The sequence below is a fragment of the Candidatus Harpocratesius sp. genome (assembly GCF_054039255.1).
In genome coordinates, this window is record NZ_JBPLBG010000029.1 from 1 (window position 1) to 115,343 (window position 115,343).

The 115,343-nt window shown below is 30.1% G+C and carries 87 protein-coding genes and 3 pseudogenes (1 of these 90 running past the window's edge); 46 read left to right on the forward strand and 44 right to left on the reverse strand.

The window, feature by feature from the left end; genetic code table 11:
* The 3 genes and pseudogenes from ACXLDF_RS05270 to ACXLDF_RS05280 all read left to right on the forward strand — a co-directional run.
* Positions 1–2,486, forward strand: a pseudogene (locus tag ACXLDF_RS05270) (hypothetical protein); the annotation flags it as partial.
* A gap of 428 nt (positions 2,487–2,914) precedes the next feature.
* On the forward strand, positions 2,915–3,586 hold the full coding sequence (locus tag ACXLDF_RS05275; protein ID WP_457557449.1) for a 50S ribosomal protein L16: 672 nt from the start codon (positions 2,915–2,917) through the stop codon (positions 3,584–3,586).
* 67 nt (positions 3,587–3,653) lie between these two features.
* Positions 3,654–5,048: a CoA-binding protein gene (locus ACXLDF_RS05280; RefSeq protein WP_457557450.1), complete on the forward strand. Its 1,395-nt coding sequence runs from the start codon at positions 3,654–3,656 to the stop codon at positions 5,046–5,048.
* Between the two features lie 331 nt (positions 5,049–5,379).
* On the opposite strand, the gene ACXLDF_RS05285 is transcribed toward ACXLDF_RS05280, so the two are convergent.
* Entirely contained in the window at positions 5,380–6,648 is a 1,269-nt protein-coding gene (locus ACXLDF_RS05285; protein ID WP_457557451.1) for a hypothetical protein, read from the reverse strand.
* A gap of 233 nt (positions 6,649–6,881) precedes the next feature.
* Here ACXLDF_RS05285 and ACXLDF_RS05290 point away from each other — a divergent pair, with 233 nt between their 5' ends.
* From ACXLDF_RS05290 to ACXLDF_RS05305, 4 genes are all read left to right on the forward strand, one after another.
* Complete coding sequence (locus ACXLDF_RS05290) at positions 6,882–7,352, forward strand: 4Fe-4S binding protein (protein WP_457557452.1); 471 nt, start codon at positions 6,882–6,884, stop codon at positions 7,350–7,352.
* A gap of 73 nt (positions 7,353–7,425) precedes the next feature.
* On the forward strand, positions 7,426–9,597 hold the full coding sequence (locus tag ACXLDF_RS05295; RefSeq protein ID WP_457557453.1) for an aldehyde ferredoxin oxidoreductase family protein: 2,172 nt from the start codon (positions 7,426–7,428) through the stop codon (positions 9,595–9,597).
* A 164-nt stretch (positions 9,598–9,761) separates the two neighbouring features.
* On the forward strand, positions 9,762–9,959 hold the full coding sequence (gene thiS / locus ACXLDF_RS05300) for a sulfur carrier protein ThiS (protein WP_457557454.1): 198 nt from the start codon (positions 9,762–9,764) through the stop codon (positions 9,957–9,959).
* Between the two features lie 121 nt (positions 9,960–10,080).
* On the forward strand, positions 10,081–10,620 hold the full coding sequence (locus ACXLDF_RS05305) for a hypothetical protein (RefSeq protein WP_457557455.1): 540 nt from the start codon (positions 10,081–10,083) through the stop codon (positions 10,618–10,620).
* Here ACXLDF_RS05305 and ACXLDF_RS05310 read toward each other — a convergent pair whose 3' ends face one another.
* Positions 10,621–11,694 (reverse strand): winged helix-turn-helix transcriptional regulator, encoded by a 1,074-nt coding sequence (locus tag ACXLDF_RS05310; protein WP_457557456.1) that lies wholly within the window; start codon positions 11,692–11,694, stop codon positions 10,621–10,623.
* A 1,343-nt stretch (positions 11,695–13,037) separates the two neighbouring features.
* Between ACXLDF_RS05310 and ACXLDF_RS05315 the strand changes: the two genes are divergently transcribed.
* The 3 genes from ACXLDF_RS05315 (at position 13,038) to ACXLDF_RS05325 (ending at position 15,221) form a co-directional block, all read left to right on the forward strand.
* Positions 13,038–13,277, forward strand: a complete 240-nt coding sequence (locus tag ACXLDF_RS05315) for a hypothetical protein (RefSeq protein ID WP_457557457.1) — start codon at positions 13,038–13,040, stop codon at positions 13,275–13,277.
* Positions 13,277–13,603 (forward strand): UPF0175 family protein, encoded by a 327-nt coding sequence (locus tag ACXLDF_RS05320; protein ID WP_457557458.1) that lies wholly within the window; start codon positions 13,277–13,279, stop codon positions 13,601–13,603. Before ACXLDF_RS05315 ends, ACXLDF_RS05320 begins: the two co-directional genes overlap by 1 nt.
* A gap of 247 nt (positions 13,604–13,850) precedes the next feature.
* Positions 13,851–15,221 carry an MFS transporter gene (locus ACXLDF_RS05325; RefSeq protein WP_457557459.1) on the forward strand — a complete coding sequence of 457 codons (1,371 nt, stop codon included), beginning with the start codon at positions 13,851–13,853 and terminating at the stop codon, positions 15,219–15,221.
* Positions 15,222–15,768: 547 nt separating this feature from the next.
* Here the strand turns inward: ACXLDF_RS05325 and ACXLDF_RS05330 are convergent.
* The gene (locus ACXLDF_RS05330; protein WP_457557460.1) at positions 15,769–17,199 is read right to left on the reverse strand and encodes a purple acid phosphatase family protein; all 1,431 of its coding nucleotides are present in this window, start codon (positions 17,197–17,199) and stop codon (positions 15,769–15,771) included.
* Positions 17,200–17,414: 215 nt separating this feature from the next.
* On the opposite strand from ACXLDF_RS05330, the gene ACXLDF_RS05335 reads away from it, so the two are divergent.
* From ACXLDF_RS05335 to ACXLDF_RS05355, 5 genes are all read left to right on the forward strand, one after another.
* The gene (locus tag ACXLDF_RS05335; RefSeq protein WP_457557461.1) at positions 17,415–18,338 is read left to right on the forward strand and encodes a hypothetical protein; all 924 of its coding nucleotides are present in this window, start codon (positions 17,415–17,417) and stop codon (positions 18,336–18,338) included.
* Between the two features lie 362 nt (positions 18,339–18,700).
* A complete protein-coding gene (locus tag ACXLDF_RS05340) occupies positions 18,701–20,641 on the forward strand; it encodes an aconitate hydratase (RefSeq protein WP_457557462.1) in 1,941 nt (646 codons plus the stop codon).
* 84 nt (positions 20,642–20,725) lie between these two features.
* Positions 20,726–22,009 (forward strand): ATP citrate lyase citrate-binding domain-containing protein, encoded by a 1,284-nt coding sequence (locus ACXLDF_RS05345; protein WP_457557463.1) that lies wholly within the window; start codon positions 20,726–20,728, stop codon positions 22,007–22,009.
* 1 nt (position 22,010) lies between these two features.
* Entirely contained in the window at positions 22,011–23,849 is a 1,839-nt protein-coding gene (locus ACXLDF_RS05350) for a citrate/2-methylcitrate synthase (protein ID WP_457557464.1), read from the forward strand.
* A 78-nt stretch (positions 23,850–23,927) separates the two neighbouring features.
* Positions 23,928–25,124, forward strand: coding sequence for an isocitrate/isopropylmalate family dehydrogenase (locus ACXLDF_RS05355; protein WP_457557465.1), 1,197 nt, complete (start codon positions 23,928–23,930; stop codon positions 25,122–25,124).
* A 195-nt stretch (positions 25,125–25,319) separates the two neighbouring features.
* Here ACXLDF_RS05355 and ACXLDF_RS05360 read toward each other — a convergent pair whose 3' ends face one another.
* Positions 25,320–27,215: a thiamine pyrophosphate-binding protein gene (locus tag ACXLDF_RS05360; protein ID WP_457557466.1), complete on the reverse strand. Its 1,896-nt coding sequence runs from the start codon at positions 27,213–27,215 to the stop codon at positions 25,320–25,322.
* A 99-nt stretch (positions 27,216–27,314) separates the two neighbouring features.
* Between ACXLDF_RS05360 and ilvD the strand changes: the two genes are divergently transcribed.
* On the forward strand, positions 27,315–28,982 hold the full coding sequence (gene ilvD, locus ACXLDF_RS05365) for a dihydroxy-acid dehydratase (RefSeq protein ID WP_457557467.1): 1,668 nt from the start codon (positions 27,315–27,317) through the stop codon (positions 28,980–28,982).
* Between the two features lie 96 nt (positions 28,983–29,078).
* On the opposite strand, the gene ACXLDF_RS05370 is transcribed toward ilvD, so the two are convergent.
* The 4 genes from ACXLDF_RS05370 to ACXLDF_RS05385 all read right to left on the reverse strand — a co-directional run bounded on the left by ACXLDF_RS05370 (position 29,079) and on the right by ACXLDF_RS05385 (position 34,961).
* A complete protein-coding gene (locus ACXLDF_RS05370) occupies positions 29,079–30,221 on the reverse strand; it encodes a Gfo/Idh/MocA family protein (RefSeq protein WP_457557468.1) in 1,143 nt (380 codons plus the stop codon).
* Positions 30,222–30,247: 26 nt separating this feature from the next.
* A complete protein-coding gene (locus ACXLDF_RS05375; RefSeq protein ID WP_457557469.1) occupies positions 30,248–31,681 on the reverse strand; it encodes an MFS transporter in 1,434 nt (477 codons plus the stop codon).
* Between the two features lie 140 nt (positions 31,682–31,821).
* Positions 31,822–32,748: a hypothetical protein gene (locus tag ACXLDF_RS05380; RefSeq protein WP_457557470.1), complete on the reverse strand. Its 927-nt coding sequence runs from the start codon at positions 32,746–32,748 to the stop codon at positions 31,822–31,824.
* A gap of 143 nt (positions 32,749–32,891) precedes the next feature.
* Complete coding sequence (locus ACXLDF_RS05385) at positions 32,892–34,961, reverse strand: M1 family metallopeptidase (protein WP_457557471.1); 2,070 nt, start codon at positions 34,959–34,961, stop codon at positions 32,892–32,894.
* 150 nt (positions 34,962–35,111) lie between these two features.
* Here ACXLDF_RS05385 and ACXLDF_RS05390 point away from each other — a divergent pair, with 150 nt between their 5' ends.
* The 5 genes from ACXLDF_RS05390 (at position 35,112) to ACXLDF_RS05410 (ending at position 41,211) form a co-directional block, all read left to right on the forward strand.
* Positions 35,112–36,305: a VWA domain-containing protein gene (locus ACXLDF_RS05390; protein ID WP_457557472.1), complete on the forward strand. Its 1,194-nt coding sequence runs from the start codon at positions 35,112–35,114 to the stop codon at positions 36,303–36,305.
* A gap of 163 nt (positions 36,306–36,468) precedes the next feature.
* Complete coding sequence (locus ACXLDF_RS05395) at positions 36,469–37,485, forward strand: NAD-dependent epimerase/dehydratase family protein (protein WP_457557473.1); 1,017 nt, start codon at positions 36,469–36,471, stop codon at positions 37,483–37,485.
* A 42-nt stretch (positions 37,486–37,527) separates the two neighbouring features.
* Positions 37,528–39,606, forward strand: coding sequence for a methionine--tRNA ligase (gene metG / locus ACXLDF_RS05400; protein ID WP_457557474.1), 2,079 nt, complete (start codon positions 37,528–37,530; stop codon positions 39,604–39,606).
* 399 nt (positions 39,607–40,005) lie between these two features.
* Positions 40,006–40,197, forward strand: coding sequence for a hypothetical protein (locus ACXLDF_RS05405; RefSeq protein WP_457557475.1), 192 nt, complete (start codon positions 40,006–40,008; stop codon positions 40,195–40,197).
* 432 nt (positions 40,198–40,629) lie between these two features.
* The gene (locus ACXLDF_RS05410) at positions 40,630–41,211 is read left to right on the forward strand and encodes a hypothetical protein (protein WP_457557476.1); all 582 of its coding nucleotides are present in this window, start codon (positions 40,630–40,632) and stop codon (positions 41,209–41,211) included.
* A 94-nt stretch (positions 41,212–41,305) separates the two neighbouring features.
* Here ACXLDF_RS05410 and ACXLDF_RS05415 read toward each other — a convergent pair whose 3' ends face one another.
* Positions 41,306–41,605 (reverse strand): stationary phase-response protein, encoded by a 300-nt coding sequence (locus ACXLDF_RS05415; RefSeq protein ID WP_457557477.1) that lies wholly within the window; start codon positions 41,603–41,605, stop codon positions 41,306–41,308.
* 191 nt (positions 41,606–41,796) lie between these two features.
* Between ACXLDF_RS05415 and ACXLDF_RS05420 the strand changes: the two genes are divergently transcribed.
* Positions 41,797–42,492: a hypothetical protein gene (locus ACXLDF_RS05420; protein ID WP_457557478.1), complete on the forward strand. Its 696-nt coding sequence runs from the start codon at positions 41,797–41,799 to the stop codon at positions 42,490–42,492.
* Between the two features lie 64 nt (positions 42,493–42,556).
* Here ACXLDF_RS05420 and ACXLDF_RS05425 read toward each other — a convergent pair whose 3' ends face one another.
* The 5 genes from ACXLDF_RS05425 to ACXLDF_RS05445 all read right to left on the reverse strand — a co-directional run bounded on the left by ACXLDF_RS05425 (position 42,557) and on the right by ACXLDF_RS05445 (position 47,706).
* Complete coding sequence (locus tag ACXLDF_RS05425; RefSeq protein WP_457557479.1) at positions 42,557–44,389, reverse strand: glycoside hydrolase family 2 protein; 1,833 nt, start codon at positions 44,387–44,389, stop codon at positions 42,557–42,559.
* Between the two features lie 68 nt (positions 44,390–44,457).
* The gene (locus ACXLDF_RS05430) at positions 44,458–45,408 is read right to left on the reverse strand and encodes a radical SAM family protein (protein ID WP_457557480.1); all 951 of its coding nucleotides are present in this window, start codon (positions 45,406–45,408) and stop codon (positions 44,458–44,460) included.
* 115 nt (positions 45,409–45,523) lie between these two features.
* A complete protein-coding gene (locus ACXLDF_RS05435; protein WP_457557481.1) occupies positions 45,524–46,417 on the reverse strand; it encodes an NAD(P)/FAD-dependent oxidoreductase in 894 nt (297 codons plus the stop codon).
* Positions 46,418–46,440: 23 nt separating this feature from the next.
* A complete protein-coding gene (locus tag ACXLDF_RS05440; RefSeq protein WP_457557482.1) occupies positions 46,441–47,130 on the reverse strand; it encodes a cysteine hydrolase family protein in 690 nt (229 codons plus the stop codon).
* Positions 47,131–47,181: 51 nt separating this feature from the next.
* On the reverse strand, positions 47,182–47,706 hold the full coding sequence (locus tag ACXLDF_RS05445) for a hypothetical protein (RefSeq protein ID WP_457557483.1): 525 nt from the start codon (positions 47,704–47,706) through the stop codon (positions 47,182–47,184).
* Positions 47,707–47,874: 168 nt separating this feature from the next.
* On the opposite strand from ACXLDF_RS05445, the gene ACXLDF_RS05450 reads away from it, so the two are divergent.
* A complete protein-coding gene (locus ACXLDF_RS05450) occupies positions 47,875–50,865 on the forward strand; it encodes a glycoside hydrolase family 38 N-terminal domain-containing protein (RefSeq protein ID WP_457557484.1) in 2,991 nt (996 codons plus the stop codon).
* 64 nt (positions 50,866–50,929) lie between these two features.
* Here the strand turns inward: ACXLDF_RS05450 and ACXLDF_RS05455 are convergent, their stop codons facing one another.
* From ACXLDF_RS05455 to ACXLDF_RS05470, 4 genes are all read right to left on the reverse strand, one after another.
* Entirely contained in the window at positions 50,930–51,424 is a 495-nt protein-coding gene (locus ACXLDF_RS05455) for a hypothetical protein (protein ID WP_457557485.1), read from the reverse strand.
* 92 nt (positions 51,425–51,516) lie between these two features.
* Positions 51,517–51,852: a hypothetical protein gene (locus tag ACXLDF_RS05460; protein WP_457557486.1), complete on the reverse strand. Its 336-nt coding sequence runs from the start codon at positions 51,850–51,852 to the stop codon at positions 51,517–51,519.
* Complete coding sequence (locus ACXLDF_RS05465; RefSeq protein ID WP_457557487.1) at positions 51,849–52,505, reverse strand: hypothetical protein; 657 nt, start codon at positions 52,503–52,505, stop codon at positions 51,849–51,851. The genes ACXLDF_RS05460 and ACXLDF_RS05465 overlap by 4 nt, the downstream gene beginning before the upstream one ends.
* 133 nt (positions 52,506–52,638) lie before the next feature.
* Entirely contained in the window at positions 52,639–53,286 is a 648-nt protein-coding gene (locus ACXLDF_RS05470) for a hypothetical protein (RefSeq protein ID WP_457557488.1), read from the reverse strand.
* A gap of 210 nt (positions 53,287–53,496) precedes the next feature.
* Between ACXLDF_RS05470 and ACXLDF_RS05475 the strand changes: the two genes are divergently transcribed.
* Positions 53,497–53,688, forward strand: a complete 192-nt coding sequence (locus ACXLDF_RS05475; RefSeq protein WP_457557489.1) for a hypothetical protein — start codon at positions 53,497–53,499, stop codon at positions 53,686–53,688.
* Between the two features lie 9 nt (positions 53,689–53,697).
* Here ACXLDF_RS05475 and ACXLDF_RS05480 read toward each other — a convergent pair whose 3' ends face one another.
* Together ACXLDF_RS05480 and ACXLDF_RS05485 are read right to left on the reverse strand one after the other, a co-directional pair.
* Positions 53,698–55,434, reverse strand: a complete 1,737-nt coding sequence (locus ACXLDF_RS05480) for an amidohydrolase (RefSeq protein WP_457557490.1) — start codon at positions 55,432–55,434, stop codon at positions 53,698–53,700.
* Between the two features lie 148 nt (positions 55,435–55,582).
* Complete coding sequence (locus tag ACXLDF_RS05485; protein WP_457557491.1) at positions 55,583–56,209, reverse strand: L-2-amino-thiazoline-4-carboxylic acid hydrolase; 627 nt, start codon at positions 56,207–56,209, stop codon at positions 55,583–55,585.
* A 278-nt stretch (positions 56,210–56,487) separates the two neighbouring features.
* On the opposite strand from ACXLDF_RS05485, the gene ACXLDF_RS05490 reads away from it, so the two are divergent.
* From ACXLDF_RS05490 to ACXLDF_RS05510, 5 genes are all read left to right on the forward strand, one after another.
* A complete protein-coding gene (locus tag ACXLDF_RS05490) occupies positions 56,488–57,696 on the forward strand; it encodes an ABC transporter ATP-binding protein (RefSeq protein WP_457557492.1) in 1,209 nt (402 codons plus the stop codon).
* A gap of 12 nt (positions 57,697–57,708) precedes the next feature.
* Positions 57,709–58,647 (forward strand): ABC transporter permease, encoded by a 939-nt coding sequence (locus ACXLDF_RS05495; RefSeq protein WP_457557493.1) that lies wholly within the window; start codon positions 57,709–57,711, stop codon positions 58,645–58,647.
* A 105-nt stretch (positions 58,648–58,752) separates the two neighbouring features.
* A complete protein-coding gene (locus ACXLDF_RS05500) occupies positions 58,753–59,955 on the forward strand; it encodes a hypothetical protein (protein WP_457557494.1) in 1,203 nt (400 codons plus the stop codon).
* 195 nt (positions 59,956–60,150) lie between these two features.
* Positions 60,151–61,116, forward strand: coding sequence for a hypothetical protein (locus tag ACXLDF_RS05505; protein WP_457557495.1), 966 nt, complete (start codon positions 60,151–60,153; stop codon positions 61,114–61,116).
* A gap of 85 nt (positions 61,117–61,201) precedes the next feature.
* Complete coding sequence (locus tag ACXLDF_RS05510; RefSeq protein ID WP_457557496.1) at positions 61,202–61,537, forward strand: winged helix-turn-helix domain-containing protein; 336 nt, start codon at positions 61,202–61,204, stop codon at positions 61,535–61,537.
* 344 nt (positions 61,538–61,881) lie between these two features.
* Here ACXLDF_RS05510 and ACXLDF_RS05515 read toward each other — a convergent pair.
* The 3 genes and pseudogenes from ACXLDF_RS05515 to ACXLDF_RS05525 all read right to left on the reverse strand — a co-directional run.
* Positions 61,882–62,079: pseudogene (locus ACXLDF_RS05515) on the reverse strand (cold-shock protein); the annotation flags it as partial.
* Positions 62,080–62,425: 346 nt separating this feature from the next.
* Positions 62,426–62,830, reverse strand: a complete 405-nt coding sequence (locus tag ACXLDF_RS05520) for a type II toxin-antitoxin system VapC family toxin (protein ID WP_457557497.1) — start codon at positions 62,828–62,830, stop codon at positions 62,426–62,428.
* 2 nt (positions 62,831–62,832) lie between these two features.
* Positions 62,833–63,075, reverse strand: a complete 243-nt coding sequence (locus ACXLDF_RS05525) for an antitoxin VapB family protein (protein WP_457557498.1) — start codon at positions 63,073–63,075, stop codon at positions 62,833–62,835.
* A gap of 269 nt (positions 63,076–63,344) precedes the next feature.
* Here ACXLDF_RS05525 and ACXLDF_RS05530 point away from each other — a divergent pair, with 269 nt between their 5' ends.
* Positions 63,345–65,684, forward strand: a complete 2,340-nt coding sequence (locus ACXLDF_RS05530; protein WP_457557499.1) for a tetratricopeptide repeat protein — start codon at positions 63,345–63,347, stop codon at positions 65,682–65,684.
* A gap of 64 nt (positions 65,685–65,748) precedes the next feature.
* On the opposite strand, the gene ACXLDF_RS05535 is transcribed toward ACXLDF_RS05530, so the two are convergent.
* Positions 65,749–66,654 (reverse strand): TatD family hydrolase, encoded by a 906-nt coding sequence (locus ACXLDF_RS05535; RefSeq protein ID WP_457557500.1) that lies wholly within the window; start codon positions 66,652–66,654, stop codon positions 65,749–65,751.
* Positions 66,655–66,754: 100 nt separating this feature from the next.
* Here ACXLDF_RS05535 and ACXLDF_RS05540 point away from each other — a divergent pair, with 100 nt between their 5' ends.
* The 4 genes from ACXLDF_RS05540 (at position 66,755) to ACXLDF_RS05555 (ending at position 76,175) form a co-directional block, all read left to right on the forward strand.
* A complete protein-coding gene (locus ACXLDF_RS05540) occupies positions 66,755–68,689 on the forward strand; it encodes a GNAT family N-acetyltransferase (protein ID WP_457557501.1) in 1,935 nt (644 codons plus the stop codon).
* A 199-nt stretch (positions 68,690–68,888) separates the two neighbouring features.
* Positions 68,889–70,160 (forward strand): hypothetical protein, encoded by a 1,272-nt coding sequence (locus tag ACXLDF_RS05545; RefSeq protein ID WP_457557502.1) that lies wholly within the window; start codon positions 68,889–68,891, stop codon positions 70,158–70,160.
* Between the two features lie 150 nt (positions 70,161–70,310).
* The gene (locus tag ACXLDF_RS05550) at positions 70,311–72,632 is read left to right on the forward strand and encodes a hypothetical protein (protein ID WP_457557503.1); all 2,322 of its coding nucleotides are present in this window, start codon (positions 70,311–70,313) and stop codon (positions 72,630–72,632) included.
* Positions 72,633–72,644: 12 nt separating this feature from the next.
* Entirely contained in the window at positions 72,645–76,175 is a 3,531-nt protein-coding gene (locus tag ACXLDF_RS05555; protein WP_457557504.1) for a hypothetical protein, read from the forward strand.
* Between the two features lie 89 nt (positions 76,176–76,264).
* Here ACXLDF_RS05555 and ACXLDF_RS05560 read toward each other — a convergent pair whose 3' ends face one another.
* The 8 genes and pseudogenes from ACXLDF_RS05560 to ACXLDF_RS05595 all read right to left on the reverse strand — a co-directional run bounded on the left by ACXLDF_RS05560 (position 76,265) and on the right by ACXLDF_RS05595 (position 82,322).
* The gene (locus ACXLDF_RS05560) at positions 76,265–77,647 is read right to left on the reverse strand and encodes an MFS transporter (protein ID WP_457557505.1); all 1,383 of its coding nucleotides are present in this window, start codon (positions 77,645–77,647) and stop codon (positions 76,265–76,267) included.
* Positions 77,648–77,815: 168 nt separating this feature from the next.
* On the reverse strand, positions 77,816–78,175 hold the full coding sequence (locus tag ACXLDF_RS05565) for a hypothetical protein (RefSeq protein ID WP_457557506.1): 360 nt from the start codon (positions 78,173–78,175) through the stop codon (positions 77,816–77,818).
* Between the two features lies 1 nt (position 78,176).
* Positions 78,177–78,656: a hypothetical protein gene (locus ACXLDF_RS05570; protein ID WP_457557507.1), complete on the reverse strand. Its 480-nt coding sequence runs from the start codon at positions 78,654–78,656 to the stop codon at positions 78,177–78,179.
* Positions 78,656–79,243, reverse strand: coding sequence for a hypothetical protein (locus ACXLDF_RS05575; protein WP_457557508.1), 588 nt, complete (start codon positions 79,241–79,243; stop codon positions 78,656–78,658). The genes ACXLDF_RS05570 and ACXLDF_RS05575 overlap by 1 nt, the downstream gene beginning before the upstream one ends.
* A 732-nt stretch (positions 79,244–79,975) precedes the next feature.
* A pseudogene (gene nifU / locus ACXLDF_RS05580) lies at positions 79,976–80,344 on the reverse strand (Fe-S cluster assembly scaffold protein NifU); the annotation flags it as partial.
* Positions 80,344–81,594 carry a cysteine desulfurase family protein gene (locus ACXLDF_RS05585; protein ID WP_457557509.1) on the reverse strand — a complete coding sequence of 417 codons (1,251 nt, stop codon included), beginning with the start codon at positions 81,592–81,594 and terminating at the stop codon, positions 80,344–80,346. The pseudogene nifU and the gene ACXLDF_RS05585, both read right to left, overlap by 1 nt.
* A gap of 49 nt (positions 81,595–81,643) precedes the next feature.
* Positions 81,644–82,009, reverse strand: a complete 366-nt coding sequence (locus ACXLDF_RS05590) for a DsrE family protein (protein WP_457557510.1) — start codon at positions 82,007–82,009, stop codon at positions 81,644–81,646.
* A gap of 25 nt (positions 82,010–82,034) precedes the next feature.
* Positions 82,035–82,322 carry a sulfurtransferase TusA family protein gene (locus ACXLDF_RS05595; protein ID WP_457557511.1) on the reverse strand — a complete coding sequence of 96 codons (288 nt, stop codon included), beginning with the start codon at positions 82,320–82,322 and terminating at the stop codon, positions 82,035–82,037.
* A 372-nt stretch (positions 82,323–82,694) separates the two neighbouring features.
* Here ACXLDF_RS05595 and ACXLDF_RS05600 point away from each other — a divergent pair, with 372 nt between their 5' ends.
* Positions 82,695–83,525, forward strand: a complete 831-nt coding sequence (locus tag ACXLDF_RS05600; RefSeq protein ID WP_457557512.1) for an HAD family hydrolase — start codon at positions 82,695–82,697, stop codon at positions 83,523–83,525.
* Positions 83,526–83,580: 55 nt separating this feature from the next.
* Here ACXLDF_RS05600 and hypD read toward each other — a convergent pair whose 3' ends face one another.
* From hypD to ACXLDF_RS05615, 3 genes are all read right to left on the reverse strand, one after another.
* Complete coding sequence (gene hypD, locus ACXLDF_RS05605; protein ID WP_457557513.1) at positions 83,581–85,944, reverse strand: trans-4-hydroxy-L-proline dehydratase; 2,364 nt, start codon at positions 85,942–85,944, stop codon at positions 83,581–83,583.
* Between the two features lie 7 nt (positions 85,945–85,951).
* On the reverse strand, positions 85,952–86,737 hold the full coding sequence (locus tag ACXLDF_RS05610) for a glycyl-radical enzyme activating protein (protein ID WP_457557514.1): 786 nt from the start codon (positions 86,735–86,737) through the stop codon (positions 85,952–85,954).
* Between the two features lie 220 nt (positions 86,738–86,957).
* Positions 86,958–87,590 carry an AF_1327 family membrane protein gene (locus ACXLDF_RS05615; protein ID WP_457557515.1) on the reverse strand — a complete coding sequence of 211 codons (633 nt, stop codon included), beginning with the start codon at positions 87,588–87,590 and terminating at the stop codon, positions 86,958–86,960.
* A 341-nt stretch (positions 87,591–87,931) separates the two neighbouring features.
* Between ACXLDF_RS05615 and ACXLDF_RS05620 the strand changes: the two genes are divergently transcribed.
* Positions 87,932–88,594 (forward strand): AF_1327 family membrane protein, encoded by a 663-nt coding sequence (locus tag ACXLDF_RS05620; protein ID WP_457557516.1) that lies wholly within the window; start codon positions 87,932–87,934, stop codon positions 88,592–88,594.
* 87 nt (positions 88,595–88,681) lie between these two features.
* A complete protein-coding gene (locus tag ACXLDF_RS05625; protein WP_457557517.1) occupies positions 88,682–89,518 on the forward strand; it encodes an alpha/beta fold hydrolase in 837 nt (278 codons plus the stop codon).
* Between the two features lie 57 nt (positions 89,519–89,575).
* On the opposite strand, the gene ACXLDF_RS05630 is transcribed toward ACXLDF_RS05625, so the two are convergent.
* A complete protein-coding gene (locus ACXLDF_RS05630; protein WP_457557518.1) occupies positions 89,576–90,232 on the reverse strand; it encodes a hypothetical protein in 657 nt (218 codons plus the stop codon).
* Positions 90,233–90,295: 63 nt separating this feature from the next.
* Here ACXLDF_RS05630 and ACXLDF_RS05635 point away from each other — a divergent pair, with 63 nt between their 5' ends.
* Complete coding sequence (locus ACXLDF_RS05635) at positions 90,296–90,811, forward strand: type III secretion system chaperone family protein (protein WP_457557519.1); 516 nt, start codon at positions 90,296–90,298, stop codon at positions 90,809–90,811.
* Between the two features lie 272 nt (positions 90,812–91,083).
* Here ACXLDF_RS05635 and trhA read toward each other — a convergent pair whose 3' ends face one another.
* From trhA to ACXLDF_RS05655, 4 genes are all read right to left on the reverse strand, one after another.
* Positions 91,084–91,824 (reverse strand): PAQR family membrane homeostasis protein TrhA, encoded by a 741-nt coding sequence (trhA, locus tag ACXLDF_RS05640; RefSeq protein WP_457557520.1) that lies wholly within the window; start codon positions 91,822–91,824, stop codon positions 91,084–91,086.
* 386 nt (positions 91,825–92,210) lie between these two features.
* A complete protein-coding gene (locus tag ACXLDF_RS05645; protein WP_457557521.1) occupies positions 92,211–94,181 on the reverse strand; it encodes a leucine-rich repeat domain-containing protein in 1,971 nt (656 codons plus the stop codon).
* 343 nt (positions 94,182–94,524) lie between these two features.
* Positions 94,525–97,155: a glycosyltransferase gene (locus ACXLDF_RS05650; protein ID WP_457557522.1), complete on the reverse strand. Its 2,631-nt coding sequence runs from the start codon at positions 97,153–97,155 to the stop codon at positions 94,525–94,527.
* A gap of 232 nt (positions 97,156–97,387) precedes the next feature.
* Positions 97,388–98,683, reverse strand: a complete 1,296-nt coding sequence (locus tag ACXLDF_RS05655; protein ID WP_457557542.1) for a family 4 glycosyl hydrolase — start codon at positions 98,681–98,683, stop codon at positions 97,388–97,390.
* 216 nt (positions 98,684–98,899) lie between these two features.
* Here ACXLDF_RS05655 and ACXLDF_RS05660 point away from each other — a divergent pair, with 216 nt between their 5' ends.
* The 6 genes from ACXLDF_RS05660 to ACXLDF_RS05685 all read left to right on the forward strand — a co-directional run bounded on the left by ACXLDF_RS05660 (position 98,900) and on the right by ACXLDF_RS05685 (position 104,023).
* The gene (locus ACXLDF_RS05660; protein ID WP_457557523.1) at positions 98,900–99,040 is read left to right on the forward strand and encodes a hypothetical protein; all 141 of its coding nucleotides are present in this window, start codon (positions 98,900–98,902) and stop codon (positions 99,038–99,040) included.
* An 87-nt stretch (positions 99,041–99,127) separates the two neighbouring features.
* The gene (locus ACXLDF_RS05665) at positions 99,128–100,162 is read left to right on the forward strand and encodes a CoA transferase subunit A (protein WP_457557524.1); all 1,035 of its coding nucleotides are present in this window, start codon (positions 99,128–99,130) and stop codon (positions 100,160–100,162) included.
* Complete coding sequence (locus tag ACXLDF_RS05670; protein ID WP_457557525.1) at positions 100,162–100,935, forward strand: CoA-transferase subunit beta; 774 nt, start codon at positions 100,162–100,164, stop codon at positions 100,933–100,935. The genes ACXLDF_RS05665 and ACXLDF_RS05670 overlap by 1 nt, the downstream gene beginning before the upstream one ends.
* 437 nt (positions 100,936–101,372) lie before the next feature.
* Entirely contained in the window at positions 101,373–102,020 is a 648-nt protein-coding gene (locus ACXLDF_RS05675; RefSeq protein ID WP_457557526.1) for a hypothetical protein, read from the forward strand.
* Positions 102,020–102,502 carry a hypothetical protein gene (locus ACXLDF_RS05680; RefSeq protein ID WP_457557527.1) on the forward strand — a complete coding sequence of 161 codons (483 nt, stop codon included), beginning with the start codon at positions 102,020–102,022 and terminating at the stop codon, positions 102,500–102,502. Before ACXLDF_RS05675 ends, ACXLDF_RS05680 begins: the two co-directional genes overlap by 1 nt.
* A gap of 144 nt (positions 102,503–102,646) precedes the next feature.
* On the forward strand, positions 102,647–104,023 hold the full coding sequence (locus tag ACXLDF_RS05685; protein ID WP_457557528.1) for a BAR domain-containing protein: 1,377 nt from the start codon (positions 102,647–102,649) through the stop codon (positions 104,021–104,023).
* Positions 104,024–104,191: 168 nt separating this feature from the next.
* On the opposite strand, the gene ACXLDF_RS05690 is transcribed toward ACXLDF_RS05685, so the two are convergent.
* Together ACXLDF_RS05690 and ACXLDF_RS05695 are read right to left on the reverse strand one after the other, a co-directional pair.
* Entirely contained in the window at positions 104,192–105,829 is a 1,638-nt protein-coding gene (locus ACXLDF_RS05690) for an ArsB/NhaD family transporter (RefSeq protein WP_457557529.1), read from the reverse strand.
* Positions 105,830–106,219: 390 nt separating this feature from the next.
* Complete coding sequence (locus tag ACXLDF_RS05695; RefSeq protein ID WP_457557530.1) at positions 106,220–110,737, reverse strand: acyl-CoA dehydratase activase; 4,518 nt, start codon at positions 110,735–110,737, stop codon at positions 106,220–106,222.
* Between the two features lie 275 nt (positions 110,738–111,012).
* Between ACXLDF_RS05695 and ACXLDF_RS05700 the strand changes: the two genes are divergently transcribed.
* A complete protein-coding gene (locus ACXLDF_RS05700) occupies positions 111,013–111,585 on the forward strand; it encodes a hypothetical protein (protein ID WP_457557531.1) in 573 nt (190 codons plus the stop codon).
* A gap of 588 nt (positions 111,586–112,173) precedes the next feature.
* Here ACXLDF_RS05700 and ACXLDF_RS05705 read toward each other — a convergent pair.
* Together ACXLDF_RS05705 and ACXLDF_RS05710 are read right to left on the reverse strand one after the other, a co-directional pair.
* Entirely contained in the window at positions 112,174–112,716 is a 543-nt protein-coding gene (locus tag ACXLDF_RS05705; RefSeq protein ID WP_457557532.1) for a hypothetical protein, read from the reverse strand.
* Positions 112,717–112,987: 271 nt separating this feature from the next.
* On the reverse strand, positions 112,988–113,893 hold the full coding sequence (locus ACXLDF_RS05710; RefSeq protein ID WP_457557533.1) for a helix-turn-helix domain-containing protein: 906 nt from the start codon (positions 113,891–113,893) through the stop codon (positions 112,988–112,990).
* Between the two features lie 288 nt (positions 113,894–114,181).
* On the opposite strand from ACXLDF_RS05710, the gene ACXLDF_RS05715 reads away from it, so the two are divergent.
* Positions 114,182–115,343, forward strand: the 5' portion of a protein-coding gene (locus tag ACXLDF_RS05715) for a Loki-CTERM sorting domain-containing protein (RefSeq protein ID WP_457557534.1). Its footprint extends 1,475 nt past the window's final position; the window shows 1,162 of its 2,637 coding nt (coding positions 1–1,162); its start codon is at positions 114,182–114,184; its stop codon lies off the right edge, out of view.

A 115,343-nucleotide genomic window follows, 5' to 3' on the forward strand; every position in this document is an offset into this window, starting at 1 on the left:
TTAGAGAATCTCTCATTATCGCTGAAAATAGTGAAGTATATTTTAAAAATTCTGAAATAAACACTGCTATAGAATGTTTCAAGCGCAATTATATCTCATATTCCCCGATTATAACAGTCGAAAACACAAATACCACCTTTACTAAGGATTCGAGTGGAAATTCTGAATATAATTCAACTATTGGAATTTTGAATGTTAAACATTCTGAAATTACAATAATGTTTTTAGAAGTTCAAAAACTTAATGCAACTGATCATTCTCGAATTTGTGATCAAAACGTAATTTTCAGACAGATTTTCCTCGATGAAACCTCAATATTTGTAGGAGATGATTTTGATCAAGATGGTTTAAGTGATTCTACAGAAGAACAGGTTTACCTAACCGATTCTAATAATCCTGACACGGATGGGGATGGATATGGAGATGGAGAAGAAATCAAATTTGGTTCCGATCCGTTGAATCCCTTGGATATTCCTGAAGATATTATATCCCCGAAGATAGAATCAACTGCATTACAAAATGAAATTCCATATCGTCAAAATGTTTCGATTCACGTCTTTACAAATGATAATCGGGGAATGGAGAACGTTAAGATTTATTTGAATAACACGCTCCTTTATGAAGAGAATATAACACAGCAAAAATTTTGGCTCAATGGAACGATCGAATTTGAATATATATTACAAACTGCTGACTTCGCTGATGGAAACTATTTATTCATAGTGGAAGCCAGTGATATTCACAGGAATTTCAATAAACTTCAATATTCAATTTCTTTCGATAACACTCCAGTTTCAATTTTCCTTTCAGGTGAATTTAATCTTTATAACAATTCGAGAACAGCCAGCGGTATTATGCCTTCTTTGATCTTTTCAGAAACACCGCAAATTGTCTTCTATTCATGGGATGGCGAACCCAATTCAACTATTTTACAAAATATTCCTGAAGGTGATGGATGGCATTTCTTAAAAATCAACGTGTGGGATACTGCAGGAAACCACAACACTACAACTTTCGCTTTTGAAGTAGATGATAGTGTAGTTTATCCCTATTTAGAGAACAGTTTACAAAATAATGATTACATATCCAGTGATACAGTGATCGAAATAAGTTTCAGCAAAACACCAATAGAGGTCTATTACAAGTGGGATGAAGAACAGGAAAACTTCACTTTACCTCCAACGCCAAAAAGTCAGGGAATTCATACACTGACAATTAGAACGATTTCTGATTTAAATAAAACGCTCATTACAACATTTATTTTTACAATTGACGATTATCCACCTGTAATTGAACTGCTTAATTTAGTGGAATATGAAAGATATTTCAGTGGAACCATTGTTGAACTTAATATATCCGAACCTGTCTCCATATTAGAATTTTCGTGGGATCACGGAAAAAATTTCACTACAACACCCATGCTTCCAGTTGGTGATGGAAATCACACACTTACCATTTGGGCAGCAGACTTTGTACCTCACTGGACAATTGTAGAATATACATTTATTACAGATGATCCTTTGACCCTCAACTTTTTAGAAGTACATAACGGTAGTGTTTTAGAAAGTGGTGTTCCTATTATGATGGATATTCGTGGATCTACTGGAAATTACTTATTTTGGTGGGATAACGATAGTGCTGAATCAGTTAATATTTCCGATTCAAAAAGTTGGCCGATCACACCCCTATTTGATGGTATGCATACCCTATCTGTTTTCATTGAAGACAATCTCGGAGATACACTCCTAACTACACTTAATCTAATTGTAGCTAACCCATTAATTTCAATTACCGTGGATTATCCAACTAATAATACAATCATATCAGATAACCAAGATTTCCATATATCATTTTCACAAACACCAGTAATTACACGATATTGCTGGGATAATGGAAATATAACTAATGAATTTCAATTAATTCCAAAGATTGAAGGAATACATGTTTTGGAGATTTGGGCACTAAATGAACACAACAGTTGGAGCTATGCTCGATATTCATGGATTTTGGATATAAATGATGCCCCAACTGTTGAGCTGATTTATCCAACAGGGGGAGAAATCTTGCAAGGTATAGTAACATTTTCATGGGATGGAAATGATGCAGATAATGACCCACTTGTTTACTCTGTTTACATTCGACTCACAAATAGCGATTGGATACTAATTATTGAAAACTTAGATAGAGAAGTCTATCAAATTAACACGAATGATTACGAAGAAGGAAACTATTATTTAAAAGTTATAGTTTCTGATGGATATTTAGAAGCTGAAGCACAATTAGAAGGAACAATTACATTACAACACACTCCTGATTACGAACCAACAGATTCTCAACCTACAACAGATGATAATCCATTTTATGATTTTAACAATATTCCAGGGTATTCTATAGATATTCTTCTCATAGGATTCGTATCCATTTCATTATTGATGATAAGTATTGTCAATAAGCATCTAAAAGGAGTAAAAAGCACTAAAAATTGAAATAAATTGAAATAAATTGAAATAAATTAAATCTAAATAAATCGAAATAAACTTAATCTGATGAATTTTTAAAAAAGGAAAAAAAAATATTCATCTTTTTTCTTTAATCTACTGTCTTTATCTTTGAAAAATTCTTGAGAAATTTCTTTTTTTTATTATATGTAAAAAAATGGCTCAAAATTATGTGCGAATAAGTTTGCTGCTAGCTGAAATTATTCCAAACAGAATGAACTTATTTTTATTTCGAATTTATTCGAAGATAAGTATATCAAATTGACTCAAACTTATTCGCACATCATTTCAAACGGCGAAAATATATAATTCAAAAAGAAAAGCACAAATATATCACTTTATTCAAAATATATGCCATCAACTAAAAAATTATATATAGCCATTATCCCTTCTTTATATTTTATTTTTTTCATTTTTTGCTGATTTTCCCCCCTATTTTCAAAAAAATTTTAATATATGCTTCATTCACTCATTTAATTATAATTAAAATTGTGATTTTAATGGCTAAGCGCAGATGGAAATGCTTTTCTGTATTTAAAGTAAAAGGTTATCAAAAAAAACGGAGTCGTTCTCACCGCCGTGAATTTGTGCGAGGGGGCGCGGACTCGAAAATTACACTGTTCGATATAGGCAATCGTAAACAACTTGATTGGGATGTTAAAATCGGAATGATTTCCGACCATAATATTAATATCAGCCATTTCGCTCTTGAAGCTGTGCGTACCTCCATTAACCGCCGTCTTCAGAAAAAAATCGGGCGGGCTAATTTTCATTTAAAAATTCGCAAGCATCCTCATACAACATATCGTGAGCATGCCATGATGAGCTTTGCAGGAGCTGACAGGTTATCTTCCGGGATGAGGAATGGTTTTGGTAGACCTGTAGGTAAATGTGCTCGAACACGGGCAGGTGATATAATTATGGAATGTGGTTGTGCGATGAGGCACGTGGAGCAGGTGAAACGTGCTTTTCAGATAGCAGATAAGAAACTATGTACAACTACAAAAATCGTGATTTTGGATGCACGTGAACCAGATATGATTCCTCGAATTCCATTACCCCACGTAAGTAAGTTTGTAAGAGTATAAATCGGCTGTATCACGTAATTTTTCTTTTTTTATTAGATTTTTTATGAAATAAAACCTAATTTTTCTTATGGGAATATATAAAGATTTATTTCCTTTCTTTGCTCCTAAATCCATTGTAATAATCGGTACTTCACGTAATGAATATACTGCTAACGGGATTGTATTAAAGAATTTACTTGAGGCGCGTTACAAAGCACATATTGCCATAGTTCATCCCTTTACAGAAAATATCATGGGTATTCCTACGCTGTCAAATGTTGAGCAGCTTAAAAATGTCAAACCAATTCCTGAACTAGCAATTATTTTAACTCGACATGATTTACTTGAAATTTTAGAAAAATTAGGCCTTATTGGGATTCGTTATATTTTGTTACAGACTGATCTGACCTACATTACAACTGATCAAGAGTATAAAGCAATTTCTAGCAATATCAAAGCGATCTTCACTAAGTACAAAATGAAAATACTTGGGCCATCTATGATTGGTATTATTGATTTTTTTTCAGGGTTCACTTCTTCTATTATTCCAATTCGCTCTCATATTTTACAAATGACTAAAAAAAACCAATGGAATAGTGGTGTAAGTTTCTTAGCTCAAAGTGGAGGACTCTCAGGAGCATGTGGATGGTGGAATCTTCCACAACCTGTTCCTTTTGCGAAAGTTTTCCATATCGGTAAACAAATCCAAATTACTGAAGCTTTAATGTTAGAATTTTTATTTGAAGATCCAGAAACACAGGTAATCACACTATATTTAAAAAAAATAAATGAAGAATTAGTCAATACAGTTCGTAATTTTCGAGGTCTAAAGCCAGTATTATTTAAATATGTTGGGAAAGATCCTAAGCAAGCATTTGCACTTCAAGATGCAGGCGCGATAGCTGTGTCAAATTACATTGAGCTTTTTGAATATGCTAAAGTATTTATGTGGTGTCCTCCTCCAAAAAATGATCACGTTGGAATAATAGGGCCATCTTCTGGAGCAATTAATCTTCTTATAGCTGAAATGCGACAACAATCCATCCATTTGGCTTCATTACAACCTAAAAGTCGTGATTTTATTCTATCACATATTGGTGGTTCAACTTGTGATTTAGGTAATCCAGTTGATTATTGGCCACCAAAAGAATTTGTAGGTACTCAAGTATGCAAAGTTTATTTTGATGCTAGTAAATCATTGCTTCAAGATCCTAATGTAGGCTCGTTATTTTTGGCATTAGAATTTTTTACTGAAATTGAATTTGATTTTGGCATTTTTGAAACAATACAACAGCATTATCCTGATAAACCTATCATCACAATTTTAATTCAAGCAGAACATGAAGGTGCCCAACGGATTATTCAAATAGGAAACGAATTACATATTCCTGTATTTATCAATGAAGTAGAGAGAGGAATTCGAGCTTTAAGGGTTTTATTAGATTATTATCAGATAAAAAGAGATGAAGAAAATAAAAAATAAAATAATTCATGGAGAATCAATAAAACTTATTCGCACTGCACTTTAAATTACTTTTTTTTCTATCTTTATTCCTACTATGAATTTTAAAAGAAAAATTAGTATATAAAAGATTAATTTTACAAAATAATAACCCAAATTACTACAAGGAAACAAAAATCGACGTAATTCTGACTCACATTTGTAAAAAAAAGAGTATTAAAATTCTTCTTTTTTAATAATAAAGATAACATATTGATAAAAAAGTAAAATTAAGAAGGTGCGAATAAGTTTAAGTGAAATCTTTTTTCAAAAATTAACCTTTCATAACAAGTGAAAAAAAAATATAAAAATCTTAATCTTCACCAAAAATATTTTTCAATCCACTAGGAATAGATTCATTTCCTGGAGAATTTAAAAGAATGTAAGGGTTTTTCTTACATTTTGGACAATTTTCACCAATTAACAAGTAGAACTCAAAATTATCATGTAAAGTAGATTGACTTGATTTCATTGATTTTAACTGGATTGATTTATCACATTCACATCGTATTTTATCAAATGTGTGAAAATCAGGAATAACCAAATCAGGTTGATCAACTGTGGAAAATTCTGAAGCATTTAAAAGTGCTTCAGGTAATCTATAATCGCTTTTTGCAGGAAATACTTGTTTAAATTCATTTAATCGTCCTTCTTCATCAAATTTCGCATTTTTAAGAAAAATAAAAAGGTCATTCTCATCATCCTCTGGAATCCCGCTAATACCATATTGGTGTGATGTGGCTGGGCCCATTCCTTCAGGATATTCAAATTGGTAAACAGCTCTAAGAGGTGATCCTCGAGTTCCGCCTTGATTCCGAACAAAACTCACGTTTGTATATCCATCAGAAAATAAAACAAATTGAATCTTTTCTAAAGCTACATTGTTCGAAATTAACCGATCTCTTACATCATCAATGATATCTTGAATGAAAATACGAACATCCTGTATATTTTCACTCTGAATTTCAAATATTTCAGAATTATAAGTGTTTTTAAATTTTTCAAAACGTTTAGTTAACCAAGAGCGTAAAAATTGTGGTCCAATACACATTAATAGAAAAATTGGAATTACCCAAGTTTTACTGCTTTCTTGTCCAAAAATTGTTCCGAGTATGAAATACAGTGCCATTGAAATAACCATTAGAATTATACTAAATGTTCCAATTTGTTTATTAACATGAGTTTTTACTCCGTGCTTTTTAGCAATTTCTTCTGCGGATTTAATTATTGTTTTTACCTTTTCTCCTACTTGAATTCGTTCAAATTCTTCTCGAAGAAACAATCGCCCTCCATCAGCAGTTTCGGGTTCAGTTTCTCCACCAATTAATGGAATAATTAGTTCTTGTTCATATTTTTCAATCAATTTAGGTTGAAAAATTAAATCCAATGCATTATTAATGGCATAGTCGTAAACTTTGATGATTCCTAATTCTTTTTCTAATATTTCTTGAAAATTGAGATTGGTTGGATCCTTTGGAGGTTCTTTGCTTTTTTCTTCTTTTTTATCAAAACTATTCATTTTTTTCTCCCCATCACTTGAATTTTCTTGGATAGGCAGATCATTATTATTTGAATTTTCCATTAAACATCCTCATATTTGCAATTATTTAGCTATTAATACAGCCGTCTATTTTAAGCTGATTTAGTAAAAAGCGCACTGATATTAGAAATTTTGGAATATGATCAATTATTTATACATTTTAAAAAATAATAATGAAAAAAGATAATTGGAATGATCAAAATTATTTAGAAGAAATCAATTTTCTGAATTCGTTATAATAAACAATCTTATTCGCACTTTATCGAGAATTTCTGTTGTGTGACAAAAATCTTTTTGAAGAAGAACATATTACCTCAAACATTCGTGGAGGTTTTCTCAAGATGAGATTATTAGCTAAGATTGAAGAAAATTGTGTAGCATGCCATTCATGTGAAGAAGCATGCAGTAATCTTTATTTCAAGGAAGCAAACCCTTTGAAAGCAGCATTACGTATCATTGAAGCAAGTAATGATTCAGATCCGCATCATATTATAACATGTACTCAATGCGGTGCTTGTATTGATGCATGTCCCACTCAAGCAATAACTCGAGCCAAAAATGGAGTTGTCAGAATTCTCAAAAAGAAATGCGTAGGTTGCTTCATTTGTGTATCAGTTTGTCCTGAAAATGCCTTATTTTTTCATGATGATTTACAAGAACCGTTTAAATGTGTAGCTTGTGGAATTTGTGTAAAAAACTGTCCAACAGAAGCATTATATATTAAAAATATTCCAGAAGATGCCTAATTGGCAAAATTTATCAATTAACAGTCAAAATAAGAAATAAATCAAGAATTAAACGCGCAAAGGTGTAAAAAATATGGAGAATGAAAGTATTAAAAAACTTAAAGAAGCCAGAATTTTGTTAAAAGAATGGAAATATGAATTAAAACAAATTGAAAAAGGATACTGTAATCGAACACTTTACATTAACATTTCTAATAATGTTATTGAATCAAAAGATGTAACCACAGAAATGAAGGAAAAATTCATTGGAGGGAGAGGATTTGGGTTATACTTGTTATGGAAAGCAGTAAAAAGTACAACAAAATGGCATGATCCTGAAAATGAAATTGTTATCGGAACGGGACCAATTTGTGGAATTACTCAATATCCAGGTGCTGGTAAATCTTTACTTGTATCTATCTCACCATTAACAGATATTGTCATAGATAGCAATGTAGGTGGTTATTTTGGCCCTTTTCTGAAATTTGCTGGCTGGGATGCGCTCGAAATTCAAGGAAAAGCCAAAAAAGATATAATTATTTTCATTGATGGAACAACTGGATCAATAAAAATTGAAGAGGCTCCTTTAGAAGCAATTGATAGTCATGTATTGGCGGAACAGCTAACCGAAATGTACGCTGATGATGAATATGATAAAAGAAATATTTCTGTCGTTTCATCTGGAAAAGCGGCAGAATTTGTTCGAATGGGAATGTTGAATTTTTCATTTTACGATCCTCGTCGAAAAGTTGTTAGGGTAAAACAAGCAGGACGGGGTGGAATTGGCCGTGTGTTTCGAGATAAAAAGATTAAAGCAATTGTAATCAAAAATAAAGCAACTAAAGGAAATCTGAACAATCCCGTAAACAAAGCATTAATTAACAAGGCAGGATTACGATTGCATCGTGAAATTCAACAATATGATGATAAACAAAATCGAATGCGCCAAGTCGGAACTGCAAATATTATTGAAATTATGGATGAATATGATTTACTCCCCACTCACAACTTTAAATTTGGAGGCCATCCAGATGCAAAAAAAATTTACTCCAATGTGTTTCGGGACAATTATTTGACTCAAGGATTGCCTGATGGATGCTGGTACGGGTGTTCAATGGCTTGTTCTAAAGCTGCAGATAAATTTGAATTAAAAACTGGTCCTTATGCAGGTCAAAAGGTTACAGTTGATGGGCCAGAATATGAAAACGCTGCAGGATTAGGTGCAAATTTAGGCTGTTTTGATCCTCAGTTTATTTTAGAAGCTAATTTCTACTGTGATACATACGGTATTGATATTATTTCATTTGCCACCAGCACTGCATTTGCAATGGAATGTTACGAAAATGGTGTACTTAATTCTGAAATAACAGGTGGAATTGAACTTAAATTCGGAAACAGCGCTGCAGTTTTAGAGGTTTTGCATCAAATGGCTCGAGGCGAAGGTTTTGGTGTTGTAATTGGTCAAGGGATTCTTAGAATGAAAAAGTTGTTTATTGAAAAATATGGAGCTGATCCAAATTTCGTTAACGATATTGGTATGGAACAGAAAGGATTGGAATATTCTGAATATCAAAGTAAAGAATCTCTCGCTCAACAAGGAGGATATGGTTTTACAAATAAGGGCCCTCAACATGACGAAGCATGGTTGATTTTTATGGATCAAGTAAACAACCAAATACCAAGTTTTGAGGATAAAGCTGAAGCTTTACATTATTTTCCCATGTTTCGTACATGGTTTGGGTTAGTTGGATTGTGCAAATTACCATGGAACGATATAACCCCCCCAAGTAATAAGAATTATCCTCCTACTGAGGCAGCAAAAGTTCCTGAGCATGTAGAGAATTATTGCTGGATATATGAGGGAGTGACAGGTGAGAAATTAACACCGGAAAAATTAATTTTGCAATCAGAACGCGTCTATAATTTTCAACGTATTTTTAATATTCGTTTAGGAAAAGGACTTAGAGAACACGATGCAGTTCCGTATCGTGCAGTAGGACCTGTTACTGAAGAAGAATATAAATCTCGGGAAGAAAGATACGATAAACAAATGAAAGAACTGATTGGTATTGATCCAACGGGAAAATCGATTGCGGAAAAAGTTGCTATTGTTAGAAAATACCGACTTGAACAATATGAAAAATTGATGGATGCAGTTTATGAACGCCGTGGTTGGAATAAGAATGGAGTTCCTACAATTGAACATTTACGAAAGATTGGGATGGATTTACCTGAATTAATTGAAATCATTAAACCATTACAATGATTTCAATTTATGTTCTTTTATTGTTACTTTTTTGATTCTTTTTTGATTCTTTTTTCTATTCTGGTGCGAATAAGTTTTTTTTTATTTAAAAAATTATTAATCTGATTTTAGGATATTGTGGTAAAAATTATGAATTTTCAATTATTTCATTATTTGAGAATAAAATGATTCAAGTTAATAATAGAGATTTTGAATGGTTTGAAGGTTTGACAGTCAAAAAGCTTTTGGAATTAAAACGTTATACATTCCCAGAAATTGTAGTAAAAATTAATAATATCTATATACCTCCAGAAGAATATGAAAAAACACTAATTGAAGACGGTGATGATGTGTTAGCCTTACATATGTTTGGTGGAGGCTAAGAATAAATTAGATCACAATTATTTACATCATTATTATCAAAAAAATTTTTTAAATTAAAATTATAATTCCCAAAAGTTTTTTAAGCTGAGCGAGATAACCCTAAATGAAAGAGGGTAAACAATGAATGAGGGAAATAAAGTAGAAGAACCTATAGTACTTAAAATTTCAAGTAATTTTCCCATTATTTTCAAAGGTGTTCATAAACATTTTGATTATTTGAATAATCTTTATCATGCGAATCAAATTCCCTTTTATATTGAAGGAATTGAAGAAGGTTTTCTTTTTATCGCACGCTATCAAAATATTTTCGAAAAAATTGCTGATTCAGAAATTATTTCTCGTAAATTAAAGGATGTTCAAGAAAATCCTCCAATTATTAATAAAAACTTCGAAAAACTATTAACTTCAATTGAACAAATTCAATCTAATCAAAAAACAAAAAAATTAAACTTAATTTTCAAAATTGAATGCAATATGAATAATTCTGAGTATCTTTTTGAAATTATAAAAAAAGGATTCTTTCGAGTGAACCCAAATATTAAGGTATTACCTGCAGATTTTAATCTGATTGAAGTTGAATTTAAAAGCATGGATGAATTTCGATCATATATCAAACTTTGGATATCTTATACATCTGATTTAATTGATCGTCTAAATTAATTAATCTAAAGGAAATCCAAGAATCTTTTTTGTTATATCATAGAAAGTAAAATCTTTAATAACCTGCATCTGATCAAATACATATTTTCGAGGGGAAGGAGTATAATTTAATATATTATTTTCTTTCAAAAACGTTAATTTTCTAACTTTATCCTCTTTATATGCAGAATACTCAGGATAAGCACTTATTATTACAGCAGTAAATTTCCGATGTGCACAGAAAAGAGTTGAAGGAGAATTTAACTGTTGTATGATTTCTTTATTTATTTTTGCTGTTGGACTAAATTTTAGGTGATAAAAAACTAATAATTTAAAACCAATTTTTTTTAAATTTGGAATAATTTTAATTCGAATTAGATCTTCACTAAAGAATTTTTTTTTCATGCGAGCAACAGTATGTCGGGAAAGATCTACTTTTTCTCCTATTTCTTGCATGGTTGCTTTAGGATTTTCAATTAAAGCAATAAAGACTTTTTTCTCTTTTTCATTTAAAGTAGTTTGTGGTTGTGGACTAAACCATGGTTTAGTAACTGATGGTTGAAGTTTAATTCCATTTAAAGAATGTGAAAAATGATAATAAAATAAACGTGAATAGTCAAAAAATTCATCAATGGAACTAATTTTAAAGGGAAAAATAACTTCTCGGGGAAATTCTTTTTCCAATAATCCTTTTTCACCAAATGTTTCAGTTCTTTTTTCGTTTATTGCACAAAAATTACTATAATTTTGAGTAAAACTTAATGAAAATCCCATTTCAGGAGCACCAACGGAATAGAATATTTCTTGAGCACTCTCAATCTTATCTTTGGTAATTTTCACTCGTTCTTCAAAATCAATGGTTGGATTGAACGAAGTAAAAATAATTCCTAAAAGCTCAACACCCAAACGATTTAATTGCGGAATAAAATGGTAAGAAAAAAAATTATTTTGCTCTAGTCTTTTTTTTATAGAGGTTAAGGTTGAATCTTTCATCTGGAGTAATGCAGCTAATTCCTTATCATTTTTTTCAGGAAACTGGACGATCCCGTACAATACTCGCTCTTCATTTGGAGTTAGGTTTTTAATATCGGACATTATAATAAAAGCTCCATAATATTATTCATTTTATTCTAAAAAGAATATGTCAAGTGTGTCAGTGAATATTTAACTTACATGAACATGAATTCATTCTTAAAGTTTCCCATAAAAGCGCATTTTAATAGTAAATATGTGCCAAAAACTTACTTTTTAGACTCAAATTATAATAAAATGAAACTATTTTACTTATTTTGAATTTTAAAAAAATCTTTTTTTGAACTAATCTACACACAAATATCATATTCTATTTCAATATTGGGCTAATTTTAATTAATTTGCTGAATATTTATATAGTTGTATTGATCTTATGATTTTGGATTATATTAATTACACAAATTATTTTCAATTAATGCTTATTAATAATTTTTCTTTTTAATTAGCAAAGAATCACAACCTAAACAAAAAACATACATCCAATCCCACCTTTCAACAATAACAATCACAACATTTTTTATTTTGTAAATAGAGGGTTCTTAACATGAACCTTTCTTTTTTTTTAAACCTTTAAGGTTTTTTTTCTTTATACTCATACCATTTTTTGAATTTAATATTAAAGATTGAATCATCATAAGATTATTCATAAAAAATCATACTGATTTGCTTTGTAACATACCATTTAAACTCATTAAGAGTATAATCTCTCTTGTGTTATCCCTTTTTTATACTAACAACTCTCTATCATAGCTACAATTTATAAAAGAATGCACTGGCAAAAATATCAAATAATTTTTAGTCAATTTATGCGATCTAGTTGAAAAATAGATGCATCTTAACATTGAAAACTTATTCGCACCCCGTTTCTATATTCCACCTCTATTTATAATCTTTAATCAAGTATCTTATCCAGGCTTTTTGATTCTTCTACAGCTGATAAGTGGTGAAAAATCTTGAAAGCTCACTCCTTGTTTCATCTTCAACCAACAATTCTGATTGAAATTGTGCTTGAATATCCCACAGCATTTCATTATTTTTTCTAATTAAGATCTCAATTTAGTTGTTGATGATTAGGCTTTTTTTATTATTTTTACACGTATACGAGCAATATATTTTTTTAATTATAATTGTATATATTTATTGTGAGATGGATATTGGATGCTTGTTCATTAATTTTATTGGTTCAAGCAAATTAATTTGAAAATTTTGCCAATCTTGTCTAATATCCTATTGTCATAGATACTAATGTATATACAGAGGTTGTAATACAAGGAAAGGAATTTCATTATCCTGATGCTGAAAAAGCAGAATTAATATTGAAATAATATAAAATTCCTATAATTCCAATTGATATTTCTAATGATTTATATTTATTTCGAGACCCAGGTGAAACAAGTTGTTTTGTTTTGGGTAAAGAATCAGGGATAACTATTACAGCAGATAGAAGAGCCTACAAGAAATTTCGTCAGCACATAATATATGTTATGAAAATTGAACAATTTTTTTTTCAGAAGTTCAAAACTAAAGAAATAAATGCAGAAATGCTATTATCAGTGCTTTTAAACCTTGAAGAAGTTCATGCAATTTCTGTAAAAGAATATTATTATTTAAAAGAGTTAATACAAAATACAGGAGAAAATGATTAATGGCTAACGTAATTTCTACGCGTATGAAGGAGAAAGAAATTAAAATATTGAATGAAATATCAAAAAAAGAACATATTGATCGATCATCGCTTATAAGAAAATTCCTTATACAACAAATTCAAGAATATAAGATGAAAGAATCTGCAGAAAAATATAGAAAAGGAATAGTGAGTATGGCAGAAGCTGCATCTTTGGCAAATGTTTCCATATATGAGATGATGGAATTTTGTCAAAGAGAACAAATAACCGCCCCCCAACCAAGTGATGATGAAATTAAGCAAGAAATGAAGCATGCCCAACAAATTTTCAAAAAATTGAATAATTAAATTGCTTTAAATATAAATTAATTTGTACCAAATAGTGCGAATAAGTTTCAACTCATTTCTTTAGTAGGAAATTTTGAAACGATCTGATTACATTCTTGATTAATATATAGATGTGGTGTGACTTCATATTAATAAAAATGCAGGAAATTCATCAAATTAATCCACAATATTGATTTTTTTTAGCATAATCATATTTTTAGCATTTTTTATTAACTTTTTTATAATTAATTGATCTAATTATAAAAACATGGAATCAAATAATTTTACTGAATTAGAAAATAAAATTCCTGATTCATCCACAAAAAAAATGCTTCTATTTGCATTCCCACGCATTGGATCCTCTCTTCTATTAGGATTAATTGGTTTTGCCTTATTTGCTTTATACACTACTGGTTTTGGTCTTGATGAAACGAAGGTTTCTATCCGAATTTCAATTGGATATATCGCAATTGCAATTTCTCAACCGTTTTTTGGCTGGATCAGTGATGTTACCTATATTAAGAAAATTGGTGGTCGAAAACCTTATGTTTTTTTACTTGCACCTGTATTGGTAATTTCTTTTATTTGTCTTTTAATTCCCCAATTATTTTTAGATAATCCATCAGAGCAATTACTTTTAGGATGGCTTTTTCTTTGGAATACTATATTTGAAATCTCGTACGCTGTTACAACTCCTTACCAAGCGTGGATGGCAGAGCAATTTAATGTTAATGATCGCCCAAAATGTTCTCAAATTCAAAATATTTTTAATATAACTGGACAAATCATTCAAACTCTTTTTGCTTTGTTAATTTTAACTGATTTTAATGACAAAATTGCTGAAGATCCAAATAACATTCCTCCTACTTATTTTTGGGGAGTAATTAGCTTCGGAATAATTTTTCTTATTAGTATATATTTTAGTGCAATTTTTATGCCGACTGAGCCTCGTAAAGTTGAAAAACCGAATTTAATTGAGAATTTTAAAGTTGTATTGAAAAATAAAAGATATCAACTTGTTGTTTTCATGCAAGGATTTGCCTCGATTGGCTGGGTAATGGCGGGAACAGTAATTCTGAAATATTTAGAAGAAGTTCTCTTTCTAGATACAACTCAAAAAATAATTGTTTCTGGTTGTTTGGTTCTTGGAATCATGTTCTTTTTAGGTTATTGGAAACGATCAATTTCAATTCATGGAAAAACCAAAAGTATTAAACGAGTTTTCTTATTTGGAATCATTTTTATGCCACTCTCCTTAATAGGATTGATTCCTGTAAATAACACTCTATTTCTAGGATTAATTCTAGTTGGAAGTTATGCTTTTGTAATCGGGGGTTGGTATCTCTTCCCATATATTATGTATGCAGATCTAGCAGAAGATGATGAACGACAAACGAAAGTTCAAAAAGCAGGTTTATATGTAGGATATCCGAGCATTATACTTAATCTATTTCAAGCATTCGGTGTCTTTTTACTTGGTGAACTATATTTATTTGGAAATATGACAATCGGAGATAGAACCTTCAAAATTGGAAATATTATATGGGGTCCTGTAGTTAGTATAATTTTAATTGGTGTTTATTTCTATACTAATAAATATGTACTTATTGATTTTGATTGGGAAAGAGAAAAAGAATAAAATGAATTAATCGAAATAACAGAACTTCATCATTATATTATACATCTTATTTTTCATCTTTTTTCATCTTTTTTCATCTATCACCTTTATGTTACAAATATTCATAGATTTCATTAAATCCAAGATCTGCATAGAGATTCCATGCTACATTGTTATTCTTAACAATTTGGAGAAATGCTGAATGGCATGATGACTTTTTGCGTGATCAAGCATATTTATCATTAATTTTCTAACAAATTCTCTTCTTCTATATTTAGGGGGCACTACAACGTCAAAAATTCTATAATATTACATTTGCAGTACACCAATACTACATGCAACGGGAATTTTTGCTTTTGATTCAATTTATACTTATTCGCAGTTAAAATTTTTTTGATCAAACTTAATCGTACTTGATCAGAAAAAATTGTCACAACCATTTCTTAGAAAATAAAAATTCTTTTATCAAATTCTATTTTTTATAATACTTCAAAGTATAATTCCATGACCCATTTTTGAAAATAAACTTATTCGCACTGTAATTATAAAAGAAAATAAAAAATAGTAACTATTTAGAAATAGTTACATTATAAAGAAGAACATTTTCAGGAGTTCTAAAAGAGACAGTTACATTTCCATTGTTGAATTGCACATCAGCAAATCCGAAATGTGTATTATCAAAAAACATGGAATTTGGGGAATAATATGTTGGATCAAGATCATGGGGACCTCCCATCGCTCCGACGATAAAATAATTCACACCTTCTTGATCAATGTGTTCCATTTGATGATCATGCCCGGAAAAAACCATATCTACTCCATATTGCTTGAAGAGCGCTTGAAAAGTATTAATCATATCAGGATTATCATACCAAGGGACCCCTTGATATTCAGTACTGGATGCATAATAATATGCATGGTTCATAACGATTATCCAATCATCTGGATCAAGTGCTTTAAGCTTATTTTCAAACCATGTTTGCTGTTCTTTTGTATATGTCTCAGTTCCCCACTCTAAATCTAGTGTGAATATATGAATATTTGTTCCAAAATCAAATTGATGCCATAATTGAGAATCACTGGAATCATTAGGTGTCTCAGATGGATAGAAATATTCTTTCCAAAATTCAATACCGCCAAACCATGCATCGTGATTTCCAACTACATTTCGATATGGTATTAATGTGGTAAATTGAGAAAATAGATCTATTTGTTCTTTATACATTGAATCGTCATTCCCCATATCAACTATATCACCCAAACAGAAAAACGCACTAAATTGATTAGCAGGATTAACCATTTGTTCTAAAATATGAATCGTAGCTGTACGATTAGCTTCTTCTAATCCAATATGAGCATCAGAACTAATACCAAAACGTAAATTCTCTACGGTTGAAGGAAAATATGTAAAATTATAAATAGTGCCTTCTCCATTTATTTGGTAAAAATAGAGAGTATTCGGAACTAAATCAGCTAATACAAAAGCATGAGTCTTTGATTTGCTATTCTCATCTATTCGATTAGTCATGTCAGTAGTTGTTCCATATCTTATCCAATTTATAGTTCCTTTTTGGGTATAAAATGTAACAGCTAAATTTGGAAATCCACTGGATCCTGGTTGATCAATAATCATCAATTCAGGCGCTTTATCTCCTACATGTTTGTATGGTGATAAATAGACCAAATATGCACTAGGTAAAATTATTCCTATTAAGACCAAAGCATAAATATATTTTCCTGGAATTTTTTTTGGTGATTTTACTTTAACAGCTCGAATAAAAAAATCAGTCAAGAATCCTATAGGAATTAAACCAGCAATTAAGCAAATAAATATAAATATCTTATTTTGAGCTGGATTCCATTTGAAAAGATCCATATTTCGATGCAATAAAACAACCCATATTACTAATGCTAGCGTTGCAAAAGAGAATATAAAGCTTAGTAACACTAAAACACGTTTTTTAATACTCCAATTATGTATTATTTCCTTTAACTTCATTTTTTATCATCTTTTAAAAATACTTATGACCATTTAAAAAAATTTTGAATTATATTTTTTTAAATTTGTAAAAAAATTACATCTGATAAAAAGTATTATTTACATCGATATTTAATATGAAATTCAGAGTATTTTTTTGATAACAATGATAACTACTAAAAAGTACCACAATTTTTAAGAATCTAAATATTAATAACTAAAGATGTGAAAATCAAATGAGCGAAGAAATATGGTTAAATTTAGAATGCCCTACATGTCATACACCAAAGAAAGTAAAACTTCCCCGCTTCATTTTTGAAAAAAATTCCAATTCTTTGAAAAAAGTGCAAATTGATTCTGGAGTTTGTTGTGAGCATTCATTTGTTGCATTTATTTCACCGTCATTAAAAATCGTGGGCTATGAAATTATTGATATGATCGCAGATATAACAAAAAAAATAAATCGAAAAACACAGAAATTAACATTATCACAGATTCTTGAAAAATATGGAGAAGAAATAACTCTGTTACTTTTTCATGCTGTAATCATCGAAACTCCTATAATAATATTAGCACATCAGGATTCATCTATTAATCAAGCAATGTTTTTAAATCATTTTTTCAATCAAATTCTACCAAGTGAAATTAAAAATCCGTTTCTCTTCAGCGAAATGCAAGATGAAACCCAATTAATTGGAAAAACGGATCAAGCCTTAGTTATTACCACAGAAAATAAAGTTAAAAACATTTCTTGGGAATCTATACCCTTTAATTTTGAAAAAGAACTGATTGAAAAAGCACTTGATATTTTAGACCCTGAAATGCAAATTGAAGTAATGAGGGATGCTTTAGAAACACTTTTTAAGTACGCAAATAAGATTAACGAAATTTTCAAAGAATGGGAGAGGTTAGATAGACGATATTATCGTAAATTAGGAAAAATTAATGAATACAAACCAAAATTAATTTACATTGAAGATTTAAAATCAGCCGCAGAAAGGGAATTTCAAAATCAAATTTCAGAATATGGTCTTCATTTAATTGCTCAAATTTTGTATCACAGATTTCATGTAAATTTTTATCTGGATAATTTATTCAACCAAGACATTGCTAAAAAAATGCCTAAAACTAAAGGAAAAAGGAAATTTTTTCGAAAATAAGACATTAGATTAGTTATTTTTTTTTCATAATCTTGCTAAAAATATTTTTTATAATATTCGACTTTTTTCATCTAGAGGTATATTTTTTTTTAATATTTTAAACATTATTTTGATTACAATCCTTTTTTTTCAGAATTTTGGTTAAATTTAGTTTTTGATTAAAACACGATCGGATACATCAACTCAAAAATCAAAATAATTGAGCAAAAAATAGATCAGTTTTTAACATAATTCTGAATTTTCATCTGGTATTTTGGGATTGTGGTATGTTCGTAAGTAAATTTTAAAAATAGATATATGTTATATTCTATCAAGTAGGGACCATTGCCCTACATTTTCAATTTTTGAGATGATCAAAAAAAATGGGCTCAATCGCGAAAAAAATTCTTCAAGATCATATGGTTGAAGGAATTTTTGAAATTGGGAAAGAAATAGGTATTAAAATTGATCAAACGTTAACACAGGACGCAACTGGAACTATGGCTTATCTGCAATTTGAAGCTATGAAATTAGATCGCGTTAAAACTGAATTATCTGTTTCATTTGTTGATCATAATACCTTACAAACTGATTTTAAAAATCCAGATGACCATCGTTATTTACAATCTGTTGCTGCCAAATTTGGCATTAAATTTTCTAGACCTGGAAATGGAATTTGCCACCAAGTCTTTTTAGAACGTTTTGCACGACCTGGTAAAACACTGGTCGGGTCTGATTCCCACACACCAACTGCAGGAGGAATGGGTCAAATTGCAATAGGAGTAGGTGGATTAGACGTTGCTGTTGCAATGGGAGGCGGTTTATTTTACCTTAAAACACCCAAAATAGTTGGAATTAAGCTAACAGGCCAACTTCAAGAATACGTAACTGCCAAAGATGTTATTTTAGAAGTTTTACGCAGAATTAGTGTCAAAGGAGGAGTAGGTAAAATACTCGAATATTTTGGTCCTGGAATAAAGACTTTAAGCGTACCTGAAAGAGCAACTATTACAAATATGGGTGCTGAAACAGGTGCAACGACTTCCATCTTTCCAAGTGATGAAATAACTCATCAATTTTTAAAGTTAGAAGGTCGAGAAGAACAATGGGTTGAAATCCCAGCTGGTTCAGAAGAAGATTATGATGAAATTATTGAAATCGATTTATCTAAAATTGAACCTTTGGTAGCAAAACCTCATTCACCTGGAAATGTCGTTCCATTATCAGAATTAATAGGAATGAAAGTTGATCAAGTTGCGATTGGGTCTTGTACAAATTCTTCATTAAAAGATTTAGAGACAGTTGCTGCATTATTGAAAGGTAAAAAAATTGCACCACATACAGTCTTGGGAATTGCACCAGGATCACGACAAGTTTTAGAACAGATAGCTCATGATGGTGCTTTGGCAAATATTGTCTCATCTGGAGCTCGAATTTTAGAATCTGCTTGCGGACCTTGTATAGGAATGGGATTTGCTCCAAAAACCAATGCTACTGTGGTAAGAACTTTTAATAGAAATTTCTTTGGACGAACTGGAAATAAAACAGCTAATGCTTATCTAAGTAGTCCTGAAGTAGCTGTTGCGGCAGCTATTTTTGGAGAATTTACTGATCCAAAAAAATTAGGACCTTATCCAGTATTTTCTTTTCCTGATGAAATCCATATTGATGATTCCATGATTTTAGAACCACCAAAAGATGGATCAGAAGTTGAAATTATTAGAGGTCCAAATATTGCACCTTTACCCGAATTTGAACCACTTCCAGAAAATTTTGAAGAAATTGAAGTAGTAATGAAGGTGGAAGATAATATTACAACTGATCATATAATGCCTGCAGGTGCAAAAATACTACCATTACGCTCGAATTTGCCAGAAATCAGTAAACATGTTTTTGAACAGATTGATCCAGATTTTTATGGGCGAGCAATGAAGGCAAAAGAGAATAAAGGTGGTGCAATTATTGCTGCAGAAAATTATGGTCAAGGATCAAGTCGTGAACATGCTGCTTTGGCTCCTATGTATTTAGGTATTAAATTTAAAATAGCGAAATCTTTTGCTCGAATTCATAGAGATAATTTAGTAAATTTTGGAATAGTTCCATTAACTTTTGAAAATCCAGAAGATTATAATAAAATTAATCAAGGAGATAAATTGGCAATTTTAGGTATTGCTACAGCATTAAAAGAAGGTACAAAGCCTATTATCGTGAAAAATCTTACTCAAAATATTGAGATTCCTGTCACTTATGATCTTTCTGAGCGAGACAGAGAGATAATCTTAGCTGGTGGAAAACTTACATACGTAAGCTCAAAATTAAAATAAATATTTTTTAAAAAAATCTATTATCTTTTTTATTTTTCAACTTTCAAATTAGAAAAAGAAATAAATAAAACAAGTAGACCTACAATGGCACAAAAACCAATTTATGAATATGATGGGAAAAAGCTTATTGCAAGCCAGCTCCCAAAATATTTTCCGGAATTTAAATTTCATAATAAATTAGCAATTCTCACTCCGGAAACCGATATTGATGCTCTAGCTGAAAAGCAGCCCTGGTTGAAAACTGATCGATTGGTGGCAAAACCTGATCAACTGTTTGGTAAACGCGGAAAAGCAAATCTGCTGTTATTAGATGGAAATTTTGACCAATTAAAACAATTTGCAGCCGAAAAACTCGGAAAAACTTTTGAAATTCGTGGTAAAAAAGGTGTTCTAAAAAGGTTATTAGTTGAACCATTTGTTCCTCATAAAACAGAATATTATGTTTCAATAACATCAGATAGAGATCACGATATAGTTCATTTTTCAGTTGAAGGAGGAATCTTCGTAGAAGAAAATTGGGATAAAGTTGCTCATATTCCTGTTCCGTTTGATGCAGATATAGATAAGTTCGATTTTAAAGAGAAATTGCCAGATTTGGGCGATCTATCCAATTTAGTTGAGAAATTTATCAGAGGATTATTACATGTTTATCAAGATCAAGATTTTGCATTCTTAGAAATTAATCCATTTGCAATTTCTGAAGATAAACAAATTGTACCTTTAGATTTGAAATCTCGTTTAGATAATACTGCCTATTTCTTACATCCAGATACATGGGGCAATCCAGAAAACCCTATCGAATTTCCTGGAGGGTTTGGACAAGAACTGATGCCAGAAGAACAAAAAATAGCTGAACTGGATGAAAAAACAGGTGCTTCTTTAAAGTTAAGAATAATAAACCCAAATGGCCATATCTGGACACTTCTTTCCGGAGGGGGTGCATCTGTCATTTTTACTGATACTATTGCAGATCTTGGATACGGAAATGAATTAAGCAATTATGGAGAATATTCTGGTAATCCTTCATTAGAGCATACTGAAATCTATGCTGAAACAGTTATAGATTTAATGACTCGTAATCCAGATCCTGAAGGTAAACCCAAATATCTTTTCATTGCTGGTGGTATTGCAAACTTTACCAACGTTAAAGCCACTTTTGCTGGAATTGTAAATGCTTTTCGTAAAAAAGTTGATGCTTTGAAAAAAGCAAATGTTAAAATTTACGTTCGTCGAGGCGGTCCTTATGAAAAAGAAGGCTTACAAATGATGAAAGATATTGGAAAAGAATTAGACATACCAATTGAAGTATATGATCGATATACACCATTGACACGGATAGTGCCGATTGCGTTGAAAGGAGGAAATTAAAATGGAAGACTACGAATTATTTAATGAGAATACTCAAGCAATTGTCTATGGATTTCAAACTCGTGCAATCCAGCGAATGATTGATTTTGATTATGTTTGCAAACGGAAAACTCCAAGTGTGGCAGCAGTTATTCGTCCCACTCAGACTGATTATATTGCATATCACAAAGTTTTCTTTGGCACACATGAAATTATCATACCTGTTTATAAAGATCTTTCTTTAGCCGCACAAAAACATCCCAATGCAAGTGTAGTTGTTAACTTTGCTTCATTCAGATCTGCATTTGAAACTAGCAAAGAAGCTTTAGAACTCGATTCGATCAAAACTATTGCTATCATTGCTGAAGGAATTCCTGAAAGACAAAGTCGAATTTTAGGTAAAATTGCTCGAGAACGGGGCAAATGGATAATTGGTCCTGCTACTGTGGGAGGAATTCGAGCTGGTGCTTTTAGAATTGGAAATACTGCAGGTACAATTGAAAATGTAATTCTTTCTAAATTGTATCGCCCAGGATCAGTAGGATTTGTTTCAAAATCTGGTGGTATGAGTAATGAAATGAATTTTATGATTTCTCAGAATTCTGATGGAATTTATGAAAGTATTGCCATTGGTGGAGATCGTTATCCTGGCGCTTCTTTAATTGATCATCTGTTACGTTATGAACGTAACCCAAAAATCAAAATGCTTGTCTGTTTGGGAGAAATTGGTGGTACAGATGAATATAAAATTGTTGATGCCTTAAAAGAAGGTAAAATAACAAAACCTTTAATTATCTGGGTAACTGGAACTGCTGCAAAAATCTTACCCAAAGGACTTCAATTTGGTCATGCTGGTGCAATGGCTGGTAGTGATAAAGAAACTGCTGATGCAAAAAATTCAGCACTTAAAGCTGCTGGAGCGATTGTTCCTGATACATATGATACTTTAGGAGATAAAATTCGTGAAACATTTGAAAAATTAAAATCAGAAGGAAAAATTGATCCTGTCATAGAATTTGAACCTCCAAAAATTCCAATGGATTTTGCTCAAGCTGTAAAGGAAGGATTGGTAAGACGTCCAACAGACATGGTCTGTACGATTACAGATGATCGAGGAGATGTCCCACTGTATAATGGTAAAGGATTAGATAAAATCATAACTGAAAAGAAATCCCTCGGATACATCATTGGAATGCTTTGGTTTAAAAAAGAATTACCTGAATATGCTCAAGAATATATTGAAATGGTAATTAAACTCACAGCGGATCATGGACCTGCAGTTTCTGGAGCTCATAATGCAATTGTTACTGCCCGTGCAGGAAAAGATTTAATGTCTTCTTTAGCTGCTGGAATTCTAACAATTGGACCGCGATTTGGTGGTGCAATTAGTGATGGTGCAAAATACTTCAAAATGGCTAAAGATAAAGGCATGACACCCATGGAATTCATAAATTATATGAAGAAAGTTGAGAAGAAAAATATTCCTGGAATTGGCCATCGGATTAAATCTGTTCAAAATCCTGATGTTCGAGTTCAATTACTCAAGAAATTTGTAAATTCTAATTTTCCAACTCATCCATATTTAGATTATGCTTTAGAAGTCGAGAAATTAACTACTTCAAAACGAAATAATTTAATTTTAAATGTAGATGGATGCATTGGTATCTGTTTCCTCGATTTATTAGAGAATCTTGGATTTACTGAAGAAGAAAAGCAAGATATACTTAATAGTGAAGCATTAAATGGGTTGTTTGTATTGGGTAGATCAATAGGTATGATGGGACATATATTTGACCAAAAACGCCTTCGAACCCGATTATATAGACAACCTTGGGATGAAATTTTATTCTACAGGGAATAGGAATAAATTTCTCTATTATTTTTCTTTTTTTATTAACAAACTTTTTTTTTTCAATCAGTAAAAAAACTGTGATAAAATATGTCTGAAGAAGAAATTCAAAATGCTGTGAAACATTTCGAAGAATTGGTCCGAGATCAAATTGCACGAGTAAAGCGAATGAAAGAAGAAGGAGATTGGATCGATTATTCTAAATTAAAACCAATTATTATTGGTGTTTGTGGTGGAGATGGAATTGGTCCTGCAATTACAGCTCACGCTTCTGAAATTCTAAAATTCCTGCTTGATGAAGAAATCAAAAATGGAAAAGTAGAAATCCGCAAGATTGAAGGTTTAACCATTGAAAATCGAGCAAAAGTAATGAAAGCTATTCCGGATGATGTCTTGGAAGAAATTAAGAAATGTCATGTAATCTTAAAAGGTCCAACAACAACTCCATGGAAAGGAAGCCCTTGGCCAAACATTGAAAGTGCAAATGTTGCCATGCGTCGTGCTTTAGATTTATTTGCAAATGTGCGCCCTGTAAAAGTACCTGAAAAGAATATTGATTGGATGTTCTTCCGGGAAAATACTGAAGGTGCCTACGTTTTAGGTTCAAAAGGTGTAAATGTTAATGAAGATTTAGCCATTGACTTTAAAGTAATCACCTCTCCAGGAGCAGAGCGAATCATCCGTTTAGCATTTGATTATGCAGCAAAAAATAATATAAATAAAGTTTCTGTCATAACCAAAGCAAATGTTGTTAAAGCAACCGATGGAAAATTCTTAGATATGGCTGAAAGAATTGCTAAAGACTACCCACAAGTTGAATGGGACGACTGGTATATAGACATTGCCACTGCAAAATTGATTGATCCTGCCCGTCAGAGTCAATTTCGAGTATTTGTTGCTCCAAATCTCTATGGTGATATAATTACTGATGAAGGTGGTCAAATTCAAGGGGGTGTTGGAACAGCAGGTAGCGCAAATATTGGAAAACGATACGCAATGTTTGAAGCCATTCATGGTTCTGCATTGAAAATGATTAAAGAAGGTCGAGAAAAATATGCAGACCCTTCAAGTATCATTAAAGCAACAGCATTATTATTAAACCACATTGGTTTTGTACAAAAAGCTAAGAAATTAGAAATGGCTTTAGATATTTGTGCTCAATTTGAGCGTAAAAAGAAGATTACTGGTCGAGATACAGGTGTAACTGGCGAAGAATATGCCGAATATATCAAAGAAACAATTCGCAGACCTGATTTAGAAGAAACTTGGAAATCATATCAAAAATAATCTAAATAGTAAAACTTTCCAAGAGATCATTGTTAGGATTTTAATTTTTAATTTTTTTTTCTTTTATTGTAATTTTTATCCTTTTCATTTTAGTCGAATAGAAAATGATATCTGATAATATTTATTTCCTTTTAATTTGATTTCTTATAAAATATGAAGAAAATTATGAAAAAAATGAATTTATTACAGTTAATTTTAATTCAACGATTCTTCAAGAATTTCTTTTTTATATTTTTCTCGCTTATCATTTAAATAAGCTGGAATAGGTACATCCCACCAACCCCAAGCAGGGCTTCCACTATATTCTGGATCCCTATTCACAATTATTTCAATGATTGCTGGACCTTTTTGTTCAAATGCTTGTGATAAAGCAGATTTAATTTGAGAATTTTTTGAAATTCGAGTGCTCCAGATGTGAAATCCTTCAGCAATATTTGCAAAATTTGGAGTATATATATTTCCATCTTGATCATGGAATTCAGTAGCATAAGATCTATCCATACCGTATACTGCACGTTGTAAATCAGTGATTGCCATCCACCCTGAATTATTCAAAATAACAATTACAATTTTTAAGTTCAGTTGTTTTATTGTATGTAATTCTTGCATTGTCATCATAAAATCACCATCACCCACTAAAGCGATTACTTGTTTGGTAGGTGCGGCTAATTTGGCACCAATAGCAGCAGGTAAAGAAAAACCCATGGTAGAAAAGCCACCTGCAGTAATATTTGTGTGGGGTTCGTAAAATTCAAATTCTTGGATTATCTGGGCTTGAACATTTCCAGAAGAAGTAACTACAATAGCATCCCTATTGAGAAAGGCGCGCAATTCTTTCAATACACAAGAAATCATAACAGGTTCAATATCTGGTTTTGCCCATTCGTTGAGAAAATGTTTCCATTCATCTCGATATTTTTGAAGTTCAGCAAAATATTCCGTTTTTTCGTAATCTTTCCTTATAAAGTTATTCTTCAAGTATATAAGTAATTCTGCAACAACAGCTTTAATATCACCAAGAATTCCTATATCAACAGGATAATTCTTCCCAATTTCATGTGGATCTATATCTACTTGAATAAGTCGTGTATCATCTTCATTTGGACCAAAATTCCAAGCAACTCCTTTTTTGTAAGAGCAAGTCGATTCATCTGCAAATCGCGTTCCAAGAGCTAAAACGACGTCAGCAGAGCGAGAAATTTGGATTCCGCACTTTGTTCCTTTTGAGCCTGTTGAATAAGCAAATAAGGGATGATCGTTAGGGAATGCATCTTGAGCCATCATTGAAGCCAAAACGGGCATTCCAATGAATTCTGCCAGTAATTTAACTTCATTATATGCTTCAGAAGAAACAACACCTCCTCCAATCCATAAAACAGGTCTTTTTGCTTTCATCAACATTGAAGCCGCTTCTTTAATTAAATGGGGATCGCCTCGTTGACGAGCTATAGTTCTACGTTTAGTTGGTTCTGGTAATTGTAGATTACATGGTGCACATTGAATATCCATTGGAAGATCTATATGCACAGGACCACGACGCCCCATCATCATAAAATTAAATGCACGTTGCATCACTTTAGGAATCTGATTCACATGGGCTAACTCAAACTGCCGTTTAACAATAGGTTCTAAAATTTTAGGAAAATTACTGTCTTTTTTTCGTTCAATTTCTTGCAGAACACCTACTCCACGCATATGAACATGAGTATCACCAGTGATTACTAATACAGGCATAGAATCAACGAATGCATCTGCTAATCCAATAGCTGTATTAATTCCACCAGGGCCAATGCTTGTGAATACAGCTAAAGGTTTCCTACTCACTCGATAATATCCAACAGCCATATGAACACCTGCCATTTCTTGTTTTGGTTGGATTACTTGAATTTCTTCTTTGTATTTATAAAATGCATCCGTAAGACCTAAGGATCCATGACCTGGAATTCCAAAGACATAGGGAACACCTTCTTTTATTAAATACTCAACAATTAATTCTCCACCGGTTTTTATAATATTATTATTTTTTTTTTTATTTTCCATTATTGATTCTTTATCTAATATTGATGGCGATTTTATTGGATTCTTGCTCAAATAACTCATCTCCAAAATAAGCTAGCATTTATTATTTTAATTTTATTACTAATAAGTTGAATCACTACTCTTTAGTAAAGAATTTTGGCGAAAATTAAAATGCCTATCAAATTAATACCTGAAAATGCATATAAACGAGCATTATATCATGGATGTGGATATTCTCCTTCAGATCTAAAAAAACCACTAATTGCAATTGCTAATTCATATAATACAATGAATCCTGGCCATGTACATTTACAAAAAATTGGGAATTTAATCACCACTTCAATTAAAAAAGCAGGTGGAACTCCTATGCAATTTAATACGATAGCCATTTGTGATGGAATTGCCAATAATGGAAATCATAGTAAATATGTCTTACCTTCGCGAGAATTGATAGCTGCATCTCTTGAAGCTCAAGTAAAAGCACAAAATTTTGATGGTTTAGTTTGTATTGCATCATGTGATAAGATTATACCAGGTATGTTAATGGGAGCAATCAGATGTGATTTACCAACAGTCTTTTTTACAGGAGGTATTATGAAGCCTTGTGTCATCCCTGAAATTGGCGAATTTGTTACCTCTGATATCAAAGAAGCAATAGGTAGATGGAATGTAGGCGATTTAAATGAAAATGATCTTAATTTAATTATTGAAAATACATGTTCTGTTGGAGCTTGTAATATGATGGGAACAGCAAATACTATGGCATGTATGATTGAAACAATGGGTCTATCACTCCCAAATTCTGCGCTAACTACAGCATTAAGCCAAGAACAGTTAATATTAACTTCAAAAATTGGAAATATAATAATGGATTTGATAAAAAAGCAAATTACAATAACTAAAATTGTTAATGAAAAAGCTCTTGAAAATGCAATTCGGATGGCTTTAGCAATTGGTGGTTCTTCTAACATGGTGCTTCATAGCTTAGCATTTGCAAATGAAATTAGTCTTAATTGGGATCATTTTATAATAGGTAAAATTTCAGATGAAACCCCATTATTAATAAAACTAAAACCTTCATCATCTCTAACTTTAACTAAATTTCATGAATCTGGTGGAATTTTGTCGATTTTAAAAGAATTATCTCCTTTACTTCATCTTGAGTGTCTTTCAATTCTCGGTACTTCACTTAAAGATAATATACTAAATTATACTCATGCACCACTACCTCCATTAATTACTTCTCTTAATAAACCACTTTCAAGTCATGGTGGAATTGCTGTGTTAAAGGGAAATCTTGCACCAGATGGTTGTATTGTTAAAGAAAGTGGTGTTCATCCTAAGATGCTAAAACACATTGGTCCAGCAAAAGTTTTTCATTCAGAAGAAGAAGTACAAGAAGCGTTATTATCAAAAAGTGTCAATCCTGGAGATGTTTTAGTCATAATTTATGAAGGTCCTAAGGGATCACCAGGTATGAGAGAGATGTCAATTCCAGCAGCATTGTTAATTGGAATGGGATTAGGAGATTCGGTGGCTATGATTACAGATGGTAGATATAGTGGTGCAAGTCGTGGGCCATGTATTGGCCATGTTTGTCCTGAAGCTTATGTAGGAGGACCTATTGCTTTAGTTGAAAATGGTGATCAAATCAAAATTGACATTCCAAACAGAAAATTGGATATAATGATTTCAGAACAAGAATTAAAAAAGAGAAAAATGAAATGGAAACGCCCTCCTTTAAAGATTGACAAAGGTTTTCTATCAATATATCCAAAAATTGTGTCGAGTGCTAAATTTGGAGCAATATTGCTAAATTCAAAAAGTGATATGAACTAATCTACACTAACAGATAATCTTCTAATTATTTTGTAAATAATTAGCTAATTCAATTCAAATTAAATAATAATCATTTTCTTTGCTTCTATCATATAATTAAATTCCATCTTCAATTTCTTTCAATTTTACTTCCCTATAATGTTCTCTGCTGGATTTTACAGCTGCTAAAGCAATTTGGAGTATATATCGTGCATCTTCAGGTGTTAATTGTGGAGTTTTATCTTCACGAATACTTTCAATAAAATGTTGGGAACAATTAATAAAAGACTGTTGCCAATTTGAATTCATAGATGTATCACTATGCCATTTTCCATCTTCAGTACACCAATGAACACCTTCTTTTCCAGGACCAGCTTCACATGCTTTAAACCAGCTTCCTGTGCATCCTGGTATGAATATTGCCCCTTTTTCGCCAATTATGTCCATATATTCATCGCAATTATAATAATCTGTGTGCATTGGGAAAAAATCTTGAACATTTTGACTCCAAGTTGCATAATGAGATTTATTTTTGCAAATATAAGTTATATTCGATGGGCTGTCCCAGAAAATTGGTGTAGGAAGACCGCCTAACTTTATTTGATATTTTCCAACCCATGCTATTATTGATTCAATTGGTTCTTTAAGCATCCAAGAGATAACAGAATGCTTATGATAACCATCATCAAAAATTGTGGGTGATTTATAATTTGCTTTCTCAGTTAATCTCCACAAATTTGATTTTATAGGAACTTCCCATCCACCCAATGTTTGATAACCAGCGTACATTCGGTAATCTATACGAGTCGTTTCTCCAATTATACCATCATTAATCATTTTCATTGCTTTCATATAAGGTTCATGAAATCGAAAATTTTCAAATACACGAAATTTAATCTTGTTTTCTCGCGCAACATTTGTCATATGATCCATTTGACTTAATGTCATGGCAGGAACTTTTTGGAGTGAAATGTGTTTTCTAGCTTTTGCTGCTGCTATTGTTACCTTTTCATGAAGATTATGAGGTAAAAGAATTTCTACAGCATCTACTTGATTTAATTTTAACAAATCTTCAAAATCAGTATAACATTTTTCTTCGGGAATATTAAATTCATTGGAGATTTTTTTTAATCTTTTTTTGTTTTTATCACAAATTGCAACCAATTCTGCATTTAGACCATATTTCTCACGATAAGCTTCTAAATGAAGGGAACTGATGCGACCTAATCCTATTATTCCTATTTTAATTTTATCAACCATTCTTCCTAATCTCCATTTGATTTCTTTTAATTTCCAATTTTTAGAGTTTTTCTTTGTTCTTGATTTTCTTTTACTTTCTCCTTAGTTAGAGGAAATTTCCATAAGAAAAATAGGCCGATTAATAACGCAATTGCAGGGAAAATAGACATCAATAATCGTAATCCCAGTTTCTGCTCATATGTTGGATTATCTAATGATACTTGCTCCCACCCATTATATGAAAAAATGATATTAATACTTAAAATTTGTAAAATACCTGCTAATCGAATGAATATTGCATGAACACCATAAAAAGATGCTTCTCGGCGCTGTTTTGTGAATAATTCATCTTGATCTGCAATATTTGAAATATTTCGATCAATAAAATATGGAGCACCACCTAATCCCAAACCAATGAAAAACATGTTTACTAAACAAAGTGGATAAGATTGGATGAATAATAGAGGAATAAATGACAAGATCCACAATAGATGAGAGAACATGAACGCTTTCCTACTTCCAAATTTACTGTCCATTTTAGACCAGAAAAAGACACCAGGAATTGATGATAAAAAAGCTACAATTAAAAGTAAACTGGTGTCAAAAGAACTTTGATCCAATTGGAAATTTGCACTTGCATAGATAGGTAATATCATTGGAATAAGTCCAAATACATACCAATTCATAGTAGAGCAGAATACAATTAATAAGAAATCTTTATTTGTTAAAGTGTATTTAAGCGATTCTTTTAAAGAAAAAGTCTGCCGTAATTTCATCTCTTCTAATTTGGGCTCTTTTATTCCATATTTAATATGAATTAGCATGAAAATAAATATTAAAATACCAAATACAGCTCCACATAGTATATATTGATTTTTAGTGGTTTGATCAGTTCCTACTAAATTATCAATTATAACTCCTGGAAGAACAAAAGCAATTAACAATCCAACAATCATTATTGTTCTACGAGTAAAACCAACTTGTTCACGTGCAGAATTTGTTTGAAACATTTCAGGATAGAGTGATGTATGATTAAGCGAATATGTCGTATAAAATGTATCAAAAAGAATCATTATCATTGCCATATAAATTGCAGTTACAATTGGAGTAGTCTGAATTGGGGTAAATAAAAATACCATTACCAGAGGTAAAGGTAAAATCATTGAAACTATCCAAGGTCGCCGCCTTCCACCGGTTAATTTTGTTGTTCTGGTTTTATCTGATAATGCACCTAAGATAGGATCATTAAATGCATTTATAATAGACCAAATTATAAAAACAACAGTTATTTTTGATATATCTAGCTGAATTACTACTGAATAGAAAGTAAAAATAAGAAATGAAAATCCTTGGTAAGCAATCATATCAGGAATTTCTCCGATCGAAAAACCAAGATTTAATTTCAACGGTATGGTATTTTTCGATTGTTTTTTAGCATTTAGGGATTGATTTGTCGAAATGTTTTGAGGTGATTGTTCCATACATATATTTAATTATTCAGAATAAAAATTTTTCTTAAAACAAGTTCTTGTGTGTTGACATGATTGATTTACTAAAAAGAAAAAGAAAAAGAGTTGAAAAGAGTTGAAAAAAATAATAAAAAAAGCCATCGTTTTTATAATTACGATCTTTTGAATTTCTTTATTATTAAGAAAAAGACACCAGTTAACACAATCAAAGTAAAACCTAACATGGGATATCCAGGAACTGATAATAATTCAGAATTGGTATTATCATCTGCTAAGCCTATTGTTGGATCATATTCTAACTGACCATTAAAATGTTCAAATGCCAAAAATGCCATAGGATTACCTTCTTCATCCGCTTCACTCATTTTTACCTCAATCGTAGTCTTTTCTGAAGTAGAATTATCATCTATTGTATTTGCAACATTTGGAATGGTTGTCTCAGGAATATTGCTAGTCGAATTTGAAGAAGAAGAGTTAACAATAGTGGCACTTGGAGCACTACCAAAATAACCATCAGATCCGAATTTAACAGTATTTTGTGCTAAAACTACAGGTTCTTTATCTGCCATTAAATGAAATCCCAAAACTAATAACACATTTGGCTCATCATTTACAAAGTTATAATTATCAATAATTATATCAAATTTTAACTCCGCTTTACTTGAATCGAGGTAATTTCGGAATTGGATCGTGAATTCCCCGTTAACGCTTGTAATATTGAATTTTATTATTCCATTTTCATCTACAATGTCTGAAAAATCCCAGGTGAAAGATGGTAGCGCTTCATTTGAACGTGGAACCATACTATCTATTCCTTTATCATATACACCATTATCATTTTCATCAATAACTTCGAATAATCTGTTGAATTTTACTTGATATTTTGTGTCATTATTGTTTACAGCCCAAAAAGAATACTGTGGTACATTTTGGCCACCTGTAATTTTCAAAGCAATGTAATCATTTTGAATGCTGATATTTTTATCTGAGGCTGCTGAAATGGAAATGGGTTGAATGGAAAAAACAAATAAAGCCAGTAGACTCAGAGCAGTAATATATTTATGAATAGTTCGACTCATGTGAATCAATAATATAAAAGAGAATGAGTATAAAAAGCAATATGGGATAATAATCTCCCTTTTTTAAAAATATTCTATGTTGTGATTACTAAGAATATTTTAGATAATATTTAATATTAAAAAAAAATTCAGAAAAAAATATTTTATTGAGGTTTTAAACGTTTTCTAAGAATTATTAGTCCTAAAACTATTGAAACAGATAAAAATATTGAAGAATAACCTGGAATTATCGTTTTATTTGCCGCAGTATTATCTGTTGAAGAATCATCATCTGTTGAAGAATCATCATCTGAATCTTCTGGCTCGATAGTTTGGATTGTGAGAGAATTGAAAATTTTAAACTGTTCTCCATCAACTTGTTCAGCCAATCCAAGTTCACCATAATCAAAACCTAATTTTTCAATAGTACCTTGAAATGATAATGAGAAATTTGAAGTACCATTTACAAAGATAGGTATTGAAGAGATAATTTCACCTGTTGAAACAAAAAACCCTAATGATATGTTTTGTGCATATGCATATGGATTTCGTTCTTGATTTGAATCAGATACGGTAAAATTGAGAAGATTAGTATTTTTGTCATAAATTACATTTGATAATTGATAATTCGGAAGAAAATCATTATTATACCATTGATTAAAGAACCAACTCAAATCTTTTCCAGCAACTGATTCAAAAGCTAACTTCATGTCGCTTAACCAAGCAAATTTAAAGCAATTATCTTGAAAATACTTTTGAACACCAAGGAAAAAAGTAGTGTTCCCTAAATATTGGCGTAATTTCTCTAATATTATCGGAGCTTTACTGTAAGCTAAATCCCAATATGTATCTCCTGATGAATAAATAGATTGGTTTATTCTTCCTGAAGTGTTATAATCATTAAGAAAATTATATATTCTTGTTTTTTGGACTTCACTTGCAAAATGAAGGTAACCTTCATTAGGATAAATACTATTCATATAAAAATCTTCCAACCAACAAGCCCATTGTTCATCTAGGTAGCCAGCATCAATTTGATCATTACCTACCAAATGATAAAACCACTGGTGAGCAGTTTCATGTGCGATAATAAGTTTTAGAACCCTAACAGGATTATAATAAAGATTTGCTGATTCTGTTATATATACTTGTAATGGGTGTTCCATACCTCCGTAATGAGTATACTCTTCAACAACATTGAAAGTTGGATATGGATAGGCTCCGACACTTGTAGAATACAAACGTATTGCACCAACTGCTGTTTCTATCGCATTATTTTCCCATAAATAAGCATCTTTTGGAAGAAAATAAGTTGTAATATTAATTCCGTTATAAATTTCACTTTCTGTCTGAAAATAACGGGAAGCAGAAAATGTAATTTCACGAACTGGAAGCATTGGATCATAATAAAATACTTTTTCACTTCCATTATTATTTTCTGAAGTTATTGCTCCAGTGCCAGCGACAATGAAACCATTCGGAACTTGAACTGCAAAATTGTACCAACCCATATCTGTATACATAGGATCGCCAATATCTAAATATGGATCTAGATTCCACCCGTCCTTTTCATCCCACACACAAGGCATTGGATAAGCTACTGCAAATTTAAAGATTCGAGATTGGTCCAAATCAGAACCAGAATCACTGCTACGATCTATACCTCCATCTGGTAAAGTTATGATAAAATGTATCGAAAATGATTGTTTTGAACTTGGTTCAAGTGGATTTGTTAAATTTACCCAAAGAATCTGTTTTTCTGTATTTACTGTATGATTCAATAATTCCTTATTAATAGAATTGTTTCTTACAGAAATAATTTGGATATTTCCTGGTCTTGCATCATATTCCATACCTAAAACAAAAAGATGGAAAGGAATTGCTGAAAATGATACAGGATCTGCATTGTAATACGATATATTCATAATTCCCTCGACTTGTGAAGTCGATTCATGAACTCTAAACCAAATGGAATAATTAGATAATTGATTAAAATTATCACCATTAAAGTCATATTTAATATTATTTGTTTTTACATTGCGTAACATGGATAACTCGTTTGATTCTTTAAAATCATCCAAGGTTGATAAATCTGCTAAATTTACAGATGATTTTTGACTAACAAAAACATTTGAATCATTTGTTATCACCAAATGATTAAAGTATCCAATGTTTACAGCGAGAATTAGCAAACAAATAACAATTTTTATCTTACAATTAGTATGCTTCCGCATAACAATTTAATACTCAAAAAAGTATTTAATTTTAATGAATAATCTATCAGAAATATTCATTAAAAAGATACCTTTACCAGCAAATTTTTACGTGGGTATTTTTAATATTTTTAACATCAATCAATATTTGTTGAAGGTCGGAACGGATTCATGAATGAAATGATTACAAATTGGATTCTTTTGGTAGATTGTACTGAAAATATGAAAGAAAATGATTTCCGACCAACAAGATTTCAAGTTGCACTGAAAGGTGTTCAAAAATTCATTCAAATGAAGTTCAAGTTCTTTCCAAAGGAATTTTTAAGTATATACTTATTTAGTAACAAGACACAAATTTTAGCACAGTTAAGTCGTGATTCACAAGCCATTCTTAAGCAATTAATGTCCCAAAAATTCTTAAAAACCCACAATCCAGAAGGAAATGGAGAAGAACTTTATTTTGCGCTTGAGCATGCAGTAGATTCTATCAGGTCACAAATTCAAATAATCGGTGGTCAAAAAAGCAGGATAATAATTATAACAGGGTTAAAAGAAATTCAAATGACTGTTGAAATGGAAAAACTGATAAAAATTATTGAAGGTTTAAATATATATGTTGATTTATTTATTTTTACTTCAAAAAAAAGAGAAAATCCATCAAATAAAATAAATTTCTCCCGCTTCATGGAAAAACTTAATGGACAAATAAATATCATTACCTCAAAAAAAGAATATTATGAAAAAATAATCTCCTATGCAAAACAAAAAGATATGTTAAAAGAGGCGCATCTCAAACCACAATCAAATTCTAATACCAGTGATTCATTGATGGAGATTGCTCAAGATTTGCGAAAACCAACAAACGATGAAATGATACAAATGAAAGATCCATTAAGTATGCTCCGCTGTCAAATTTGTTTTTCAAAAAAATCTCCCATTACTCATAAAGCCATTAAGATTTCTGGAAGATTTTGTCCTCATTGTGGAATTCCGATGCATTTATCATGTGCAGGAACATGGACGGATAAAACAGACGAAGGTGCAAATCTATTCAGATGCCCATATTGTTATACTCTTCTAAAAGTCCCGATGTATGTCTTAAAAGGTATTCGTAGCCGTAAATTTTTGGTTTCTGCAGATGATAAGGCAAAATTTGTTGTAAAAATGATTAAGGTTAAAGAAATTCCCCCTCAAATTGAATCTCTTGATTGTGCATATTGTAATAGACCGTTAATTAATAAAAACGAAAAGAAAATAACAATTTTTAGATGCTCTCATTGTAATGCCCATTATCACATAACATGTTTGGAAAAAATGTATAAAAAATCAAAAATATGCGAAAATTGTGGAAGAAAAATAATTTAATTTTTTTGAGAGAATCAAATTTAATCAAGCCTATATCAAATTAATAAAGAAGATATAGTGCAAAACTTATTCGCACTTAAAGGATTTGGATTTTAAATAAAACTAATCTACACTCAATTATTCAAATCAGAAATTTTTTAAATTTCATTTCTCAACTTCAACCATGAGTGAACCCCAAGTTATTTTAATCACCGGAGCCACAGGTTTTATTGGTTCACATTTAGTTAAAAGAAATTTGCAAAATAGATACCACGTCCGTGCATTGGTTAGAAGCTCCAATCCTAAATATAAAGAACTTGAGACTATGGGTGTAGAAATTGTAATTGGAGATATGACAGATTATGAATCACTAGAACGTGCTTGTATCGGAGTAGATATTATATTTCACTGTGCAGGAGTTGTCACAGATTGGGCACCGCGTGAATTATTTGAATCTGTAAACATTCAAGGGATGGAAAATTTATGCAAAGTTGCAATAAATGCAAAAATTCAAAGATTTGTATATATAAGCACTAATGATGTATTTGGACCAATTGAAGATGTTCTTATTGATGAAACTTTTCCTTTAAAAAAATGGGGTGAACTTTATCCAGATACTAAAATTGAAGCTGAAAAAATAGCTTGGAAATATTACCACGAGTATCAATTACCTGTAACTATGGTGTATGCTTGCTGGGTTTATGGAAAAGGAGATCAGACTTTTATTCCATTAACTGCAGATGCAATCATCAAGAAAGAGATGATGTTTTGGCGAAAAAATGCACATACTTGGCCTACTTATATTGACAATCTCATAGATCTTCTAATAATTTTAAGTTCAAATCCAAAAGCCATAGGAGAAGGTTTTTTATGCCATGATGGGGAAATGATAACTTTTCAACAGTTATGTACAGATTTAGCTGAAGGCTTAGGAGTCAAACCTCCAAAAACTCAAATTCCTTATTTTCTCGCAATAACTATTGCGAAATTAATGGAATGGTGGTGGAAATTAACGAAAAAGAAAACCAGGCCTTTATTAACAACCTATACTGTAAAAAACTTGGGATCTCGACTGAATTTTTCTATTGAGAAAGCAGAAAGAATGCTTGGTTGGACTCCAAAGATTAGTTATCAAGAAGGTTTAAAACGAACTTTAGAATGGTTAAAAACATTAGAACCGAATGAATTTAAGCAAAAATAAAATACCCAAAAATTTGAAAATGGCGCTTCAATATTTAGTGATATGACTAAGAAACGCAAATGGGTCATCACATCAGCCTGGCCTTATGTTAATGCAATCCCACATCTTGGAAATTTAATTGGTTCAGTTCTTTCCAGTGATGTTTTTGCCCGTTATTGTCGCTTGAAAGGAGATGATGTGGTTTTTGTTTCAGGTTCTGATGTGCATGGAACACCTGTGGCAGTTTCCGCAATAGAACAGAAAACTACACCTGAAAAACTGTCACAAAAAAATCATCAACTTATTAAAGATCTTTTTGAAAAATGGCAAATTTCATATGATAATTACACTCAGACACATAACCCCATCCATATTAAGTTTACTCAAGATTTTTATCGACAAGTAGAAAAGAATGGATTCGTCTCAACAAAGACGCAAGAAGTATTCTATTGCGAATATGATAAACTTTATTTACCTGATAGATTCGTTGTTGGAATATGCCCACACTGTGGTTCTGAATACGCTCGAGGTGATCAATGCGATGCTTGTGGAAAACTTCTGGAACCTGAAGATTTAATTAATCCCAAATGCAAACATTGCCAGAAGACACCAATAAAACGTGAAACCACGCATTGGTATTTAGATTTTAATAAATGTGAAAATGGAATTCGTAAATTTGTTGAAAATAACAAATATATTCCTGCTAATGCGCGTACAATGTCTTTAAACTTTCTAAAAGAAGGGTTACCAAGCCGAGCAATTACACGCGATTTAGAATGGGGAATTCCTGCACCCTTTAAAGATGCTAAAGATAAAAGCATCTACGTTTGGTTTGAGGCAGTATTAGGTTATATATCGGCAGTAAAAGAATGGGCGGAAGAAATTAAAAAAGATTCTAAATTGTTCGATAAATTTTGGCATGATCCAGACACACGTTCTGTTTATTTTATTGGAAAAGACAATATTATTTTCCATTTAATTATCTTTCCAGGATTGTTAGTAGCATATAACAAAGATTTACCTCCAGAAAAGCAATTTACAATGCCATTTAATGTCTCTTCCACTGAATTCTTGAATTATGAAAATCAGAAGTTTTCAAAATCACGTAAAGTTGGAATTTGGATAAATGAAGCACTTGAAATTGCCCCAGTCGAATATTGGCGCTATTCTTTACTCAGAAATCGACCTGAAAAACAAGATTCTAACTTTTTATGGAGTCAATTTGGAAATGATATTCTTGAGCTTAACGATATTATTGGAAACTTCATTCATCGCACATTATCCTTTATTACCAAGCGATATGATTCACAAATCCCGGATGGTCCCACTTCAGAAAATATAGATGAAGAAGATCAGACTTTAATTGATACTATCAAATCTGCACCAAGTAAAGTAGGATATCTATTAGAACATTTTCACTTAAAGGAAGCACTAAACGAAATTATTAAAATTGCAAGAGTAGGTAATGTTTATATTAATAATAAAGCACCTTGGAAAATAATCAAGGAAGATAAAATAAAAGCAGGACACACTTTTTATTTAGCGTCTCAAATGGTTCGTACACTCTCAATTCTTCTTTCTCCATTTATTCCTAACGTAGGGGAAAAAATTCTTCAAGCTTTGGGAAGTAAAGAATCTATTAAATCTATTTCTTGGGATTCAGCCTCAGAATTAAAAGTTGAAGCAGGTAGGACAATTCCACCAGCAAAACCATTATTTCAAAAATTGGATATTAAAGAATTACAAACTAAATTAGATATAATTCATGGAATTCAACCTTCTTCGGAAAATAAGGAGTCTTCTTCAGCAAAACCTGTAATTGATTATAAAGATTTTTCCAAATTAGATCTTCGAACAGGCACGATTGTTGAGGCTGAAAAAGTTCCTGATACATCTCATTTAATAAAACTTCAAGTTGATTTAGGTGAAGAATCTCTTCGAACAATAGTTGCAGGTATTGGAAAAACCTACAAAGCTGAAGAATTAATTGGAACCCAAATTATTGTTCTTTCCAATTTAGCACCTAAAAAGATTAGAGGAATTACTTCTCATGGAATGCTCTTAGCCGTGGATCTTAAAAAGAAAGGGACTACGCTAATTCGCCCTGAAAATGGAATTCCTAATGGTTCATTGATTAGATAGAATAAAAATTATCTTTATTTTATTTGAATAAATATCCTTTTTTTTATTTTACTTCATTCATATTATTTTAAGATCTTTCAAAATGAGAACCAGATTTCTCATCTTGTTATATAAAGATATTAAGTGGTAAGTATTGCTAAAAATTATAGATTTTTCATTATAATGAGCATCAAAAACGAGAATTTCAAATTCTGATTAAAACTACAATAATTCAAGCGTTTTTAGACCTAAATCTTCAAATACGATCGCATCTTAAGATTAAAATGGATGTTTAATATGAAAATATCTAAGCAAGCAAGAGAATTTCTTGAACGTCGCAAAAATAATTATAATAATCCAACACTGTTGGTTTACTACGCGCGTTCTAAAGGCTGATGAGGCATTCAAAGAAACGTCAAAGTGAAAATTCAAGAATATCCCTTTCATTCAAATACGGAACTTCATTGGGGGAAAGCGGATTTTATTCCATATCCTCTTTTAGATGCTCCATTTCCAGTCTATTTGGATAAAGAAATGAAATCCTTGGTAGAAAAAGCCACTATAGATATGGAGAAAAGAGGAATGTATAAATTTCTCTCTTTGACTTACTAAAATCTCATCAATGCACCACTTCAACCAAAAGATGATGGTGCATCAAAAAGTTTGGATGCATCGGATGGATTGTAAAATCTGGTTGAATTAACTGCGCAAAATTTTTTCTTTTTTTGAAATTTTTAATCCTTTTTAAAAATATAAGGACAAGTTTATTTATAAGAGAATTCTTTATTTTAGTTAGAAAAATTCGCAATTTTATAAATATTATAAGTTGGGGGGAAAAAAATAGTCCATTATAAGGATAATATTTTAAGAAAAGAAGATTTAGAAAATGAAATCGATATATCTATTAAAGATGATAATGATTCCATTATTTATCCTGAATGGACTATTGATGATGATGGAATTCCATATTGTACCCAACAGACCGATTATAATAAAATAATTGAATCAAATCTTAAAAAACGATTTCCGCATGAATTTGAGAAAATGCTCCATTGCAACCACTGTGAGCATTATCATAATGATGATTGTTATTTTCCCAAGTCAGAAATTGACAAAATAGAACAAGATCGCAATTCTCTGCGAATAAGATGTCAACTTTGCGGTGCAAAAATCGATCGTCTCTTTTCAATTTTAATGAGTCTTTACTATAAGGAGAAATTTGGAGTAACCATGCCTGTTATTTGTTGCTCATGTTATAATTCATTAGAAAATAATACATATGAACGAAATTCAAAACGACGATTGATACTTTTTATTATTAGTTTAATTACTTCAATTTATTTTCTTACAACTTATCTTTTTTCACTTTTTAACTTTCAATGGCTTGGTTTCCTCTTTTTCTTACTTCCATTCTCTTTCTGGGGATATATTTCCCTTCGAGACTTGAAAAATATTTATTACCTACATCAAGGACGAAAGTATTACAAGAAAATAATGAAGGCTGTCAATATTGAAGCTGATGTTGGAAATGATTCTGCTGCTACACGACGTAATGAGTTATTAGATGAAGATGATAAGAAAAGACCAGATGAAGGATTTTTCCATTCACCAGGATATGAGTATTAAAAAGGGAAACTTATTCGCACCAATGGAAATCAAGAGAATTTAAGAGAAATCAAGATTAAAAAAAGGACTATTTATTATTTTGTTGTGAATAACCTTATACATCATGGATTTGTTCTAATAAACTTAAAATTTGGTATATTTGGGTCCGGCTATGAAGCGGACAATTTAAGTCTTGGGCGATGTCTTCCAATAAAGAAATACAATTACTGGCACAAACAATCGCTGTATTATCTTTATCATCGATAGTATCAATTAAATCCAAAGATTCTTGTGCAATTTTGCGAATGTTCCGTGGGACTCCATTGTCTTCATTTATCATATTTAACAAATATTTAACTTGTTCAAAATTTTCCTCATTTTCAGCAATCTTTTCGTTTTTTGATTTTCGTGGCATTACGACCATCTCGCAATTATAATTAAACGTTATTTGTGAAACTCGTTAATAACTATAAGGTAAAAGTTAGATAAAATAACCTATGATTCACGTAGGTAAGTCAAGCATATTTAAAAAAATTTTGGTTTGAGAAATAAAAAAGAAAAAGAGAAAATAGGTTTAAAGGAATACTTTTCCATTATTGCTATAAGATGCTAAATGGAGAGATCGAAATATTCATTCATTATGATAGCTTTACTTTTTTCTATATCAATCTTTCTGCCCCAGAAGAAGAGCCAGCTATCGATATTCAGCTAATGTCTGGATTCTTATCTGCTTCAAATTTGTTTTTTGATGAATTGGGGCTATCTTCAGATAATTTATTTCGTGTTTTGCGAGGAAATTGCGAAATTCGAATGTGTTTAGGAGAACATGTTCATGGGACTTTATTGTTAAAGAATCTCACGAATCTCGATTTAAAGACATATTATGAATTAGATGTTTTGACACGGAGTATAATTCATGAATTTGAAACACATTACCTTCGAGAAATCCGATTATTTATGGATACAGGTAGATATGAATTTCAAGGCATTAAAGAATTTATAATGAAAGAAGTGCAAAAAATGAAGGCTCATATGTATAGTAGTTATCTTATTCAAATTTTAGCAAGTGCGATTAACCAAAATGTGAAGAAAAAGCAATCTCGAGATTTATTAATTTCAATCAACCGTATTTTTAGTGATCTTCCTTTAAATTATCAAGAAATTCAAGATAATCTTGATTCAATTCGCCAAAAGATAATTGAATTTGAAGAAAAGCATATTACTTTCGCTAAGATTATCGAAAAAATAAATAACGAGAGTAATCAAATTTGGGATTTATTCCAAGTTCCAATAATCGAATGAAAGATATAAAATAATATCAGAAAAAGAGAAATAAAGGAGAAAGATTTTCAGATCTGAATCCCTTTTATTGATTATTTTTTACAGCATCTGCCCATTTTTGATATAATCGTTGGACTATATAAAAACTAATTTTTGGTTGACGATGCACATCTACAATCCCCTTATTGTTCAATTCTTGTGGTTTGTCCCGAAAACCGCTGTAAGGACTAAGTCTAAAGTCTTGAAAATGACCAATGCAAGCACCTGCAATGTATTTTTTACTAATTATTTCTGAAATATAAGCGCGCAAAAGATCATACTGGAAATTTTCACTCCAATGTGCATTTGCAAATGATTTATTACCAACAATAGCTTCAGCACCGAATTCCAATAGAACTAATGGTTTTAATTTTCTTTCCTGATGTTGTTGCTTAATTGATTCCCAAACTTGATCAATAAATTTTGCAGATTCACTTGGTGAAGTGTTATAATGACTATACCAACCAGAATCAGTTCGTGTACAAATAAAATCTACTAAATCAAATGTTTTATCTTCTAATGGATTTTTGGATACTAAGGAATGTGTACGAAAAGGATCTAATTCACGAGAGAGTGACAATAATTCTTGCATGAATTTTCTTCCTTCTTCGGTATGAGTCTCACAATCACTTGAAACTAACCAAGTAATAATGGAACAATGATTTTTATCTCGATGGATCATTTCCCATAATTGTTTCTGTGCATTGGTGAGATAATCCTTAGTATAATCATCTCTTGAAAATCCCCAAACAGGAATTTGCTCCAAAACTAAAAATCCCATTTCATCTGCCAATTCCAATAACGATTCATGGGGAGGAAAATATGTTGTGCGAATACAATTTATATTTGCATCTTTTAGAATATTAAGATCGTTATAAATTAATCGAGGGTTCAGTGATGAGCCAACATCTGGGTGATCGTCAAATCGATTTATTCCACATAAAACAATCTTAGAATTATTCAAATAAAAATTATGCTCATTGACATAAAAATCTCGGATACCCCAACGTATATTTTCCCTATCAATTTCCATTCGATTCTTTTCTTCAATTAATTGAAAAGTAATATCATACAGATAAGGATTTTCTGGTGACCATAATGTAGGCGTTTCCAAAGGAATAGTCGTATTAATAAATTGAATTTCTTTTTCATTCATTCGAATTGGAACTTCATGAGTGATTTGATTAAAATTGTCGTTAACAGTAACTAAAACGCTTCCTTTGAATGGTTTAGAATATTCTCGATAATCTTTGATAGAAAAACGAATATTAAGGTTTACTTGGCATTTTTGATATCCTTGTCCTACAGGTCGATCAAACTCTATTTTGTTAGTAATTTTAATATCGTCAATACAAATTTTGGAGGTTTGTTTCAAATAAACTTGTCGGTAAATACCACCGTAATTCATCCATGGAGGGTTTTTTCCCCATGGTATTCTATTTGGAGCATAACGATTATCTACTTGGATAACTAATAAATTTTCTTTTCCAAATTTAACAAAATTGTTAATTTCAAACCAAAATTTAGTATAACCTCCTTCATGAAAGCCAACTTTTTGTCCATTCAGCCATACAGTAGTTTTATAATTAGATCCATTAAAAACTAAGGTTATTTTTTTACCATTTCCTGAACCCCACCGTAAAGGTAAGAAGAAGGAGGTTTCGTACCATCCAGTACCAAAATGGTAAAAATTTCTACGGTTTTGATAATAGGACCAAGTAGATGGCACATATACTTTCAAACGACGAGAATCATAAGGAATTCCTGTTTCATACCATTTTTCAGTAATTCCTGGATCTTCACCTTGATCATCTTGTGAGAGTCCGAATCTAAATTTCCAAAATACATTTGAAAGTAAGATACGCTTTAAATCCGCCATTATCGTTTTAAAATTTCACATGCCATATAAAAATTCACAGTAATAAAAAATGTTTAACAAACCTACACTTATAATGGAATTTCATATTCACTGCAAGTATAATTTTCTTTTAATTTCACTTCTCCATGGATAACTTTTGTGGCATATTGACCACAATTAGAACCTATCTGATTTTCTTCCCATTCACCAATACTTAATATTGTTTCATAACCAATTTTTCGAAAAGAATCACATATGTTTTTATTGTTTAACATGTCTAGTGTTATTTTACTGTTTAGTTTGTTCTGTTTAGCTTGGTTAGTTGGATTAATAGGTGTAATTTTAATTAAAAATTTCTCAGGATCGAAAAATGGAATAAGATTTTCAGGAATTAATTCAACACCTTCTCCTACTGCAAAATTTAATGTTATTTTTCGATCTCCTGTTTCATGCCATAAATTTCCATAACGAGAAATTTCATCAAATGACCAAATAGGAATTGGAATTATTGAGTGTCGATCTTTTTGATTTGTTGAATGAATAGAGAATTGAAGTTGAAAATGCCCATTTCGATAATATTTCTGCTTTATTTTTAATAATTCTGTGAAAAATTTCGAAGCCTTAATTGGGGCCACCGTGCTTATACAAGGAATTAATCCTGGGGCATTTACCAATTTTGGAAGTTCTGTTAATAATTCTAAAACAGCTTCATTTAAACTGGGTTCACCCATGCGAGCAAATTGAATTTTAAATTTCTTTACAGGAACATTTAAATCTGGATATCGTTCAGAAATCATATAATGTAGTTGTTGCCACATTCCATCTTTTGAGATTTTTCCATGATAATATTCTCCAGCATCGCACATTAAGCAACCAATGGGACAGCCGTATAAAGTAGATAGAATCAAAACCCATTTTTCTTCATGGGAATATGGAGGTTGCACACTTTCAACAAATTCAACAATTTCATTATTGTAACGGCCAATGTATAAAGTTGCTAATTCAGGTTTACCAAATTTTCTTAAAATTTCTAATTCCAATTATTTCACCAAATCAGTATTTACTAAATTTTATGTGAAAAAATATATACAAATTAAATTACAGTAATGAAAATAAAAAAAGTTCTCTAAAATTTTAAATTTCCTTCTTATTTTGTCAATTTCTTACCCATATTTTGCTCAATTTCATGGCAGCTTGAATTCCATCACCCATAGCGATACTAATTTGTCGAAAGTTAGGATGAGCAAAATCACCAATTAAATATAGGCGATGTTTGACTTCTAATTCATTCAATAATTCCCTTAATTTTGATTTAATTAATTTTTGATTTGGTTGGCGCCCAATTGCAACAAAAATATGATTAACATCGATAGATCGTTTTTCATTTAATGAAGAAGATTTTGACAACAAGCGAACACTTTTATCCATCAAGAAGATTTTATCAACTGGAAAGTGGGTAAAAACTTTAATTAAATTATGAGATCTTACGAGTGCTTGTAATCGGGGTAAAGCTCTTATCTTATTTGAACGAACCAGTATGATAATTTTATTATTTTTATTGACTAGGTTTAAAGCGTAATCAAAAGCTACATCTCCCCCTCCAATTATAGCGATTGTTTTATTTTGAATATTAGTTTTTTTTATTTCATAATTAAGCAATTGATTTTCATAAGCAATTTTTTCTCCAGAAATATTCAGTTTAGAAGGAATGGAACCAATTGCCAAGATCATATATGAAGAAGTATATATTTTTTCATTTGTTTTAATTAAAAATCGCTCATCTTCATAATCAACACTTTTAACTTGACAAAAGATAATTGGAATGTTATGTTGAGAAATGGTTTTCTCTAAAGTTTCAGATAAGTTGACTCCTGAAATTCCTGAAGGATAGGTAATTAAATTCTCAATTAGATATGCGTTTTTGACACATCCACCAACTTCAATAGATAATATAATAAAGGGTATTTCCTCCCTTTTCAGTTGCAGAGCTGCAGCAATCCCGGCAGGTCCAGCACCAATTATCACAATAGGTACGTAATTATTGCACATTATTCTCTCCAATATTTAATTATTTAATCATTTGGTTGTTTGGTTATGCTATTACTAAAATTTAAAATTTCTAAATAACTTAAACAGACACTAAATCCATGAGCAAGAGCGCGTAAACTTCCAATATGAAGATCTTCAGAATAAGTAGCAGTTGCATCAATTACAAAGAAAGTTTGGAAACCATGCATGAAAGCATCCCTGGCTGTCGTTTCGCAGCAAAGATGAGTCATTAGTCCTGTAATTACAACAGAAGTGATTTCTTGAGCTCTTAAAATTGAAGATAATTTTGTTTGATAGAAAGCGCTGTAATATTTTTTTTTAAGAAATATAGTTGTTGAAGGAAAAATTAAAGCTGAATAAATCTGAAAATCTTTTGATTTTTTTCCAATCGGATGTTTCCACCATTTATTCATTAAATTTTTTTCATTATTATTTTCAGGAATATTATAATGTTGAGTAGCAATAATTGGTAAATTCAATCTATCGAATAGAAAAATTAATTTTTGAATATTTGAAATGATTTCTAAACCAGAAGGAATAAATGCATGTGATTTTTCCTCGAGAAATACATTTTGCATGTCTAATACAAGAAGTGCAGTATTTTTCAAGATGAATGGAAAAGGACGATAAGGTTTAATATTGGAAAGTATGCTGTTCCATTCAGAAACCTTCATATTTCCATTATGTATTGTATAATATTTTTCTTTCTTCATTCCAAGAGCAATAATATCTCTTCAAAAAAGAAAGCTTCGCTGAAAAAAATATCAATCAATTATGGAATTCTGGGGAGAAGGAAAATATTCATCAATAATTTCTGCAAGAATATTAACAACTGTCTCTTCACCATATTTTATGGCAAGTTTACGCAAAACTGAACCAATTTTCATCTTTAACTTATTGTGTTGTGAATTATCAAGGTCAGGAAGCTTTTCTTTTAAATCAAAATATTCTAATGCATCTTTTTGCGAAATTTCTTCTCCATAAATTTTGTTTTCATGAAAATGAACTACAAAAAATCCATGGAAAAGCACTTCTTCTTTGCTTCCCCGCTTAAAAACACATTTTTGCTCTATAATATCCCCTTCATTAAAATTAGATTTTTTAAATACTATTTTTCCATCAAGTGTATAAGTTCGAAGAAAAGTTCTATCAAATATATATTTCTCTCCCCGAGTAATTTTAGCAATGTAATTAACCGACTTTGGAGATTCTTCCCAATTTTCAGGAATATAATAATCTCCATAGTATTCACATAAAAGACAAGTTAATTCGCAGATCTGTGTTTCCATTTTAATTTACACGAATTTTATTTCTCAAAGAATAAGTAAAAATCTGTTGTAGAACTATTATAATCCGGATACATTATTAATTTTATAGATTATAAAATAACTCATATCAGATATTTTATTATTTCCGACAAAAACTTATTAAGGAAATGGTTTCCACTCTAGCTATTAATGGTATTTTCAGATCTGCTATTTATAGGTAAAAGATGGTTCTATCGTATAAAATACAAAGAAATAATTCAAAAATCAGTCAACAGAAAATCAGACGATTTAAAAGATAAAAAAAATAATTGTTTTTTCTTCAATATGATAAAAATTTGGCCATTCACTATAAAAAACCGACTTTCTGATATGATTGATAATAAAATGGGTCAATTCTTTCAGGATTATCTTATTACTCGAGAAAAAGATCCTTTTATAGATTTATCAATGAGTATAAGTCCTCTTATTTTTCTTGAATGGACTCGGAAATACTATAATGAAAATTTCCGGGACATTCAAAATATGATTCAAACAAAGGAATGGGAGTTAGTAAACGCTGGATGGGTCGATTTTTTACCTGAAATGTTATCTGGAGAACTTATTATTCGACATTTGCTAATGGGTCAGCGTTTTCTTTTGAAATGGTTTCATAAAGAATGTTCTACTTTGATCTTGACAAATCCTAAACACTTAGATTCTCAAATTATACCGATTCTTTCACAAATGGGAATTTCACAACTTCTTATAGTTTCATTTCAAAAAAAAACAAATTATTTGAATCTTCCTTTAAACTTTATTTGGCAAAACAAAAACAAAACCAATATAAATGATATTCAAAAAACAGATAAAGATATTGATGAATTAACTGCAACTTTCACGCCTATTTTATCAAGTATTAATAAAACTATTAATTTTCAGAAAAAATGGATAGAAAATAATGCTAATACAAGCTTTCCCCTAATTCTCTATAATTCATTTCCAAATCGCCTAAATAGAATGCTTCCATTAAGAAAAATAATAACTGCACAAGCATTAGAATCAATAAAATTAGGAAGAATAGTCTCACTTCAAGATTATTGGTCTTTTATTGATAAAATTAGAGAGGATTTACCTGTTTTATCCACGAATATTCATTATTCAGAAGATTTTCCTACTCAGCATCAAATTTCATTTATAAATTCTCATATTAAATCTTGTGAGCAGTTGTTCTTTCAGACAGAATTTCTATCCCTTTTTTCTGGAATTTTTGGCGGACCGCATTTTCAAGATGAATTGACGAACCTTTGGGAACTCTTTTTAAAACAACATAATCAAAGTCTTATTTCAGGGCAGGTTATTACAGAGGTTCTTCGAGATAGTGCAAAAGAATTTAATTCGATTTTCTCAGCTTTATTTAGTACTCAAGAAAATTCCATGATGCATATTGCACATTCTATGAAATTGACTTTAAATCACGATGTTTACAGTGTATTTAATTCTCTTTCTTGGAAACGGTCGGGATATTTAATACTTCCTGCACGCTCCTTTGCTCATGTTTTAGATGCAAATAATCAACCATTAATGACTCAAAATATTGCATATTCTCCCTTTACTTTTAACCGTGAAATTCAATTGGGATTAACATTTGTGGAAGGTTTAAATTATCTAAAAAACATTGAACAAGAATTAGAAGATATTCGTGAACTCCAAGATTTAAATGTACAAATTGATTATAATGATGAAGATTTCGATAGAAAAACAGCTAAAGATAAACTGTATGCCTTTGAAAATGCAGAAAAGGAAAATTTATTGATTTATCTCCCTCCGCAAGCAGAAATTTATCCTTTTGGAATAAGCAATATTTATGGAATTAAATCATCGATAGAAATACAAAATCGAGAAAAATTATTAATAGAATATGGAAATGATTTTATTTTTGAAAATAGTCTCATCAAGGTAAAAATCTCTAAAGATACAGGTTATATTAATTGGTTAAGCGAAAAAATTTCTTCAAATTCTGAATTAAATCTGTTAAAACCAGATGGATATTATTTCAATATTCAATCTTCTTCACAAATTTTGAAATCTAAATCTTCAATTATGTATCCTGTAAAAAAACTTTATCAAAATCTAAAGGAATTTAAAATTAAATCAATTCAAATTGAAGAAAAAGGCCCAATTCGCTATTCACTTCGATGTCATTATCATAAACTACATTCAGGAACAGAACTTCATGTTAATTACTATTTTTACCATAAATCTAGCAGAATTGAAGTTGAAACATTAGTCAATTGGCAAGAAACCCATTCTGTATTGCTTTTTAATTTTGAAACATCAAAATTAACTCCAGAAATAACTACAAAATCGATTATTGGGTTCGAATCCATCGAGATTTCAAATAATTCGGAATTTCTACTCAATAATATTAGAAAAGAAAGAAAAAGAAATGAATATAATAGTGAATCAATGATTGATCTTAAAAGTCGAGAATTTATTATCAGACGAACTATAAATAAGCAATCTAATTTATATTCTGGTGAGGGAATTGCTTTTTTTGCTCAAAATAAACATTATATTCATGTTGATTCAAGCAAAACAACCATTAAGCTTATTGGTTCTCAAAAAACAATTAAACCAAAAACAAGCCAAATCTCATTAGATTCTGATTATTCTCAGCAGATACGTATTCAAGAAATGGGTTTTCACCGCATATTATGGTCTTTAGAACCTGTGTCTGATAAATTCAATGATTTAGAAATATATCATCATTATCAAGAATATAATACACCCTTAGTGGCTGTTCCAACGAATGCAGTCCATCCTTCATTTTCATTAATTGATGTTTTTCCGAAAACCATCGAAATAATGAGTGTAAAAGAAATGGAACCCTACATGCGTGAAGCACCAGAATGGTTTTACCATCCTTCCATGAGTGAACTTCCTTTCATCATTCGCTGTGTTAATTTAGATAAATCTGAACCCATGACAAACGTAAAAATTACACTTCATAAGAAAATTGAAATAAAAGAAGTAACTGAAATTGATCCTATTGAAAAAATTATTAACCAAAATATTCAACCTGGCGAAATTCGTATAGTAGGACAAGAATTGCATTTTCAACTTAAACCAATGCAAATCAAAACAATTCTGGTTGTATGTAAATTGCCATTAGAAAATGACGAAGCACTTATGAATAATTAAGAGAAAATTATTTAGAATAAAAAAGGAATGATCTCACCTAAATTAAAAAGAGCAAAAAGATTGATTAAAGAGTCAAATTTGGTGTTCCTTTTTTACTTCCAAATCTTTTATTCAACCATTGTTGAATTGGAGGTGCATTCTCATCTACTAAGACTATACCTGAATCTTCTATTGGATTTTTAATTTTAAGATCCTTCACATATTTCTCGATTGCCTGACCAATTTCAGGTTTTATTTTCATGAATTGGATAACACTATCTTCTTGCAATTGACCATGTGCATGAAAAGATAAAAATGCAGTAAAAATTCGTTTTGGAGGATCAATTTTCATTTTAAATTCTTTTAAATATTGCAAACTGGCTTCAAAAATAACTCTATGAACTTTTTTTTTATGAAACCATCCCATTTTTTCTATAAAATTACCAACAATTATCGCTCGACGTTCTGTTAAAAAAAAAGTCGCAGGAAAACCTTTCACAAAAGCAAATGCTTTATAACCAGAAACGTCAGATCCCCATACAAGGTTAAACATCGAACGAAATTTCACGATGACACGCATTATAAATTATTTAAATTCACAATAAAAAAAGAATTTTTCTTAATGTTAAAAATAGATTATCATTTTTCTTTAAATTCATTAAAATTATTTTTTTATGAACTTGCATCAGAATTTTTTATATTCATCTGTTTTGGCCATTTAATTGCAGCAAATATAGCGAATATCAAAATAACACCACCAATTATATAATATGGAATAAAATTTCTCGTAATATAATAATCTACAGGTAAATTCAAGCTACTATAAAATGGTGCAATTAAATTCCTTAAGAAATTTCCAAAATTAGAAATTAAGGGTTGTACAAAATTCATAAATGGTACTAAATACGGAAGAATTATTTCAATGGCAGTATAAATCTTCTCTAATATTTCTGTAAAGTCAGGAACTTGAAGAAAATTAATTATTTTTATCATTTTTAATAATCTCATTTTGTGTCATCACCAAATACTGATTTATATTCGAGTTTTTTTTGATTTTTGGATTCATGTTCATAATTCAAAGTGTTTTTCTTTTTACTCCTGGATATATTTTTATTTAAATTCTTTTTTTTAGAATTTTTTTGTGATTTCTTGAGTGATTTCTTGATTTCTTTCTTATTTTTATTGGAATTTGGTTCAATTGGGCTAAAAATAGCCAAAATTAAATCATACAAATAGATAATAATATTTAAACCCATAAGTCCCATAGATGCATAAATTAAATTATTTAAATTCAAAGAAATGGAGGTACTGAGTTTTTCAGAAAGTGAAATTGATATATTCTCAAATTCCATAATTCCTGAAAAACGGTACACATACATATAAAAGAGATTTGCAGCTAAGAGAAAAATCTCTGCAATAGCTTTTCGAACTGAATATTTCGGGCTACTGGCAACCCAAAATCGAATCGCAGTAGTTATAATTCCAACACCCCAGATCCAATAAGTGATTATTGCCACCTTCTCTTCAGTAAAAATTTCAATTCCAAAAACGTCATATCCTGAAAGGTAGGTAAAAATTGCAATTGGAATACTAACTTTTACAAACCAATTCATTATTGCTGCAAAAATTCCCTTGATTAAATTTTTCACACTTTTATTCATTTTTTAAATCTATTCCTCTTTCTTTCTTTCTATATCCAGTATTCTATTTGCTTTTTGCTTTTTGATAATTTTTATTTTACTTTTATTTAATTTTTGTATAATTCTGTTGAGTGCGAATAAGTTTATTTGTTTTTTAAGGTAATAATGAATCTTTATAAGTAGGATAGTCTAAAGCAAAGCCTGCATCTTCATAGGTATAGAGATACTGAATTTGCAAACCAATTGTAATTAGATTTAAGAAATACGTAGATTGAATGCCTAGTGAAAAGTGAATATCATAATGCCAAAGAAGGTATGGGTATACAAAAATCGATGCATTTTCTTCAGAGATAGTCCCATTATCTATATAGTCTTGAACGTCTGGATCATTCCAAGAATTTCCATTATCACTTAATAAATGCAAGGTTTGGAAATCACTTTCTGCGGCAAGAAGATGAATAATATGTAAATTTTTTGATGTTAGGGTGTTTTGAAATAATATTTCATCCAAAATAGTAAAATTCTCGTGAGAAGTTTTATTTTCAAGAGTAAATTCAGCAAAAATTGTGAAATTATCAAAATCATAATAACCTGAATTTTGAAAAGTCATATTTAAAGCAAAACGATTTCCATCAGGCCCAATGTTTATATCAATATTCTCCCAATCTGCAGTAATATTTGTTGGATCAGATAGTACGGTAAAAATGGAAATACCTCCAATTAGCAATGTAAGTGTTATAGATAGAGAAATGATTTTGATTGTAGATTTTAGAAGGAGTCGAATAAATTTTTTAAAATTCATATTTTCATCAAGTAGTAAAATTATTCGTTTTGAGTTGATAAATTTTTAGGTTTGATTTGATTTGAACCCTTTCTATAACCCTAAATTCAGTAATTTTGATAAAATTAAATAATGAAAATTGAATGGAAAGCTTTCTATTTAACTAAAATTATCCAAAGTATTGGGAAAATTTTTCGATAATTTAAAGAATGATTTCATATTAAATTTTTTATGGGAGTATCAAATTTTTCTGATATCATATTACCAAAATCAATTAAACAGCCCGAAAAATGCAATTATTGTGGAAAACCTCTTCCAAAACGACATGTTGTACATAAAAATATCAGCCAAGATCCACCTGAGCACAAATTTTGCTCCCGCCAATGCAAAGAGCAATGGTGTCATGAACAATCTCAAAAATAATATGGATCTCTAAGCTCTTTTTATATCATTATCAAAAATACAGATACCTCTATGGTATGTTTGATAAATTTTTATTTTATCTATTTCTTTTGGGTTAAATTTTAAAAGATCATCTTCAAGAACAATAAAATCGGCAATTTTTCCCTCTTCTAATGTTCCTCTTATGTGGTCTTGATGAATTGCATAAGCTGCATTTTGAGTATATAATTTCAGGGCATCTCGTATAGAAATTGATTGATTAGGATTTAATCCAAAACGTAAAATACAATCTTGTAAAGCACGCAAAACGCTTAAAGATTCAACTGGTGCATCTGAAGCTCCAGCCAAAGGTAATCCATGTTCAAGTAGATCTCGAAAAGGATATGTAATCTTTATTCTTTCTTCTCCAATATAACTAGTTAGCCAAGAAGATTCACTACGGATAAATTCAGGTTGCGATACAGGAATTATATTTGATTTAACCATTTCTTTAATAACTTCTATTGACAACATTGATGCATGTTCAATTCTAATTCGAGGAAAATTATGGTCATTACATTTAGGTTTCCAATGAGTAGAAATCAATGCAACAAGTTCCTTATTAGCGCGATCTCCGATTGCATGTACCATTACATCTATTTCTTGTTCAGAAGCTTCTTCAAGATCCCTTGCTAATTGTTTCAAATTTGTAGCACACATTCCTGATAAAAATGTTTCGTCTGTTTTTGTATCCCTTTCAACTAAATTATTGTAAGGTTGATATAACCAAGCGGTTTTTGCCCCAAACGAACCATCCATGAATCTTTTTAATCCATTTACAAAAAGATGATCTTTTTTTGACGAAATTACATGGATTTTCTTTCTTAACGAAATTACATTAGAGATTTCTTCAACATTGAAATAAAAGGCGATATCTTGAGGAAAAGATTTAAAAAAGTCCAATTTTTCTAATATTGGAAGATATTGCTCTGAAACTACTGCACCTATAGCAGTTATCCCATGAGATCCTAATTCAAAAGAAAATTTATTCATTGCATCTATTAATTCAGATCTAGATGGAATGGGAATCACAGGATCGAGTAACTTCATAGCATCTTCGGTTAATAATCCATTTGGAATGCCATTTTTATCCACTCTAATTTCTCCATACTGAATTTTATCTCTTGAATCTAAAGAATAAGGTGAATTATCTATTCCAAGAATTTCTAAAGCTCTTGAGTTCAGACAAACAATATGTAAATCGTAGCGATAAACCACTATGGGATGGGAAGAAATAATATCATCTAAATTCCAGCGATTTGGTATAATTCGTTGATTAGGATCAGTGAAATTTTGTTCATTAAATTTAATCGCGATTATCCACTGTTCTGAAGAATATTTTTGATTTTCATCTGATAATGCAGTGGTATTTTTTGTGAAAAGTTTTCGAGCAAAATTCTTTAATCCTTGTGAAAATTCTTCAAATGAACGGAGATTTTCACAATTAAAGCATGTATTATTTACAATACAAGTAATAGGATGAAGGTGAGCATCAATAAAGCCTGGATAAATGAATTTTTTTTGTAAATCAATTTCATTTAGTTCAACATTGAATTTTAAAGAATTACTTTTCTTATAATAATCTCTCCAAAATTCATCAATTTCTTCTATTGTTCCTAATTTTTCTATAAATCCATCGATAATCAGCATTGATTCAAAAATTGAGTCGCTCTGATCAAGAGTATATATTATTGCATTTTTGACAATGGTCGCTTTTTTTATCTTCATATAACTTTTTTCCTAAAACTTATTCACACTTTCATTTTTTCAATTAATAATTAAAATTTTCCCTTCTTACTAAGGACATACTGAACAATTAGTAAAAAAATTTTTCAAGTGGAAGAAGTCAGTCAATATTCCTAAAATCTCGATTACTTTAGATATTTCGAAAATACCTAAATTCACATTTGGAATCTCCTTCAACAATTGTAGAATTGCGCTGAAATCGAACCCATTTTTTGAGATTTTCAGCCAAAAGATTATCGTATTGACAAAGTATTGATGCTAGTCTTTCTTGGTTATTTGCTTTAAAAATATCGTAATAATAGCATCTGTTAATGTTAAACCCAAAACGTAGTCGATCTTCTACAACGTACTCGACTTGAAAATACTCATTTTCATATAATTGATGATTTCCGTTTTTTGTAATCTCAATAAAGTGTTTCCAAGGAATTTTAGCATTTTTCATGGATTGCAATTGCTTATCTAATAAGGGTTTAACCATAATTTTATAAATTTCCATGATCATGGATTGAATTCGAGTCAATTGAAGGTTTTCTGCTTCTATTGCTTTAGCAAATGCGATAACAAATATTGGATTGATTGCATGTAAATTTGCTGTTTTATTTCCAAAAAATTGACTATTTATGGGAGAATCAATCAATTCTTCAAAGATTTTCTTGAATTTATCGCTATAAACTTGCGCTTTACCAGGAAATTGTTCTTTCAAGTATTGTTCGACAAGCAAACAAAAATAAGTTCGAAGTGTGGCTAAATTTTCCATTAGTAAGAAAAATCAGCTGCAACTCCAAAAAAGGTTTTTTATCATTAATGTTGAAGCTTTTTCCTTTAAAAATAAAATAGAAAAAAAGAATTTTCTTGATCTGATTTCTGTAACTTCACATAACTCGCTAAAAAACCAAATTTATATATTTTGCAATTATGCAAAATTTAAATACTAATAATTCTATTAATATCATAAGGTAATATTTTGCATTTATGCAAACGTTTGTAATATTGCAATTATGATTATCTTATCAAAAATTCAATTGTGATTAAAATATGACAGTACAAGATAAATTAAATATAAAAAGAGAGCCTTTTGTTCGATTTGATCACGTCACCAAGAAATTTGGAAATTTTACGGCTGTATCCGACATTTCTTTTGAAATTTTTCGAAGTGAAGTACTCGGATTTTTAGGGCCAAATGGAGCAGGAAAATCAACGACTATGAAAATGTTAGCGAGATTACTACGCCCCACAGAAGGAACAATATTTATAAGAGCAAATGGACATTTAGCCCCATTAACAAATCAATCTAAAGATTTTTTACTAAATAATGTTGGATTTCTGATTGAAAACCCGACATTTTATGGAAACATGACTCCAAGAGAAATTTTAAGCTATTTTGCTGAATTGAAGGGATATCCTCATAATAAAGTTAAAGAACGTGTTGAAGAAGTTGTTGCAATGGTTGAATTATCAGATTGGATTGATGTAAAAATGAAGGGATTTTCAAAAGGAATGCGCCAAAAAATCGGAATAATGAGCGCAATTGTGCACGATCCTGATATAATTATATTGGATGAACCACATACAGGATTAGATCCGAGAGCCCGTGCTGAAATACGAGCGTTAATTTTGAAACTTAAAGAAATGGGAAAAACCATCTTTCTAAGCAGTCATCTGCTTTATGAAGTAAGTGAAGTGGCCGATCGTGTTGCTATAATATCAAACGGGAAAATAATTGCTCTAGATACAGTAGAAAACTTAGAACAAAGGGCTCAAGGAAGCATTATTGAGCTAGAACTTTACAAACTGAATTTATATTCAGATGAAGAAATTGCAAATGTAATTGCACAACTGAATCAAATAATAGAACCATTAACTGGACTTGCACCAGAGGAAAATTCTATTAGATTTAATCCCAATTCTAAGCAAATTGAGATATTATTTAATGGTAATCCAGATAATCAATTAAAGATATTTCAAGCATTGTTTAAAGCGAATTTTCAAGTTTTGGAATTTTCAGTCCCTAAAGCTGGTTTATTGGAAGATCTTTATTTAAAATTCATGGATGACGAAGATTCCAACCAAAAAGCGCTTGTGGGAGCAAATCTAAATATAGAATCTAATTCTAATTCTAATTCTAATTCTAATTCAAAATCTAATTCAAAATCTAATTCAAAATCTAAAACAAAATCAAAAACAAAATCAAAAACAAAATCAAAAACAAAAAATAAATCAAAATTCACAGGAGTGAAAGTATAGAGGAGATTAAAAATGAGCATACAAATCGAACAATCAAATACTGTAAAATCCACACCTGAAATTCCTTTAATGGAAATTTCTCAATCAGAACAAACAGATAAGATCGGTGTGGGCATGCGGCGAGGTTGGATTCAAATAAAGAAAACAGTATCCTTTGAATTCCTTAGAAATGCGAAGAAATTTATGGCAATGCTAATTACTGCAGCTGGAATCTATTTACTTTTCCTAATAATTCAACTTATTCAAGAAAGTCAAGGAGCGGAAATGCCTACCGAAGCTGTAGATTATTTTCAATCTTATCTTGGAATGATTGATCTATTAATTTTAATAATTGGAACTACGTTTTTTGGTTCAATTATTTCAGAAGATTTCGAAAAACAAACTGGAAATTTACTATTTCCAAAAATTCCTAAAGAAAGATTATTGATTGGAAGATTTTTTGCACGATATGTTTACGCTGCTTTAAGCGTAGCTTTCTTCTATCTGTTAATAGGAATAACAACATTTATAAAGTACGATGGGGTTCCTAAAATCGCTTGGGGCTCAATGTTGTGGGCCGAATGGTATTTATTCGGTGTTTCTGCATTTTTTACAATGCTAAGTAGTATGTTCAAACGATCAGCAACAGCAATGATTAGTGGTTTATTATTATTGCTGATTATTTTCAATTTACTTTCCATGATATTTATGTTCACAGGAATCACTGCAGAACCCTTATATTTCTTAACCTATTATTCAAATATTATCATAGAATGGTTCAATATGCCAGCTGATGACAATCGATTTCGGGAAATTGCATTTAAACGAGGTCCAGGAGTAGAAGTATCGGATGGAAACACCTATTATCAATGGATTACTCCAAGTGCTACAGGTGCGATTGTTGGTTTGTTAATTTACGCAGTAATTTGTCTTGCGATAGCATATTTCGTGTATAAGAGAAAACAAGTATAGTGTATTTTTTATTAATTTATCTTTGATTTATTATTTCATCTATTTTTTTTTGTTCTTTTGTAAATAAAAAATTCACATGTAATCACGAATATGATGATGATTAGTATGATGCTTTCACAAATATCCTTTAATAAAATCTTTCCAATTCTCTATTTAATTGGTATTTTAGTACTCTTCGGTTTGGTCTTTCGACAATACAAACGTCTGAAATACAAAAATCTACGTTACTTCCTATTCAGTCTAATTTTTTTAATTATAGGTTCATCCCCACAATATGCATTTGGTGTTTCAGGTACAACACCTTTGGCAGCACTTTTTAGAGGAAATATGAATAGCATTTTCTTGCTAAACTCGATTTTTTTTATGATACTTTTCTTTGAATCTTTTCAAAATGAAAATCCCTTGAATAAACGGAATATTATTTTTATGAGCTTAAATATACTTATTATTACTGCTTTACTTACAGTTTTCATTTTGTTTATGATAACTTTCTTTAATCTACCATTAGATTCTATAGGAGTTCTTTCAGAAGAAGCAATTTCACCCTCACAATCCCTAGATTTACAATTGTTCGATTCGACAATGACTATTATGATTATTACTTTTCTAATCTTATCTTTTACTGCTGCTCTTTTTGCAGCAATTGAGACCATATTCTTATTAATCCATATCCATTGGAGGATTAAACGCGCTATTTCACCAATTCAAAAAAAAACTTTTATACAATTAAGAATTGGAATATATTTACTCGGATTTTCTTTGATATTGCAACCTTTTGGAAATGTATTAATAATTTTCGAATATTTGCACAAAATAGTTCTCCTTTTCGGCTTTGGATTGCTTACCAGGTCATTAATTCAACATGGTTTTACAATTTTTCAAGAAAACGATTTGCGGCGACTTCTATTGATTAATAAGCAAGGTATGACATTTTTTTCTTATCGATTCCGCAATTTTGAAAATGCTGCCAATAATGAAAATGATGAATTGCTATTTTCAGGGGCATTAAATGCTGTTTCCACAATTTTTCAAGAATTAACAGGTAACAGTACAAATAAAATTCGTGAAATAAATTTTGACACCATACAAATGATAGTCACTCCTACCAAAAATCAAGATTTCTTTGCTGTTTTGCTAACTGATCGTGCTTCAAACTTTTATCGGGAAGCATTAGAAAAATTTGCATATGAAGTAATGTCTGTAATCGGGCTTGTATCAAGTATACAAATGTTAAAACATAATCAACAGACAGAAGTTGAAGAATTAATCATAAAATACTTTGGAATTTGCTGGAAAGAAGAGTTATGATAAGAAAATTCGTGAAATATTCGATTATCTCTCAAAATATTTTTTCTTATTTCATTTTTCTTATTATCATTTTTTTCATTATTATTTTTTTCATTATTATTTTTTTCATTATTATTTTTCTCATTAACATTTTTTCTAAAAAACTAATTTACACCTTTTTTATCAACCAAAAAAATATAAGAGAATCGGTCTTGTATGAAACTTAAGATGTCGGTGAACCCTAATTCTCGCACGCCTCCCTCAACACTAATGAGTTTGAAACAAAGTTGGCAAATGCTACGAGAAAATTATAAAGCTTTCCTATTTACAGAGTTTTTTGCGATTGCTGCGTTCCTAATTTTATTTTTTGGAAGCTTAACTCTTTTATTTTCAATTATTTCAGCCATACCAAATTATACATTCATTGACTTTTTTTATGATTTACGTGATAAATTTGCTATTTCATTACTTTTTCGATTGGGAATATCTCTTATTTTTGGAATAATCTTGATGGGGTTCATGAATTGTCAATTTGGTTTAGCAAATGATATTATTAATTCTGGTGATATGTTTGCCCAATTTAAAGGTTCTTTTCACTATTTTAGATCTCATTGGGCAAAGTTTTATCTCCTTACAATATTACAATCTACAATATCGTGGATTTTTTCAGGACCCTTTATCGGTTTTAAAAATTCAGAACCAGATATTGGAGAATTTACTTTTGGACATTGGTTTGTGCTTGGATTACGCATTATTCTTCAATTTTTTTGGTTCTTACTTTGGATTCATTCATTTCCCAGTGTTGTTTATCAAAATAATCTATGGAGGGCTTTAAAAGAAAGCTATATCATTTTTAAAACAGAATTTCGTAGAATTGTAAAAGCATGGGGTATTTTCTTTACAGTTTTTTTCTTACCCATATTACTTTTGAATTTATTTATTATTATTTTCCCATCGGCTCATCAAGAAAGTATTTTTGTGTTAATACTGGCTTTAGGATTAATGCTTTTATTGTTATTGGTTGGATTTCCACTTTTAACCCTTTTGGCAACTGGAATTTACAATAACAGTTATATACGAATCAATTCTAAGAATTCTGATATTTATCAAGAAAATCATGATTCAATAGAAGATGATAATACCGAATCTTCCTTAAAAATACAGAAAGATTTCAAAATTTAAAATATAAATCAAACAATTAAACAAAAAAAAGAATTAAAGAATATAATTCAAGAAAAAGATTAAAGGATATAAATGAGGTTAAAAAATGACTGAACCAAATTCTGAATATTATCAAGGTCCCGCTCCAAAAGAAGAGCAAACCATAAAGGATCCAAAGTTAGTGGTTCAGGTAATGCATGCTAAAAAACAATTGATCTTAAAACAGATTTTTACCAACGCTTTAACTATTCAAGACTTAAAGAAAAAAACAGGTATGAATCCAGGAACGATAAAACGACATTTAGATGAACTCATGCAACATGATTTAGTATATGTCGAACGCATAGAACGTAATACGTATAATATTCTCATGAAATTCTATCGAACGACTGCAAAGAAATTTATTATAAATTTCATACTCCCAGATGATTTCTCCAATTAAAATCAAAATCTTATTATCAAATTTAGATGAATTGAATAGAATAGAACTATAAAATCAATGAAGATTTTTATTAAAGATTTAAAAGAAATATCATAATGAATAACAACGTTAATTAAAAAGAATAAAAATATCAAAATTTTAACAATTGAATGCTTGAATGATTATAAAATTAAATATGTAAAGAAAACAAAAAACAAAAATAAAACCGGGATAAGATTTCACCATTTCTAACGTTTGGTACGGTCGATATTCCCGGATCGCCGTGCTTATTTCCGCGCTTAATAATAATTATTGTTATAATTACGACTGCGTCGTTCTTGGCGGGGAGCTTTCTTTGTGACCTTCACATTTCTTGCTTCCATACCTTTTTCACCTTGAACAGATTCATATTCAACTTCATCATTCTCGTATAAGGTTGCAAATTCGTTTGCATCCGTAACAATTGCGGAATAATGCACAAAAACATCTTTTTCTCCTTCAGAAGGAGTAATAAAACCAAATCCCTTACGGGAATTGAACCACTTAACAGTTCCAGTAGCCATATTATTTCACTTACTTTATTAATTTCCTGTTCATAAACGAACAAGAGGCTTGAAAAACAGTCAACATGAAGTTTAATGGAGATGAAATTCAATTGGACTTTCTTGCGAGAAGTAAGAAAAAATTGAAACGCATTCCTATTATCTTGAAGTAAACATTATTTTCCAAACAATATATAAAAAGACAGCATCTTAATAAAAGTTATCCAAAATAAATAGAAAAATTGAGTGTCTTTTTTAAAATAAAAAATAATTGAAGATAGAAATAAGAAGAATTAATAGAAAATAGCATTTTCTCAATTTATATTTTTCACAATTTGTGAATTTATTTCGATATTTTTTCAATTAATTAATCTAAGAACCAATTTTTAATTTTTAATAATGGAATTTTTGAAAAATGTCTAACATTTCTTGTATATAATGTTTCACCATGATTTAATGCAATTGAACCAATCAACATATCCATTTTTCCTATTTTGTTTCCTGTATTTATTAAATTTGCTTGAATTTGGCCAAATATACGAGCATCTTCAGTAGAGAATTCAAGAATATCAAATTTTTTTAATAATTTATCAATCGCATTAATATCTTTTGCTATTTGAGAAGATAAATACGCACCTGTATATAATTCACCAACATTTATTATCGTTGTTTTAAGATTTGATTCAGATTCTATTAATTTTTTAATTTCTTGTACTGCTTTTTTTTTATTTCTCAAAAAGCTTATTAAAATATCTGTATCTAGTATCGGCATAATTATTCCTCAATTTCTTCGATATCCAAATCATTTTCATCTATTCGATTTTTATACAGAATTTGTTCAATTTGTTCCCATTCATCTGAATTTTCATTGAATGCGCCTGCTAGGGACATAATATCTGCATTATCAGAAATTCCAAGAATTCGTAATATTGTTTTAGAAAAAGATTCTCCTTTTTTTTTTGCTTTTTTTAATTCTTTATATGCTTTTTCTGAAAGTGATATAGTTTTCTGAGTCATAATAGATTAACATAAACAGATCTATTTATGTATGTCTATTTATTTAAGAAGGTAACTTTACGAAAACTTATTCGCACTAAGATTCACATAATTTCACATAATTTCACTTAATTTCACTTAATTTCACTTAATTTCAATTCATTTCAATTTTAATACTAATTAATAAAAAAATAAGATATAAGAAAAAGAAAATTCTTCATCGAGCAAATTTTTTAAGAATGAGAAGTATAATATGGATGAGAGTATTTCGGCTAAATAGTTGATAATTTATGGTAGATTTTGAGAAAGAATTTGATGAACTTAATAAACTAAAATTTACAGATACAAACGCAGCAAAAAAACGTATTCAACAATTATTAACTCATCCATGGTCTGAACTTCAACGTTTAAAACTAAAAGTATTATTAGCTTATTGTAATTGGGCAAATAATCAGATTCAAGAAGCAAAAGACCAATATCTTGATGTGTTGAATGAAGCTGAGCGACTTGAATCTTTGGAAGAAAAAGCTGACGCTTTAAATGGATTGGGAACAATAGATAATGAAGAGGGAAAATATGAAAAAGCTTATCAAAAAATTCTCAAAGCGATTCAAATCTATCAATTATTGGATTTACAAGACAAAGAAGCTCAAGCAACTAATCGATTGGCGATAAATCGGCTTAATATTGGGGAAGTTGAAGAATCAAAACGTTTATTGGACCGAACAATTGCTCTTTCTAAAGATAATTCACCTTTAATGGCTATTCAAGCTCGTAATAATTATGTCACAATTTTACTAAAAGAAGGAAAACTTCAAGAAAGTTCTAAAGAATTAGAAGAATGTATTAAAATATCAAAAGAGATAAATTTTCCATATGGTCGAGTAATTTTTTTGATGAATTACGCTGAAATACTTAGAAAACTTGGTGAATTTAATCGTTCAATTGAGATATTTAAAGAAGCAATTGATTTTACAAATAATATTAAAGATTTTAGGAATCTTGCTGCAATTTATGCAAGCTATGCGGAATTACTTGTTAGAAAAGGTGCAATCATTGAAGCAGAGAAAATATTAAGAAATTCTTTTAAGCTTTTTGAGAAATTTGAAAATAAGATAGGTTATATCTATTCCTTAGACTCTGATGCAAAATTTTGGATGAGTAAAGGAAATTATCAAAAAGCATTAACACAATTACTTAAAGCTTACAATATTCTGCAAAACACAGGATTACTAGAAGAAAAATTAGATATTTTGAATTCTTTAGTCGAAATTTATCAAAGTCTTGGTGATTACAAGCATGCATATCAATATTTAAGGGAGTTGGATGAAATTGCAGGACAGTTAAAAAATGATGAAGGAAAAATCATCTGTTTAATTGCAAGAGGGATGATCAATATTGATAGAATGAATTTGAATGAAGCAGAACTAGTTCTACTAGACGCACTTCATTTAATCGAAGAACATAAATTTTATGAATATTTTTTCAAAGTTAAACTTCTTTTAACTAGAATCTTGATATTACAATATCAAGCAAAATTAGAGGAGAATTCAATAATAAATATCGATAATTTAAACAATTTAGATAAAGCAGATAAAGCAGATAAAGCAGATAAAGCAGATCAATTAGGTAAATTAGAAAAAAATCATAATAAAATTATAAAGCAAGAATTTATACAGCGTTCTTGTTCTTTAATTGAAGATGCATTTTCCCTTGCTGAAGAGAAAGGTCTTTTTCTTGATTATGCAGAAGCTGGAATCATTCGAGCATTATTTTATGCATTTAATCATGAATACTCAAAATCACATTTATTACTACAAGATTTGAAAGATTTGACTACTAAAAAAGGTATGAACTTGCAAGCAAAACGAATAATGCAAACCCATATGGTAATAATCAGCAAAATGGAAACCTTAAATGATCAAAAAAAACAGGAAGAAATGTTGCTAAGTTTAATTTCAGAAGAAATTCAGCGAATTACTATGCAATATTCAGGATATATGGTTTCAGAACAAGAAATCAATTCTATTTTTATGATTGCCTATAAAATGGATGAAGTTTTTGGTCCAAAACTACAAGCCATTGAAAATGTAATTGAAGAAGGTGAAGAATATATAAGTAATTTATATTTAGTTGGAAGTCTTTATACAGCAAGTTTAGGGCAAGGTCAACAATATAATGAGGGATTATTTGGCCCTTTTCCCTTTGGATCAGAAGATCAACGTGCTTTAGTTTATAGTTTAAAAGTAATGGATTCAGAACAAGAAGATTTAAGAAATAAAGGATCGACTTACACAATAATTTGTTTGATTTTCCCTGCTCAATTGCTTCCTATTTTTTTTAACCAAAAACGACTAGAACATCTTTTCAAGGAACATCTTATTAAAATTCAAGATATGGCTGAAATAAATCCTAACTTTCTTTCAAATTTACGTAAGCATATTTTGCAAGATTTTATTTTTAAAAATATACCAGAGAAAGCACTTGACAAAACAGCCGAAAAATCAACAAAAAATGATAACCAAAATACAACCAAAAATACAACCAAAAATACAACCAAAAATGCAACCAAAAATGCAACTGAAAATGCAACTGAAAATGCAACTGAAAATGTACCGAAAAATAACTGAAAAAGTTGCTGAGGAAAAAAAATAGAACTAATTCGCACTTAAAAGATAAAAAAGAATACATTTTTTAATTTAAATCAAGATCAAAAAAGATGGATGCATTTGCTAAAATTTGTTGAGCAATTTCTTGTTGACTAGATCTATTGAGATAAGCAATCGCACAAATAGCATATTTAACATTAATTGGCATATTAAAAGCACCCATTTTGAAAGGATGTTGCCATGCTGAATCAGTTTCAGTTAATAGATGAGAAATATCAACGCCTTTAAAATTACGGCGCCACTTACGAAACCCAAAGGCTGAAGCAGGTACAGATATATAATAACCTTGTTCTGCTAAATAAGGACCCCAATTAGCTGGTCCAGAAAAACAATGCCACATCACTTGGGAAGGTAGAATATTTTCATCTTCTAGTATTTCTAAAATAATGTTATTGACCCTATCAGGCTCATTGTATGGATCTTTTGGATTATTTGGGTCTGTATCTCGGGGTCCTGCATTTCTTACATGCAAACTGTAAGGTTTTTCCAAATGTTTAGTTTCCTTAATAATTTTCTCAAAAACATTTATTTGTCTTTCTCGTTCAGCAAGAGTCCGAGCATGATGAAAATCTAAGCCGATTTCTCCAATACAAACAAATTCATCTGAGTGTTTCTGACAAAATTCAAGAAATTTCTGAAAATCAAGATCATGTTTTTCTTTTTGACTGTATGTAACAGTTTGCGGACCCCATCCATAAGTCATCAATATTTTATCGTGTTTATTGACAAATTCTGCAGTATTTTTATATTCATAATAATCAGTGGAAGTAATAATCAATTGTCCATTTTTATCGAAAAATTCGTTATATTGTTTTTCATAAGAAAGTGGCATTCCTTTAGGAGGGTGTTTTAATGGAAAATGGCAGTGACAATCAATAAGTGGAAGTTCTGGTTCCGGTTCTATTGGTATACGATCTGATTTTCGAGTCATGTATAGTTAATTTTAAGTCTCCATATCTTTTTATTTCTTCAATTTTCTTATTCTTAATAGCTATATTATTTTCTAATATAATATTTCAGAAGGAAACATTGTGAAGAAGCCTCAATCTCCAAAACTCCTAAAATTAAACGAATTGACAAAACTAATAAAACCGGGTTATCGTATTTTTTTAGGAACTGGATGTTCTGAACCAATAATAATTTCGAAAGAATTAGTACGAAAGAAGTATAGATGGTTTGATTGTCAATTGATTCACTATTTAACGTTATCTGATTTAAAATATTTCTCTGAGAATCACTCCACTCACTTTCGCCATCAAACTTTGTCAATTATTGCATCAGATTTGATGAGAAAAGCAGTTAATCAAGGAAAAAGCGATTTTATTCCAATTAAATCATCTGATATTCCACGTCTACTTAAAAAGGGGGCGATACCAATTGATTTGGCATTTCTTCAAGTTTCCCCTCCAGATAAATATGGGTATTGCTCATTGGGAATCAATGTTGATATTAATTATACAGTGGCAAAAACAGCAAAAAAACTTGTTTTTCAAATTAATCGAAATGTGCCATATACTTCAGGAAATTCGTGTATTCGATTTGATGAAGCGGATTTTTATATAGAACACCACACATCCTTGTTAGAATATCCAATGGAAATGAAATCTGCATTAGGGAGACAAAAAACAGAACAAAATATCAAGCAGGATATCAAACAAAAGTTTAGCGAGAAGATCATGGAGAAAATTGGTCTTTATGTAGCGCGCTTAATCGAAGATGAAAGTACTTTAAATATTGGTTTAGGAAAGCTTCCACCTTTAATTTGGAAATATTTGGAAAGTAAAAAGGATTTAGCTATTTATTCAGAAGTTTTAGTTTTAAATAATGAATTATTCGATTTACTTGAAAAAGGAGTAATCTCCTGCTCAAAAAATAAATATACACATATAATGACTTCTTTTGCGGTTGGTTCCGAAAAATATTATTCAAAACTCGATCGCAATCCATTTTTTGAGTTTCATCCAACTGAATTCATTACAAATATTCACAATATTGTTCGTAATAATAAACCTTGTTCAATTTATAGTGCGATTGCAGTGGATTTGACAGGTCAAATAACAAATCATCTTTCAAATTCATTCTACAGTGGAATCGGTGGCGAATTAGATTTTATACAAGGAACCGCCTTAAATCCACAAGGAAAAACGATAATTATCTTACCAAGTACCACAAAAAAATGTGAAATTTCAAGAATTGTGCCGTTAGTTGTTCGTTCAAGTATTCCAGCTAGTGATGTTCACTATGTAGTAACAGAATGGGGGATTGCTCGTTTAGCGGGTCGTAATATTAGAGAACGAGCACTTCAGCTTATCGGGATAGCTCATCCTAAATTTAGGAAGGAATTATTGAACGAGGCTAAACAAATGCACCTAATTTATGAAGATCAAATTCTTCCAACTAGTATCGATGGTCATATTGCACTTTATCCTAATAAATATGAATGGTTATATGAGACACTTCATCATGAGTTCGTACAATTCCGTCCTGTGAAGCCAACAGATGAATCACTCCTACAAGATTTCTTCTATCACCTTGATGAAATAAGTCGTCGACTAAGATTTTTGGTTCCAAAGAAAATTTTCCCACACGAACAAACTCAACTAGAAGTTAACATAGATTACTATAATACTATGGTTATAATTGGCTTGATTGGTGATGAAGACAGAGAAGAAGAGAAAAAAATAATATGTGCTGGAAGCTATTATCGGGAGATATCAGGAAATACTAATTGGGCAGAAATGGCAACAGTAGTTTCTCATAAATGGCAAAGAAAGGGAATAGGTACACATATTTTTAAGCGATTGATTGAAATTGCGATTGAAAATGGAGTAACTGGGTTTTATGGAGAAATTTCCCCACAAAATACTGCCATTTTGGCAATATTAAACAAACTTCCATACGAAGTGAAGGTCAAAACTCAAAGTGATTTGATAGAATTCCGAATCGAATTTACACTTCTTGCATAAACATCGAGAATCTTAAAAAATACAGTTTTAACTTGATTAATTTCCCTCTAATCGCATAAAAGAAAAAAAAATTTTTTCCAAATCTTTAAATTATAATGTAGCGTTATTTATTGCATGGCAAATGTGCCAAGCAAAAGTTGGTTAAAATACCATTTTGCTCAGTTTAAAGAGTTTGCTTTTTAAGGGGGAAGTTAGTTAAATGGTTATTGGAATTATAACTTATCAATTTGATTTAAATCAAACTGAAATGGGTGAAATTGAACCAAAATTTAGAATTGTTGCTCGTTCTCATGGAATGGATTATGAGGGTGAACAAATTGAAAAATTAATTTCAAAACAAGAAAAATTTCGTTTATTCTATGAACACACCGCTGGATATTCTTCGAAAACTCATAATAATAAAGTTTCAAGCACAATTTCAGGGCGACTAAAAGATAGTTCTTACAAATTTCTATCACATTATCAAAAAACAGATAATAATCTACAATTTTTGACAGTTGCACTTTTTGAGTGGAATACTGAACTAGAAATTGTAGAAAATTTATTTCAGATGTTTGTTTCTCGCTTAGAAACTAAATTTGATAGTATTTCTCTATCTGAATTGCGTAACTTTCAAGCTTCAACAAAAATTCAAAATGGAATTTTAGAAGAAATAAAATTCTGCGCCTTTCAGATGGACCGATTTAATAACTTAACTAAACTTCAAAAAGCAGCACTAATTTTTGCAACTTATGAACGTGAATTCTGTTTACAACTATTAAGAAAAGCTCCAATTTCCAGATATAATCTTCAAGAAAAATTAGAACACTACAAGCATAACATCAATATCGATGTTTTACTTAAGCCTTTTGTTGAATTGAACTTGGTTCGAAGAGATTGGGTCAAAGGAATAAAGGATAAAAAAACAGGAATAATCCGTGGACAAGGAGAATACATTTTCTTAATAAAAGATATTGTTTTAATTCGGACGCCTCCAAAAGAAGTTATTGCTAATCTTCAAGGACATTCAACAATTAAAGAAAATTACTTAAAAGAACTAAAAATGTTTTATGAAAACTATTCTCCATTTGAAAAGATGGATGAAGAAAGTAACATTTTTGCACAATTGCTATTAGAACCAGATACATTTGATTTTTTATCGCTTTTAAGAAATAGAGCATATCCTTTAAAGAAAATTCCACGAGTAATTTCACAATTTTCAAAAATGAGAGAAATTCTTGATCGTTTAATAACTTTTAATATTATTCGATTGATTCCAGATGGACATGGAAATGATTGGGTATGTATGATTAGTGAAATAACTCCTTTAATTGTATTTCCAGAATACTTAATTAATAATATTGCCGATAGAACAGCAATTGAACCAGATGCAATAGATGAAAAATCATTAGTGGCTCCTATTACCAATGAAATAGGAGAATTAGCGTTAAATTTGTTAGAATTAACATATAAAGAACAGATTGAATTTTAGAGAAATATTTGGAGAATAATATAAAAAACAAACAAAAGAATGGAAATAAAGAAAAAAAAGCTAAATGAAAAAAGATGTGATCAAAATTAAAAAAAAATAAGGAAAGGTATGTAAAAAATGAACATTGTGAAAGAAAGGAGAGAAAATTCCATGATTTTTGAAGCATTACTAAATGCAGGGTTATCAACCCAAGAAATCGATATATATCAACAAATTAAAGATAAAGGGATAGTCTCTAAGGGTGAAATAGCCATAATAACTTCATTACCTACAGAAATTATTCAAACAAGCATTAATTCATTGGTTTCTAAAAATTTATTAAAAATTATTCCTGGACAAATTGAACATTTCCAAGCACTGCCTCCTTATGTTGCTTTAACGGCTCAATTATCTCAATTCACAGCAATGATAAATGATTTGCGAAAGAGAACACCTGTTGAATTAAAAAGATCAATTTTGAAAAGCAACTCAAATAATGAAAAAGGATTACATAATTTACTTGAATTTGTTCAAGAAATGCATGAAATGAAGCAACGATTATCATTAGAACTTGTTGATCAACAGAGATCTCTTAATAAAATTCTTCAACGATTAAAGAACCAGAAACAAACGGTACTTAAATTAAAAATGCTGCGAGATCGAAGTATTGCCATATTAGATAATTATTTTGATTCAATAATGGTTGAATTTGAGAATTTAAAGGAAAAAATCCATATTAATCTCGAAAAGTTGCAGTTAGGTATTATTGTAAACACTGTAGAGCAAATGATTGAGAGAAGTATTGATGCTCATTTAAAATCAGTAAAAAGTGAAATGAAATTGAATTTCGAGCGAAAACTTACAAGAGTGTTGGAGGAGACAATTAATGAAATTATGCAGATACCTGATAATGCTGACGAAATAGAGATCCAAATTAGGGATGCTTTTAATTCAGTAATAAAAAAATTTGGAATAACATTAGAATCTACCCAATCCACACTAAATTCAATATCAGGAAACGTTTCTGATTCATTTGGAAATCTTAAGGAAAGTTATTCAAAGAAGTTGACTCGAACTTTAGATGATATTTTAGGTAAAATTCAGCAGAGAATTGATTTAGAATTATCTATTTTGAATCGTTTCTGGCAAGAAGCAATGGCAAAATCTAATTATTCCATGCAAGATGTTTGGTTTATTAGAAGTCCAGAAGGAATGCAGGCACAAATTTTAGAAATGTTACAGCGAACAAAAATGAAAGCTTTGATAGTATTACCAAGATTAAACGATTTAGATGTTGATCTTTTAATCAATTTACCAAATCACCTAAATATAAGAATATGTGCATCAATAAATCAAAAAGATCCAACTCATCAGATGATAATGCATAAATTAGATAGTAAAGTAAATATATCTTATCGAGACAGAGAGGTACAAAATCTTTGGGGAATTCATAGAGATTATGAAGAAATAATCTTAGGAATTGTTAATAATCCCAATTCAGGTAAAGATAATGGCTCAATTCATAACAATATAGAAACAAGTGCATTGGAGGTTGCTGCTGTGGGCAGTGTTTTGGAAGAACATATTAAGATCTTCGTTCCTATCTTAGAAGATGCTTGGATTAGTGCCCATAAAGAATTATCAGAAGGATTTAAAGTAAATACTCCTTCAATAATCCGAAAAATAGACATTCGAAATAATCAAAGTGCAATCAATCATAATAATAAAGTGAATAGTATTACTTCAACACAGTTTACTGGAATAAAAGCAAAATCGACATCAAAAATAAAAAAACCAATCAAACCTACACCACTAAAAGGAATTTCAGTAAAATTTGAGACATCTTCTTTCTTAAAACACCAAAACATAGCAAGTTTAGAACATAACACAGAAAAAAATAAGAATCAAATAGAACACAACAAAATCATAAAACCTAAAACATCTGTAATTTCAACAAATTCAACTTATCAAGATAAAGCAACAAATCTTGAAAAAAAAATTAGTCTTCGAAAGGTTTCTTTACCCAAAAAAGTAGCTCTTCCTAAAAATGAAATTATTCACAGAAACAAATCGAAAATATCACTTGTAAAACCATCTGAAAGAATATCACAATTAAATAAACAAATTGACTCTGTAAAGAGAGGGATTAATGTAAAAAAAGAAGAAATTAAAAAAAATATAATGAAAAACGGAGAAAATGAAATAAATACAAACGCAACATTTGTACGAACAGAATCTTCTCCAGAATATAAAAAAATTATCGAAAAAATCGATTTTATTAAAAATATTTTACCAAAGACCAATGCAGAAAATTTAGTGAATGAATTTGAACTATTGATCAAACTTTATGAAGGAAAAACTAAATTTACTCGGTTGATTTCTGAAATAACAAACTGGTCTAAAGATCTTCAACTTCAAACGCAAATTGATGCATTTCGAAGGAAAATTATCTTTAAACGCCTTGAAAACTGGCGTAAGCGGACATTAAATTAAGGAGTGAAAATAATGAAATTAAGAAATAGCAAAAATACAATATTTATTATATCAATTTTAATTGCTTCAATCTTTTTGCCGACTTTTTTAAAATTATTCGAAGAAAGAGAGGGTTCAACACCCATTTTCTATCCAATTAAGCAAGGTGATTCAATAATTGAAAATCAGACTATTTTTACTCAACAATTAATTCGTGATCCAACTTTTGGATTTGTAGGGATAGATTCACCTTGGATTGGAGCAAAACAAGGAGATTTAAATGATACAGATTATAATTTAAGTGGAAATAATGCTAATTTTAAAGTTATTGGAGAAGAAAGGCAATTCACCTATATTGCAGATCCTATAAATTCATCTGATTGGACAGCCCAACAAAATCCTGAATTTCCAGCCTACCCAGAATGGCCATGGAATGATCCTAGTCCCTCTTACGGAATCGATTCCTTTGGACTATGGGCAAATCACAGCTGGAGAGAGACAGCAGTACAAACTCCGAGCATTCAATGGGTTCATAACTTTAGCATTCCAGAGAATATGACAGATTACACAATTACTTCTGCCTCAGTACAAGGAATCATTAACGCATCTGTAGATATTAATATTGATACTCCAGCTGATGATGGTGAAATTGCAGGAGAGAATAACCAGCTAGTATCTCAACATGTAACCTATGATTACGTGGAATTTTATATAAGAGTGGCTGATCTTTATCAATCCAATATATATACAATTGCATCATATAAAACAACTACATTAGGACAAAATTCTCCTTCCATTCTCACTTTAGCAGATACATTTTTAGAAGCTGTTTCAGAAATAAATATGAAATTTTATATTAGTCAAGTGTTAGCTGTTGATTCTCATAATTTTACTGTCATTATTGGAATGGATATAAAATGTGAAGATAATGCCGCAACAGATTATGATTATTGGAATATGCTCCGAATCAAAACTTTCTCAATAAATTTTTCATATACAAAACGTATTGATGAATTTTCTTCAGTTAGTTGGTCTCAAACAGGAAAAATGATTAATTCATCTTTGTATCCTGGTGATCAAATAATTATTAATAATGCGACCTTGGATTTTACTTATTTCACTAATAAACTATGGTCTAGCTCTTCTCAAAATAGCGAGATTCGGGTCTATTTAAATCATTATCTACATACTGAAGTTATCAAATTGATAAATACTTCAACATCTCCACAACATGTTAAAGGAGGTGCTGGATTTGATGTTTCATCTTTATTGACAGAAGTGGATCAAAATGTCTCAATAGAAATTGAATTATATTTAGCTGATACATTTGAACTTTCAGAAAATATAACATTAATTATTGATGAGGTTTTTCTTAATGTAACTTATACTGTCATTCATCAAGAAACTCCGATTGCAACTCGTTTAGAACCAGTAAATGCTTACTCCATTAACGTTCCTTGGAATTCTTCAATTACCATACAGTTAAATTATACAGAATTAGCAAGCAAAACAGGAATTCCAGAAGCAAATTTTCAGATTGATTGGCTTGGTTCATTGTCCAGTGTTAATATAACTGATGATGATGGAGGTATCTATTCGATTCATTTCAATACAACAAATACGTATTCAGGTCAGAAATACTACATGGATATTACAGTTCTCGGTCAAGGATTGTATTTAAGTAAAAACTTAGTAATTGAGATTTATATTGAAGGGCGACCAACATTATTCAATGTGTGGATAAATGGGTTCAATGTGAATAATACTCCTTTAATTTCATTAATGTATGGTACTAAAATTAATATTACATCAACATATCAAGATGAAAATACAACTAAAAGTATAAATAATAGCGAAGGATTGCTTTTGAGTTCAGAGTTAAATGAAAATGACTATATTTTCACCCAAAATTTAAATGAATACCAATTTATCCTGAATTCTTCTACTTTAGGTATTGGTGTTCATGTCTTATCTTTATATATCTCTCAAGATAATTATCAGACAGGTTTTAAAAAAATACAAATAGAAATAACACCCCGTGATATCCAATTATTTTTATTCTTAAATGGAAAGAATGCAACAATTTCTCCCCAAATATCTGTTCCTATACAAAATACACTTAATATTTCATTTTATCTTTTTGATCAGAATTCTTCAGAATATGTGGAAAGTTCTAATTATTCTCTAGCAGGATTATCTAACTCTTCTATTTATACTACAGATAAAACTGGATTTAAGCATGAAATTTTAATAAATACTTCTACCATGGATATTGGAATACACTATATTACTTTAATCATTGAAAAAGAAAATTATAATTATGTATCTCGGGTAATTGAATTAGAAATCACACCCAGAGAGGCAGATATTAATTTTTCTTTGAATAATCAAAATTGGAATATTATGCAGTCTGATGAAATTTCAATTCCAATAACTGGGACAATTGAAATTTCTGTAAATGCAATAGATTGTATCACCAATGCAACTATAGAAAAAATGAATTTCAATCTTATTGGAATTTCCAGTAATGCATATAAACAAGAAAATCTGGAGAATTCAACTACAGAATTTCAAATAAATTCTACATATCTTGGATTGGGAGCATTTGTTATCTCAATTTTTGCTGAAAAACCATATTATGAAGATAGAGTATATACTTTTCGCTTAATAATTCAACCCATTCAAACAAAAATATCAACACCACTAGCAAACAATTCAATCACTGTATCACCAGGAAGTTCCTTTAATTTAAATATTAGCATTGAAAATACTGATTTTGGGGGTGTTATTGAAAATTGCCGTGTTACTTATTCTTGGGAATTTGGACAGGGAGAAATGCAAGAAATTTCCCCTGGAGTTTATGCAATTGATTTTCAAGAAAAAGATTCTCGGAATATACCAGAAGGAGTTTATCCGATTTTTATTACGGTCTATAATGGTCCAGATTATCAGTTTGAACAATTTATTATAACTGTTACATTTATTCAACATGATAGCTCAGGATTACCTACATGGACAGGATATTTATTCTTAGGTACTTTAGCGATTCTTGCTTCATATTTAGTTGCATATCAAAAATACTTAAAATATCCAAAAATAATTCGTAAACTCCATTCAGTTCGAAAAGGCATTCGTAAAGGTAAAAGTGTTAATGCACAATTTAGAACTCGAAGAGATCTCTTTCAAACTGCATATATTAATGCAATCACACCCATTCTTGGTATTAAAAATTCAATAATTGAGAAAGCAATTACCGAAAGTGATAAACGAACAAAAACACAATTAATTCCTCCTAAGAAAAATAAATTTGTTACTGCATCCGATGAAAAGAATAAAACAAGACCAGAACAAAAAGATTCAAAGAAAACAAAGGATATAAAGGAAACAAAAACAAAAGAAACTCATAAACCAAGCACCACATCTACACCTGCAGAAGTTCTTGCTCGGATTATTCATAGTCCATCAACTGATCCTGAAATCTTGAACGAATTGATTAAATCAAAAGATGTAAAACCAATAAAAGCAACAAATCATAATGAAAATCAGAACGATGCCTTGAAATAAAAAAAAATTAAAAAATAAAAAGAGATTTTACAATTTTTTTTAAATTCAACACTAAATTTTTAGGTGCGAATAAGTTTTTTAAGGAATATTCAACTTTTCTTTTCTTCTTTTTTTCGATATAACGATAATCCTAGAAATATTCCAAATCCTATCGCTGTAATAATCATTGATAAGTAAAAAGCCATTTTATAAGAATAAATTTGTGAATGTCCAATTGAAATCATAGCATCAACAACAGGACCAATAATCAATGTTCCAGCTAATCCCCAAGAGAGGAAAAAAGTGGCATTGTAAATCCCAAACAACTTTGCTCGCTTTTCTTCTGGAATCAAAGCTGCAGCATATTCATAAGTAGAAGCCATAATAATTACTTCAGAAATTCCTGCAAAAAGGCTACCAATAAAAATTAACTGAAGAGAAGCAAATGTTGTCAATCCCAAAAATACAATCGCCAGAATAATTCCTAAAAGAAGTAATTTAGAAATACCTAACTTTCGCTTTAGAATTCCAACAAGCATACCCATTATTATTGTAGCAAATGAACGTACATTTGCAATATATGAAATCATTTCACTTCCGATATTTTGGGAAAAAAGATCAGGAAGTTTGAGATATTGAGAATATATTGTGGCAGTTGAATTTCGCCCAAAATTTATGAATACTAAAGAGATAATGAAAATAATAAAAATCTTGAGAAAATATGAAGAGTCTTTTTCATTGGTTAATTGATTTTCTGATAATTCCTCTTTGATTTTTTTAGAATTATTTGTATGATGTTTTAAATACGATTCAGATTGTTTTAATGTATTAATTCCTCCTTCAGGAACAAAAAACATTGGAATTACTGAAAGAAACATTACTATTGAAGCAATATAGAATAAAGCACCTTCTCTAAATCCCCATCCTTCGTAAAATTTCTGAGAAAAAAAACCATCATAAAGCATTCCTCCTAAAAAAATCCCAATTATCCTTCCTATTCCACCAATGCTGGTTAATTGAGCCATTATACGACTTCTCTCCTTTGAAGGATATAAATCACTAACTAAAGCACTCCAACTAATATTTGACATTGACCAAAAAATTTCAATAATCGACAACCCAATTATTATTATATATCCTGCTAGTTTTAAATCTGAAACACCTGCATGTATCCAATAAGTAAACAAAAGTAATATTCCTGCTATTATTTCTCCTAGAATTATGAATGTTCGTCGACGTTGCAGCCGATCTGATAATTTTCCCCATACAAACATTTGAAATATAGAACTTAGTACCATTGGAATTGAGGCATATAATGTAGTTGCTGTTACGCTCAATGTGAGGTAATATCGCATGTAAATAGATAAAAATGTGTAGAATAAACCCCGGCGAAACATTGCCAACATTTGAAAGGAAGACAAATTCAGAAATATTCTCTTTTTATTGAAAGATACACTAGATTGAAGATTAGAAAAAGGTATTTCTTCGGTCATATGTATATGAAAGAAATATAGTTTATTATATACATGATTTTTGAAGAGAAAGAATTCCAACTTTTACTGAATTCATACTACGTAATAAAATGATCGTAAATTACTGAAATTCTTGCAACAAAAAAAAAGAGAAAAAAGTAAAAATTCATAATTATTAAGATATAATAATCAATTTTCACCAAAATATGTGCTTTGGCCAGCATTTGGTTCTGATTCATCTGTATCTTCTACATCTACGGCAGAAGTATATGAATCTGTGTACGTATTTTCAACTAATCCAGCTTCTGTTTTTTCTTTCTGATTTTTTTCAGAAATAATTCCAAATATGATACCCAATACTACAAAAATTCCCGCAATTATATAAGACATTATATACGAATCACTGGGTAATATTTCGATAAAAGCAAGAGCTAATTTTGCAAATATTTCCCCAAGCGAGATATATATTGGGGTAATAAACAAAATTAACCATTTAACATATGGTGTAATTGGAGCTAAAAAATTTAGTATTTCATCTATCCATGACATATTATTTTACCTCCTTTGGTTTTTCTGGAATAAATGCAATTAAAAAGTCTAGTATAGTAATTATTATATCAAAAATTACTCCTCCCATTGTAAAATAGAATAATTTTTCGATATCAATATTTACAGCTAAAGAAGAATCAGATAATATACTTGCTGAAAGATCAATTGTGTTAAAATCTAAAAATAGGAACAATCCCCAAAATACTATTTTTAGAAACAATCGACATAATCGCCAAATTGCTTTAATTTTAGTTTTATCTGCAGCAACATTATATGCAAATGCAACACCTAATATTATATAACCAGTGCTTTTTATATAGAAAAGTAATTGATCATAATTTCCAATGCTGATGTCAATGAATGTTAAATATTCTTGACCTCTGTCAATTAAATCGAAAATGTACTCTGGAACAATAATATAAAAGAAGTATCCAGCAGCTGCAGATAAAATTGCTAAAATAATTCGAAAAACCAATTTCACTAGAATCCGACCTCCAAATCTGCTGAATTTAATAAAATCCCTATGTGTAAATTATATTGTTTATACGCATAAGCAACATCAAAACTTAGAAATACACGGATTTCAAAAGATGTGTTTAAAAGATCTGCTAAATCCCAATTTGGATCACTTATTCCTAGTATTGTTGCAATTTGCGTTGGATCACTAGTAAAATCAGGAAGACTAGCATTTAATACTATAGATCGCACTTGATTTGGATATATCTTTTCTCCCTCAGCTGGAATGGAAGCATTTAATTTTGTACTGTCAGTATCTATTATTTCATACCATTGATCTGAAATATTTGATTTTAATTCTGCGCGCATTCCCAATTTTACACCTTCTAATGGATAAATTCCAGAATTATTAATTGTAAGCCCGATTTCAATATGAAGATCATCAAATTTTATTCTAAAATCCCCTGGATTAATATCGTTAACTTGCACGCCTTGATTATCCATCATATCTACAACTGTTGTTAGTCCTGTTAAAGCATTAATAAGAAATGCCACTGAAATAATAACAGCGATGCCTTTAACGATACCTTTTATTAACTTCAAAATATTCATAGGTTTAATTCAACTCCAATAAATGCAAAACATTCTGATAAATTGATTGGACAAATTATAAATCATTTCAAATGTTTTGCTTGTAGAATAAGTTCAACGCACTACCCTAAAAAATTTTGGCAAATAAAATATTACTATGTTTCTTTTAACTTAATATTAAGTAAAGAGGTTAATTACGTGTGTAAATTAGTGCGAATAAGTTTATATTAATCAACAAATCTCTTGATCTTTTAAATTATTTCTATTTAGATAAAAAGTAAAAAGTAAAAAAAAAATTCATTATTAATTTTAAATATCTTCACACACAGGTGGAATAGAAACAGTATTTAATAAAACTAATCGATCAACAAAAAGATCATATTCACTATCTTCATCCAAATCCAACATTCGAACTTTTTCAACTTCATCATCTCCCATAACAGCTAGAATTTTTGCTTCAGTTAGGATTTTTACGTTTGAATTTCGTAATTGGGTTTTTAATTCTTGGTCATTTGTGTGAATTTTAGTGGAAGATGTTGAAATTATCACTCGATTAGTAATTTTTGTTAATTCTAAAGCAGCACGAATACTTTCATCACCATTAAATCTAATTAAAACACGTTGGTCTTTGAAATATTCCTTATTAGTAATTGAATAATAAACACCTTTTCCAAGGTATTCTAATTCTCCCAAAATAGATTTATTTTCTATCGGTTTTTCAATAGATTCAGGTTGCTCGATTAATATTCCAGCCTTATAATTCTTAATTGCTTCATGTAGTGCATCTGCAGCTAAATTACTACAATGCATTTTTATAGGTGGTAAACCATCCAGTTCTTCAGCAACATCATTGCGAGTCACTTTCAAGGCTTCATCTAATGTCATACCTTTAACCATTAATGTTGTCATTGAACTTGTAGCTACAGCTGAACCACATCCAAATGTTTGAAATTTAATATCTTTAATGATATTATCTTCGACTTTTATGTACATCTCCATAATATCACCACAAGTAGGATTGCCAACCCTTCCTAAGGCAACATTTTCACCAGAAAGAGTACCTACATTCTGAGGATTTCGGAAATGTTCTAAAACTTTTTCTGAATACTTTGTTGATTTCATTATATCACCTTTGTTTTTGAATACAGTGGAGATAGGGCACGAAGGTGCTCAACAATTTTAGGTGTTAATTCCACTGCTTTTGAAATATGAAAATCTTTTGTAAATCTACCTGTGGTAATTTCTAATGAACCATGTGCTTCTTCATGTAATAAACCAGTAGAAATTAACGTGTGAGAAGGTTCTAATGTCTTTGAGCTACAAGCAGAACCTGTTGAAACAGCGATATTATGTTCTTTAAACATTAGCAAAATGGATTCACCTTCTATACCATCAAATCGGAAATGTGAATTATTAGGTAATCGATCTTTAGGGTGACCATTAAGATATGAATGAGGAACTGATTCAAGTATTTCTTTTTGCAGTTTCTTTTGAAAATGCATATATCTTTCAACTTCTTCAGTTTGATGTTCTTTTAATAATTTAGTTGCATAAGCCATTCCAACAATACCCGCGACATTTTCAGTTCCTGATCTAATTCCCTTTTCTTGTCCTCCTCCAATCAACAACGGAGATACTCTATATCCTTTCTGAAGATATAACACTCCAATTCCTTTAGGTCCATAAAAATCATTACTACTAATGGACATTAGGTTAATATGATGTTGTTTTGGGTTTAATGTAATTTGGCTTTGAGCAGCAACTGCATCAGAATGAAATGCAATTCCCATTTCGGCAGCTATCTCCCCTACCTCTTGAACTGGTTGAATTGTTCCAATTTCATTATTGGCGTACTGTACAGAGATTAGAATTGTTTTTTCTGTTATTCGTTTTTTTAGTTTATCTATCCGAATTTTTCCGTATTGATCTACGGGAACTTTTGATACAACAAATCCATTTTTCTCCAAATATTTTGCAAGATTGTGTTGTGAGATATGTTCTACTTCTGATATTATTATATGATTACCTTTTCTACGATTACGAATTGCATATCCAAAAAGTGCTAAATTTATCGATTCAGTTGCACCAGAAGTAAAATAAATTTCTTCAGGTAAAACTGAAAGAAAATCTGCAATTTGTTCGCGAGCTTTAGCCATAGCATCTTCCGCTTCATCACCTATTGTATGTAAAGAAGAAGGATTGCCGTAGATTTGGTTAAAATAAGGAAGCATGTGTTTAATAACACGTTCATCAACAGGTTTGCTTGATTGGTAATCTAAATTAATTATTTGATGCTTTTGAGGTTCATCTCTATTCTTAGAATTTTGAGAACTTTGAGAACTTTGAGAATTTTGAGAATTTTGAGTTATCATTTTTTGATCTCCTTTAATTTGGTGCTTAATAATCTTAATATTATGAAAATTAGAACCACATTGTTCCCTTGGCATCATATACTAAATCATTTAAAGTAGCTGCACCTACAATTTGCAAAAAAGAAGGTAATTCTATGGATTCCCAACCTAACATTTGTTTTGAAGCTTCACATACATAAATCGGAATACCCATCTTATTGGTTTTAATTAATGTATCAAAAAGATTAGGAAATTTTCCCAATTGGATTTTCTTAGCAGTCTCAGGTAACAAAACCCTTAATCCTTGCCCTAAATAATATACTTTCGCATCAATATCCATAGCTTTCGCAGATTGAGCTAATATTAGTGGAGAATATTGTCGTTCTGGATTATCACTTGTTTGAACATAGAGTAGATATTCTTTTTTTTCATTCATTATTTTCATCTGAAAAATTTTTTAATTATTTTTTTTGAATTAAAAATCGAAATTCACCGGCATTTTCTTCAACTTTGAGCAATATATGACCAGTACGTTTGCAAAACCGAGTTAAATCTTCTTTAGAAGCAGGATCATCTGCAAGTACTTCTAAAATATCACCACAATTTAAATTATCGATTTTAGATCGAGTTTGAAAAAGTGGTTCTGGGCAAAAAACACCAATACAGTCCAGTATTTCAGTTGGTTTTACATCTGATTTTTTAGTAGATTTTTCATTTATTGATTCAATATGATTATCACTTTTTTTCATAATGCTCAAAATTATTATATTATTAATAGATTTAATTACGCGCCTTTTGTGACATAAATTTTTTGCTTATTTTGTTTATATCACTTTTTTTTGAATAAAAATTCAAAAGATAAAAGCTAAATTTGCATTTTCTATCTCTATTTATTTAATATTGATTTTTACTAAATTTACTATATTTACTATTTTTACTATTTTTACTATTTTCACTTTTTTTACTATTTTCACTTTTTTCACTATTTTCACTGTTTTTTGCTACAATCTATTGCATTTTACTGCATTTTATTGTTTTTTGATTCTTCTATGCTTTTTATTATTTCTTTATTTTTTCACAATTTGGATTATTTTTTTTCTAATTGTAGCTTATTGCAATCAATGATAAAATGTATATCATTTGATTTATGGGAAACAATAATTAAAGATCATTTTCAATTTGAAGCTCGTACTGAGATTTTACGCCATTTTTTAGAAGAAAAAGGAATTATTGTATCAAAAACACTGATAAAAAACCAATATATCGAAAAAGCTGGAGGATATGTGGAATTTTTAACTGAACAAAATGCTTATAAACACGTTCCATACCAATATCGCTTTAAGAATTTTTTCCAATCCTTTAATCTATCTATTTCTGAAAAAGAAATGGAAAATTTGATTCAAGCATTTAATCAAGTATTTCTGGATGATCCTCCTGAGTTTTATCCTGAAATTATCAATCTTCTACCTTTACTTTCGCAAAAATATGAATTAATTCTCATTAGTGATACAGGATTTACATATGGACATGTTATGAGAGAATTATTTAAACGCAAGAAAATCAATCAGTATTTCTCCCATTGCTTTTTTTCTGATGAAATAGGGCATTATAAACCTCATCCAAAACCATTTCAAATAGCAGAATCCTTAACTCAGTATAAGCCTGAAGAGTTATTTCATATTGGTGATCGAATTGATACAGACATATTAGGGGCAAATCTAAGGGGTTGGTGGAGTGGATTAATTCAATACACTAATGTAAATCAGAAAGATATTTTTAAAATCTCAAATTTCAAAAACAAAAATCAAAAAGAAAGTAAAGAAAGGAAAGTAAAGAAAGGAAAGAAAGAAAACGAAAAAAATAAACAAGGGAAAAATATAGATAAGCTAAAAACCCCAGATTTTATTTTAAACAAGTGGAATCAATTAGATTTCATTTTGCAAAATATGTGAATTACTCAAAATCAATATCCAAGCAAGTATTATAGAAAGTATCCTTTTTTGAATATCAAAAAGATTGATGCTCAGTTCGTCGAATTATTTCATCTTGCAATTTTGACCCTAAGTTAATAAAATAATCACTATAGCCTGCTACACGTACAATTAAATTTCGATATTTTTCAGGATTCTCTTGGGCCGCACGCAGAGTTTTTGCATCAACGACATTAAATTGAATATGATGGCCATCCATTTTGAAATAAGCGCGAATTAAATGTAAAATTTTATTAATTCCAGTGTCATCATTAAATAAAGCAGGACTAAATTTCTGATTTAATAATGTTCCTCCAGTGCGTAAATGATCCAATTTTGCTGCAGATTTGATTACTGCAGTAGGTCCATGAATATCTGCACCTTGAACAGGAGATATTCCTTCAGAAAGAGGCATCATTGCTTCCCTTCCATCAGGTGTTGCACCTATAACACTACCGAAATATACGTGTACTGTAGTAGGGAGTAAATTAATCCGATAGAAACCACTTTTTGAAGTAGGTCTTCCGTCTACTAAAGAAAAAACAACTTCAAATACGCGTTGAGCCAGTGAATCAACATAATCATCATCATTTCCATATTTTGGTGTCTCTTGGATTAATTTTTGACGAAATTCTTCCGATCTTGTAAAATTGGAATCCAAAATTCTTACGAATTCAGAAAGAGTTATATTTTGATTATCAAAAACATGATATTTCAAAGCAGCTAATGAATCAGATATTGAACCAATTCCAACAATTTGAATATATGAGCTATTGTATTTAGCACCCCCTGCATTATAATCTTTCCCATTTTTAATACAATCATCTATTATTATTGATAAAAATACTGCAGGTAATTGTGTTGCCCAAATTTGTTCAATAATTTGATTTCCTTTTATTTTTATATCTATAAAATATTTCAACTGTTTTTGATACGCTAAAAATAAATCATTAAAAGATTTAAACTCAGATAATTCTCCAGTTTTTAGACCGATTTGTTTTTGAGTTCGGGGATCAAATCCATTATGCAGTGTAATTTCAAGAATTTTTACCAAATTAAAATATCCAGTTAAAATATAAGCTTCTTTACCGAATGCACCAACTTCAACACATCCGCTTGCTCCAGATAAACGGGCATCGACAAGATTTTTACCTTGTCGGACTAATTCTTGAATAATGGCATCACAATTAAATACAGATGGTTGACCGAATCCTGATTTAATAATTTTTAAGGCGCGTTTTAAAAATCGATCAGGTGTTTTTTTACTTATTTGCACATTGGAACTTGGTTGTAAAATTCGCATTTCTTCTATAGTATCTAATAGCATGTAAGAAATCTTATTTACTCCATCAGATCCATCAGCTTTTAAACCGCCTACATTTATATTGCAGAAATCTGTGTATGTATTACTTTCTTCAGCAGTTACTCCAACTTTAGGAGGAGCGGGTTGATTATTAAATTTGATCCAAAACGCTTGTAATAATTCACGAGCAAATTCTTCATCCCACGTTCCCTCAGATTTTTCTTTTAGGTAAAAAGGTAATAAATTTTGATCTAATCGCCCTGGATTAAAGGAATCCCAAGTATTTAATTCAATAATAACACCCAAATGAATAAACCAGTAATGTTGCAAGGCTTCCCAAAAGGTCCGTGGTGCATTAGCAGGGACGTAATCACATATTTGAGCAATTTTCTCAAGTTCGTGTTTTCGTTGAGGGTCTTGTGTTTGTAATGCTAAACTTCGTGCCAATTCTGCATGTCGCTTAGCATAAGAAATAAGAGCATCAGCAGAGAGATACATAGCCTTTAATTGCTCACGCTTTGAAAATGCATCTGGATCATTAAAAAAATCCAAATTGTTTATTGAATCTTGAATTTCTTTTTGAAAATCTCGCAATCCTTTTTGAAATACTTGTTTTCCTGCCACTGTATGGCCAGGTGCTCTTTGTTCCATAAATTCAGTAAAAATTCCTGCTTCATAAGCATCGATCCATTCTTTTTCTACAGCTTTAAAAATTCTATCTCTAATACTTTTTCCTTTCCAAAATGGAAGAATTAACTCTTCAGTAATCTTGCGAGTTTGATCTGAAACTTTAAAAGAAATCTTCTTTCTTAAATTTAATATTTCAAGATCTTTTAATGTATGGCAACAAATTTCAGGATATGTAGGGGTAGCACCTGGAACAGGACCTCGTTCTCCTATTATTAATTCCCCTTCGTTAATACAAATTTTTTTATGCTCTAGTAGATATTTAAATGCAAGTGCTCGAACCATAGGGGCTGAAAATTGCTGGGCGATATCAGATGAATAAAATTCAGTGAGTAATTTAGCGCGCTCAATTGAAAGTTCTGGTTTTAAGCTAATGCTTTGTTCACGAAGTTTTCGGATTCGATCTTTCATTATTATTTTAACCTCCAATAACACATTGAGTGAATACTTCTAAAAAAAAATCGCGGATTTCTTTCATTCTTTCTATAGAAGGTGATTGAATGTGAGATAATTTATAATCTACACCTAAATCTCTATATTTTCTTGCCCCAATTGAATTATAAGGTAGAAGATTTATTTTTCCTGAGAAATTATTCTTAACTAGAAAATCTCTTATCTCATTAAGATTTTCACTTGTATCTGTTATGGTAGGAATAATTGGAATCCGAATATTAATAATTTGTTTATAATCTATTAAGTGAAGAATATTCCTTAGATTTTCTAAGATTTCAGAATTTTGAATGCCAACATATTGATAATGTAATTTGGAATCAATTAATTTCAAATCGTATAATAAAAAATCAATATCTGGTAACATTGATTTAATTAATTTCCATGGTACATAGCCAGATGTATCTACTGCTGTGTTAATATCTAGTTGTTTAGCTTGTGAAAGTAAAGCTGCTAGAAATTTTGGCTGCATAAATGGTTCTCCTCCAGAAAAAGTCACTCCACCTTCAGATTCATCATAATAAATTCTATCTTTTTCAACCTCTTCAAAAATCTCTTCAACAGAAATAATACGCCCAATTATTTCATTTGCTTTCATTCCTGAGATAAAATTTTGGGGAGAAGGATTCTGACTCTCTGGATTATGACACCACCAACATTTTAGCGGACAACCTTTAAGGAATACTGTTGTTCTAATACCAGGTCCATCATGAATCGCGAATTTTTTAATATCGAAGATGATTCCGCTTACCATATTTCAAAAAACAACTTCAAAAAATTTTAACTTACGGATTTGGAAATTCAGATATTAAGATTATTACACTTCAATATATAATAAGAAGAAATAAAATGATAATTCAATAACAATAAATAATAAAAAATTATCACAAAAATCAAAAATCAAAGATTGAAGATAAAAATTAAAAAAATATAAATAGAAAGCACGAATTCCAATTGATAACGAGCATTAATACTCATATCCAACCAATTGGGATGAAAATTAACAACATTATTACATCTACTGCCCAAATTGAACTAATCACTATTCGACGGGTCTTTGGTTTCCAATCATAAGCATAAGTTGCACCACAAAAGAAAGGAATGTAAACTATGATAAATACTGTTAACGCACCCCACCAAGGATATACCCAGACAAACGTCGGAGTCATAACCAAAAATATTTCCAAAATGGAAGCAAAAGCAGCGTTGAATAATCCATAGAATAATCTATTTGGAATACCCAAGATTTTTTCTTTAGGATCTTCTGGTAACATTTTAGCAACTGCTATTCCTGCAATTGAAAACATCAAACTTAACTCTACACCAACTCCAACTAGCAATAATAATGCAGTCCCTGTAGGAACAGTCCACAACGCATGTCCTGAAAAATGTTGTATAAGAGCATTCACAATCTCAACAAACCAATGAATTCCATAAAGAGTCAGACCAGATGCAATAATTTTCCAATTTTTCTTTCCAATTTCAGAAAAATATATATACATAACGACTACAAGCATGAAAATAACATACCATTGAAAATTTTCTCCCTTTCGTAGAATATTTAATGCTTGTTGGGTAGCTTCTGGGTTATTTAATTCAAAAAGCATAATTTAGAATCTCCATTTTTTTCACATTTTTATTATTGTCCATAGATGATTCGAAATTTCTAAAGCTCATCTATAATTATTTATCATTTGATTTTTTAAGATTTTTCAGTAAAATACAAAATCTATACTATTTTATTTTCAACACTCGAAAATTTTTCAATCAATTTTCTTGAATTTAGAGATAGTATATTTGCAAATTTCCATCCAAAACGCAATCTTGATATTCCTAGAACATTTATTATAGTGCGATTAAGTTTAGTGAATATGAAAATAAATAAATAAATAAGAATTCAACTTGCTAAAAGACATCCTAATATATAACATTCACTCAATATACAATCATGTTTCTTGATTATAGTGAAGCAACATTACAAGCTTTAGATGGATTACGTGATTGGAGCACTATGAAATGGTATATTATTCCCCTTTTAGCAATTATTTTTTACATCTATGCAATTGAAATAAGAAAAGCGCGCAACACAGGTAATTGGGACATTATTGCTTGTGGATTAACTGTATTTGGAATGGATTTTTTTAATGAAACTTGGAATGGTTGGATTCTAATATTTACAAATCGGAGTGCATTTTGGACAACTCCAGGTGAAACAGCATTACGAGTAACTATTGGCTGGAATATAGAAATAATATTTATGTTTTTACTGAATGGAATTATTTTTGCATATATGTTAGAAGAAGATGAGAAAAAGAAAATATTAAGAATTCCAAATCGATGGTTTTATGCCATTATTTTGGCAGCATTCTGTGTTTTCGTAGAAATTTTACTAAATATTGGTGGTTTGCTTATTTGGGAATATTCTCTTTGGAATAGGTCATTTACTGGGATTTGGCTTATCTTTTTTATAGGATACTTCCATTTCTATGTTGCATGTATTTTGATACTAAAAATAAAAAACCTAAAAAAGAGATTTCTCGCAATTGGTGGCATCTATGTAGTTCCAATTGTTATGAATATTATTGCCGTAATCGCTGGATGGGTATATTAATGAGTATGCTATCTTTTAACGTATATGATAAAGTACTCTTTTTTTTGTTATTAAAAATATAAATGGCATTGAAATAGATGATGATTTATGGCAAAAATAGCGTATATTGAAAATATCTCATCGAATAATATTCCTTATATCCGTTTCGGAAATGGAAGGAAGCAAATGCTTGTTTTTTATGGAGGACCTGGAGATATCCTACCAAGAGGAATGCTGTTTTCTTTCTTTGCTAAAGGATTCTTTCCATTTAAAGAAGAATATACAATAACTATGCTTAGCCGAAAAATCGGGTTAAGTGAAGGATATACAACAGAATTAATGGCACAAGATTATGAAGTATTAATTGAGAATGAATTTAATAAAAAAGTTGATGTAATTATTGGATATTCTTATGGTGGGATAATAGCACAACATTTTGCTGCTATGTATCCGAATTTATTTGATTATTTAATTATCTTAGGAGCAACAAACAAACCAACAGAAAATGGATTGGAACTAGATAGGAGATTTTCAAAGTATCTAAGCGAAGGGAAAAAAGCAAAAGCATTCAGTATTATGGGAGAAATTTTCTCAAATTCTAAAATAAAAAAAGCAATGATAAAATTCGCTTTATATTTCACTTCATTCTTTGTAAAAATTCCAAAAAATAAGACTTTTTCAACTGATATTCTTATTGAATTTAAAGCAGAAGAGAACCACGATGCTTCAAATCATTTTGCATTAATTAAAAAGCCTATTTTAATTATTATCGGAGATAAAGATTACTACTTTACAGTAGAAAGTGCAAAAAGAATGGCAGACCAAATTCCAACTAGTATTTTGAAAATTTATAAAGATACAAGCCATAATTTGGAAGAACATCCTAATTTTGAAAAAGATTTGAGAGAATTCATTGGAAAATCAAATAGTTTTACTTCTCTTTAATTTATACGATTTTCAATTTTGACCAATAATCAATCAAAAAAAAAAGAGAAATAATATTTAAATCCATCCACCACGTGTTTGATTGTCATGTTCTAATTTTTTCGATTCTTTAGATTTTTCTCGATTTTCTATTAATGAATTTTGAATATTACGAGAGATCGTTAATGAATCTCTTTTTATCCAATTGCCAATTCTTTTCACTTGATTTTTAATTGAATTTTGAATAGATTGCCATTCATTCGTTGCATCTTTAAAGAAATCTTCGACATTTTCGGAGCGTTTGTCTAAAATATTGAAATAAATGGTTTCTCTATTTAAAATTCGTTCTGCATCCAATGCGAAATCTCTAAATTTCGATATATCAAATAATTGATTATGCTCTATTAATAATGCATATTTCTCTCCAAATTTTGAACGAAGTTTATCTAACAACTGCGATGATTCAAATGATGAAATTTCATTTTTTGTTAGCAAGATTAAAATTAATCGTGAACTAATACCATAAACAAACCTTAAATTTTCTAACTGTAAAAAACGAATATTTTCTTGAACAATCTCTTGGGAAAGTGTTGTAATAGCGAATAAATATCCTGCAGTCAAATCAGAATTAATATCATTCGGAATTTTTGCAAAAGTTTGGTTAAATATACATATTCCAGAAGGATTGTCAATAACCCAAAATTTGATAATATCTGAATTTTGAACAGGAACCATAATTGATGAAAAATCAGATCTCAAATAATTTTTATCTAATTTTGCACTAAAACAAATAAGAAAATGGGATATAATGAAGAAAAGAAGAATCTTGAAAAAATGGGACAATATTTAGACAATTTAGGAATCCCGTTTAAACACCAAGACATTGGAGATAAATCTGAAGATAAATTCCCCACATTAATTTGCACATATCGTTTTGAAGAAAAACACAATTTTGATGTAATAATTTATTCTGTTGAAGAGTGGATTCATGTTAAATGCTTAGTCCTAAAAGTTAATAGATTAAAACCTAAATTACGATGTAAATTATATGAAATGTGTCTTCAATTAAATTATGATTTACCCGAAGTGACTTTTTCAGCGAATAAAGGAGATATTTATATTGAAATAGATGCATTAGCTGAAATCTCTTTTGAAGATTTTACAGCCGAATTTCAATCAATCAGCCAAGGAATTAGCATATTTATCGAAAACATACAAAATCAATATGATATCGACATTTTAGATACAAATGGAGAAGAACACACAGGAATATACCGAAAGAAAAGAATATTCCATAATGTATATAAAAAATAAAAAAAAGAAGAATTTAGGTTAACAATTATTCAGCTTTAATGGAGATTTCAATTTCAAATTAGTAATTTTGTTTAAATACACCAACTTTCTTTATTAAAATACCCTTCATTTATTCTTCATAACCACATAATGATTTTTTATTTCCAGTGTTAAAGGTTATATTTTATTTCTTAAAATATAACCATATTTTTCCTTTTTGGATAAATATTTTTATATCTTTTCTCCAATGATTCTTAAAATATAATTGAAAAAAAGATCTGAATCAGTGTAGATTAGTTAGCAATGAAAGAAAATACTACGATATAATGAAATGCTAAAGCTACAGTGACTAAAACGTGAAATATCTCATGGAAGTGCTTAGGTTTTTTCGTTGCAAATAAAATTGCACCAATACTAGAAAAAATTCCACACCCGAATAAAAGTATAACTGTAGATAAATTCATCTGAGAAAAGGCATATCGAACTGGGATCAGCGCGCTCCATCCCATAATCAGATATATTATCGCTGTTTTCCATCGTTTTATTACAGCAAATTTAATCTTAAAGAGAATTCCCATAAAGGCACTTCCCCATTGAAATCCGATAGTGAGTTTACGTAAAGCCCCTTCTAAATAAAAAACTGCAATTGGAGTAAAAGCAGCTGCAATAGCGACATAAATTGCGATTTCATCCACTAAAGTCCACCGAGAAAAATCTTCTTCATTTCGTTTATGCATATGCCATAAGCCACTAGCAAAAAACACAAATACTAAGCCAATTCCATAAATCCAAATAGTTAAAAAGTATCCTTCACCAGGTTTTGCTTCAATTAACAGTGCAATCAGCCCTAATACCGCTAAAAAACCACTAATTAAATGTGAAAGAACATTAAATTTTTCATGTGGATTTTGAATATGAAAATGTTGATGTAACCATAAATGAAATGCAGTTCTTGGAGGATAAGCTTGTAATGAATTACTTAAAGCCAGAGAATATGAAGACTGCTTCAAATTTTGAGAAGTTACATCTTTCATAAAGTTACCAACAAAATTCTAGCGTTTATATTCAGCTTATGAGAATTTTTCCAAAATACATTGTATTTAGGCAACTTTCACTTTAATTCTATTGATATTTGTGAAGTTAAGCACTAATCGATTTATATAGAAAGAAATTTGCATAAATAATAAATTATTAAACTTATTCGCACACAAAATGAGGAATTTTAAAATTTGAGAATCTTGTTAATTTTTTAATTTTATTTCCCAATCGTAAATCTCTCTCAATATATCAATTCATCTGTTTACTATGCATATTAATTTTCAATATAAACGATATATATTCATTCAAAAATGCTTGGTTAAAGATTTCCATAAAGCTACCTTACTCCAAAAATTCTCATTTAGTGAATATATATTGATTTTTATAAGATAATTTCATTATTTTTTGCAGTTTTAATTGTTAGACGCCTGTAAATTTGTCTTAAAATAGGATCATCATTTTGTAAATTGGCAAATAGAAAGTTTAAATCATCACTTGAAGCAAATTTGACAATTAACTTAAGCTCTATTTCTGAAAATGGATAAGGTATTTCATTTTCAGACAATTTTCTAGATTTCACATACATAAAAATCAATGAAGTTATAATTTCGTGGAAACTTAATATTGAATTTGAGAATAATTCATATGAAATATATTCCTCATCTCTTTCAATAACACTATTGATAATATGATTTTGATCATAATTTAAAAAATCATTAAGAGTCACTTTGACATGTTCTTTAAAACTTAGAATCTCTTTTGGAAAGCTATATATTTGATTATACGAGAGATTCACTAGTTTTAAATTTTTTAATTTTATAATTTTTGGAGATATTTTAGTAATTCCTTGATTTTTAATGATTAATTTTTCCAAATAATGTAAATCACATATTTCTTCAGGAAATTCATGAAGTTGATTTGATTCAACAATACAAAGCATTATTACATTCTCTGCTCTTACAGAAAAAACATTTCTGTCATTAACAGGAACATTTAGGATAGATAACGCGTGAGTTAGATTTTGATTGATTTTTAATATAATTTCTAATTGTTTAGGATCTATTTTCTTTGTTCTATATAAAGAAAGTATTATTTTTCGTTGAGCTTCAATTTTCTTTTCTTTTGTAGATACTTTCATTTTTTTTATTTTCATAAATAAATTATATTTCATTTCCATTGTGGCTCGTTTTAATTCGATATCTGTCAATATTACTTTTTTTTTCACAAATCTATCAATTATTTCATCAATATGCTCTTTGAAATAATAAAAAAAGGGATAATTTCTATAGAAATGCCTATATCGTGAAGCTAATTCATCTCGAGAATTCAATCTGTTTTTTTCATGATTTTCATTGTCATATTGTTCTATTTCTAATCTAATCTTTTCAGGAGTAGAATAAAAATATCCAGGATCGTATCTACCACCTGAATTAAAATATTTAAAACAATGAAATTGAGGAAAGTTTTTCATCGAATCCTTATTAATCTTTAAACTCCCATTAAGGAGAAGATTTTCAGGTAAAGGAGCTAAACTAATCCAATTGTTATTGTGAACTTCGAGATTTATGAGATTTTTTAAATTTCGGAATGATTTAGGCAAATATTGTAAATGATTATATCTTAAATTGAGATTTTTTAAATTAGTTAAATTTCCAATTGATTCTGGAAGTTCTGTAATATCATTATGCCAAAAGTTTAATTCTTCAAGATTTTCCATAGCACTTAATTCTAATGGCAATTTTTTGATATGATTTTGAGCTAAATTCAGTATAATTAAATTTTGTAGATATCTAATTTCATTAGGAATTTCAGTTAAATTATTTTTGTATAGATTTAATTCTTTTAAATTTGGAAGGTTTCCAATAGTTTGAGGCAGATTCTTGATTTTATTTCTCGAGAGATCCAATATTTCAAGATTTTTTAAAAATTCTATTTTGCTAGGTAGTTGTTTGATTTCATTAAATTTTAAATCAAGATATTTTAAAGAATTGATTTGAAAAATACTTGAAGGAATTGATCGCAAATGGCATCTGGCTAATCTCAAAAATTGTAAATTATGAAAATGGCTTAATTTCGAAAGGATGGCCATAAATTTATTCAATCTTTCTTCTTTTTCTTTTTCCTTTTTTTCCTTTTCTTCAGATCTTAAATAGGGACTCATCCTTTTTTTTATACTAATACAAATTGAAACGATCGAAGAATCAAAGATGCAAATTGTATTTGAAGTTAAAGAACGATTTGAAGGTTTTTCTTTCAAAAATTTAATACTAATTCCACGAATGTTTAATATTTCATCTATAAATTTACTCTCAGTTTTTTTAAGAATTTCTCTATAATCGACTTTTGGAGGCATTATCTTAATAATAATATAAAGATTTGTTTATTTAAAAGAATTGAAAAATTAATGTTCCTTTTCTGTAAATATTTTCTGGTTTTTATATTCTTTTTATTCCAAACATGATAAAAGCTATATAGATGAAGAATATAAACGTATTTTAGATAAAATTTATCCTTTAGAGCATGATTTTGGCAAAATTATTAATAGAATAAAGTTTTTTAGAACTTTTTATATTTAAATTTGGCATTTCATTTAAAATCAATATTTCTCTATTTTCTCATATTTCTCATATTTCTCTCGTTCCTCTCGTTCCTCTCGTTCCTCTCGTTCCTCTTATTTTTCTATTTTTCATACTTTTTTATACTTTTTCTATCTCATATAAGTTTTTATTGATTTTTAGTGGATCTTGCCAATCTATTTTTTTCTTTGCTAAAGATGATGTGATATACAGCATCAACCAATCAAATGTTCCATAGAATTTTATCATTTCCCAGATCTGAAGTAAAATAATCCAAAATGCAATCACAACACCCAATAACAAAAATCCTTGATAAATTGTATTAATATTTCCATAATTAACAAAATCAAGCCCGGTTATTTGTGATAATAAAAATCGAGGAATTAAATCTAAAAATTGGGCTGCAAAAAGTGTTAATGATAATATTCCTGCCCTCCGTATATAACGCACTTTTCGAATCCTGATTCTTCTTTTTTCTAAGGATTTTGGATAGTCAAGTACATTTAAAATAATAGCCATAACAAAAGTTTGTAATCCAGTATTAACAATTAGAAACCACATTGGAGCAATCATAAACGTTTGCATTGGTTCCATTCCTGTTAAAATGATCCAATCCAGCAAACCAATTATAATTATAATAATGCCCATAATGTAAAGATTAGACAGTTTTGCTTTGTTAGACCACTGATCTTGGCTTAAAATAATCCCTATAATACATCCTAAAAAAGTAACGGCTAAATAGGGAAAGAGAGGTTGTGCATATCCAACGATATTTGCTAAAGCCATAGCTTCTAAAAATTGAAGAAGAGATTCAGTTCTCATTCCCATTATTTCATCCCGTGTAACACCATAAAGTGAATATAAAATTTTATTCATTTCAGGAGTAAAACCTACAATGAAGAATATTAGAAGCGAATAGATGAAAATGTTGCGAATGGGTTTTTCAAATCCACGATTCTTTACAAGAAAATAATGAATTATTGAATAAATAATAAGCCCTAATCCAATCATTTGAATGGCATCAGAAAATTTTAGCCGAATAATATAATTTTCAGGTTGCCATTGCCCAGTTTGTAGAAAATATCCAACTGCTGCATAGGGATCTAAAAAGACATTAATAATGCAACCAAACAAAAAGAGAACCACTCCCTTTAAAAGATTTATTTTTAAAAAACTCACTGCACTCCCTGAAGTACGCATCCTTTTCTCAAACGAATAGATATATACTGTAGCAGAAATTAAAATGAAGAAACCACGCCAACTCATAAGTAATAGAAAAGGACCAAATAGATAAAATTGCCATTTTGGTGCTGAAGTTAAAAATTGATCCCAGAAATCTGAAGGTAGTGCTCGCTCAATTGAATGAAAACCTACAACCAACAGAATTGCAATGCCGCGTAAATAATCCAAAGATGCTAATCTCTGTTTGTTTTCAATATTATTTGGAATTCTAAGTGATGGTGACTCTATTGGAGAAATAATGGGCGCATTTATTGTTAGTTTATATTTTTTTTCTAATTGTAGTTCTTTTGATTCTTTTAATTCTTTTAATTCTTTTGATAACTTATAATCAGATTTATTCTTTGAATTAACGCTTGTTTTAATTATAGAATTTTGATTTATTACTGTTTTTTTTGATTGATAACTGATTCCTTTCCATTTCACTGGTCGACCTAATACTCCATCATAAACTGATGTTATCAAAATTATTGTTGTAATTAAAAATCCTATGGGATAAAATAGATAAACGAGAATATGGTCTTTTCGATTTGAATGCCAATCATAATACAGTGCAAATACAAAAATTAAGTAAGAAAATCCAAAAGGAATCCAAGAGAATTCATTTTGCATCATAATAGATTTTAACAAAAACACAGGAGTAAGCAAGCCAAATAATATCCAAAGAATTGCCATTATTGTTTTTTGAACGGGAACAATTTCCATTCCAGTCCAAATGGATTTTCGAAATCCATCATAAAAACTTTTAAATCCATCAGGATACATTCGACAATATACTAATTTCTTATTCTCTACATAATATAAACGTTGATGATGTTCTTTTACAAGTTTGGCCAGAGCTAAATCTTCAACAACATTTTCATGAATTGCTAAATGACCACCAATTTGCTCGTATTTTTCTCGTTGAAACAACATATACTGACCAATAGCAAAAAAATCTTTTTTTTGTTCATTTATGATGTTTTTCTTTAATCCCCGAATTAACCATGCCAAAAAGAAATAATATCCCGACAAATATTCGTACCATTTTTCAGCTTGTTGATAAGGAATCATAGAGAGAAGTGTAACATCATGGCCGAGTAATTTTGCGACTGTATAATCTAAAGAATTAGGAGAGTGAACGGTATCAGCATCAGTAAAAAGGAGAATATCTCCTTTTGCTGCTTGATAACCTATATGACATCCATATGATTTTCCTATCCATTTTTCAGGTAATTTTTTAAATGTTAATACCTTTACTCCAAAACTTTTGGCAATTTCATATGTTCTATCCGTAGAACCTCCATCAACAACAATGATTTCTTTATTTGGATATTTTAGATTAAGTAAACTTTTCAAGCATTTTGGAAGATTCTTTTCTTCATTTAAAGCGGGAACAATAATACTAACTAACGGTTTTTCTTGAGATCGATTAAATCTTACAGGAATTTCACGATAATCTTCCCATATCAAGTATAGTAGATGTAGAAAACAAACAAAAACCACAATGAAGAAAAGGATTTGTCCGAGCATTTTTTTTCTACGAATAATAAAGAACCATCGCTATAAATACAGATATGCAGAGAAACAAAAAATATTTGATATTTATACGTTGGCTTACATATTTCCAATATGTTGATTTGTCAATAAATTAATAGGGAATGAAAAAGTTGAGATAAGAAAAAATCTTTTTTCTCGAACTAATTTACACTAATCTACATACGTAATATCAATAAAAAATAATTGTTTTTTCTAATAATTTATGTTAGTGAAGATGAAGATATTGTTGTTGTACACTTAACATTTTATCCAAGATTTTTCGGGCTTGATCGGGATTGTCCACGCCTGGATCTGCCAAGAGAGCTTGATATGCTAGATCTTTAGATTTATGAATTGCAGCTTCAACTACCAAATCTTGAACTGAACCTTGATATCTTAATAATGCAGCTAATCCTTTTGGATATTCACCAAGAGGAATTCCATGAACTCCATCTTTATCAACAATTCCAGGACATTCAATCACTAAATCTGAAGAAAGATTTGAAATGATTCCATCATTAGGAATGTTAACCGAAACTTCTAGATGATGGGAATCTGTTAAAATTCCTTCTATAATAGGAATAGCACGCTCTTCATCAGGTTTTACTAGTTGAGCACCTTTATTCTTTTTTATTAAACGTCTAATTCGTCTACCTTCAGCTAATGTGATTTCACGATAAGTATTACGAAATCGCTGTACCCCATCAAACTCTCCCACATCTGCTGCCCAATGAATATATTCCCCATAGTGAGAATCAGTGGTATAAGGTAAAAATCCATAGGTTTCTAAAATAAATTGAACTAAACCAAATCCATCCACTTTTTGAATTGATTCAAAATAATCTTTTGCTTTGACTCGAATATCAGGATAAGCATCCTTTCCAGAATCTTTGTACTTTATATCCAAGATAACTCCGAAATGGTTCAATCCTCCTGCTTTATATTCTAAATTTTCATAGGGTGTTTCTAACATCTTTGGAATATGCTCTTTCACAAAAGCGATTTCATGGCAGAGACCTACAACTTTTAAATCGGGATATTTACGATGAATAGCTAAACAAATACGGCTCATTGGGTTTGAAAAATTAATTACCCAAGCTTCTGGACAAATTTTTTGAATATCATCACATATATCCAAAATTGGTGGAATAATACGTAAGGCATGAAAAAGTCCTCCTGGTCCTCCATTTTCTCCCATCATTTGTTTATTCCCTAATTCACGGGGAATCCATAAATCTTGATCCCATAATTCGAATCGTGGAGTTACTTCAATAGATGAGATAATAAAATCTGCATCTTTCAATGCTTGTTTTCGATCTGTGCTAACTTCAAGTTTACAAGTGGATTGCAGACTTGTAATCGCTGATTGACATGCTTTTTCGATTAATTCTAAATTCTCTTTGTTTATATCATGAAGAGTTATAGTGCATCCTGCTAAAATTGAGCTATGAAGAATATTTCCCACAGTTCCCAATCCAAATTGTAATGAACCTGCTCCAATAAGAACAATTTTCGGTTTAATTGCTGAATTCCTCCTAGTATAAGTCTATAATATATAATTACCTAAAGATTTGACTTCTCAAATAATTTAACCAATTTATGAATCCATAATATGAATCCAAAAAAACATATTCGCTGCTTATCTTTTGTGCGAATAGGTTTTCCTATTATATGAAATTATCCAGATATTCCAAAATTTACAACATTTAATCATCATCTGAAGCTTTCATCTTGGTTAATGATGGGAATTAATGCTGGATTTCTGGTTGAATATATAACTGAACTATATGCAACATATGAAATTATAGATCAATGTCCACATTTAGAACACCCAGTGATTGTTCCAGATAATTTGATAATCCGCTTTCGGAAAAACTGATCTATTCCCCCCTTTTTCACTTAAAGATTTTTAAATTATGCACCAACTTCATACTTGATCTGTTTTTCATATAAAGGTGAGTTTCAAATGAAAATTTTAGCCGAAGGCGAAGGTAAATTAGTTGGATGGCATGATCCTGATGAGCAACGTGAATGGGTATCTAAAAAATCTCGTGCCATGATAGATAAAAGAATGTCCATCCATGATGCTGTAAAAAAATTCGTGCATGATGGCGATGTAATTGCAATGGGAGGATTCGGCCACATAAGAATTAGTATGGCTGCAATTTATGAAATGATCCGCCAAAAAGTCAGAAATTTAACAATGTTGGGTAAAACTGGAGTGCATGATATTGATGTAATGATTGGTGGCGGAATTATAAGCCAAGTCGAGGTCGCTTATTGTTTTGGACATGAACTTCGTGGATTATCTAAATGCGGACGGAATGCAGTAGAATCAGGTAAAGTAAAAGTAGTTTCTGAAATCTCAAACGCAGGTCATCAATGGCGCTTTCTCGGCGGAATGATGGGAGTACCATTTATTCCAACACGAACAATGTTAGGTTCAGATACTTTACGTAAATCATCTGCAAAAGTAGTTGAAGATCCTTGGACTAAAAAACCAATTTGTCTCCTACCCTCTGCAAATCCAGATATTGTTTTTATTCATGTACCGCGTTGTGATAAGTTTGGAAATTGTCAATATGATGGTTATATTGTTGAAGATTTTGAATTAGCCCGTGCCGCGCGCAGACTTGTAATAACTACAGAAAAGATTATTGATAATGAACAAATTCGTAAAGAACCATGGAAAACTGTAATTCCAGGTTTCTTTGTTGATGCAGTAGTAGAGGTAGAATACGGCTCTCATCCTTGTAATATGCCAGGAAAATATTATTTTGATGAAGAAATTATAGGAGAATGGTTAGAAATGTCGAAAACTGAAGAAGGGGCTAATCAATGGATGGAAAAATACGTGTTTGGAGTAAAAGATTTCACAGAATATCTTGAAAAATGTGGTGGAATCGAAAAAATGAAATATTTGGAGAAACTTGAACGTTATGAAGCACCTCTTAAAGCGCCTTGGTTAGAAAAGAAATTAAATGCAGGAGGTAAAAAGTAATGGCAGAATTTCATTATACAAAAACACATTTAATGGCTATTACTGCAGCAAAATTTTTGAAAGATGAAAAAAGTGTATTTGTTGGAACTGGATTGCCTATGATTGCTGCCATGTTTGCCCAACGAACGCATGCACCAAATTTGTTACTAATTTTTGAAGCAGGTTCTATTGGTCCACAAGTTAAAACTCTTCCAATCTCAGTTGGAGATTCACGCACAGGGTATCGCGCCATTTCAGTATCAGTTATGCATGATAATATGTCATTTTCTCAATCAGGTTGGACCGACTATGGATTTTTAGGAGGTGCTGAAATTGATATGTATGGAAACTTGAATACTACCTATATTGGTGAAGATTGGAATAATCCTAAAGTAAGATTACCTGGTTCAGGTGGTGGAAATGATGTAGCATCGCTCAGCCAAGGATTCTTTATAATTATGCGACAGACAAAGCGCAACTTCGTTAATAAAGTAACATTTATCACTTCCCCAGGATATCTTTCCGGTCCTGGAGCCCGTGAAGCTGCAGGATTACCAGCTAATGGAGGGCCCCTCAAGGTAATAACACAATATGGAGTATATGGTTTTCAACCAGACACTAAGCGAATGTATTTAGAATCTCTACATCCAGGAGTGGATGTTAGTGAAATCAATGCCAATTCAAGTTTTGAAATAATTATTCCAGAAAATTATGCAATTACTCCAGAACCCACAAAAGAAGAAGTAGCTTTATTGAAGGAATTAGATCCAACTGGAATGGCAATTGGGAAATAAATTATTAGAATTGATTTTTTTTCATGACCTTTCACATTAATCTTCACCATCTAAATGAGTGATATTATGTCAGAGTGCTAGATGAGGGAGAAAGATTATCGTGAAACTTCATGTTTTTTTTCTTTTCTTATTTTTTTAATCGTTAGTGTGAATAAGTTTTATTTGAATAATATGCAGATACGATTCTGATACTAAAGAGATCATAAACATTTTCTATAATTCAAAGATTTTAAATTAAATTGTCTATAGAATCGAGAATATCTGCATAATCTATCTTGATTATTTTATATAAAAATCATTTTCTCATCATTTGATTTTTTAAAATTAAAAAAAGATAAATAACGATATTTATAATTAAATAGTGTTATTTATTACATAATGATATTTATTTAAAATAGCAGTATTTTTAAGAATACAGTATTTAATTTTAATTGATAGTGATGGGAGGACCGAGGAATCCATATCAGAAGGAGAAAATTATTTTTGAGATTATCAATTCATCAAATAAACCAATTGCTTTTAATGAAATCGCCAAAATTGCAAAAAATGATTATAATTTTACCAGTGGAGCCACGCAAGCTGCTATTGAACGTTGTTTAAACTCACAAGCAATCTTTCCTATTTTTGAAAAAAAAGTTTTCTTCCCTGAAAATAACCGAATTATTCGCTTTTTCTCCACAAATCTGACTACTTTTGATGAAATTTCTCAACCAAGTATTAGTGAGTTACTAACATCATATCAACGAATTAAAGAAGGAGAAATGATTCACACCGAAGAAGAAACAATATTACCGCTATATTTATCAAAAGACCAAGCTGAAATTTTGGAGATTTTAGTAGAAAAAAATGATAATTTTAAATCTGTAGGAGATCTTTTCTCGCAAGCATTGATGACTTTCTTGAAAAATTCAATTACTCGTGAAAATCTTCTTGAAGCAGTAGAAACAGCACGTGGCCATAAGAATCAAATGAAAAAAGAAAAAAAACATGATTCTTTAAAATCTAAAGATAAATTGCCTGAATCTGACCTAGATCCAAAAATAAGAGCCAAAAAGCCACTAAGCAAACAGGAGGAAATACTGTAATGGCAAAAAAAGATTATAAAATTTCTCTAGATTTTGATCAACTAATCTCAAATTCATCAGATTTATCAGATTTATCAGATTCATCAGATTCATCAATTTTAGAAAGCGAATCTAATAATAATAAAAATACTTCTTTAACAACAGAAAAAATAAAAAAAACTGTAAAGAATCAAGAAAAACCGTTAGATTTATTGAATTATTCTGATAATTCTTCAATGCAAAAGAAAATTCCAAAAAAACAGAAAGCAAGAAAGTCAAAAAAGAGAAAATCTACTATTTCCAAATCTGATTCACAGTATTCTCCGAAAATTTCAACTAAGGCAATTAAATCTGTTGTAGCAAGATCTACACCTGCAAAACTAGTTATAGAAATAGAATTTTTTGATCCCAGACTTCCAATTCATTCACTCTCAGAACATTTACAATCAATTAACCAAGCACTCCTTAAATCGGCTCAAGATCTTTTACAACACTTTGAATAATGATATACAACAATGTGATCCTAAAGCAAAATGATTTTATTCGAGTTTGCATAATCTCTCTTAACCTACATTAACTTTTCTCTCTCATAAATTAATAAATTAATAAATGAAGATTGAAGAAATTCAGGGGGAATAATAATAATCATGGGATTTTTTACCACATTTAAACAAAAAATGAATCTTATTACCACTCAAATGTTTATTGGTCAATCACCAATCGAACCTTTAATTAAAGAAAATCGTCAAATGTTAGAAGCAGAATTAAAACTCAGCTTAGAAAGTACGGAAGGAATTCAAGCGTTAAAAGAATATAGCGAAATCGAGACACCTGTATCAAAAGAAGCCTTAAATAATACATCTGAAGTGTTAAAAAATATTGAAAAGTTGAGACAAAAACTGGTTGAACAATTACGTATTGGATTTGTTAGACCATTTGAACAACTTTCTAATGTTTGGAAGGAAGTAGAAATAATGAAAAAAGAAAAAGAACGTGCAGAAAAAGCATTAGAGCATGCTCAAAAAATTCTAGAAAAGAAAAAAGAAAAGAAAGAAAATACTCCAGAAAAAATGAAAGAAAATGAACTCGAGTCTGCTGAACAATCTCTATCTGAAGCAAAATCCGTATTAAAAGAGATTTCAGAAAAGTTGGAGCAAAAAGAAGAAAACTTTCATAATCAAAAATTAAAGGTTATTCAAAATTCTCTTAAAGTTCTCATTCGTGAACGGAAATCTTTTCACAGCACAGCTAAAAACTCCCTAGAAAATATAAAAAATTCAATTCTTGCCATTAAAGTCAGAAATGAAGGGAAGCTTTATGCAGAACTTGATAATTCGCTTATTCAAGAAATGAAGGAAGATAATGCGGATACAATTAAAAAAGGGGAGAAAGAAGAAAAAACTTCATTTAAATCTAAAATATATTCATTAACTGAGCGGATTACTAAAACAGATTTGGAATTATCCAAAGTAATTCGTGAAAATAAACAAATTCTAGAAGCTCATGCTAAATTAATGAAAGAAACAACAGAAGGAATAGCAGCTTATAAAAAATATGCTGAAATCGAATCGCCAGATATTCAATCTATTTTAAATCGTTTTGCAGGTGCATTAGAAACAATAGAAACAAATCGTCAAGCATTTATCGAGCAGATGAAATTTGAATTTCTTGAACCATTAGAAAAATTGTCTGATGAATACAAAAATTTACAGGATGTAATTAAGCAAGCTAATCACGCTGAAGAAATTTTAATCAAATGTCAAAAGAAATTAAAAAAACTGCAAGAAAAACCAGAAGAAAAGCGGAAACCAGAAGCGCTCCCAGATGCAGAACAAGCACTTGAAGAAGCTAAATCAAAATCTGAAGTAGCAAAACAAAAATTAGAATCAAAAACTCTAGAATATGGAATAATTAAAGCAAAAACATTAAAAGATAGTCTTAAATCGTTAGTAGAACGAAATTATAAATTCCATGAACAAGCCTATAATATTATCCAAAATGCTGAAATTTTGGTAAAATCTTAATTAATTTTTTTCCGATTTTTTACTCTTTTTCCCTTTTATTCTATCTTTTCTATTCTTCCATTTTGTCTTTTTTATTTTTATTCTTTTTATTCCTAAATTAAGTTTATAAGAAATAAGGATTCCATCTCCATTACATATAAGTCTTTTAGAATATATATGGTAAAAATTCTATAAAGTTATAAGTAGATAGAGATAAATATATCCTATACCAAGCAAAACATGAAGTAATGCAAACAAACCTCCAATAACCATTAGCGATTGATAAGTAAACCCTTCCACCTTGTTCTTTTTGGCTAGTTCTAAGGTCATCATATCACAAGCAGCACCTTGAGGTAAGAAATTTCCCCCAAGATTAATTCCCAAAGTAAAAGCAATAAAAATAGGATTACCTGGATGATTGTACATGAGGAGAAGATTATCTATTATTGGTAAAAACATTATTGTTATCGGTGCATCATCCAAAAATCCTGAGAGAAGAGAAGTTATAACTAAAATTGCAATAGAAATTAAAAAAACATCATGATGCCCCCAATTTTCGACTAAAACATCAATCCAATATGTTATTCCTGCCAAATCCATAAAATATACAGTAATGAACAGAATTGAAAAGAAATAAATAAGCTTGGCATCTATTTTTTTAAAATAATATGAGACAGAAGGAATTTTTTTTCCACTTGAAGTCTGAATTGGATTTATAAAAACAAATAAAATAAGACCCAACAGGCCAGCGATTACTATTTTAGATATTAAAATTAAAATTCCGGTAAATATCAATAAACCAATTAAATTTCGTTTAAAACTTGCTTGATTTATTTTCAATGTTAAAACATCAATTTTGGGAATTTTTTTTCGATGTTCGATAATATTTTTTAATTGAATTTCAGTAACAGTTATTGAAATCATATCATTTCCATTTCTAACTGACTCTGCTTGAGCTTGTTCAATAGATCGAAAAACTCTTTCTTTAATCTCTTTTAACCGCGCGTTTTTCAAGAATTCATCCCGTAGATGATGTGAATGCTGATTTTTTTGAAGCGGGGGTTTCAGTTTATCTTTTAAATTATTCATTCCTTTATACGATTCAGGAATTATACCTTTTGGATTTTCTTGGAAAGTGATTAGATTAGGATTAAAATAACCAGGAATAGCAGTATATAAATCATAATAGTATCGTTTAAGGTAAAAAGTCAATAAAAAACGATCAAGTAAAAATAAAGTAATAAAAAGAGCGATTATAAAGTAAATTCCTAAATTAATCAAATGCCAGTGAAGTGATAAATTGAAATGGTTTGCAATTATTATATTTTCAGCAGAACCAAATGGAGTAAGTGTGCTTGCTAAATTAATACAAATAGTAATACCAAACATATAAGGCACAGGACTGATTCGAATTCCACGACATGCTTGGATTACAATTGGAATAAAAATAATAGCGACGCTAAGATCTTCAATCACAGTTGCTATCATTGTTGAAGTAATACAAATTGCATAAAAGAATCGACGAGGATGCAATACAAAACGATTAACAATTTTTATAGCAATTTGTTGAAAAACCTGCTGAGAATTCAAAATTTCTACTATAGAAAACAGACAAATCAAAAAAATTATCACATCCCAATCAATAGCTAAAACAATTCCTTCCAGCTCAGATGAACTCATTCCTCGAAGAAAATATGTTGAGAGGCCGATTATCATAACAAAAATAATAGAATAAGTAAGATAATCTTGTGATTCTAAAAAGAGCACAATTACAATACCAATAAAGCATATACCAATAATAATCTGTAATAATATTGAGAGATCCATTATCATCACTTCATTTGCAGTTTGAAATAACTAGAGATCTTCTTGCAATGGGAGCGGAATGATTCCAAGTGGGAGTTAATGGACAAGAGATGCTAATTATATGCCCCTCCTACCGGTGTAAATGTAATTTCGTGTCCATTGAAGAAGAACATCAATTTTGGGGAAAGACATTAATTGTAATTAACCGAATATCTACCTTACAGTAATAAGGATTTATAAAGGTTGGGTAAAAAATGGGATAAAATCAGTTATATAATCAGTTATATAATCAGTTATAAAATCAGTTAAAAAATTGGTTATAAAATCAGTTATAAAATCAGTTAAAAAATTGGTTATAAAATTGGTTATAAAATTGGTTATAAAATCGAGAAAAAATTACTATTATCCTTCTCAATTAGATATCGAGCTAAGATCAATAAGCTTTTGATTTTGTTTCAATTGAGAAAATGTTGTATAAGCACCTTTTATTAAAAATTCCAATCTATTTGTCATATTTACTTCACTCATACCAGAATCCATATCTAAATATAGAATATTTAATTCAGGATAAACACTTCGAAGTTTTTTCTCTACTCCTTTTGCAACGATATGATTAGCAATGCACCCAAAAGGTTGAAGACACAAAATATCTTTTATCCCATGCCTATACAATAACCCAATTTCACCAGAAAGCATCCACCCTTCTCCATATTGGTGGTTTAAACTTAATACTCTCTTTGCTTCATTTGCGATTTCCCATATTTTAGGAAAGGGCACTATAGGAAGATGAAAATTTCTTAGAATATGATTTACTTTATCTAAATAGCGAGCAATTAACTTATCTCCTGCCTTTAATAACGTGAGATATGTTTTAGAACGGGGAGTAATCTTTTGATTATGATTATAGTAATTTGATACAAAAATGTTCAAAAAGAATGGCAGTAATGGAGATACCTCTACTTCAATCCCTTGTTTCATCAACCAATCCACAACATAATTATTTGAAAAAGGGTTAAACTTAACATAAATTTCCCCAATAATACCAACTTTAGGTTTTTCTGAAGGATTAATAGGAATTTGATTGAAAGATTCAACAGCTTCATTTAATAAAGTAAGTATTTGACGATGAGCTCCAAATTTTATCAAAGGAAGTGCTTTATCTATAAATTTTTCAACCAATTTCCAACTTGTTCCTGGGATATTTTCTCTTACTGCGGTACGATAGTAGAGTTTTGCGATACAATCAGCATAGATAATGCCAAAAAGAGCACAATAATTAAATTTTATTGGATTTAAAGAGAAACCTGGTTGTTCATTAAGCAAACGACTTGTAGTCGCCATAACTGTTACTACAGGAGTCTCATTAAAACCAGCATTAATTAAAGCTTTTTTGATAAGTGATGCATAAGTCGATGCACGACACTGTCCACCAGTTTGAGTAATACCTACAGCCACTTTTGAAGGATCATATTTTCCAGACTGCAGAGCTTGAATTAAGTCACCAATAACGATAGAAGCAGGATAACAAATGTCATTATTTGAAAATTTTAATCCGAGTTCAATACTTTTTTGATTTGGTGAAGGTAATACATCTATTTTATAACCTTCATTTTCAAAAGCAACAGTTAAAAATCGAGTATAAAACGGAGAAAACTCAGGTGCTAAAATAATTCTTTTCTTATCTTTTTCAGTAAACACAGGTGGAGATAAACGGAGCATATTCTTAGATTGATGTGTTTGAAAACGCATTTTTAAAGATTCAATAAGACTTCGAATTCTTAGTTTTACAGAACCTGGGCTACTGATTTCATCAATTCTCAGAACAGTAGAATTTTTTCCCGCGAGTTTAAGAACTAAATTGATTTCATCAATAGAAACAGCATCAGGACCACATCCAAATGAATTTAATTGAATTACTTCTACATTTGGATGATTTTTAGCCCAAAGAGCACAATCATACATTCTATTTGAAAAAGTCCATTGTGTTAATACTTCTACTTCATTCAAACTTCCTCGCTCTTCCACAGGAATAATGTCTTCTGTTAAAACATGCACTCCTAAAGCCGAGATCATTTCTGGAATTTTATGGTTTATTAAAGCATCGAGATGATATGGCCGACCTAATAAAAGAATAGCTAACTCATTATTTGCTTGAATAGATTTGAATACTTTTTGAGCCTTCAGTGAAATCTTCTTTTTAATTTCTATATAATTATCATGAGCGGATTTAAAAGCTCGAGTAAACCGAGATTTTGAGACTCCTAATTTAGAGAAATATTGCCAACATAGCTTTTCTGCTTGTTTTTTAGAAATCCATGTCATTGGAAAAAAATCAAAAGGAATACCAAATCTTTCTTGCGGTTTAATACTTGATTGAATTACCTCAGGATAACCAGAAACGATTGGACAATTATAATTATTTGTATGTTCAGGATGTTCAATTCGATTATAGCGCACCATTGGATAAAAAATGCGATTTACTCTTTTCTTAATAAGATTCATAATATGACCATTTACAATTTTAGCTGGAAAACAGATATTTTCTGACATCACAGTACCATATCCAGATTCTGCCAAAGTCATTGTTGAAGGATCGGAGAGTACAACATCAAATCCACATTCTTTAAAAATCACATCCCAAAATGGAAAATCTTCCCAAAGATTTAATACACGAGGAATTCCTACACGAATTTTATTATGACGACGTTGATAATCATTCTTTTCAATATCTTGATGTAAGTCTTGGTTTAAGTCTTGGTGTAAATTTTGCTTGAAAATCTGATTAGTTTTCCATTCGTAAAGGTTTACCCCTCTTTTCTTAGAATTTAAGGAATTTGTAAAGATCTTTTCACATTTATTACCTGTATAGTATTTTTTGCCGGATTTAAACCGGAGAATGGAGATTTGACATTGATTCTCGCAACCACTGCAACGAACATGAGATCGAGTAAAACTAGTTGCATCTTCAAGATTAGAAAAGCCGATAAAGGATGATGTTATGGTTGATTCTTTATTTTTTTTTGAGAGTTTGGTTAATAATCCATATTTATCTTGAGCATAAAGTGCTGCACCAAATGCACCCATTAATTCAGGATACTGAGGACGAGTTACCACTCTCCCTAAATATTGTTCAAGAGCGCGTAAAACAGCCGAATTCTTAAATGATCCTCCTTGTACAACAATATTATCACCTAATTGATTGGTGTCGGTTAATTTTAATACTTTTTGAAAACAATTTTTAATTACCGAAACTGCTAATCCTGCTGCAATATCTCCTATTGAAGCATTTTCTCGTAAGGCTTGCTTCACTTTGGAATTCATAAAAACGGTACAACGGGTCCCCAGATCACATGGATGATGAGCAATACAGGCTTTTTCAGCAAAAGTTTCCACTTCAAGACCCAAATTTTGGGCAAAATTCTCAATAAAAGATCCACATCCAGAACTGCATGATTCATTCAATTCAATATTTTGGATAACTTGTTGGTTACAAAAAATCGCTTTCATATCCTGTCCGCCAATATCCAATATAAAACTCACGTCTGGGTCAAAGAATGCAGCTGCTTTATAATGTGCAATTGTTTCAACTAAGCTGTCATCCAAATTAAAAGCAAAACGAATTAATTCTTCACCATATCCAGTAACTGCAGTATAGAGAATTTGAAATTGGGAAAAATGTCGATTTAACGAATCTTCAACAGCTTTCAAGCCAAGAATTACTGCTTTAATCGGATTACCTTTATTATTTGCATAATAATGTGCTGCAATTTTTCCTGAAGAATTAATTACGGCAATTTTGGTAGTAGTTGAACCTGAATCTATTCCTAAAAAAAAAGATTCTTCATTTACTGATTTATCTAGAACAAGAGGCATTGAAATTTGAGTCTTAGTTGCTAACCACGTATTATATTCTTCATTTGAAGCAAAAAGAGGAGGTAAACGGGGTGTCTGAGAGAAATCAATGTTATTTTCACAAGATAAAATGTCTATCAAATCTTTCAAATATATAAAAGTTTTTTTTTGAGATATGTTAGAAAATTGATTTTGATTTTGAGTATGAGTTTGAATCTGAGTTTGAGTATGAGTTTGAATTTGAGTTTGAATTTGAGTCCGAATTTGAGTCTGGATTATTTTTTCATTATTATTTCTTAAATGTATGTGTAAAGCAGCTCCAATAGCCGGAAACAATTCAGGATGTGCTACATCTTTAAGATCACAAGATTTCACTCCCAAAACATGAATGAAAGCTTTTTTAAGTTCAGATTGAAAAGTTAACGGCCCCCCTGTAAAAACAACTTTCGATTTTACTTCTGTTCCGCGAGCTAACGAGCTAAATGTTTGAAACGCCACTGCTCGATAAATTGATGCTGCAATATCAGGTAAAGGAATTTGTTTACTGATAAGGTTTTGCACATCAGTTTTTGCAAATACACCACAACGAGATGCGATAGGGTGAAAGTTTTTTACTTCTTTGGCTAAGTTATTCAATTCTTGTGGAGATAAATCAAGAAGAGTTGCCATTTGATCGATAAATGCCCCCGTTCCTCCTGCACAATTGCCATTCATCCGAATATCAGGCTTTAAATCATTATTAAAAAAAATAACTTTAGCATCTTCCCCACCAATATCAATCAATGTTCTGACTTCTGGATATAATTCTTGAATAACCTCAGCAGATACAACTACCTCTTGTACGAATGGAAAAGAAAAACGTTCAGCTATACCCATTCCAGCAGATCCAGTTATCGCAATAAAAACTGGTATATCACCAATAAAATCGATCATTTCTCGAATTTGATGCATTAGAGTTATTCGTGGCCTTGCATTATGTCGGTCATAGCGGTAGAAAAGAATTTTTTCTTCAGAATTCAATAGAACAGTTTTTGTGGTGGTTGATCCCACATCAATCCCTAAAAAATAAGTTGTCACAAACAGATCCTCGCTTTAAAATCCCTTTATTTTTATATTTGGTTTAGAATGACTTGCATAAAAATCATTTGACATCATTTTTTTCAGATATTTTTTATAAAAAATTCAATTATCAATAAAAAATAATCATAATCTTATCAAAAAAAAATAATAGATTCCTAAAATTATTACATATTTAAAAAAAATAAAAAATATACCATTCTTGAATTATTTTGGAATAATTAGAACTCATAATTCAACATATAAACAAGTAGGATATATAAGTTATAATGAAAATGATAAAAAATAGGATATTTAAATTATTTCTTGATGAATATAGACGTTTTCCACGATCTGAAGTTCAAGACTATTATAAATTGTTATATCAAGCAGTATTGGGCTCAGAACATATGGTACCTAATGAAAAAACTTGTTTGCAAATGATAGAAAAAGAAATGATTAAAATAAAGAAAGAAAGATTGAAATACAAATATCCTCTCTATTATGAAATTGGAATTTTCACCAAATTAATTCGAGTTAATTTAATCGGATGCGATAAAGAAAAAATTAGACCTTCTCTAATCGCATCAGCATTTTTTATTGGTTCGAAGAGGTCACATCAATTTTATGAACAGTTTAAAAAGAATTTTAAGATGACTTTTGAAGATCTTGTATCTTTTATGATTGAAATTCTTTATAATACCCCTTTTTATGTCCCAAAACACATCATCATGAATTTTATTGATAATATAAAAAAAAACAATTTTCCTGCAGTTCATCATTCAAAAATCTATAAGAAATTATATCAACCACATTATAGAATAATACCTTTAGAAATTTGGATGAGTACTATTAAAAAAATCGAATAAATTCAGAATATGTCTTAGTTATGATAAAAAAAAGTAAATTTTAGATATTTATCGAACATGAAAATTGATAGTGATAAATTCAAGTAAATCTTGTTAAATAATAATAAATCGTGCTTAATATTTTCTCGAAATTGATTTTTCCAAGAATTTCAGTAAAATTCTTCCATTCAATTTATAATTGTTTCAATTTGGTGCAGATTTTATTATATTTTTAAGCTTGTCTTTCTTGAATTCAGTCCTTTTACAGTCTTGATAAAAGAAATTTTGATAAGATGTGAAATTTATTTAGAGAATATAGAATTATAACAAGAAAAAAAACCAAAAGATTTCAAATCTTTTGGTATGATTGTGATGACAGATTCCTATCTCTATGTTAAAAAAAAACGTTTTATGGCTGATAAAAAACGATCGTAAAAAAAAGTCTAAAACCCCTCAAAATTCTATCAAAATCTATTGAATTCTGCTTATTTCAACTTATAATTATTTCTATATATACTTATTTCTGCATATACTTATTTCTACATGTACTTATTTAGACAAACTCTCTTTAAATTCTGCAGTTTTATATTTTTAAGTACTAACTTCTTTTTATTCCTTTTTTTCCTTGATAGCAATAATTGCCCCTACAATTCCAATTAAACCTGCACCAGCAATTATAAATAATCCATAACCATAACCGACTGAATAACCAGAACCACTTGTTGACAAACCATAAGCGATTACTGAAGCATAAATGAAACTATCGAAGAGGATTATCATTAATATACTAGAAACTAAAATAAATAATCCACCTATTAAAGCTGCGATAGGATTTCGAAAACTTGCAAATAGAAGTAAAATCATTCCAATCAGCATTACAAGTGGCATTGAAGTACTAATCATAGTAATTGTAGTGATTGAGAATGATAATCCTGCTGCAGCATATGCTTGATTTAATGCATCAGCACCTTGGATCATATAAATAACAAACATTAATAATGCTATAGAACCAAAAATAAAACTGTATCCTGCATAGTTAATTGTTGTATCTCCCTGTGAAGTTCCATATACTTCAATAACCAAAAATGGAAAGATTGTGGCGATTAACATTACCAATAGACTTATTAAAATAATTATTTTTCCAGTTTTCATTTAATTCACTCCTATTGTTGCTAAATAAAGTATTCTCCAAGTTCCATTTAAATAATGAAAATATCACCCCTACTAAGGGGTACTTTTCAAATCTATCTAAAATTAGAGAAAATTATTAAAATAGCAAATTTATTGATTTTCATTCGCTAAACTAATAACTTTTGTATCGAAATAGTCAATTTGATAAATGGTGTATTTTAATTTATTATACTATTATTTTTAATTGACTTTGATTAAGATTGAATATTTATCGGATTGGCTATATTTCTGATTATATCGATTTTTTCACTAATTCAGGATGATATTGTAGCATTTCTTGAAACGATTTGTGAGCCTTTCTATGAGTTGTTTTGAACATTTTTAAAAATTCACTACAGATATGACGAGATTCAAGAAATAAACCCAAACAAAATGTCTGTAAAAGAGGGTTCTCAAAAAAAAAGCCTATTATAAGAGAATCAATTATAATAAAACCATAGCGCAACGCTGAACGATTGATCATATAGTAGTTAGTACGGTTCTTCATTTTTCCATCTCGTGATTGAATAAATTGAATTTGTTGCCATGGGAGATCCATCAACAAAGCTTCAGGAAATACTATTATCTGTGAAATTTGAATAGGGTGATTCACCAACAGTTGTTCGATAGTATTGGTAACCCCTTCTCTCACTCCTACTTCATACAGGTTCCAATCTCCGAGAAAATGTAATGTTTTCCGCGCTTGGATCAGATAGGTATTTAATTCTTGAAATATTCGTGAAGGGGAACCAACAACTAGATCATAACTGGTAATAAATGGAGGATGTTTTCTTTGATCCATTTCTTCTGCTTCAAATTGGAGTGTTTGCATGAGATCGGCGATTTTCATTTGCATTGTATCGAATTCTGAGACTTTCTTGTTTAAAAATGTTTTTTTTTCTTCCAAGACCCCGTTTAAATCACAAGGCCAATATTGTTTAGGATGAGTCTCAGTAATCATTACCAATTCTCCTGCATAAAGATCTTCTAATAGTTGATAAACTTTATTTTGCGGAATGCAAGTCAACTCTCCCAAGCGAGAAGCGCTCATTCCAGGATGTCTTAAAATCTCACTAAAAAGTTTCGCCTTTTGTCCTTTTAGAGCTAAGAGATTTAATAGCGTAGAGAGATCGTGATGTGAGTTGGGACTTACATCCATACATAACAATGTCGAGTATAAGGATAAATAGATAATTATACTATTTTGTCTAACACAATTAATTTCATAAGAGTAAATTAGTGTGGATAAGTCATGTATGCATAGAATAAAAATCGAACGAAAAAAAATTATGAAACTGCAGATTAGTGCAGATTAGTGCAGATTAGTTTCGATTACATTGTGTCAAATTTTCTTTCATTCAAAGAAAAATAGTAACCAAAGCTTTATTATCAATCAAATTAAAATTTCTGTGATATTACTTACCAAATTAGGAAGAAGTTCTTAAATATGAGTTTCTCAAAATCTGTAACTTTTCCGATTTCTCAACAGAAACGGAATATAATTTTGCTTGGAATAGGAATAATATTATTAATATTGATTATTCCTGGATTTGTTCACAATTTTTCTTCCAACATGCTGATTTCTTCTCGTATGGAACAATCAGATAAGACTAAAAACGATAAATTTTTTGAAGTTCCCTCGAATCTACCTATTTTTCCAAAAAAATCTGAAGATTCTGATTTAATCTCCTCATATTTATATGGAAATTTAGATATAATTGATTACATCCCCATCATTCTTAATAATGAACAATTAATTATAGTAGGTAGTCAAAAAACCTCAGAATCCAATCTTTTTATCGTTAATTTTCAAAATCAACAATATCACGAATATTCTACATCAACTACAGATTATATAAAATATGCATCAGTTTCTGATACAGATTTTGATAATACAATTTTCGTAACTGGAAATCGACAAAGCCTCGCGCGTCAATCTGTCTTTTTTACTTCTATAGATAGTCAAGAATTAAATAAAATATATCTAGATGGTGAAATTTCTGTTGGTGATAATTGTTGGGTTAAAGAAATGGTTCAACTTTCAACTGGTAATTTTCTACTATTGGTCCAGTCTATATCTGGGATTAACTCAACATTTTGGTTATATGAAATAGAACCATTCACAGGCTCGATCGTTCATCAAAAATCTTTTCCTTTTACAGCTTCATCGATTTTAGCAGAAATTGATCATGATAATTTCAAATACATTCATCTTTTTGATGATGATACTATTCTTTTAGTAGGGCACAATTGTTCTACTGATGATGCAGGGATTTCCATATATCTTGGAAGTTTAGAAGGAAATTGGTTGAATAAATCAATTTCAGGAGACTTAGAGCTGCAAATGATGGATGTAGCCCGTGATGGAACCATATATATGGCATATGAATATTCGAATCTTGCAACTGGAAATGACGACTTAGATATCATTCATTTTTCTTCAAATTTAGAAATCTTAGATAATGCCACTCTTTCTTCCTCTGGTTATAGTTATCATTTATTAGATTTCTGTTTAAATCATGAAATAAATAATATGAAGCCGTTTTTGCTTTATTCTATTTTAGATGATTCTAGTTATCCTGGATATGGATTTGCTTTTGTAGACGGTT

Excerpts from the sequence above, each read along its gene's own strand:
- ACXLDF_RS05350 (WP_457557464.1), top strand. The coding sequence starts at position 22,011 with ATGGAAGACTACGAATTATTTAATGAGAATACTCAAGCAATTGTCTAT.
- ACXLDF_RS05680 (WP_457557527.1), top strand. The coding sequence starts at position 102,020 with ATGGCAAAAAAAGATTATAAAATTTCTCTAGATTTTGATCAACTAATC.
- ACXLDF_RS05415 (WP_457557477.1), bottom strand. The coding sequence starts at position 41,605 with ATGCCACGAAAATCAAAAAACGAAAAGATTGCTGAAAATGAGGAAAAT.
- ACXLDF_RS05435 (WP_457557481.1), bottom strand. The coding sequence starts at position 46,417 with ATGTGCAATAATTACGTACCTATTGTGATAATTGGTGCTGGACCTGCC.
- ACXLDF_RS05280 (WP_457557450.1), top strand. The coding sequence starts at position 3,654 with ATGGGAATATATAAAGATTTATTTCCTTTCTTTGCTCCTAAATCCATT.
- ACXLDF_RS05530 (WP_457557499.1), top strand. The coding sequence starts at position 63,345 with ATGGTAGATTTTGAGAAAGAATTTGATGAACTTAATAAACTAAAATTT.
- ACXLDF_RS05480 (WP_457557490.1), bottom strand. The coding sequence starts at position 55,434 with ATGAAGATAAAAAAAGCGACCATTGTCAAAAATGCAATAATATATACT.
- ACXLDF_RS05555 (WP_457557504.1), top strand. The coding sequence starts at position 72,645 with ATGAAATTAAGAAATAGCAAAAATACAATATTTATTATATCAATTTTA.
- ACXLDF_RS05650 (WP_457557522.1), bottom strand. The coding sequence starts at position 97,155 with ATGCTCGGACAAATCCTTTTCTTCATTGTGGTTTTTGTTTGTTTTCTA.
- ACXLDF_RS05425 (WP_457557479.1), bottom strand. The coding sequence starts at position 44,389 with ATGGCGGATTTAAAGCGTATCTTACTTTCAAATGTATTTTGGAAATTT.
- ACXLDF_RS05585 (WP_457557509.1), bottom strand. The coding sequence starts at position 81,594 with ATGATAACTCAAAATTCTCAAAATTCTCAAAGTTCTCAAAGTTCTCAA.
- ACXLDF_RS05590 (WP_457557510.1), bottom strand. The coding sequence starts at position 82,009 with ATGAATGAAAAAAAAGAATATCTACTCTATGTTCAAACAAGTGATAAT.
- ACXLDF_RS05685 (WP_457557528.1), top strand. The coding sequence starts at position 102,647 with ATGGGATTTTTTACCACATTTAAACAAAAAATGAATCTTATTACCACT.
- ACXLDF_RS05545 (WP_457557502.1), top strand. The coding sequence starts at position 68,889 with ATGGTTATTGGAATTATAACTTATCAATTTGATTTAAATCAAACTGAA.
- ACXLDF_RS05310 (WP_457557456.1), bottom strand. The coding sequence starts at position 11,694 with ATGTCCGATATTAAAAACCTAACTCCAAATGAAGAGCGAGTATTGTAC.
- ACXLDF_RS05345 (WP_457557463.1), top strand. The coding sequence starts at position 20,726 with ATGGCACAAAAACCAATTTATGAATATGATGGGAAAAAGCTTATTGCA.
- ACXLDF_RS05575 (WP_457557508.1), bottom strand. The coding sequence starts at position 79,243 with ATGAATATTTTGAAGTTAATAAAAGGTATCGTTAAAGGCATCGCTGTT.
- ACXLDF_RS05455 (WP_457557485.1), bottom strand. The coding sequence starts at position 51,424 with ATGCGTGTCATCGTGAAATTTCGTTCGATGTTTAACCTTGTATGGGGA.
- ACXLDF_RS05635 (WP_457557519.1), top strand. The coding sequence starts at position 90,296 with ATGGGATATAATGAAGAAAAGAAGAATCTTGAAAAAATGGGACAATAT.
- ACXLDF_RS05380 (WP_457557470.1), bottom strand. The coding sequence starts at position 32,748 with ATGAGTCGAACTATTCATAAATATATTACTGCTCTGAGTCTACTGGCT.
- ACXLDF_RS05370 (WP_457557468.1), bottom strand. The coding sequence starts at position 30,221 with ATGGTTGATAAAATTAAAATAGGAATAATAGGATTAGGTCGCATCAGT.
- ACXLDF_RS05665 (WP_457557524.1), top strand. The coding sequence starts at position 99,128 with ATGAAAATTTTAGCCGAAGGCGAAGGTAAATTAGTTGGATGGCATGAT.
- ACXLDF_RS05610 (WP_457557514.1), bottom strand. The coding sequence starts at position 86,737 with ATGGTAAGCGGAATCATCTTCGATATTAAAAAATTCGCGATTCATGAT.
- ACXLDF_RS05505 (WP_457557495.1), top strand. The coding sequence starts at position 60,151 with ATGAAACTTAAGATGTCGGTGAACCCTAATTCTCGCACGCCTCCCTCA.
- ACXLDF_RS05470 (WP_457557488.1), bottom strand. The coding sequence starts at position 53,286 with ATGAATTTTAAAAAATTTATTCGACTCCTTCTAAAATCTACAATCAAA.
- hypD (WP_457557513.1), bottom strand. The coding sequence starts at position 85,944 with ATGAAAGATCGAATCCGAAAACTTCGTGAACAAAGCATTAGCTTAAAA.
- ACXLDF_RS05420 (WP_457557478.1), top strand. The coding sequence starts at position 41,797 with ATGCTAAATGGAGAGATCGAAATATTCATTCATTATGATAGCTTTACT.
- ACXLDF_RS05410 (WP_457557476.1), top strand. The coding sequence starts at position 40,630 with ATGCTCCATTGCAACCACTGTGAGCATTATCATAATGATGATTGTTAT.
- ACXLDF_RS05535 (WP_457557500.1), bottom strand. The coding sequence starts at position 66,654 with ATGACTCGAAAATCAGATCGTATACCAATAGAACCGGAACCAGAACTT.
- ACXLDF_RS05520 (WP_457557497.1), bottom strand. The coding sequence starts at position 62,830 with ATGCCGATACTAGATACAGATATTTTAATAAGCTTTTTGAGAAATAAA.
- ACXLDF_RS05500 (WP_457557494.1), top strand. The coding sequence starts at position 58,753 with ATGATGCTTTCACAAATATCCTTTAATAAAATCTTTCCAATTCTCTAT.
- ACXLDF_RS05295 (WP_457557453.1), top strand. The coding sequence starts at position 7,426 with ATGGAGAATGAAAGTATTAAAAAACTTAAAGAAGCCAGAATTTTGTTA.
- ACXLDF_RS05445 (WP_457557483.1), bottom strand. The coding sequence starts at position 47,706 with ATGGAAACACAGATCTGCGAATTAACTTGTCTTTTATGTGAATACTAT.
- ACXLDF_RS05495 (WP_457557493.1), top strand. The coding sequence starts at position 57,709 with ATGAGCATACAAATCGAACAATCAAATACTGTAAAATCCACACCTGAA.
- ACXLDF_RS05385 (WP_457557471.1), bottom strand. The coding sequence starts at position 34,961 with ATGCGGAAGCATACTAATTGTAAGATAAAAATTGTTATTTGTTTGCTA.
- ACXLDF_RS05355 (WP_457557465.1), top strand. The coding sequence starts at position 23,928 with ATGTCTGAAGAAGAAATTCAAAATGCTGTGAAACATTTCGAAGAATTG.
- ACXLDF_RS05525 (WP_457557498.1), bottom strand. The coding sequence starts at position 63,075 with ATGACTCAGAAAACTATATCACTTTCAGAAAAAGCATATAAAGAATTA.
- ACXLDF_RS05705 (WP_457557532.1), bottom strand. The coding sequence starts at position 112,716 with ATGAAAACTGGAAAAATAATTATTTTAATAAGTCTATTGGTAATGTTA.
- ACXLDF_RS05440 (WP_457557482.1), bottom strand. The coding sequence starts at position 47,130 with ATGAAGAAAGAAAAATATTATACAATACATAATGGAAATATGAAGGTT.
- ACXLDF_RS05645 (WP_457557521.1), bottom strand. The coding sequence starts at position 94,181 with ATGCCTCCAAAAGTCGATTATAGAGAAATTCTTAAAAAAACTGAGAGT.
- ACXLDF_RS05595 (WP_457557511.1), bottom strand. The coding sequence starts at position 82,322 with ATGAAAAAAAGTGATAATCATATTGAATCAATAAATGAAAAATCTACT.
- ACXLDF_RS05305 (WP_457557455.1), top strand. The coding sequence starts at position 10,081 with ATGAATGAGGGAAATAAAGTAGAAGAACCTATAGTACTTAAAATTTCA.
- ACXLDF_RS05660 (WP_457557523.1), top strand. The coding sequence starts at position 98,900 with ATGATGGGAATTAATGCTGGATTTCTGGTTGAATATATAACTGAACTA.
- ACXLDF_RS05625 (WP_457557517.1), top strand. The coding sequence starts at position 88,682 with ATGGCAAAAATAGCGTATATTGAAAATATCTCATCGAATAATATTCCT.
- ACXLDF_RS05340 (WP_457557462.1), top strand. The coding sequence starts at position 18,701 with ATGGGCTCAATCGCGAAAAAAATTCTTCAAGATCATATGGTTGAAGGA.
- ACXLDF_RS05620 (WP_457557516.1), top strand. The coding sequence starts at position 87,932 with ATGTTTCTTGATTATAGTGAAGCAACATTACAAGCTTTAGATGGATTA.
- ACXLDF_RS05475 (WP_457557489.1), top strand. The coding sequence starts at position 53,497 with ATGGGAGTATCAAATTTTTCTGATATCATATTACCAAAATCAATTAAA.
- ACXLDF_RS05450 (WP_457557484.1), top strand. The coding sequence starts at position 47,875 with ATGGTATTTTCAGATCTGCTATTTATAGGTAAAAGATGGTTCTATCGT.
- ACXLDF_RS05630 (WP_457557518.1), bottom strand. The coding sequence starts at position 90,232 with ATGGTTCCTGTTCAAAATTCAGATATTATCAAATTTTGGGTTATTGAC.
- ACXLDF_RS05710 (WP_457557533.1), bottom strand. The coding sequence starts at position 113,893 with ATGGATGTAAGTCCCAACTCACATCACGATCTCTCTACGCTATTAAAT.
- ACXLDF_RS05600 (WP_457557512.1), top strand. The coding sequence starts at position 82,695 with ATGATAAAATGTATATCATTTGATTTATGGGAAACAATAATTAAAGAT.
- ACXLDF_RS05700 (WP_457557531.1), top strand. The coding sequence starts at position 111,013 with ATGATAAAAAATAGGATATTTAAATTATTTCTTGATGAATATAGACGT.
- ACXLDF_RS05615 (WP_457557515.1), bottom strand. The coding sequence starts at position 87,590 with ATGCTTTTTGAATTAAATAACCCAGAAGCTACCCAACAAGCATTAAAT.
- ACXLDF_RS05395 (WP_457557473.1), top strand. The coding sequence starts at position 36,469 with ATGAGTGAACCCCAAGTTATTTTAATCACCGGAGCCACAGGTTTTATT.
- ACXLDF_RS05330 (WP_457557460.1), bottom strand. The coding sequence starts at position 17,199 with ATGAAGTTAAAGGAAATAATACATAATTGGAGTATTAAAAAACGTGTT.
- trhA (WP_457557520.1), bottom strand. The coding sequence starts at position 91,824 with ATGAAAGATGTAACTTCTCAAAATTTGAAGCAGTCTTCATATTCTCTG.
- ACXLDF_RS05320 (WP_457557458.1), top strand. The coding sequence starts at position 13,277 with ATGGCTAACGTAATTTCTACGCGTATGAAGGAGAAAGAAATTAAAATA.
- ACXLDF_RS05465 (WP_457557487.1), bottom strand. The coding sequence starts at position 52,505 with ATGAATAAAAGTGTGAAAAATTTAATCAAGGGAATTTTTGCAGCAATA.
- thiS (WP_457557454.1), top strand. The coding sequence starts at position 9,762 with ATGATTCAAGTTAATAATAGAGATTTTGAATGGTTTGAAGGTTTGACA.
- ACXLDF_RS05565 (WP_457557506.1), bottom strand. The coding sequence starts at position 78,175 with ATGTCATGGATAGATGAAATACTAAATTTTTTAGCTCCAATTACACCA.
- ACXLDF_RS05335 (WP_457557461.1), top strand. The coding sequence starts at position 17,415 with ATGAGCGAAGAAATATGGTTAAATTTAGAATGCCCTACATGTCATACA.
- ACXLDF_RS05510 (WP_457557496.1), top strand. The coding sequence starts at position 61,202 with ATGACTGAACCAAATTCTGAATATTATCAAGGTCCCGCTCCAAAAGAA.
- metG (WP_457557474.1), top strand. The coding sequence starts at position 37,528 with ATGACTAAGAAACGCAAATGGGTCATCACATCAGCCTGGCCTTATGTT.
- ACXLDF_RS05375 (WP_457557469.1), bottom strand. The coding sequence starts at position 31,681 with ATGGAACAATCACCTCAAAACATTTCGACAAATCAATCCCTAAATGCT.
- ACXLDF_RS05490 (WP_457557492.1), top strand. The coding sequence starts at position 56,488 with ATGACAGTACAAGATAAATTAAATATAAAAAGAGAGCCTTTTGTTCGA.
- ACXLDF_RS05670 (WP_457557525.1), top strand. The coding sequence starts at position 100,162 with ATGGCAGAATTTCATTATACAAAAACACATTTAATGGCTATTACTGCA.
- ACXLDF_RS05690 (WP_457557529.1), bottom strand. The coding sequence starts at position 105,829 with ATGGATCTCTCAATATTATTACAGATTATTATTGGTATATGCTTTATT.
- ACXLDF_RS05485 (WP_457557491.1), bottom strand. The coding sequence starts at position 56,209 with ATGGAAAATTTAGCCACACTTCGAACTTATTTTTGTTTGCTTGTCGAA.
- ACXLDF_RS05550 (WP_457557503.1), top strand. The coding sequence starts at position 70,311 with ATGATTTTTGAAGCATTACTAAATGCAGGGTTATCAACCCAAGAAATC.
- ilvD (WP_457557467.1), top strand. The coding sequence starts at position 27,315 with ATGCCTATCAAATTAATACCTGAAAATGCATATAAACGAGCATTATAT.
- ACXLDF_RS05285 (WP_457557451.1), bottom strand. The coding sequence starts at position 6,648 with ATGGAAAATTCAAATAATAATGATCTGCCTATCCAAGAAAATTCAAGT.
- ACXLDF_RS05390 (WP_457557472.1), top strand. The coding sequence starts at position 35,112 with ATGAATGAAATGATTACAAATTGGATTCTTTTGGTAGATTGTACTGAA.
- ACXLDF_RS05460 (WP_457557486.1), bottom strand. The coding sequence starts at position 51,852 with ATGAGATTATTAAAAATGATAAAAATAATTAATTTTCTTCAAGTTCCT.
- ACXLDF_RS05560 (WP_457557505.1), bottom strand. The coding sequence starts at position 77,647 with ATGACCGAAGAAATACCTTTTTCTAATCTTCAATCTAGTGTATCTTTC.
- ACXLDF_RS05325 (WP_457557459.1), top strand. The coding sequence starts at position 13,851 with ATGGAATCAAATAATTTTACTGAATTAGAAAATAAAATTCCTGATTCA.